Origin of the sequence: Ruegeria arenilitoris, from assembly GCF_013031355.1 — a bacterium.
In the GTDB taxonomy this organism is placed as follows: Bacteria; Pseudomonadota; Alphaproteobacteria; order Rhodobacterales; family Rhodobacteraceae; genus Ruegeria; species Ruegeria arenilitoris_C.
The window spans coordinates 113628-228030 of record NZ_WPZO01000002.1 but is presented as its reverse complement, the minus strand read 5'-3'; the positions used below and the strand labels follow the sequence as shown (position 1 = coordinate 228030).

Annotated in this window: 111 protein-coding genes (2 of these 111 only partly in view); 46 read left to right on the top strand and 65 right to left on the bottom strand. The window is 60.2% G+C overall.

All coding sequences use genetic code 11. The features are described from left to right. The 3 genes from hrpB to GOX63_RS06715 all read left to right on the top strand — a co-directional run. A protein-coding gene (gene hrpB / locus GOX63_RS06725) for an ATP-dependent helicase HrpB (RefSeq protein ID WP_170326830.1) crosses the window boundary here: on the top strand, positions 1 to 816 show its 3' portion. Its footprint begins 1638 nt before the window's first position; only the last 816 of its 2454 coding nucleotides appear in the window; its start codon lies off the left edge, out of view; its stop codon occupies positions 814 to 816. Positions 817 to 967: 151 nt separating this feature from the next. Continuing rightward, positions 968 to 1426: an NUDIX hydrolase gene (locus tag GOX63_RS06720; protein WP_170326831.1), complete on the top strand. Its 459-nt coding sequence runs from the start codon at positions 968 to 970 to the stop codon at positions 1424 to 1426. A gap of 91 nt (positions 1427 to 1517) precedes the next feature. Continuing rightward, a complete protein-coding gene (locus GOX63_RS06715) occupies positions 1518 to 2996 on the top strand; it encodes an inorganic phosphate transporter (protein WP_170326832.1) in 1479 nt (492 codons plus the stop codon). A gap of 6 nt (positions 2997 to 3002) precedes the next feature. Here GOX63_RS06715 and GOX63_RS06710 read toward each other — a convergent pair whose 3' ends face one another. The 3 genes from GOX63_RS06710 to GOX63_RS06700 form a co-directional block, all read right to left on the bottom strand. Then, a complete protein-coding gene (locus GOX63_RS06710) occupies positions 3003 to 3977 on the bottom strand; it encodes a 2-dehydropantoate 2-reductase (protein ID WP_170545216.1) in 975 nt (324 codons plus the stop codon). 66 nt (positions 3978 to 4043) lie between these two features. Continuing rightward, positions 4044 to 5006, bottom strand: a complete 963-nt coding sequence (locus GOX63_RS06705) for a pirin family protein (RefSeq protein ID WP_170326834.1) — start codon at positions 5004 to 5006, stop codon at positions 4044 to 4046. A 113-nt stretch (positions 5007 to 5119) separates the two neighbouring features. Further along, the gene (locus tag GOX63_RS06700) at positions 5120 to 5950 is read right to left on the bottom strand and encodes a phytanoyl-CoA dioxygenase family protein (RefSeq protein WP_170326835.1); all 831 of its coding nucleotides are present in this window, start codon (positions 5948 to 5950) and stop codon (positions 5120 to 5122) included. A gap of 180 nt (positions 5951 to 6130) precedes the next feature. On the opposite strand from GOX63_RS06700, the gene GOX63_RS06695 reads away from it, so the two are divergent. Next, entirely contained in the window at positions 6131 to 6619 is a 489-nt protein-coding gene (locus GOX63_RS06695; RefSeq protein ID WP_170545213.1) for a twin-arginine translocation pathway signal, read from the top strand. A gap of 6 nt (positions 6620 to 6625) precedes the next feature. Further along, positions 6626 to 7222 carry a ferric reductase-like transmembrane domain-containing protein gene (locus GOX63_RS06690; protein WP_170545210.1) on the top strand — a complete coding sequence of 199 codons (597 nt, stop codon included), beginning with the start codon at positions 6626 to 6628 and terminating at the stop codon, positions 7220 to 7222. Here the strand turns inward: GOX63_RS06690 and argF are convergent. After that, positions 7219 to 8145 carry an ornithine carbamoyltransferase gene (argF, locus tag GOX63_RS06685; RefSeq protein ID WP_170545207.1) on the bottom strand — a complete coding sequence of 309 codons (927 nt, stop codon included), beginning with the start codon at positions 8143 to 8145 and terminating at the stop codon, positions 7219 to 7221. The two genes, GOX63_RS06690 and argF, sit on opposite strands and share 4 nt — an antisense overlap. Positions 8146 to 8218: 73 nt before the next feature. After that, positions 8219 to 9406 carry an aspartate aminotransferase family protein gene (locus tag GOX63_RS06680; protein WP_170545203.1) on the bottom strand — a complete coding sequence of 396 codons (1188 nt, stop codon included), beginning with the start codon at positions 9404 to 9406 and terminating at the stop codon, positions 8219 to 8221. A gap of 293 nt (positions 9407 to 9699) precedes the next feature. Between GOX63_RS06680 and GOX63_RS06675 the strand changes: the two genes are divergently transcribed. Further along, entirely contained in the window at positions 9700 to 10590 is an 891-nt protein-coding gene (locus GOX63_RS06675) for a DMT family transporter (protein WP_170326840.1), read from the top strand. Here the strand turns inward: GOX63_RS06675 and GOX63_RS06670 are convergent. After that, complete coding sequence (locus GOX63_RS06670) at positions 10572 to 11375, bottom strand: ABC transporter permease (protein ID WP_170326841.1); 804 nt, start codon at positions 11373 to 11375, stop codon at positions 10572 to 10574. The genes GOX63_RS06675 and GOX63_RS06670 overlap by 19 nt on opposite strands. Positions 11376 to 11500: 125 nt before the next feature. On the opposite strand from GOX63_RS06670, the gene GOX63_RS06665 reads away from it, so the two are divergent. Both GOX63_RS06665 and GOX63_RS06660 read left to right on the top strand, forming a co-directional pair. After that, on the top strand, positions 11501 to 12076 hold the full coding sequence (locus GOX63_RS06665; RefSeq protein ID WP_170326842.1) for a GcrA family cell cycle regulator: 576 nt from the start codon (positions 11501 to 11503) through the stop codon (positions 12074 to 12076). A gap of 223 nt (positions 12077 to 12299) precedes the next feature. Beyond that, entirely contained in the window at positions 12300 to 12917 is a 618-nt protein-coding gene (locus GOX63_RS06660; protein WP_170326843.1) for a hypothetical protein, read from the top strand. Positions 12918 to 12921: 4 nt separating this feature from the next. Here the strand turns inward: GOX63_RS06660 and GOX63_RS06655 are convergent, their stop codons facing one another. Together GOX63_RS06655 and GOX63_RS06650 are read right to left on the bottom strand one after the other, a co-directional pair. Then, positions 12922 to 13998 (bottom strand): DUF2235 domain-containing protein, encoded by a 1077-nt coding sequence (locus GOX63_RS06655; protein WP_170326844.1) that lies wholly within the window; start codon positions 13996 to 13998, stop codon positions 12922 to 12924. Further along, positions 13976 to 16267: a xanthine dehydrogenase family protein molybdopterin-binding subunit gene (locus tag GOX63_RS06650; protein ID WP_170326845.1), complete on the bottom strand. Its 2292-nt coding sequence runs from the start codon at positions 16265 to 16267 to the stop codon at positions 13976 to 13978. Before GOX63_RS06650 ends, GOX63_RS06655 begins: the two co-directional genes overlap by 23 nt. Positions 16268 to 16407: 140 nt before the next feature. On the opposite strand from GOX63_RS06650, the gene GOX63_RS06645 reads away from it, so the two are divergent. The 3 genes from GOX63_RS06645 (at position 16408) to GOX63_RS06635 (ending at position 21241) form a co-directional block, all read left to right on the top strand. Next, positions 16408 to 19569: a valine--tRNA ligase gene (locus GOX63_RS06645; RefSeq protein WP_170545200.1), complete on the top strand. Its 3162-nt coding sequence runs from the start codon at positions 16408 to 16410 to the stop codon at positions 19567 to 19569. Between the two features lie 136 nt (positions 19570 to 19705). Continuing rightward, positions 19706 to 20869, top strand: coding sequence for a benzoate/H(+) symporter BenE family transporter (locus tag GOX63_RS06640; protein WP_170326847.1), 1164 nt, complete (start codon positions 19706 to 19708; stop codon positions 20867 to 20869). Positions 20870 to 20908: 39 nt separating this feature from the next. Continuing rightward, positions 20909 to 21241 (top strand): DUF1992 domain-containing protein, encoded by a 333-nt coding sequence (locus GOX63_RS06635; RefSeq protein ID WP_170326848.1) that lies wholly within the window; start codon positions 20909 to 20911, stop codon positions 21239 to 21241. Here the strand turns inward: GOX63_RS06635 and GOX63_RS06630 are convergent, their stop codons facing one another. Continuing rightward, positions 21242 to 22024 carry a crotonase/enoyl-CoA hydratase family protein gene (locus GOX63_RS06630; protein ID WP_170326849.1) on the bottom strand — a complete coding sequence of 261 codons (783 nt, stop codon included), beginning with the start codon at positions 22022 to 22024 and terminating at the stop codon, positions 21242 to 21244. It lies immediately after the preceding gene. Positions 22025 to 22157: 133 nt separating this feature from the next. Here GOX63_RS06630 and GOX63_RS06625 point away from each other — a divergent pair, with 133 nt between their 5' ends. Then, the gene (locus GOX63_RS06625; protein WP_170326850.1) at positions 22158 to 23261 is read left to right on the top strand and encodes a pyridoxal phosphate-dependent aminotransferase; all 1104 of its coding nucleotides are present in this window, start codon (positions 22158 to 22160) and stop codon (positions 23259 to 23261) included. A 7-nt stretch (positions 23262 to 23268) separates the two neighbouring features. On the opposite strand, the gene GOX63_RS06620 is transcribed toward GOX63_RS06625, so the two are convergent. The 6 genes from GOX63_RS06620 to GOX63_RS06595 form a co-directional block, all read right to left on the bottom strand. Next, the gene (locus tag GOX63_RS06620; protein WP_170326851.1) at positions 23269 to 24459 is read right to left on the bottom strand and encodes a pyridoxal-phosphate-dependent aminotransferase family protein; all 1191 of its coding nucleotides are present in this window, start codon (positions 24457 to 24459) and stop codon (positions 23269 to 23271) included. Positions 24460 to 24509: 50 nt separating this feature from the next. Then, complete coding sequence (locus tag GOX63_RS06615) at positions 24510 to 25142, bottom strand: bifunctional 4-hydroxy-2-oxoglutarate aldolase/2-dehydro-3-deoxy-phosphogluconate aldolase (RefSeq protein WP_170326852.1); 633 nt, start codon at positions 25140 to 25142, stop codon at positions 24510 to 24512. 5 nt (positions 25143 to 25147) lie between these two features. Then, positions 25148 to 26953, bottom strand: coding sequence for a phosphogluconate dehydratase (edd, locus tag GOX63_RS06610; RefSeq protein ID WP_170326853.1), 1806 nt, complete (start codon positions 26951 to 26953; stop codon positions 25148 to 25150). A 1-nt stretch (position 26954) separates the two neighbouring features. Then, on the bottom strand, positions 26955 to 28400 hold the full coding sequence (gene zwf / locus GOX63_RS06605) for a glucose-6-phosphate dehydrogenase (RefSeq protein WP_170326854.1): 1446 nt from the start codon (positions 28398 to 28400) through the stop codon (positions 26955 to 26957). 139 nt (positions 28401 to 28539) lie between these two features. Beyond that, positions 28540 to 30783 (bottom strand): phosphoenolpyruvate--protein phosphotransferase, encoded by a 2244-nt coding sequence (gene ptsP / locus GOX63_RS06600; RefSeq protein ID WP_170404263.1) that lies wholly within the window; start codon positions 30781 to 30783, stop codon positions 28540 to 28542. Between the two features lie 46 nt (positions 30784 to 30829). Further along, entirely contained in the window at positions 30830 to 32068 is a 1239-nt protein-coding gene (locus GOX63_RS06595; protein ID WP_170545197.1) for an aspartate kinase, read from the bottom strand. A 163-nt stretch (positions 32069 to 32231) separates the two neighbouring features. On the opposite strand from GOX63_RS06595, the gene GOX63_RS06590 reads away from it, so the two are divergent. Continuing rightward, positions 32232 to 32585, top strand: a complete 354-nt coding sequence (locus GOX63_RS06590) for a hypothetical protein (protein ID WP_170326857.1) — start codon at positions 32232 to 32234, stop codon at positions 32583 to 32585. Here GOX63_RS06590 and GOX63_RS06585 read toward each other — a convergent pair. The 5 genes from GOX63_RS06585 to GOX63_RS06565 form a co-directional block, all read right to left on the bottom strand. Then, on the bottom strand, positions 32579 to 33217 hold the full coding sequence (locus tag GOX63_RS06585; RefSeq protein WP_170545194.1) for an SDR family NAD(P)-dependent oxidoreductase: 639 nt from the start codon (positions 33215 to 33217) through the stop codon (positions 32579 to 32581). The two genes, GOX63_RS06590 and GOX63_RS06585, sit on opposite strands and share 7 nt — an antisense overlap. A gap of 3 nt (positions 33218 to 33220) precedes the next feature. Then, positions 33221 to 33676: a DUF1178 family protein gene (locus GOX63_RS06580; RefSeq protein ID WP_170326859.1), complete on the bottom strand. Its 456-nt coding sequence runs from the start codon at positions 33674 to 33676 to the stop codon at positions 33221 to 33223. 71 nt (positions 33677 to 33747) lie between these two features. Further along, on the bottom strand, positions 33748 to 34212 hold the full coding sequence (locus tag GOX63_RS06575) for an NUDIX hydrolase (protein ID WP_170326860.1): 465 nt from the start codon (positions 34210 to 34212) through the stop codon (positions 33748 to 33750). A gap of 118 nt (positions 34213 to 34330) precedes the next feature. Then, positions 34331 to 35074, bottom strand: coding sequence for an EcsC family protein (locus GOX63_RS06570; protein ID WP_170326861.1), 744 nt, complete (start codon positions 35072 to 35074; stop codon positions 34331 to 34333). 53 nt (positions 35075 to 35127) lie between these two features. Next, positions 35128 to 35622, bottom strand: coding sequence for a GNAT family N-acetyltransferase (locus GOX63_RS06565; RefSeq protein ID WP_367646725.1), 495 nt, complete (start codon positions 35620 to 35622; stop codon positions 35128 to 35130). Positions 35623 to 35694: 72 nt separating this feature from the next. Here GOX63_RS06565 and GOX63_RS06560 point away from each other — a divergent pair, with 72 nt between their 5' ends. Together GOX63_RS06560 and GOX63_RS06555 are read left to right on the top strand one after the other, a co-directional pair. After that, complete coding sequence (locus GOX63_RS06560) at positions 35695 to 36300, top strand: flavin reductase family protein (RefSeq protein WP_170326863.1); 606 nt, start codon at positions 35695 to 35697, stop codon at positions 36298 to 36300. After that, positions 36300 to 36941 carry a CatB-related O-acetyltransferase gene (locus GOX63_RS06555; RefSeq protein ID WP_170326864.1) on the top strand — a complete coding sequence of 214 codons (642 nt, stop codon included), beginning with the start codon at positions 36300 to 36302 and terminating at the stop codon, positions 36939 to 36941. Before GOX63_RS06560 ends, GOX63_RS06555 begins: the two co-directional genes overlap by 1 nt. Before the next feature lie 31 nt (positions 36942 to 36972). On the opposite strand, the gene GOX63_RS06550 is transcribed toward GOX63_RS06555, so the two are convergent. Continuing rightward, positions 36973 to 38607, bottom strand: coding sequence for a SulP family inorganic anion transporter (locus GOX63_RS06550; RefSeq protein ID WP_170545191.1), 1635 nt, complete (start codon positions 38605 to 38607; stop codon positions 36973 to 36975). Positions 38608 to 38814: 207 nt separating this feature from the next. Between GOX63_RS06550 and GOX63_RS06545 the strand changes: the two genes are divergently transcribed. Beyond that, positions 38815 to 39687 carry an S-methyl-5'-thioadenosine phosphorylase gene (locus GOX63_RS06545; protein ID WP_170326866.1) on the top strand — a complete coding sequence of 291 codons (873 nt, stop codon included), beginning with the start codon at positions 38815 to 38817 and terminating at the stop codon, positions 39685 to 39687. Between the two features lie 5 nt (positions 39688 to 39692). Here the strand turns inward: GOX63_RS06545 and GOX63_RS06540 are convergent, their stop codons facing one another. Continuing rightward, on the bottom strand, positions 39693 to 40556 hold the full coding sequence (locus tag GOX63_RS06540; RefSeq protein WP_170326867.1) for an alpha/beta hydrolase: 864 nt from the start codon (positions 40554 to 40556) through the stop codon (positions 39693 to 39695). A gap of 246 nt (positions 40557 to 40802) precedes the next feature. Here GOX63_RS06540 and GOX63_RS06535 point away from each other — a divergent pair, with 246 nt between their 5' ends. After that, a complete protein-coding gene (locus GOX63_RS06535) occupies positions 40803 to 41432 on the top strand; it encodes a LysE family translocator (RefSeq protein ID WP_170326868.1) in 630 nt (209 codons plus the stop codon). A gap of 3 nt (positions 41433 to 41435) precedes the next feature. Here the strand turns inward: GOX63_RS06535 and GOX63_RS06530 are convergent, their stop codons facing one another. After that, positions 41436 to 41609 (bottom strand): hypothetical protein, encoded by a 174-nt coding sequence (locus GOX63_RS06530; protein WP_170326869.1) that lies wholly within the window; start codon positions 41607 to 41609, stop codon positions 41436 to 41438. 105 nt (positions 41610 to 41714) lie between these two features. Between GOX63_RS06530 and GOX63_RS23945 the strand changes: the two genes are divergently transcribed. The 3 genes from GOX63_RS23945 (at position 41715) to GOX63_RS06520 (ending at position 43117) form a co-directional block, all read left to right on the top strand. Beyond that, positions 41715 to 41849: a hypothetical protein gene (locus GOX63_RS23945; protein ID WP_302477135.1), complete on the top strand. Its 135-nt coding sequence runs from the start codon at positions 41715 to 41717 to the stop codon at positions 41847 to 41849. Positions 41850 to 41929: 80 nt separating this feature from the next. After that, a complete protein-coding gene (locus tag GOX63_RS06525) occupies positions 41930 to 42469 on the top strand; it encodes an adenine phosphoribosyltransferase (RefSeq protein ID WP_170326870.1) in 540 nt (179 codons plus the stop codon). Between the two features lie 168 nt (positions 42470 to 42637). Beyond that, positions 42638 to 43117, top strand: coding sequence for a fasciclin domain-containing protein (locus GOX63_RS06520; protein WP_170326871.1), 480 nt, complete (start codon positions 42638 to 42640; stop codon positions 43115 to 43117). 39 nt (positions 43118 to 43156) lie between these two features. Here the strand turns inward: GOX63_RS06520 and GOX63_RS06515 are convergent, their stop codons facing one another. The 11 genes from GOX63_RS06515 to coxB all read right to left on the bottom strand — a co-directional run bounded on the left by GOX63_RS06515 (position 43157) and on the right by coxB (position 53102). Further along, the gene (locus GOX63_RS06515; protein ID WP_170326872.1) at positions 43157 to 44569 is read right to left on the bottom strand and encodes an FAD-binding oxidoreductase; all 1413 of its coding nucleotides are present in this window, start codon (positions 44567 to 44569) and stop codon (positions 43157 to 43159) included. 38 nt (positions 44570 to 44607) lie between these two features. Next, positions 44608 to 45426, bottom strand: a complete 819-nt coding sequence (locus tag GOX63_RS06510) for an MBL fold metallo-hydrolase (RefSeq protein WP_170326873.1) — start codon at positions 45424 to 45426, stop codon at positions 44608 to 44610. A gap of 102 nt (positions 45427 to 45528) precedes the next feature. Next, the gene (locus GOX63_RS06505; RefSeq protein ID WP_170326874.1) at positions 45529 to 46113 is read right to left on the bottom strand and encodes a GNAT family N-acetyltransferase; all 585 of its coding nucleotides are present in this window, start codon (positions 46111 to 46113) and stop codon (positions 45529 to 45531) included. Then, positions 46113 to 47375 (bottom strand): M16 family metallopeptidase, encoded by a 1263-nt coding sequence (locus GOX63_RS06500; protein ID WP_170326875.1) that lies wholly within the window; start codon positions 47373 to 47375, stop codon positions 46113 to 46115. Before GOX63_RS06500 ends, GOX63_RS06505 begins: the two co-directional genes overlap by 1 nt. Beyond that, positions 47372 to 48760: a threonine synthase gene (gene thrC, locus GOX63_RS06495; protein WP_170326876.1), complete on the bottom strand. Its 1389-nt coding sequence runs from the start codon at positions 48758 to 48760 to the stop codon at positions 47372 to 47374. Before thrC ends, GOX63_RS06500 begins: the two co-directional genes overlap by 4 nt. Beyond that, a complete protein-coding gene (locus tag GOX63_RS06490; protein WP_170326877.1) occupies positions 48757 to 49434 on the bottom strand; it encodes an SURF1 family protein in 678 nt (225 codons plus the stop codon). The genes thrC and GOX63_RS06490 overlap by 4 nt, the downstream gene beginning before the upstream one ends. 155 nt (positions 49435 to 49589) lie before the next feature. Then, a complete protein-coding gene (locus GOX63_RS06485; RefSeq protein WP_170326878.1) occupies positions 49590 to 50405 on the bottom strand; it encodes a cytochrome c oxidase subunit 3 in 816 nt (271 codons plus the stop codon). Positions 50406 to 50427: 22 nt separating this feature from the next. Continuing rightward, positions 50428 to 51003: a cytochrome c oxidase assembly protein gene (locus GOX63_RS06480; RefSeq protein ID WP_170326879.1), complete on the bottom strand. Its 576-nt coding sequence runs from the start codon at positions 51001 to 51003 to the stop codon at positions 50428 to 50430. Further along, positions 51003 to 51164 (bottom strand): hypothetical protein, encoded by a 162-nt coding sequence (locus GOX63_RS06475; protein WP_170326880.1) that lies wholly within the window; start codon positions 51162 to 51164, stop codon positions 51003 to 51005. The genes GOX63_RS06480 and GOX63_RS06475 overlap by 1 nt, the downstream gene beginning before the upstream one ends. Next, positions 51161 to 52117 carry a heme o synthase gene (cyoE, locus tag GOX63_RS06470; RefSeq protein WP_170326881.1) on the bottom strand — a complete coding sequence of 319 codons (957 nt, stop codon included), beginning with the start codon at positions 52115 to 52117 and terminating at the stop codon, positions 51161 to 51163. The genes GOX63_RS06475 and cyoE overlap by 4 nt, the downstream gene beginning before the upstream one ends. Positions 52118 to 52190: 73 nt before the next feature. Then, entirely contained in the window at positions 52191 to 53102 is a 912-nt protein-coding gene (gene coxB / locus GOX63_RS06465; protein WP_170326882.1) for a cytochrome c oxidase subunit II, read from the bottom strand. A gap of 176 nt (positions 53103 to 53278) precedes the next feature. On the opposite strand from coxB, the gene tldD reads away from it, so the two are divergent. The 5 genes from tldD to GOX63_RS06440 all read left to right on the top strand — a co-directional run bounded on the left by tldD (position 53279) and on the right by GOX63_RS06440 (position 60257). After that, positions 53279 to 54700, top strand: coding sequence for a metalloprotease TldD (gene tldD / locus GOX63_RS06460; protein WP_170326883.1), 1422 nt, complete (start codon positions 53279 to 53281; stop codon positions 54698 to 54700). A 227-nt stretch (positions 54701 to 54927) separates the two neighbouring features. Continuing rightward, positions 54928 to 56055 (top strand): DNA-processing protein DprA, encoded by a 1128-nt coding sequence (gene dprA / locus GOX63_RS06455; RefSeq protein WP_170545188.1) that lies wholly within the window; start codon positions 54928 to 54930, stop codon positions 56053 to 56055. A gap of 161 nt (positions 56056 to 56216) precedes the next feature. After that, positions 56217 to 58835, top strand: a complete 2619-nt coding sequence (topA, locus tag GOX63_RS06450; protein WP_170545185.1) for a type I DNA topoisomerase — start codon at positions 56217 to 56219, stop codon at positions 58833 to 58835. Positions 58836 to 58926: 91 nt separating this feature from the next. After that, on the top strand, positions 58927 to 59631 hold the full coding sequence (locus GOX63_RS06445) for a CoA transferase subunit A (protein WP_170326886.1): 705 nt from the start codon (positions 58927 to 58929) through the stop codon (positions 59629 to 59631). Next, positions 59631 to 60257 (top strand): CoA transferase subunit B, encoded by a 627-nt coding sequence (locus GOX63_RS06440; RefSeq protein ID WP_170404186.1) that lies wholly within the window; start codon positions 59631 to 59633, stop codon positions 60255 to 60257. Before GOX63_RS06445 ends, GOX63_RS06440 begins: the two co-directional genes overlap by 1 nt. A 44-nt stretch (positions 60258 to 60301) precedes the next feature. On the opposite strand, the gene GOX63_RS06435 is transcribed toward GOX63_RS06440, so the two are convergent. After that, positions 60302 to 61150: a lytic transglycosylase domain-containing protein gene (locus tag GOX63_RS06435; RefSeq protein ID WP_437436605.1), complete on the bottom strand. Its 849-nt coding sequence runs from the start codon at positions 61148 to 61150 to the stop codon at positions 60302 to 60304. Positions 61151 to 61522: 372 nt separating this feature from the next. On the opposite strand from GOX63_RS06435, the gene GOX63_RS06430 reads away from it, so the two are divergent. The 15 genes from GOX63_RS06430 to pdeM all read left to right on the top strand — a co-directional run bounded on the left by GOX63_RS06430 (position 61523) and on the right by pdeM (position 76788). Beyond that, positions 61523 to 61738 (top strand): Flp family type IVb pilin, encoded by a 216-nt coding sequence (locus tag GOX63_RS06430; RefSeq protein ID WP_170545179.1) that lies wholly within the window; start codon positions 61523 to 61525, stop codon positions 61736 to 61738. Positions 61739 to 61831: 93 nt separating this feature from the next. Continuing rightward, on the top strand, positions 61832 to 62047 hold the full coding sequence (locus GOX63_RS06425) for a Flp family type IVb pilin (RefSeq protein ID WP_170545070.1): 216 nt from the start codon (positions 61832 to 61834) through the stop codon (positions 62045 to 62047). 151 nt (positions 62048 to 62198) lie between these two features. Next, positions 62199 to 63077, top strand: a complete 879-nt coding sequence (gene cpaB / locus GOX63_RS06420) for a Flp pilus assembly protein CpaB (protein WP_170326890.1) — start codon at positions 62199 to 62201, stop codon at positions 63075 to 63077. A 193-nt stretch (positions 63078 to 63270) separates the two neighbouring features. After that, entirely contained in the window at positions 63271 to 64677 is a 1407-nt protein-coding gene (locus tag GOX63_RS06415; protein WP_170326891.1) for a type II and III secretion system protein family protein, read from the top strand. 16 nt (positions 64678 to 64693) lie between these two features. Then, positions 64694 to 65320: an OmpA family protein gene (locus tag GOX63_RS06410; RefSeq protein ID WP_170326892.1), complete on the top strand. Its 627-nt coding sequence runs from the start codon at positions 64694 to 64696 to the stop codon at positions 65318 to 65320. A gap of 200 nt (positions 65321 to 65520) precedes the next feature. Further along, a complete protein-coding gene (locus GOX63_RS06405; RefSeq protein ID WP_170545176.1) occupies positions 65521 to 66753 on the top strand; it encodes an AAA family ATPase in 1233 nt (410 codons plus the stop codon). Between the two features lie 27 nt (positions 66754 to 66780). Then, positions 66781 to 68214: a CpaF family protein gene (locus GOX63_RS06400; RefSeq protein WP_170326894.1), complete on the top strand. Its 1434-nt coding sequence runs from the start codon at positions 66781 to 66783 to the stop codon at positions 68212 to 68214. 11 nt (positions 68215 to 68225) lie between these two features. Beyond that, a complete protein-coding gene (locus GOX63_RS06395; RefSeq protein ID WP_170326895.1) occupies positions 68226 to 69194 on the top strand; it encodes a type II secretion system F family protein in 969 nt (322 codons plus the stop codon). Between the two features lie 10 nt (positions 69195 to 69204). After that, positions 69205 to 70191: a type II secretion system F family protein gene (locus tag GOX63_RS06390; protein ID WP_170326896.1), complete on the top strand. Its 987-nt coding sequence runs from the start codon at positions 69205 to 69207 to the stop codon at positions 70189 to 70191. Positions 70192 to 70252: 61 nt separating this feature from the next. Beyond that, on the top strand, positions 70253 to 70777 hold the full coding sequence (locus GOX63_RS06385) for a tetratricopeptide repeat protein (RefSeq protein WP_170326897.1): 525 nt from the start codon (positions 70253 to 70255) through the stop codon (positions 70775 to 70777). 29 nt (positions 70778 to 70806) lie between these two features. Next, positions 70807 to 71658, top strand: a complete 852-nt coding sequence (locus tag GOX63_RS06380) for a tetratricopeptide repeat protein (protein ID WP_170326898.1) — start codon at positions 70807 to 70809, stop codon at positions 71656 to 71658. A gap of 3 nt (positions 71659 to 71661) precedes the next feature. Then, a complete protein-coding gene (locus GOX63_RS06375; RefSeq protein WP_170326899.1) occupies positions 71662 to 72207 on the top strand; it encodes a prepilin peptidase in 546 nt (181 codons plus the stop codon). Positions 72208 to 72324: 117 nt separating this feature from the next. Then, on the top strand, positions 72325 to 73632 hold the full coding sequence (locus GOX63_RS06370; protein ID WP_170326900.1) for an ATPase: 1308 nt from the start codon (positions 72325 to 72327) through the stop codon (positions 73630 to 73632). A 40-nt stretch (positions 73633 to 73672) separates the two neighbouring features. Beyond that, on the top strand, positions 73673 to 76084 hold the full coding sequence (locus GOX63_RS06365) for a ligase-associated DNA damage response DEXH box helicase (protein ID WP_170545173.1): 2412 nt from the start codon (positions 73673 to 73675) through the stop codon (positions 76082 to 76084). 41 nt (positions 76085 to 76125) lie between these two features. Further along, a complete protein-coding gene (gene pdeM, locus GOX63_RS06360; protein ID WP_170545170.1) occupies positions 76126 to 76788 on the top strand; it encodes a ligase-associated DNA damage response endonuclease PdeM in 663 nt (220 codons plus the stop codon). A 6-nt stretch (positions 76789 to 76794) separates the two neighbouring features. Here pdeM and GOX63_RS06355 read toward each other — a convergent pair whose 3' ends face one another. From GOX63_RS06355 to ybgC, 14 genes are all read right to left on the bottom strand, one after another. Next, positions 76795 to 77493: a LytTR family DNA-binding domain-containing protein gene (locus tag GOX63_RS06355; RefSeq protein ID WP_367647201.1), complete on the bottom strand. Its 699-nt coding sequence runs from the start codon at positions 77491 to 77493 to the stop codon at positions 76795 to 76797. Positions 77494 to 77745: 252 nt separating this feature from the next. Further along, complete coding sequence (gene folD, locus GOX63_RS06350; RefSeq protein ID WP_170326904.1) at positions 77746 to 78636, bottom strand: bifunctional methylenetetrahydrofolate dehydrogenase/methenyltetrahydrofolate cyclohydrolase FolD; 891 nt, start codon at positions 78634 to 78636, stop codon at positions 77746 to 77748. 51 nt (positions 78637 to 78687) lie between these two features. Continuing rightward, the gene (locus GOX63_RS06345) at positions 78688 to 78993 is read right to left on the bottom strand and encodes a chorismate mutase (RefSeq protein ID WP_170326905.1); all 306 of its coding nucleotides are present in this window, start codon (positions 78991 to 78993) and stop codon (positions 78688 to 78690) included. A gap of 58 nt (positions 78994 to 79051) precedes the next feature. Then, on the bottom strand, positions 79052 to 80728 hold the full coding sequence (locus tag GOX63_RS06340; protein ID WP_170326906.1) for a formate--tetrahydrofolate ligase: 1677 nt from the start codon (positions 80726 to 80728) through the stop codon (positions 79052 to 79054). Between the two features lie 165 nt (positions 80729 to 80893). Continuing rightward, entirely contained in the window at positions 80894 to 81469 is a 576-nt protein-coding gene (locus tag GOX63_RS06335; RefSeq protein ID WP_170326907.1) for an MOSC domain-containing protein, read from the bottom strand. 100 nt (positions 81470 to 81569) lie between these two features. Continuing rightward, positions 81570 to 83486 (bottom strand): ATP-dependent zinc metalloprotease FtsH, encoded by a 1917-nt coding sequence (gene ftsH / locus GOX63_RS06330; protein WP_170326908.1) that lies wholly within the window; start codon positions 83484 to 83486, stop codon positions 81570 to 81572. A gap of 76 nt (positions 83487 to 83562) precedes the next feature. Then, positions 83563 to 84816 (bottom strand): tRNA lysidine(34) synthetase TilS, encoded by a 1254-nt coding sequence (tilS, locus tag GOX63_RS06325; protein ID WP_170326909.1) that lies wholly within the window; start codon positions 84814 to 84816, stop codon positions 83563 to 83565. Beyond that, on the bottom strand, positions 84813 to 85637 hold the full coding sequence (gene ybgF / locus GOX63_RS06320) for a tol-pal system protein YbgF (RefSeq protein WP_170545164.1): 825 nt from the start codon (positions 85635 to 85637) through the stop codon (positions 84813 to 84815). Before ybgF ends, tilS begins: the two co-directional genes overlap by 4 nt. Before the next feature lie 4 nt (positions 85638 to 85641). Then, positions 85642 to 86151 (bottom strand): peptidoglycan-associated lipoprotein Pal, encoded by a 510-nt coding sequence (gene pal / locus GOX63_RS06315; protein ID WP_170445407.1) that lies wholly within the window; start codon positions 86149 to 86151, stop codon positions 85642 to 85644. Positions 86152 to 86239: 88 nt separating this feature from the next. Continuing rightward, the gene (gene tolB / locus GOX63_RS06310; protein ID WP_170326912.1) at positions 86240 to 87559 is read right to left on the bottom strand and encodes a Tol-Pal system beta propeller repeat protein TolB; all 1320 of its coding nucleotides are present in this window, start codon (positions 87557 to 87559) and stop codon (positions 86240 to 86242) included. Further along, positions 87556 to 88653 carry an energy transducer TonB family protein gene (locus tag GOX63_RS06305; RefSeq protein WP_170326913.1) on the bottom strand — a complete coding sequence of 366 codons (1098 nt, stop codon included), beginning with the start codon at positions 88651 to 88653 and terminating at the stop codon, positions 87556 to 87558. Before GOX63_RS06305 ends, tolB begins: the two co-directional genes overlap by 4 nt. 9 nt (positions 88654 to 88662) lie before the next feature. Beyond that, a complete protein-coding gene (gene tolR / locus GOX63_RS06300) occupies positions 88663 to 89139 on the bottom strand; it encodes a protein TolR (protein WP_170326914.1) in 477 nt (158 codons plus the stop codon). A 1-nt stretch (position 89140) separates the two neighbouring features. Continuing rightward, positions 89141 to 89836 carry a protein TolQ gene (tolQ, locus tag GOX63_RS06295; RefSeq protein ID WP_170326915.1) on the bottom strand — a complete coding sequence of 232 codons (696 nt, stop codon included), beginning with the start codon at positions 89834 to 89836 and terminating at the stop codon, positions 89141 to 89143. 107 nt (positions 89837 to 89943) lie between these two features. Continuing rightward, entirely contained in the window at positions 89944 to 90369 is a 426-nt protein-coding gene (ybgC, locus tag GOX63_RS06290; protein WP_254435877.1) for a tol-pal system-associated acyl-CoA thioesterase, read from the bottom strand. 179 nt (positions 90370 to 90548) lie between these two features. Between ybgC and GOX63_RS06285 the strand changes: the two genes are divergently transcribed. Next, on the top strand, positions 90549 to 92255 hold the full coding sequence (locus tag GOX63_RS06285) for a SulP family inorganic anion transporter (protein ID WP_170545161.1): 1707 nt from the start codon (positions 90549 to 90551) through the stop codon (positions 92253 to 92255). Between the two features lie 3 nt (positions 92256 to 92258). Here the strand turns inward: GOX63_RS06285 and GOX63_RS06280 are convergent, their stop codons facing one another. The 4 genes from GOX63_RS06280 to ruvC form a co-directional block, all read right to left on the bottom strand. Further along, positions 92259 to 92882 (bottom strand): hypothetical protein, encoded by a 624-nt coding sequence (locus GOX63_RS06280; RefSeq protein WP_170326917.1) that lies wholly within the window; start codon positions 92880 to 92882, stop codon positions 92259 to 92261. 63 nt (positions 92883 to 92945) lie between these two features. Then, the gene (gene ruvB / locus GOX63_RS06275; protein ID WP_170326918.1) at positions 92946 to 93965 is read right to left on the bottom strand and encodes a Holliday junction branch migration DNA helicase RuvB; all 1020 of its coding nucleotides are present in this window, start codon (positions 93963 to 93965) and stop codon (positions 92946 to 92948) included. 4 nt (positions 93966 to 93969) lie between these two features. Beyond that, on the bottom strand, positions 93970 to 94647 hold the full coding sequence (gene ruvA, locus GOX63_RS06270) for a Holliday junction branch migration protein RuvA (protein WP_170326919.1): 678 nt from the start codon (positions 94645 to 94647) through the stop codon (positions 93970 to 93972). Continuing rightward, on the bottom strand, positions 94644 to 95141 hold the full coding sequence (gene ruvC, locus GOX63_RS06265) for a crossover junction endodeoxyribonuclease RuvC (RefSeq protein WP_170326920.1): 498 nt from the start codon (positions 95139 to 95141) through the stop codon (positions 94644 to 94646). Before ruvC ends, ruvA begins: the two co-directional genes overlap by 4 nt. Positions 95142 to 95475: 334 nt before the next feature. Between ruvC and GOX63_RS06260 the strand changes: the two genes are divergently transcribed. Further along, on the top strand, positions 95476 to 95688 hold the full coding sequence (locus GOX63_RS06260; protein ID WP_170326921.1) for a DUF1127 domain-containing protein: 213 nt from the start codon (positions 95476 to 95478) through the stop codon (positions 95686 to 95688). A gap of 103 nt (positions 95689 to 95791) precedes the next feature. Here GOX63_RS06260 and GOX63_RS06255 read toward each other — a convergent pair whose 3' ends face one another. From GOX63_RS06255 to GOX63_RS06240, 4 genes are all read right to left on the bottom strand, one after another. Beyond that, entirely contained in the window at positions 95792 to 96136 is a 345-nt protein-coding gene (locus GOX63_RS06255; RefSeq protein WP_170326922.1) for a hypothetical protein, read from the bottom strand. Between the two features lie 98 nt (positions 96137 to 96234). Further along, on the bottom strand, positions 96235 to 97113 hold the full coding sequence (locus GOX63_RS06250) for a 50S ribosomal protein L11 methyltransferase (RefSeq protein ID WP_170326923.1): 879 nt from the start codon (positions 97111 to 97113) through the stop codon (positions 96235 to 96237). A gap of 66 nt (positions 97114 to 97179) precedes the next feature. After that, entirely contained in the window at positions 97180 to 98412 is a 1233-nt protein-coding gene (locus GOX63_RS06245) for an MFS transporter (RefSeq protein ID WP_170326924.1), read from the bottom strand. Between the two features lie 79 nt (positions 98413 to 98491). Continuing rightward, positions 98492 to 100687 (bottom strand): primosomal protein N', encoded by a 2196-nt coding sequence (locus GOX63_RS06240; protein ID WP_170326925.1) that lies wholly within the window; start codon positions 100685 to 100687, stop codon positions 98492 to 98494. An 87-nt stretch (positions 100688 to 100774) separates the two neighbouring features. Between GOX63_RS06240 and fsa the strand changes: the two genes are divergently transcribed. The 4 genes from fsa to GOX63_RS06220 all read left to right on the top strand — a co-directional run bounded on the left by fsa (position 100775) and on the right by GOX63_RS06220 (position 104047). Then, positions 100775 to 101428: a fructose-6-phosphate aldolase gene (fsa, locus tag GOX63_RS06235; RefSeq protein WP_170326926.1), complete on the top strand. Its 654-nt coding sequence runs from the start codon at positions 100775 to 100777 to the stop codon at positions 101426 to 101428. Between the two features lie 197 nt (positions 101429 to 101625). Next, the gene (locus GOX63_RS06230; RefSeq protein WP_170326927.1) at positions 101626 to 102333 is read left to right on the top strand and encodes a DUF484 family protein; all 708 of its coding nucleotides are present in this window, start codon (positions 101626 to 101628) and stop codon (positions 102331 to 102333) included. Then, entirely contained in the window at positions 102330 to 103250 is a 921-nt protein-coding gene (locus GOX63_RS06225; protein WP_170326928.1) for a tyrosine recombinase XerC, read from the top strand. The genes GOX63_RS06230 and GOX63_RS06225 overlap by 4 nt, the downstream gene beginning before the upstream one ends. Before the next feature lie 83 nt (positions 103251 to 103333). Continuing rightward, positions 103334 to 104047 carry a CDP-alcohol phosphatidyltransferase family protein gene (locus GOX63_RS06220; RefSeq protein WP_170326929.1) on the top strand — a complete coding sequence of 238 codons (714 nt, stop codon included), beginning with the start codon at positions 103334 to 103336 and terminating at the stop codon, positions 104045 to 104047. Here GOX63_RS06220 and GOX63_RS06215 read toward each other — a convergent pair. The 8 genes from GOX63_RS06215 to GOX63_RS06180 all read right to left on the bottom strand — a co-directional run. Continuing rightward, complete coding sequence (locus tag GOX63_RS06215) at positions 104032 to 104499, bottom strand: hypothetical protein (protein WP_170326930.1); 468 nt, start codon at positions 104497 to 104499, stop codon at positions 104032 to 104034. The two genes, GOX63_RS06220 and GOX63_RS06215, sit on opposite strands and share 16 nt — an antisense overlap. A 76-nt stretch (positions 104500 to 104575) precedes the next feature. After that, positions 104576 to 105031, bottom strand: coding sequence for a methylated-DNA--[protein]-cysteine S-methyltransferase (locus tag GOX63_RS06210; RefSeq protein WP_170326931.1), 456 nt, complete (start codon positions 105029 to 105031; stop codon positions 104576 to 104578). A 71-nt stretch (positions 105032 to 105102) separates the two neighbouring features. Beyond that, the gene (gene ileS, locus GOX63_RS06205; protein ID WP_170545158.1) at positions 105103 to 108015 is read right to left on the bottom strand and encodes an isoleucine--tRNA ligase; all 2913 of its coding nucleotides are present in this window, start codon (positions 108013 to 108015) and stop codon (positions 105103 to 105105) included. A gap of 164 nt (positions 108016 to 108179) precedes the next feature. Then, positions 108180 to 110873 carry a DUF2339 domain-containing protein gene (locus tag GOX63_RS06200; RefSeq protein ID WP_170545155.1) on the bottom strand — a complete coding sequence of 898 codons (2694 nt, stop codon included), beginning with the start codon at positions 110871 to 110873 and terminating at the stop codon, positions 108180 to 108182. A gap of 92 nt (positions 110874 to 110965) precedes the next feature. Further along, entirely contained in the window at positions 110966 to 111445 is a 480-nt protein-coding gene (locus tag GOX63_RS06195; RefSeq protein ID WP_170545153.1) for a DUF2269 family protein, read from the bottom strand. Next, the gene (locus GOX63_RS06190; protein WP_254435876.1) at positions 111445 to 112752 is read right to left on the bottom strand and encodes an SDR family oxidoreductase; all 1308 of its coding nucleotides are present in this window, start codon (positions 112750 to 112752) and stop codon (positions 111445 to 111447) included. Before GOX63_RS06190 ends, GOX63_RS06195 begins: the two co-directional genes overlap by 1 nt. Before the next feature lie 93 nt (positions 112753 to 112845). Beyond that, complete coding sequence (locus GOX63_RS06185) at positions 112846 to 113556, bottom strand: VIT1/CCC1 transporter family protein (RefSeq protein WP_170326935.1); 711 nt, start codon at positions 113554 to 113556, stop codon at positions 112846 to 112848. Between the two features lie 54 nt (positions 113557 to 113610). Continuing rightward, positions 113611 to 114403: the 3' portion of a YcjF family protein gene (locus GOX63_RS06180; RefSeq protein ID WP_170326936.1), read on the bottom strand. The gene runs 197 nt beyond the window's last position; only the last 793 of its 990 coding nucleotides appear in the window; its start codon lies beyond the right edge, outside the window; it ends in the stop codon at positions 113611 to 113613.

The window sequence follows — 114403 nt, the reverse complement described above, 5'->3', positions numbered from 1 at the left end:
GTGGTCACGGATACCGACGGCAATCCGCGCGAGGCGCGCGTGCGCATGGCAGCCCAGATATCGGAACGCGAGATTCGCGACCTGTTTGCGGATCAGATAGACTGGGTCGACAGTTGCGAATGGTCAAAACGCGATCGCCGGGTGGTGGCGCGCCAGCAAGAGAGGTTCGGCGCAATCACACTGAGCGACCGCATCTGGAAGAATGTCCCGGACGACGCGGTGGCGCAGGCCATGCTGGACGGCGTACGCGATTTGGGCCTGCGGCTGGAGGGCGCCGCAGCACGGCTTGCCGCCCGCGTGGAACTGGTGCGGGCCGAAGGCGTGGATTTGCCCGATTTCACCATCGAGGGGCTGACCCAAACCCTTGAAGACTGGCTGCTGCCGATGCTCTCAGGCGTGCGCAATGCCGAGGAGTGGAAGCGGTTCGACCTGTTGCCCGCCCTACGTGCCCGGCTGGACTGGAACCAGACACAAGAGCTTGACCGTCGCGCGCCCGGGTCGTTTGAGACACCGTTGGGCCGCAAGGTACCGATTGATTACGGCGGCGCGATTCCTGAAATTTCGGTGCGCCTGCAGGAGCTGTTCGGGGTCACGCGGCACCCTGTCGTTGGGGGCGAGGCGCTGAAAATCACCCTGCTGTCCCCGGCACAACGCCCAATCCAGATCACGCGCGATCTGCCGGGCTTCTGGGCGGGGTCTTACGCGGACGTTCGCAAGGATATGCGCGCACAATACCCCAAACACCCCTGGCCCGAAGACCCAACCCAGGCGGACCCCACCCTGCGCGCCAAACGGCGGGGACAGAACCGCGATTGACCTTATGTTTAGATTATAGAGGTTTAGTCTGGTTCGCTTACTGGCACGAGAAGCTCTTGAATTTCCAGTGCACAAAGGCTCATTGAAGATGCAGCTTATTGTTGTTATATCACTGCGGCTCGACGTTAACGCGCGAACAAAAGACTAGCTTATGACAAAATGGTTGCGAAACATCTGGGAGGAGGTCGCTCGACCCATTTTTCTGCGCCCCCGGCGGGTGCAGTTCGCAGCACTGTGCACACGACAAACCAATACGGGGCCCGAGGTTCTGCTGATCACCAGCCGCGATACCGGGCGCTGGATCATCCCCAAGGGCTGGCCGATTGATGGCAAGGACGGCGCCGAAACCGCCCTGCAGGAGGCTTGGGAAGAGGCAGGCGTGCATGCGCCCGACCCCGGCAAAGAGCCGATTGGCCACTTTACTTATGATAAAATCCTGAAAGACGGCACGGCCCTGCCAGTACTGACCAGTGTTTACCGGGTCGAGGTTCAAGATCTCGTGGACGACTTTCCCGAAGCGGGCACGCGCAAACGGGTCTGGGTATCACCTGCGACGGCGGCCGAACGCGTCAACGAGCCGGAATTGCGCGACATACTGCTCCAACTGTAACAGTTTCGCGAAGATTTGATGACAAAGCGGTTGCCCATGCGGGTGAATCCGTCTAGCCGCGTGTGTCAAATTAAGTAAGCCGCAAAATCCCATGTCGAACATGACTACAAAAACCCGTTGGCAGGCGCTGGACAGCGACCTGCACCGCATCTCGCGTGTCGAAAACGCAAATGTCCACGTGGCGCGCCCGATGCTGGCGCCCGGCATTGCGCTGGCCTTTATTGCGCTGGCCGGTCTGTCGGCTGCAGTGTTTTTCGGACAGGCCGATGGCGGGTTGATCGTTGTCGCGGCAGCGGTTTTTGGGGCCTATATGGCAGTGAATATCGGCGCCAACGATGTGGCCAACAACATGGGTCCGGCGGTTGGTGCCAATGCTCTGACCATGGGCGGCGCGATCCTCATTGCGGCCATCGCCGAAAGCGCGGGCGCGTTGTTGGCGGGTGGGGATGTAGTCTCGACCATTTCCAAGGGAATCATCGACCCGGCCTCGGTTCAGAACAGCAATGTGTTTATCTGGGCGATGATGGCCGCTCTGATTTCATCAGCCATGTGGGTCAACCTCGCCACCTGGGTCGGCGCACCGGTTTCGACGACGCACTCGGTCGTGGGTGGTGTTATGGGCGCAGGCATCGCAGCAGCGGGTCTGAGCGCGGTCAGCTGGGGCACGATGAGCGCCATCGCCGCAAGCTGGGTAATCTCACCGGTTCTGGGCGGAGTGATCGCGGCGGGCTTTTTGGCGCTGATCAAAGCCAAGATCCAGTATCAGGACGACAAGATTGCTGCCGCGCGCCGTTGGGTTCCGATCCTTGTGGCCGTTATGGCAGCCGCGTTTGCGACCTATCTGTCCGTCAAAGGCCTGAAACGGATCGTGAAAATCGAGCTTGAAATGGCCCTGCTGATCGGCCTGGCCTCGGGCCTGCTGGTCTGGTCGGTGACGGTGCCCTGGGTGCGGCGCAAATCCGAAGGGTTGGAAAACCGCACGAAATCTCTGAAAACGCTGTTTGGCTTGCCTCTGGTGATCTCGGCGACGTTCCTCAGCTTCGCGCACGGCGCCAATGATGTGGCCAACGCGGTTGGCCCCTTGGCGGCGATCGTACACACGGCGGAATTCGGCGATTTCGCCTCGAAAGTGGCGATCCCGAGTTGGGTGATGGTAATTGGCGCATTCGGGATTTCGTTCGGTCTGTTCCTGTTCGGCCCCAAACTGATCCGGATGGTGGGCAGCCAGATCACCAAGCTGAACCCTATGCGCGCCTTCTGTGTGGCGCTGTCGGCGGCGATTACCGTGATCGTGGCCAGCTGGCTGGGTCTGCCGGTCAGCTCGACCCATATCGCCGTGGGTGCGGTGTTCGGAGTTGGTTTCTATCGCGAATGGCACTCGGATCGCCGCTGGAAGCAGACGAACCGTCAGCGCCCCGCCGAACAGCGACTGGCCCGCGAAGAACACCAGCGCCGCAAGCTGGTGCGTCGTTCGCATTTCATGACCATCGTGGCGGCTTGGGTTATCACCGTTCCTGCGGCTGCGGCCATGTCAGCGGCGATTTTCGTGTTCCTGACTGCCTTTATCTGACCGCAACTAAGACTTGATCTGATCCGGTGACAGAGCGGTTTCGGGCGCTTGTTCAATCAGCGCCCGCACTTTGGTACAGATCGGGGTTGCCACTCCAGACTGCGTGCCCAGGCGGATGATCTCGCCTTGCAGACTGTCAATTTCGGTAGGACGCCCCGCCATCAGATCATAGGCCATCGAAGTCCGCGCGCTGGGGTCGATAGTCAGCATTCGTGCCGCGATGCGGGTAAAGACCGGCGTCGGCAGGCGCAGGATATGCGGCGTCATCCACGCAGGCAGGGGCGTGGTCGAGGCCACCGGGTGACCCGCTGCCTTAAGAACCGCCAGAGCTTCGGTCATCTGATCCGCCATCAACCGCCGCCAATTGCGATCCAGAAGTTGCTCTTTCAGCGTCAGACCGGACAGCGCGTTCAGCGCGTTGTTGAGGTTGATCACCAGCTTACCCCATTGCACGGCGTCGATGTCGTCGCTTTCGATCACCGGCAGATCGGGGCTGCTAAGCCTTTGACCCAGAGCACCGGGGCCGCTTTGGATGACAATTTCGCCCGAGGTCGCCCGATGAAAACACGCCGGTTCGGTCGGCACCACGTTAAACGGTACCATACCGGCGCGCACGTCGTGATCCGGCAGGGTCTCACGCAGGGTGCGGGCGTTGTCCATACCGTTCTGCCAGGACAGGACCAAGGCGGATGTTGGCGAGTATTTCGCAATCCGGTCGGCGATCTCCTCCGTTGCGCCGGTTTTAACCGTCACGATCACGGCTTCCGCGGTGGTCAGACAACTTGCATCCTGGGTCAGGGTCAAATCCCGCGCGGCCACATGACGATTCAGGCCCGAGAAATCCGTGACCGTCAGCCCCTTGTCGCGGATCGGGTCCAGAATGCGCGGTCGGCCCAGCAGGGTCACGTCGAGGCCTGCATGGACCAGCAGCCCCCCGCAATAGCACCCGATACTGCCTGCGCCTGCGATCACGATCTTCATGGTACGCCTCCCCGGCGCAAAGGATCGCCGGGATCAGAGCCACGGGCAAGGCCCCCTGACGTGTGGTCAGCGCGCCAATCGTGGCCGGGTGCGCTCAAGCTCTTCCGAGATCGGAATGAACTCCTCATCGTCCCCCGGTGGCAGGTGGAACGCGCCATTCGCCCAGTCGGCGGTTTTCCATTCACGGGTGGCACTCTCGATCTTGTCCTTCGAAGACGACACGAAGTTCCACCAGATATAACGATCCTCGTTCAGCGTCGCGCCACCCAGCAGCATCAGCCGCGCGCCCATCGGCCCAGCTTTGACCGACAGGCGGTCGCCCGGGCGGAACACCATCATGCGGCCTTCCTCGAACCTGTCACCTGCAATCTCGACCGAGCCCTGCGTGACGTAAACGCCCCGGTCCTCGTGATCGTCTGGCAGGGGAAACGCGGCGCCCGGATCAAGCTGTACGTCCAGATAGAAAGTTTCGGACAGCATCGTGACCGGGCTGGTTTCCCCATAGGCCGAACCGAGGATCAGACGCGCGCTGACCCCATTGTCCTGAATATGCGGCAGCGCGGCTTGTTTGTGATGCTCGAAATCGGGGGCCATATCCTCATGCGCCTCGGGCAGGGCGATCCAGGTCTGGATGCCGAACAGGCTGTGTCTCTTGCCCCGTGTTTCTTCACTGGTGCGCTCGGAATGCGTGACACCGCGCCCCGCGACCATCCAGTTGACCTCGCCCGGGTAAATCATCTGATGCGTGCCAAGACTGTCGCGATGTTCGAACTCGCCCTGATACAGGTAGGTAACGGTGCCCAGGCCGATATGCGGATGCGGGCGGACGTCGATGCCGCCATCGGTGATAAACTCGGCCGGCCCCATCTGATCAAAAAAGATGAACGGCCCCACAAGTTGACGTTTGATAGAAGGCAGCGCGCGGCGCACTTCGAACCCGCCCAGATCGCGGGCGCGTGGGATGATCAAAGTTTCAAGTGCCGCGTTTTCCGACAGGCATTCGGGGTTGTGGGTCGGGTTCCAACTCATTCCAGCTCTCCTGCGATCAGAGGATTAGGGTTCACAAATGAAGGATATAGAGCGCTTTTCGACAAGAAAACTTGCAATATTGCACAGTCAGGGTGCAGGTGTTTTTGCGACAGCTACGGCCACAGCCGGGGGAAAAACGGCCCGTCGATGCGATCCCCTTCGCTGTAGCCCGCCGCCTCGAACTGTGCGCGCTCGTCTTTTGCCCAATCGCCGCGATACCGGATGATCCCGTCTGGTGCCGTCATCCGCAGGGTAAAGCGCCGGACTGTTTCTGTTGGCGTGACCGAGGACAACCCTCCATGCAGCGTGCGCATGTCGAAAAAGATGCAATCGCCCAACTGCATGTCCCATTGCAGCAGATCATAGGCATCCGGGTTGGCGTTGATATCGGGCGGCGGATGATAGGTCAGGCCTGCAACCTCGGTCGGTTCGTAACTGGGATGACCGTCTGCAAACCGGACCCGCATGAACAGCTTGTCCCACAGGTGCGAGCCTTTGACGAAAGCGATACCGTTCTCCTTAGTCACCGGCTCCAGCGGCAGCCAAAGGACGCACATCGTGCCTTCGAAATCGAAATAGGACAGGTCCTGATGGAACGGAGGGCGTGAGGTCGATCCGGCCTCGCGCAAAAACCAATTGTCCATGACAAGGTTGATCGACGGTGCGCCCAACAGTTGCCCTGCCAGCGCGGCGCAGGGGGAATTGCGCACAAAATCGGTGAATTGAGGGATTTTGTTCCAGGCCCAGTAATCCTCGAAATAGGCCGGGGCGCTGGGGTCTTTCGTATGGCGGGTGAAGTTGTCGGTTGGGGCGGCAAGGTCTGCATCGATCCCCGCGCGCAGCAGCGACAGCCACTTGTCCGAGAACTGCGAGCGCAGGACGACGGCTCCGTCGCACCTGAAGGCGGCGATTTCGTCAGGTGACACCGTTTGCATCTTGTCCATCGGGCAGCCTTTCGGATCGGTGCCGCAAGGATGGCACCCAAATTCACGCAGGGTCAAAGAAATTCGCACGCGGCGATCACAGGGCCGTGAAACCCGCCTCGGAAAAGGCGCGAACCGTGCTATCTTTGCGTCGTGGCGCGTCCCGGTCCCATTGGATGACACCTTGCAGGAGGTCCCGACATGACGAATACACGCTTTTCCCGTCGTTCCCTGATCGCCCTCGGCGGTGCCGTTCTGGCGACCGGTGCCACCGGCCTGCTGCTGCCTGCGCGTGCGGCGGGGCTGGCCCCGACACCGTCCATGCGCGGTGGGTCCAACAACTATCGCCCCGGTGCACCCATCGTTGATCGGATCGGTGGTGGCGGGTTCTGGATGACGGGCACGGTGCGCCGCGCAGGTGACGGAGCCCCCCTGCCCGGCCAGCGCATCCAGATCTGGGCTCACACGACCGAAGGCCACGAACGCGACCCGCAGAGCCACGGCGCAACGCTGACCAATGCGAATGGGGAGTTTCGGCTTGAGATGCCGCAGATCGTACCCGCCTTCGGCCAACCACATGGCCATCTGGCCTATGACAGCGGAGACTTCGAGACAGTGTTCCTGCGACCGATCATGGCGAATTCAAAGGACAAGACCCTCTCCGCGCATTTCGTTCTGCAGCCCCTCTGACCCTTCGTGACACGTGCCCTGCTGATCTGGACGGTTCTGACCCTCGTTCTGGCAGTGCCGCTGATCGCAGCGGCGAACAGCCCGCTTCTGGCGTGGCGTGATCCGATCTACATTATCGCGGGGTTTGCGGGCGTGGTCGGTATGGGATTGCTGTTGCTGCAGCCCCTTCTGGCCGGTCGGTACCTGCCCGGACTTTCACCGCTGATCAGCCGCCGATGGCATCAATGGGTTGGCATCGCATTGGTTGCCAGTATTCTAATTCATGTCGGCGGCCTGTGGATAACCAGCCCGCCGGATGTGGTGGACGCTTTGCTGTTCGTCTCACCCACCCCGTTTTCCGCCTGGGGCGTCATCGCGATGTGGGCGGCATTTGCAGCAGCCTTTCTGCGCATCTACCGGCAACGCATGCGTCTTCGGTTCCGGGTTTGGAGGCTGGGTCACACGGCCCTGGCCGCTTTAACCATCATCGGCAGCGTCGTTCACGCGATGCTGATTGAAGGCACGATGGAGATCATGACCAAAACCGCCCTTTGTGCGCTGGTCTTGTTGGCGAGCGCCCGGACGCTCGCCAAACTGCGTGTTTGGGATGTGCGCAGGCGTTAAACGCCCAGACACCAGCGCATCACGGCCTTCTGCGCGTGCAGGCGGTTCTCGGCCTCGTCAAAGATTACCGAGTTTGGGCCGTCCATGACCTCGGACGTTGCCTCTTCCTCGCGGTGCGCGGGCAGGCAGTGCATGAACAGCGCGTCAGGCTTGGCGTGCGACATCAGCTCGGTGTTCACCTGATATGGACGCAGCAGATTGTGGCGGCGTTCCTTGGCCGACTGGGAATCGTGCATCGAAACCCAAGTGTCCGCAACCACCAGATCGGCGCCTTCTACGGCTTTGAACGGGTCCCGCTCGACCACGATTTTCGAGCCCTTCTGACGGGCAAAACCCATGAACTCTTCCTCGGGGTCAAACTGCGCAGGGCCGGTGAAGGTCAGATCAAACCCGAACTGACCCGCCGCGTGCAGGAACGAGGCACAGACATTGTTGCCGTCGCCGGTCCAGACAACCTTTTTGCCTGCGATGGGGCCGCGATGTTCCTCGAACGTCAGCACATCGGCCATGATCTGGCAGGGATGAGTGCGGTCGGTCAGGCCGTTGATCACCGGCACGTCGGAATATTCGGCCATCTCGGTCAGGATCGTTTCATCAAACGTCCGGATCATGATCATGTCGACATAGCGCGACAGAACACGCGCGGTGTCGGCGATTGTCTCGCCATGGCCCAACTGCATGTCCTTGCCCGACAGCACCATGGTCTGCCCGCCCATCTGGCGAACGCCCACATCAAAGGACACACGGGTCCGGGTCGAGGGTTTTTCGAAGATCAGCGCGACCATGCGATCCTTGAGCGGCTGGTCATCATCCGGCGCAGCTTTCGGACGGCCCAGCCGGGCCTGCTTCATTTCACCGGCCTGATTGATCATCGCCCGCAGATCGTCTGCGTCAGTTTTGTGGATGTCGAGAAAATGGTTCATTTCGTTTCGCTTTTGGCTGTCGGTTGGTGGGTCTAGCCCCCATACAACCGGAGTATTTGGGAAAAGATGAAGTTCAGGCGGTCGCAAGTTTGCCTTCGACCTGCGCGGCGGCCTTGTCGAGGCGGATCATGGCCTGCGCGATGTCATCCTCGGTCAGGGTCAGCGGTGGCAGCAGGCGGATCACGTTGTCGGCAGCGGGAACGGCGATGACCTCGTTGTCATAGCCCGCAGTCACCACGTCCGTGTTGGTTGCCTTGCATTTGATGCCCAGCATCAGGCCAGAGCCCCGGACCTCTTCGAACACCTCCGGGTGATCAGCGACCAGACCTTCCAGCTTTTGCCGCAGCAGACCGGCCTTGCGGTTCACACCTTCCAGAAAGGCGGGTGTGGCGACCTGATCGATCACCGCGCAACCGACGGCACAGCCCAGCGGGTTGCCGCCATAGGTCGAGCCATGGGTGCCTGCCGTCATGCCGCTGGCGGCGTCTTCGGTGGCCAGCACTGCGCCCAGAGGGAAGCCCCCACCGATGCCTTTGGCGACCATCATGATGTCCGGGGTAATCCCCGCCCATTCATGTGCGAACAGCTTGCCGGTCCGGCCGACACCGCATTGCACCTCGTCCAGGATCAGCAGCAGGCCGTTTTCGTCGCAGATCTGGCGCAGGGCCTTCATCTCAGCATCTGGTACCGGGCGGATACCACCTTCGCCTTGCACCGGCTCGATCAGGATCGCGGCCGTCTTGTCGGTGATGGCATTGGTGACGCCGTCGAGGTCTCCGAACGTGACATGCACAAATCCCGGCAGCAACGGACCGAAACCCTTGGTCATCTTCTCGGACCCGGCCGCCGCGATACCGGCTGAGGACCGACCGTGGAACGAGCCGCTGAAAGTAATGATTTCAACCTTTTCGGGCAGGTCTTTGTCATAGAAATACTTGCGGGCCATCTTCACGGCCAGTTCGCAGGACTCGGTGCCTGAATTGGTGAAGAACACCGTGTCGGCAAAGGTATGCTCGACCAGCTTGTCGGCCAACGCCTGCTGTTGCGGGATGTTGTACAGGTTCGACACATGCCACAGCGCGTGCGCCTGTTCCGTCAGCGCATTAACCAGTGCAGGATGCGCGTGGCCCAGTGCGTTCACCGCGATCCCGGCGCCGAGGTCCAGAAAACGTCGGCCGTCCGCCTCGGTCAGCCAAGCGCCTTCGCCCTTCACAAAGGTCAGGGGCGCACGATTATAGGTCGGCAGAACGGACGGGATCATCGGATCATCCTTTTCGATATGTTGAGCCCCGTGAGTGATACACGAAGGCAGGGTTCGTCAACAGATTTGGTGGAGTTTGCGCGGATTTACAGCGCGCAATGGATCAAACGGGCCGATTACGCGGCAATGCGTCGGCGTCGGAGTCGCAGGATATGTGCGTGTTTGATCATGTCGCGCCGTATAGCGGGACGCAGGCAGTCTGAAAACCCAGAAAATCGCGGCACCCTAAATTTCACCCTGAGACGTGAGTTTCCTGCTTGCTATTTCCCAGATGCTGGCCCACCGCTAGGGGCATGACACCCGTGCGCCAGAACCCTGCCCTTGCGGCCTTGCTGATCGTGGCCGCCAGCGCATTTATCGCGAGCACAACGCTGCTGGCCAAAGCGTTGGGCACGGATACGCTGGGCCCGGCGCTGCATCCTATGCAGATCAGCCACGGACGGTTTCTGTTCGCCTTTCTGGTGATCGTAAGCGTGGTTGGCGTTCTGCGCCCAAAACTGCGCCGCCCGCATTGGGGGCTGCATATCGGGCGGACCAGTTTCGGGTGGGTCGGGATCACGCTGATGTTCGCCTCAGTCGCGTTCATCCCGATTGCGGATGCCACGGCAATCTCCTTCCTGAACCCGGTCTTCGCAATGGTGCTGGCCGTCCCGTTGCTGAAAGAGGGTGTAGGTCCATGGCGCTGGCTGGCCGCCGCCGTCGCCCTAACCGGAGCACTTATCCTACTGCGACCGACGCCTGCCAGTTTTCAGCCCGCGGCCTTGCTTGCGCTGTCAGCAGCGGTGGTGATTGGGATGGAACTGATCTTCATCAAGAAACTCTCGGGCCGGGAAATCCCGATCCAGATTCTACTGATCAACAATGCGATGGGGCTGACGATTGCCTCGGTCGCGGTCAGCTTTGTCTTTCAGATGCCAACCGCCGCGCAATGGGCCGCATTGGCGGGTATTGGCGTGCTGATGGCCTGTGCGCAGGCCTGCTTCGTCAACGGCATGGCCCGCGCAGACGCATCATTTGTGGCTCCGATCAGCTATGCCACGCTGATTTTCGCCGCCTTCTATGACTTTGCGGTTTTTGGCGTAATCCCGGATGCGATCAGCCAGATCGGCTCGGCCATCATCCTGACAGGCGGGCTAATCCTTGTCTGGCGCGAAACGCGGCAACGTCAGGCCTTGAGCCGATAACCCGTCCGCAGCATCTGCCAGGTGATCGCACCAACCACCAGCGTCGCACCGGAGCAGACGACCATCCCCAACCACGGAGAGCTGTCCGACACGCCGATCATCCCATAGCGCAACCCGTCAATCAGGTAGAACACCGGGTTAAGGTGGCTCAGGCGGTTCAGAACAGGCGGCAGTGCCTCGACCGAGTAGAACGTGCCCGACAGGAAGGCCAGCGGCGTGACGATGAAGTTCGTGATCGCAGCCATCTGGTCGAATTTATTGGCGAAGATACCGGCGAACAGGCCCAGCGCGCCCATGAACGCACCTCCGAGGATCACGAAGATCAGGGTAATCAACAGGTTTTGCGGCGCGATGGACAGGAACACCAGAAACGCGGCCGCAACGACAAAGGCGATCAGAACGCCGCGAATGACGCCCCCTGCCAGATAACCCAGCAGGATTTCCAGCGGCGACAGCGGCGGCATCAGAGTGTCCACGATGTTGCCCTGAACCTTGGCGATGATGATTGAGGACGAGGTATTGGCAAACGCATTCTGGATCACCGTCATCATCATGATGCCCGGCGCCAGAAAGATCAAAAACGGAACCCCCATCACGTCGGACCGCCCTGGACCAATGGCGATGGTGAAGATCAGTAGGAACAATCCCGCCGTCACCAATGGCGCCAGCAGGGTCTGCGTCCAGACCGCCAGAAACCGAAGGGTTTCGCGTTTGGCCAGCGTGTAGAGGCCCATCCAGTTGACCGCCCCAAACCGGCGCGCGTCCTGATCCATAAGATTCTGCATGTCTGCCCCATAGCTGATTCGAAGACCGCTTGTAACTCGGCCCGCAGTGATTAAAATAGGGGGCTGAGACGAATTCCCAAGGCGGCCCGAATCCGGGGCCGCTTTCCGCTTTTGAAAGGCAACCGATGTCCTGGACTGACGAGCGCGTAGAACTTCTGAAGAAAATGTGGGGCGAGGGCCAGTCTGCCAGCCAGATCGCCAAGGAACTGGGCGGCGTGACCCGCAACGCCGTGATCGGCAAAGTGCACCGTCTGGGCCTGTCGAACCGCGCAACCGGTGCTGCCCCGGCCAAGGCCGAGCCCAAGGAAAAACCGGCCCCCGCGCCCAAGGCCGAGGCCAAGCCGAAACCCGCACCCAAAACCGAACCGGCGCGCCCGGCCCCTGCCCCGGCAGCCGAAGCGAAACCTGCGGTGCCCGCCCGCCGCCAGATCATCCCGGCAGGCCAGCCGCTGCCGCCGCAGCCTTCGGCCAACGAGATCAGCCCCGAGGCGCTGGCCAAGGTCAACGAGATTGAGAAGAAGGCGAAGAAGCTGACGCTGATGGAATTGACCGAAAAGACCTGCAAGTGGCCCGTGGGCGACCCCGCGACCGAGGATTTCTGGTTCTGCGGCCTGCCCGTAGAAGCCGGTAAGCCCTATTGCGAGGCGCATGTCGGCGTAGCCTTCCAGCCCATGAGCTCGCGCCGCGACCGCCGCCGGTAAGCTTGATCTAACAAATAGGCTGGCCGCTCGCCCAATGGCGGGCGGTCAATCCTAACACTCCGCTTTCTTTACAAGAGTTTTTCAGATTCAGTTCAGATTGAATCCCAAATACCTTTTCTGCGGGTACGCTGCCCTGATCTTTTTGGCCTATTTCCAGCCTTTGGATCGAACTGTCGTAGAGCCGAACTATTCCTTCGGAACTTTCGAATTTTGGATGCAGGCCATGTATCTTGTGGTCTGGATTGCGCCTGCGGTGCCTTTGATCCTCTCAGCCATGACCCTCACGGGTTTGCGCGGGATTCCCACATTTCTCGCCCATACCCTTTTCGCCGTCACACTTCTTTTTGGAGTTTTCTTCACAATAGCCTCTGGCGTACTTTCTCTGTTTTCCACCACTCAACTGCTCCATGGTTTTAGCCTAACAATGGCGTTGGGGTTCGGGTTCCTCATCTGGTCGGAGCAAGATGGAAAAGTACGCCCATCACGTTTTGCAAAGCTTGGAATGGCGGTGTCGGTTATCCCAGCGCTGTGGTCTTTGCTGACCGTTCCGATGATCCTTATTCAAACACGTGTGATCGCGGGTGGTTCACCCTATTGCATCGCCGAACATGCAGAAAACTCTCCGATCGAAACCCTGCACCAGCTGCGTGGGTTTTCATTCTACACAGCAGAGACCGGCTACAAATCGACTTCCGAATGGTACTTTCACGGTCTGCTGATTGTCGATGATACCGCCGAAGAACGTATCTACAATTGGTCCCCGAGACGATGGCGCTTCGATCTGGTCGAGCGTCCGGATGCACTGATCAAACAAGTCACAAACCTCTGCGTCCCAAGCTGACCTTCTACTGCGCCGGATGCGAGGGCAAATCCGGCATCGGCACCCAGCCCGGCAATTCATCCGGTGCGACCGAGACATGCAGGCGTTCTGACGGATCGCGACCAATCTTGCGGTGTTTGCGCAGCAGGAAGATCTTGCCCCAGCCGCGCCAGGTTCCGACCGAAGGCGCAGTGGTCGCAGTTGGGAAGCGGTCGCGCCAGCCATCCGGCAGCGGCAGCCCGTGCAACTCGGCCTTGTCCAGCATCCAGATCAGGGAAATGTTGCTAAGCGGCCGTGCGTCTTCGAATCCATTCAACTGACCACCGACATCACCGTGGGTGCCCCGGAACCAGACCTGTTCTACGTGACCGTTGAAATCAGAGGTACACTCCCACAGAACCGGTTCATAAACTTCGCGCGTCTCGTCCAGCGCCATGGCGTGATAACCGTGCCGGGTGGCAGGCCCAAGCTGATGGTTATGGAACGCGTGCTTTTCTTCGGCCCGGCGCCACAGCAACGGCAGGCGCAGGCCCAGCGCCTTGACGGTGTCCCAGACGCCGATCATTTCGATGGCAATTTCTTCGTGGCAGAACTGACGGCGGAAATCCCGGGCTGCGGTGCCGTTGGGGTTGCATTCGTAGTGGCGATAGGCCTGTTTGATGTTGCGCACGGTGGCGTGCTCGGCCTTGAGCAGGCCAATCATGTCGATCACCCCGGCAAGGCTGCGCACGCCGTAGGCCCCGCGCGAATACCCGATAAAATAGATCCGGTCACCGGGTTTGTAGCGCGATGCCAGATAGCCATAGGCGCGACGGATCTGGCGATTGATCCCCCGCCCCATCATCACGTCCAGCGAGGTTTTCCAGCTTTCCCACTGGACCCCAGCTTCGTAAAACACCGAGACCTTGCCACCCATCTCCTGACACAGACGAAACGCCTGACCTGCATGGGTTTCAAATCCCGGCTCCAGCGTCGACATTGTGCCGTCGAGGATGATGACATGGCTGACAGGCTCGCGATGAGGTGTCTCGGCCGAGTGCTCGGACCGCAGAGGCCGCCCGAGCCATCCCAGTACCTTTCTACTCAGCCGCGACAGATCCATGCGTCAACAATTCCCATACTCTGTTGGGTGTGAAAGGCATATCCGCCTGCCGCACCCCGTGATCCCAAAGCGCGTCCTGAACCGCGTTTGCCACAGCGGCCAGCGCGCCCACGGTGCCGGCCTCTCCGCAGCCCTTCATACCCATCGGGTTGGAAGTTGACGGAACCGGCGCCGAGGTAAACTTTATCATGGGTATCTCGGCCGCGCGGGGCAAGGCGTAGTCCATCAACGAAGCCGTGAGCAGTTGCCCTTGCGCATCATGCACAACATGCTCGGTCAAGGCCTGTCCAATGCCCTGGACCACACCGCCATGCACCTGCCCTTCGGCCAGCATCGGGTTGATTAGGTTACCAAAATCATCAACGACTGTATAGTGGTCCACCCATGTTTCACCGGTGTAGGAATCGATAACAATTTCGGCAACATGCGCGCCGTTGGGATAGCTGCGCGCATCAAGATTGGCGCGCGCTTCGTGTTGCAGCAGATCGGTGCGACCATCGGCGCGGGCCATCTCGGCCGCCTCGGTCAGGGTGGGCGTCAGGTTTGACCCGGGCGCGCGGAATGTTTCGTGATCAAAGCTCACGTCAGCCTCCTCGACCCCCATCTTATCGGCCAGATACGGCGTGAATGCGGCGATCATGACGTCGATTGTGGCCAATGTCGCCGTGCTTTGCACCGTGACCGAGCGCGACCCACCGGTGCCGCCCCCGTGGGGCAGCTGGTCACTATCGCCCTGAATGATGGTGATCCGGTCCATGGGAATGCCGGTCTGATCCGACAGGAAATGGGTATAGGCCGTCTCATGCCCCTGCCCATTTGACTGGGTGCCAACATAGAGGTTCACGGTGCCGTCCTCACAGAATGCGATCTTCGCGTTCTCGGACGGGTCTCCCAGAATACTTTCGATATAATAACAGAGCCCCTGCCCCCGGATCAGGCCACGTTCGGCGTCGGCGGCCTTGCGTTCGGCAAAGCCCGGCGTTTGTTCGCCCGCACGGGTCAGGACCATGTTGAAATCGCCGACATCATAAGTTTCGCCAGTGGCGGAGGTGTAAGGAAATTTCTCGGGCCGGATGAAGTTCTTGCGCCGCAGTTCCCACGGATTGATCCCCAATTCACGCGCCGCGCGATCCATCAACCGTTCAAGCACGTAGATCGCCTCGGGCCGCCCCGCCCCGCGATAGGCATCGACCTGCGTGGTATTGGTATAAAACCCTTCGACACGCATGTAGGTGGTCTGAACGTCATAGACCCCCATCAGTACCTTGCTGGCCAGATTGGTCTGGATCGCCTGAGCGAAATGGCTGTTGTAAGCGCCCAAGTTGACCTTGCTGTGGACCCGATAGGCGGTGATCTTGTGATCGGCGTCAAAGGCCAGCTCGGCCAGCGAGGTCAGGTCGCGGCCATGATGATCAGACAGCATCGCCTCGGACCGGTCGGACATCCAGTGAACGGGCTGACCCAGCTTCATCGCGGCAACTGCGACACAGAAATATTCGGGATACGGCATCACCTTCATGCCGAACCCACCACCCACATCGGGGGTGGTGACGCGGATCGCCTCAGGCTCCAGCTTCAGCTTTTGCGCCAGTTGCGCCCGCATGGCCCAGACGCCTTGACCGCCATAGGCAAACTGCAGCCGCCCATCAGCCCAATGCGCCTGACAGCCACGAGGTTCCAGCGAGGTGATGATCACCCGATTGTCCGCCACGTTCAGCGAGACGGTATGGGTGGCCTGCTGAAACGCGGCCTCGGTCGCGGCCTCATCCCCCAGCCCCCAGTCAAAGGCGCGGTTATCCGGGGCCTCGGAGTGCAGCATCTCCCCTCCGGCGTCGACATCCAGCTTGGCGGGCAGGTCGTCGGTCTCCATCCATATCATCTCAACCGCATCGCGGGCCTGCATTGGGGTCTCGGCGATGACCACGGCCACAGGTTCGCCGACAAACCGCACCCTGTCCTTTGCCAGCATATGCCGGTCCGGTGCCGCCGCCTTGGACCCATCCCGGTTGGTCACCGTCGCCGCGTTCATCACGGTATCGATCCCCGCCCCGGCCAGATCATCCAGCGCCATGACCAGCCGCACGCCATCCGCATCACGCGCCGCGTCCAGATCCAAAGCAGTGATCCGGCCATGCGCAACCGGGCTGCGGAAGAAGGCCGCGAACAGAGCATCGCCCGGCACATCATCATCCATGTACCGCCCTTGCCCGGTCAAAAAGCGCTGATCCTCGGTCCGCTTGACCGAGTGGCTTATTCCGAACTTCTCCATTGCGTGCTCCTGTCGCTGCCTCACAGGCGACATTAGGTTGCGCCCGTTCGTTGTCCAGAGCGTCCGCAGACCCTTCCCCTTCCCACGCGCATTCGTTATTGCAGGCGCTGACCCAAGATTGATGACGCAGGACGCACCCCATGGCGATGGAAAAGACATTCAACGCGGCCGAGGCCGAGGCCCGCATCTACGAGGCCTGGGAACAGGCCGGAGCCTTCAAGGCAGGCGCAAACAAATCGCGCGACGAAAGCTTTACCATCATGATCCCGCCGCCCAACGTGACGGGAGCGCTGCACGTGGGCCACGCCTTCAACAACACGCTGCAGGACATCCTGATCCGCTGGCACCGGATGCGCGGTTTCGACACGCTGTGGCAGCCCGGTCAGGATCACGCGGGCATCGCCACTCAGATGCAGGTCGAAAAGATGCTCGCCGCCACCCAGCAGCCCGGTCGGCGTGAACTGGGCCGTGAAAAATTCCTTGAGAAAGTCTGGGAATGGAAAGGCGAATATGGCGGCACGATCATCGAGCAGTTGAAGCGCCTCGGCTCCTCCTGCGACTGGTCGCGCAACGCCTTCACCATGGCCGGTGCGGCGGGCGATCCGCGCACGGGACACGAGAACTCGGCCAACTTCCACGATGCGGTGATCAAGGTCTTCGTCGACATGTACGAAAAGGGCCTGATCTATCGCGGCAAGCGTCTGGTCAACTGGGACCCGCATTTCGAAACCGCGATCTCGGACCTAGAGGTCGAGAATATCGAAGTCGCGGGCCACATGTGGCACTTCAAATACCCGCTGGCGGGTGGCGAGACCTATACCTATGTCGAGAAAGACGAGGATGGGAACGTCATCCTTGAGGAAGAGCGCGATTATATCTCGATCGCCACAACGCGCCCTGAAACCATGCTGGGCGACGGCGCGGTTGCGGTTCACCCGTCGGATGAGCGCTACGCACCCATCGTCGGCAAGCTTTGCGAAATCCCGGTTGGTCCGAAAGAGCATCGCCGTCAGATCCCGATCATCACCGACGATTACCCGGATCCCGATTTCGGCTCCGGCGCGGTGAAGATCACCGGCGCGCATGACTTCAACGACAACATGGTCGCCAAGCGCGGCGGCATTCCGATGTACCGCCTGATGGACACCAAGGGCGCGATGCGGGCCGATGGTGCGCCTTACGCCGACGAGGCAGGCAAGGCGCAGGAATACGCACGCGGTCGTGAGTTCACCGAAAACGAGATCGACGCGATCAACCTCGTCCCCGATCACCTGCGTGGGCTCGACCGGTTCGAGGCGCGGGCAAAAGTGGTTGAAGAAATCACTAATGACGGTCTGGCCGTCATGTGCCGTGCCGACGACGCGCGTCTGGGCTCGACCGCTCTGAAGCCCGAGCATGAAGGTGCCGACAAGCTGGTCCCGCTGGTTGAGAGCAAACCGATCATGCAGCCCTTCGGCGACCGCTCGAAAGTGGTCATCGAGCCGATGTTCACCGACCAATGGTTCGTAGACGCTGAAAAAGTTGTCGGCCCCGCGCTGGATGCGGTCAAGGACGGCACGGTCAAGATCATCCCCGAGTCGGGCGAAAAGACCTATTACCACTGGCTGGAAAACATCGAGCCCTGGTGCATCTCGCGCCAGCTGTGGTGGGGGCATCAGATTCCGGTTTGGTATGGCCTCGACCTGTCCGCCGATGACTTCATCGACGATGAAAATGATGGTGACCTTGATCTGGTCGAACTGGGCCGCTTGTTGAATGAAGGCGGTATGCTGCATCGTGGCAATGTCATGGAATGCGCAGCGAACCTTGAGGCCGTTTCCGAAAAGTTCCTCGACGACAACGCCAACATCCCCAGCCCGCTGAGCCACGCAACTGTTATAGAAGTTGCCGGCAAACAGGAAGCGATCCACCAGTTCGCTGAAAGCCTTGCTCAATACGCTGTCGACCAAGACCCGACCAAGCTGGTTTACCCGGTGTGGCGCGACCCCGACGTCCTCGACACCTGGTTCTCCTCCGGCCTCTGGCCCATCGGTACGCTGGGCTGGCCCGAGCAAACCGAGGAACTGGAGCGCTATTTCCCCACGGACGTTCTGATCACCGGCTTCGACATCCTTTTCTTCTGGGTCGCCCGGATGATGATGATGCAACTGGCCGTGGTCGATCAGATCCCGTTCCACACCGTCTACCTGCATCAGCTCGTCCGTGACGAGAAGGGCAAGAAGATGTCCAAGACCACCGGCAACGTCATCGACCCGCTGGAAATCGTGGACGAATTCGGCGCCGACGCGCTGCGCTTTACCAACGCCTCGATGGCGGCCATTGGCGGTGTGCTGAAACTGTCGCGCGAGCGCATCACCGGCTATCGCAATTTCGGCACCAAGCTTTGGAACGCCGTCCGCTTTGCCGAGATGAACGAGGTCTTCACCGACGCCGTTCCGCAACTGGACGTGGGCGACCTGAATCCCAAAGCTGCCGTGAACCGCTGGATCATCGGCGAGACCGCCCGCGTGCGCGAAGAGGTCGACGCGGCGCTGGAAAGCTATCGCTTCAACGACGCGGCCAACGGACTCTATGCCTTTGTCTGGGGCAAGGTCTGCGACTGGTACGTGGAGCTGTCGAAACCGCTGCTGCAGGGCGACGACGCCGAAGCACAGGCCGAGACTCGCGCCACCATGCGCTGGGTTCTGGATCAGTGCATGGTCCTGCTGCACCCGATCATGCCCTTTGTCACCGAAGAGCTGTGGGGCCTGACCGGTAACCGTACCAAGATGATCGTTCACGCCGACTGGCCGACCTACGCCGCTGCTGATCTGGTGGATGCGGATGCGGATCGTGAGATGAACTGGGTGATTTCGGTGATCGAAAACACCCGTTCGGCCCGTGCGCAGATGCGAGTTCCGGCTGGCCTCTATGTGCCGATGCTGGTGACCGAGATCGATGAAAACGGCCAATCCGCGTGGGACCGTAACGAGGCGCTTATCAAACGTCTGGCGCGGATCGACAGCCTGACCAAGGCGGATGAGCTGCCCAAAGGCACAATCTCGATCGCCGCCCCCGGTGCTTCTTTCGGCCTGCCGCTGGCGGATATCATCGACATCGGCGCAGAAAAAGAACGGCTGGAAAAAGCCAAGGGCAAGCTGGCCAAGGAACTGGGCGGCCTGCGCGGGCGCCTGAACAACCCGAAATTCGTGGCTTCGGCCCCTGAAGAAGTGGTTGCGGAAGCCAAGGCCAACCTCGCCGCCCGGGAAGAGGAAGAAGAGAAACTGAACGAGGCGCTCGCCCGTCTGGCCGAGATCGCCTGATCTGCACCTTGTCCTAAATACTCAAATTGAAACCCCACCGGCTAATCCGACGGTGGGGTTTTCTTTTGGCTCAAGGGACTTGCCCCCAAAGCGTAACCCTTGTTAGCAATTGCCGGTCACAAGCCCCGAGGTCAAAATGGCGCGCGCCTTCCCCCCGATGCAAACAATCTCGACCGGGCTGGTTGTGGCCATTGTCGGGTTCTTCAGTTCATTCCCCATCGTGCTACAGGGGTTGGCGGCCATGGGGGCATCCCCGGCCGAGTCCGCTTCGGGCCTGATGACGGCCGCGATCACCATGGGACTGACGGCTATCGGGCTTAGTCTGTGGTACCGGCAACCCATCAGCGTCGCGTGGTCGACGCCCGGCGTCGCGCTGTTGGCGGTGTCCGCGCTACCAGCGGCAGGATTCTCAGAGGCCGTCGGGGCGTTTCTGTGTGCAGGCGCGCTGACCGTGCTGGCCGGGCTTTGGCGTCCATTGGGGCGGTTGGCCGCGGCGATCCCAACGACGCTGGCGCAAGCGATGCTGGGCGGCGTTCTGCTGCCCCTGTGCATCACCCCCTTCAAGGCCGCCGTTGACCTGCCTTGGCAAGCCTTGCCGGTGATCCTGACATGGTTCATCGCCGGGCGGATCAACCGATTGTTCGCTGTCCCGGCTGCGGTGATCGCTGCAGCGATTGTTGTGGTCCTGAACGCAGGCGATACATCGGTGGCTCCATCGCATCTGATGGCCGTACCGGTCTGGACCATGCCGACGCTTTCGCTGGCCTCGATCATTGGCATCGCAATCCCGCTTTTCATCGTGACAATGGCCACCCAAAACATTCCCGGAATCGCCGTGATGCGCAGCTTTGGGTATGCGCCCACGCCGGGCAAGCTGTTCTCATCCGTCGGAGCAGCCAGCATTCTGTCGGCACCCTTCGGTGCCCCCGCCACTTGCCTTGCTGCGATCACGGCCGCGATGTGTTCCAACGAGGACAGCCACCCCGACCCGAACCAACGCTATTGGTCAGGGGTAATGGCGGGTGTGTTTTACTGCCTGTTCGGCATTTTCGCGGTGGCGATTACCGGGTTCGCCGTACATGCCGATCCACTGCTTATGGGTACGCTGACCGGAATCGCACTGATCGGAGTGCTGGCCAACGCAACCCACGCGGCACTTGAAGTCCCTGCCGAGCGGGAGGCCGCGGTTTTGACCTTTGCAATCACGGCCTCTGGCATATCCGTCTTTGGCCTGGGGGCTGCCGTCTGGGGGCTGCTGGCCGGTGGCATTGCCTATTTGGTGACGAACCGAACGCGCTAGCCTCTTTCACCTGTCGCAAGTCCGGAGTATCGTCTTGTCATGTTTGGATCGCTTGGAAAACTGATCGAACGCCAGATCAAAAAGGCGCAGGCCGAGGGCCAGCTGGAGGGCCTGGAAGGCGAAGGACGTCCGCTGCCTGACCGGTCAGGTGAGGCCCAAAGCGACCCGGCGATCGCAGCCGGGCACCGGATTATGGCGCAAGCCGGAATACTTCCCGAAGAATTCGAGATCCTCAAAAAACTGGATGCAGCGCGAAAAGACTATGCTGCACTGACCGACCCGGATGACCGCAAAGCGGCCATGGCCCGGATCGCGGATCTTGAGATGCGGTACAACATGGCACGCGACGCGCGGCGGGCCTTTATGCGCTGATTACTTGAACTCGGGCTTGCGGCCCTGCATCTGCGCCATCACCACCTCCATCTGATCGGGTTTGCCAATCAGTTCCACCTGCTCGGCGGATTCCTCCAACAAAACCTCGGCACGGGACTTGCTCTCAGCCACTTCGATCAGGCGTTTTGCCGCGCGGATGGCCGAGGGGCTTTTGCCTGCAATGTCTTCGGCCAGCGCCTGCGCCTCGGTCAGCGGATCGTCCGAGAGTTTCGTGACCAGCCCCCAGTCTGCCGCTTGCTGTGCGCCGATGGGACGCGCGGTGTAGGTCAGCAATCGCAACACGTCCGAGCGCACAAGCTGCGGTAGCAGGACCATGCCGCCCATGTCGGGGATGATGCCCCATTTCATCTCCATCACAGCCAGCTTGGCCTCGGGGTGGGCGATGCGGATATCCGCGCCCAGCGCGATCTGGAGACCGCCGCCATAAGCCACGCCCTGAATGGCACAGATCACGGGCACCGGCACTCGCCGCCAGACCAAGGCCAGTTCCTGCATCTCGTTGGCATCCTCATGGCTGCGGGTCATCAGCCATTCAGTCGGGTCCATATGGGCCATCTTGGCGAAGCTAGCCATGTCGAGCCCGGCACAGAAACTTTTGCCCTCGCCCGACAGCACCACGGCGCGCACGTTCGAGACCGCAACCTCTTGCCCGGCGGACAGCAGCGCCTTGACCATCGCATCATCCAGCGCGTTCATCTTGTCGCCCCGTGTCAGGGTGACATGGGCGATGTGATCTTTGTATTCGACGGATACGCGTGACATGTGGGCCTCCCAATCTCTGATACCCCAAACCATGCCCGGAAGGGTCGGTAAGTTCCACTACAACGTCGGGGCACGTCTGACGGTGCTGTAGCAGGTGGTTGCCTGGCAGGGGGCCATGGGGTTATCTCGCTGCATGACTGACCCACGCTATACCCCGCTCGCCCTGTCATTGCCCGCAACCGTGCCCTTTGTCGGGCCCGAGACACAAGAGCGTCAACGCGGCGCGCCCTTTGTAGCCAGGCTGGGCGCGAATGAGAGTATTTTCGGCCCCTCGCCCCGCGCGATCGAGGCGATGGCGGCAACAGAAATCTGGATGTATGGCGACCCCGAGAACCATGATCTGCGGCACGCGCTGGCGGATCATCACGGAGTGACGCCGGAAAACATCGTGGTTGGCGAAGGCATCGACGGGTTGTTGGGTTACCTCGTGCGGTTGCTGGTCGGCCCGGGCGATGCGGTCGTCACTTCGGACGGAGCTTATCCGACCTTCAACTATCACGTCGCAGGCTTTGGCGGCGTGTTGCACAAGGTGCCGTATAAGGGCGACCACGAGGACCCTGCGGCGCTGTTCACCAAGGCCGCGGAAGTGGATGCAAAGCTGGTCTATCTGGCCAACCCCGACAATCCGATGGGCAGCTGGCACAGCGGTGCAGACATCGTAAGGGCCATGGACGCACTGCCCGAAGGATGCCTGCTGGTGCTGGACGAGGCCTATGTTGAATGCGCGCCCGAGGGCACCGCGGCCCCTATAGGGGCGGATGATCCGCGTGTGATCCGGATGCGCACGTTTTCCAAGGTCTACGGCATGGCCGGGGCGCGGGTTGGATATGCCATTGGCGCACCGGGATTGATCGAGGCCTTCAACAAGGTGCGCAATCATTTCGGCATGAACAGGGCCGCGCAGGCAGGCGCACTGGCTGCCTTACAGGATGCTGAATGGCTGGCCCATGTGCAGGCGCAGATTAGCACATCCCGCGACCGCATCAGCCAGATATCACGGGATAACGGGCTAGCGCCCCTGCCCTCGGCCACGAATTTTGTCGCCATCGATTGTGGTCAGGACGGAGTATTTGCCAAGGCAGTGCTGGAGGCATTGGTGGCGCAGGGCATCTTTGTGCGAATGCCGTTTGCCGCCCCTCAGAACCGGTGTATCCGGGTCAGCTGTGGTGAGGCGGCGGATTTGGACGCTTTTGCAGCGGCGCTGCCACAAGCCTTGGCGGCAGCGCGGGCTGAATAGGCCTCGGTTATTGGGATAGAACGGCCGCGGCGGCCTCAAGCGCACCTTTGCCGCGCGGGATGTTCTGGGCGGCCATAGCAGTCTCCATGCCCCCCAATATCGCCATCACCATCTGACCGTTCACGTGGCCCATATGGCCGAGACGAAAAAAGCCGTTCCAGTCCTCCATGCCAAGACCGATGCCGAGTGTCAGGCCCATCTGTGTCTCAGTGAATTGGCGCAATGGCGTACCACGCGCATCCGTCAGGCGCAGAGTGGTGACCGCGTGGCTGCGATGGGCACGGTCGGCGACGTTCAACTGCAGCGCACCGCCTTCTGCCCAGGTTTCACATGCTGTCCAGATTGCAGTGGCTAGGCGTTCGTGGCGGGTCCAGACACGTTCGATGCCTTCTGCGTGGATCAGGTCCAAGGCGGCGCGCAGGCCGTACAGGTGATGCGTCGGGGCGGTGCCGTTGAAATACTGGTAGAACAGTTCCGGCTTTGCCCGCGGCTGCCAGTCCCAGTACTGAGACACACGCGGCATCTCGGCCCGTTTGGCCTGCGCTTTGTCGTTGAAGAACACGAACCCGACGCCTGCCGGAGTCATCAGACCTTTTTGGCAGGCGGTGACCATGACATCGACGCCCCAGGCATCCATCTCAAACCGGTCGCACCCCAGCGAAGCGATGCAGTCCGCCATCAACAGCGCCGGGTGGTTCAGGTCATCCAACAGCGCCCTGAGCGCCGGGATGTCGTTGCGGATTGAGCTGGAGGTATCCACATGCACCGCCAGAACCGCTTTGATCCGGTATCCGGTATCCGCGCGCAAGGCGTCTGCAATGCGCTCCATATCCCACGGTGAGGACGTACCGAAATCAATCAGTTCGACCTTGGCGCCAATTCCCTCGGCCATCTCGGCCCAGCCATGGGTGAACCGGCCCGAGGCTGGTGCCAGCACGGTTTCCCCTGGAGCGATCACGTTGGATAGCGCGGCTTCCCACGTTCCGTGACCGTTGGAGATGTAGATGGCGACGTGATGCTCTGTCCGGGCCACGCGCCGCAGATCGCGGGTCAGGGCAGGCATCATCTCGATCAGTTCGCCGTCATAGATATTGGGCGACGGGCGGTGCATGGCCTGCAAAACCGCATCGGGCATGACCGACGGGCCGGGAATAGCCAGATACTCGCGCCCCTGCGCGAGAGAAATTGGGTTTGTCATGGGGTCAACCTGTTTGAATTGCCCCCACCCTAACGCCGCAATAGGTGGCGTCAATCCGCCAGCTTGGCCGCCTCACGGGCAAGTGCTTCGATCCCGGCCCAATCGCCGTCCAGAACCATCTGCTTGGGTGCAACCCAGCTGCCTCCGGCGCAGACCACGTTTGACAGCGACAGGTAATCTTTCGCATTCGCAGGAGAGACGCCACCGGTCGGGCAGAACGTGATCTGCGGCAATGGCGCTCCGATGGCTTTCAACGCAGGCGCGCCGCCCGATGCCTCGGCCGGGAAGAATTTCAGCATGTCATAGCCCTGTTCCAGCAGGCGCATCGCCTCGCTGGCCGTGGCCGCTCCGGGCAGCAAAGGCAGACCTTCCGCCTCACAGGCCGCGATTAGTGCGTCGGTCGCACCGGGGGAGACACCGAACTGCGCGCCCGCCTCTTTGGCGGCACGCACGTCCTCAGGGGTAACCAGCGTGCCTGCGCCAACAACTCCGCCGGTCACCTGCGCCATCTCGCGGATCACGTCCAGCGCAGCAGGTGTACGCAGCGTGACCTCCAACGCGGGCAGGCCACCGGCGACCAGCGCCTCGGCCAGAGGGCGGGCGTGTTCTGCATCATCGACGACCAGAACAGGCACAATCGGCGCAAGGGCGCAGATTTCACGGGTACGTTGGGTTTTCGTCATGGGGATTATGCTCCGAAAATGCTGGCGCCAGCGTCGGCGGAACCGACGTTATTGCGGAAAGCGGCAAACAAGTCGCGACCAGTGCCGTGTTGGTTGGCAGACAGATCGGCGGTGACAGGAGCGCGATCCAGCACACCCGGGGTAAGGATTTCCAGATCGCCTTTCACCGCATCAACGCGCAATAGATCGCCGTCTTGCAAGTAGGCGATCGGGCCACCCTCCAGCGCTTCGGGGCAGACATGGATCGCGGCGGGAACCTTGCCCGACGCACCGGACATGCGGCCATCGGTGACCAGCGCAACTTTCTGCCCCCGCCCCTGCAGGATCGACAGCATCGGCGTCAGCGAGTGCAATTCGGGCATACCGTTGGCCTTGGGGCCCTGAAAGCGGACAACGACAATGACGTCGCCAGTGAATTCTCCGGCCTTGAAGGCGGCTTTGACCTCATCCTGATCGTGGAAGACACGCACGGGCGCTTCGACCACCTGATGTTCGGGGGCAACGGCCGAGACCTTCATGACCGCGGTGCCCAAATTGCCGGTCAGACGCGACAAGCCGCCGGTGGGCTGGAACGGGTCCTTTGCAGGGCGGACAATCTTGTCGTTCAGGCTATGGCCCGCGCCTTCTTCCCACGTCAACTCGTCGCCTTTCAGCTTGGGTTCCTTGGTATAGTTGTGCAGACCCTGCCCCGCCACCGTCAGCGTATCAGGGTGCAGCAGCCCGTCCTCAAGCAGCGTCCCGATGCAGTAACCCAGACCGCCAGCCGCGTGGAAATGGTTCACATCTGCCAGACCGTTGGGATAGACCCGCGCGATCAGAGGGACCACGGCAGAGATGTCGGAGAAATCTTCCCAATCCAGCACGATACCCCCTGCGCGCGCCATCGCGATCAGGTGGATCAGCAGGTTGGTTGAACCACCGGTGGCCATCAGACCAACGATGCCATTCACAAAGGCCCGTTCATCCAGCACCTGATAGACCGGCGTATAATCATTGCCCAACGCGCTGAGAGACAGGGCACGGCGGGCGCCCTCTTGCGTCAGCGCATCCCGCAGCGGGGTGTTGGGGTTAACAAAACTGGAGCCCGGCAGATGCAGGCCCATGAACTCCATTAGCATCTGGTTGGTGTTGGCGGTGCCGTAGAAGGTACAGGTGCCGGGCCCGTGATAGGCAGCCATTTCCGCCTTCATCAGCTCGTCGCGACCAACCTCCCCGGCGGCGAATTTCTGGCGGACCTTGGCCTTTTCATCGTTCGGCAACCCGCTGGTCATCGGGCCGGCGGGCAGGAAGACGGCAGGCAGATGCCCGAACGCCTGCGCACCGATGATAAGGCCGGGCACGATCTTGTCGCACACGCCAAGGAACACGGCCGCATCATAGGTGTTGTGGCTCAGCGCCACTCCGGTCGCCAAAGCGATCACGTCGCGCGAGAACAGCGATAGCTCCATCCCCGCCTCACCCTGCGTGACGCCGTCGCACATGGCGGGCACGCCACCTGCGACCTGTGCGGTGCCACCCGCCGCGCGGATCGCATCGCGGATCAGACCGGGGTAGCGCTCGAACGGTTGGTGGGCCGAAAGCATGTCGTTATACGAGGTGACAATGCCCAAGTTCCCGGCCGTTCCCGTCGCCATCGACTGCTGATCCTGACCCGCACCGGCATAGGCATGGGCCTGGCCGCTGCACGACAGATGCGCGCGCGCCGGGCCCTTTGACCGGGCTTGCTCCATCCGCTCTACGTGAGGCCCGCGCAGGTCGGCGCTGCGGTCGATGATCCGTTGGGTGACGTCGGTGATAACAGAGTGAACCATTTTAGCCTCCGATCTGACGCCAGCGGCGCCCGTCGCGATGCATCAGCATCAGTGCTTCTTCCGGACCTGAACTGCCCTGATCGTACCGCGCTGGGCGATCGCCCCGCTCTTCCCAGCCCTGAATGATGGGATCGACCCAAGCCCAGGCCGCTTCGGCCTCGTCCCCGCGCATGAACAGGGTCTGATCGCCGCGGATCACATCCATCACCAGCCGCTCATAGGCATCCGGCGCACTGGATTCAGCGCCCAGCGCGTCGGCAAAGCTCATGTCCAGCGCCACATCGGACAGGCGGAAACCGCCCGGGCCGGGGTCTTTGATCGTGGTGCGCAGAGTGATCCCTTCATCCGGTTGCAGGCGGATAACCAGCACGTTGCCGTGCAACGGGCCGACATTCGGGAAAATCGTATGTGGGGGATCGCGGAAGAACACCGCAATCTCGGATTCCCGCGCTCGCAGGCGTTTACCGGTGCGCAGATAGAATGGCACCCCGGCCCAGCGCCAGTTGCCCAGATGGACCTTAAGGGCAATGAAGCTTTCGGTCCGACTGGCGGGATTGCCGACGTGATCGACATAACCGCCTTGACCATGTTCGGCGCGATACTGACCGCGCGCGATGTCTTTGGGCTCTACCGGTTCCAGCGCCTCGATCACCTTGACCTTTTCGTCCCGCACAGCGTTCGGCGCGAATTTCGAGGGCGGTTCCATCGCCGTCAGGCACAGAAGCTGCACCAGATGGTTCTGGATCATGTCCCGCATGGCGCCGGATTGATCGTAATAACCCCCGCGCCCTTCGACGCTGACGGTTTCAGCCACGGTGATCTGCACGTGATCAATATGGGTCGAGTTCCACAGCGGTTCGAACAGCGAGTTGGCAAAGCGCAGGGCCATCAGGTTCTGCACTGTTTCTTTACCCAGATAGTGATCGATCCGGTAAATCTGATGCTCTTCGAAACAGGCGCGCAGACCCTCGTTCAACGCCTTGGCCGAGGCCAGATCATGCCCGAAAGGTTTTTCCACCACGATGCGGCTGTCCGGCGTGGCAAGCCCGTGATCATGCAGACGCTGCGCAATGCCTGAGAACAGGCTGGGACCGACGGACAGATAGAAAGCGCGTACCACATCAGGGCGCAGAGACTTGGCAAGATCGGACCAGCCCGCCTCACCCATTGCATCAACCGGAACGTATTCGACCCGGCCCAGGAACTGATCCAGCACGTCCTTTTTGAACTTGGGCGCGAATTCTTTCATCGAGGCGCGGATCTGTTCACGAAACGCGTCGCTGTCCATGTCCGACCGGGCAGTGCCGATGATCCGGGCGTCTTCGGGCATCTGGCCCACTTCGAAACGATGATAGAGGCCCGGCAAAATCTTGCGCTGTGCCAGATCGCCAGTGGCGCCGAACAACACCAGATCGAACGGGTTGACCGGAATTACGCGTGAAACCATCGACGGGCTCCTTCAGTTTTCACCTGAGCCACCATAGCATCCCCAGTTCGTGGTGCCTGTGACATGGGTTATGTTATCGCTAACATTCGCGCTTTGAATAGGCAATGCAGATGCAGAAAGCAAGCCCGGAATTGGAAATTCAGCTCTGATTGCGCAGCCAGTCCATGACGGCGGGGCGTACAGACTGCTCTCCTCGGTGGCGCGCGTCGGCGATAATCTTGCGCAGCGATTGCAGGTCAGCCCGTAGCAGAAGGCTTTTGACCGGACCAATCGAAGCCGGACGCATCGACAGCGACCGAATGCCCATTGCGGCCAGGCACAGCGCCTCGACCGGGCGACCTGCATCCTCACCGCAGAAGGACAGCGGCGTGTCCGAGATGTTGCAGCGCTCAACGATCCGCTCGATGAAGCTGAGGAAGCTTACATTCAGCGTATCGTAGCGGCGGCGCACCAGTTCATTCTCGCGGTCGGCGGCAAAGAAGAACTGCTTCAGGTCGTTGCCGCCGATCGAGACAAAATCAACCTCGTCAAAGAACTTCTGCGGCGCAAAGGCAAGTGACGGCGTTTCCAGCATCGCGCCGACTTCGATCGTCTCGGGCAGGACGTGGCCAAGGCGCTTTTCACGCTCGATGGTCTTGTTGACCTCCCACTTCGCCTCGCGGAATTCGTCGGCCTGCGCCACGAAGGGGAACATGATCGTCAACGGCCGACCATTGGCAGCGCGCAGCAGGGCCTGCAACTGCATCCGCATCACGCCGCGCTTGTCCAGCCCGACGCGAATCGCGCGCCAACCCAGCGCCGGGTTCGGTTCGGCCACGTGTTTCATATAGGGCAGAACCTTGTCCGAGCCGATATCCAGCGTCCGGAACACCACACGCTTGTCGCCAGCCGCATCCAGAACCCGTTGATATTGCGCCACCAATTCCGACCGTTTCGGCATTTGGTTACGGATCAGGAACTGCAATTCGGTCCGGAACAGGCCAACGCCTTCGGCCCCGGAATTGCCCAGCGAGGGCAGATCGGCCATCAGACCCGCATTCATCACCAGATTGATCCGTTCACCATCCCGCGTAACGGTTGGGGTTTCGCGGATCGAGGCATAACGCTCCTGCGCCTTGGCCTGCATGGCGATCTTGTCGCGGAAGGCGCTGACCACGGTATCTTCGGGGCGCAGATGCACGACACCATGATCACCATCGACCAGGATGTGGTCGCCGTTCAACGCCTCGGTGGTGATGCGGCCCACATGAACAACCAGCGGAATCGCCAGTGCACGGGCGACAATGGTGGCGTGGCTACCGACTGAGCCTTCCTCAAGAACGATACCTCTCAGCGACCGACCGTATTCCAACAGATCACCGGGGCCGATATTGCGGGCGATCAGGATCGGATCGGGCGGCAGGTCGGCGCCATCGGTTTTGCCCTGCCCGGTCAGGATACGCAGTAACCGGTTGGACAGGTCGTCCAGATCGGCCAGTCGTTCACGCAAATAGGGATCGGTCACCTGCCCCATACGGGCGCGGGCCTGTGATTGCTCTTTCTCGACCGCGGCTTCAGCGCTTAGGCCGCGGGCGATGTCTTCTTCCATCCGCCGCATCCAGCCTTTGGAGTTGGCAAACATGCGGTAGGCTTCCAGAACCTGAAGCTGCTCCTTGTCAGCCCCCTGCGAAATCTCCAGCATCTTGTCGACGCCGACGCGCAATTCCTCAACGGCATCTGTCAGGCGCTCGCGCTCACGATGCGGGTCGTCGGCAATGGGATTGGTCACCACTACGCGTGGTTCATGCAGCCAGACATGGCCCTCGGCTGAACCTTCCTGTGCCGGTCCGCCGTTCAGCTGCACTGATTGCTGGTGCAGCGGCGACAGGGCCGCGCCTTCACCGACAAAGGCACCCAGTTCGGCCATTTCGGCCAGAACCATGGCGACTACTTCCAGCGCATAGACCTCGTCCGCGGAAAACTCGCGCGCTTCGCGGGATTGCACCACCAGAACGCCCAGCTTTTCGCCCAGACGCTGAACCGGAACACCAAGGAAGGACGAGAACCGCTCTTCCCCGGTTTCCGGCATATAACGGAAACCTTTGGCCGACGGCGCATCTGCCGTGTTCACGACTTTGCCGGATTGGGCGACGCGCCCCACCAGCCCCTCGCCCATGCGCATCCGGGTCTTATGCACCGCTTCTGGTGCCAGACCTTCGGTGGCGCACAGCTCCAGCGTATCTTCATCGCGGAACAGATAGATCGAGCAGACCTCGGCCCGGATGCTGTCCGCAATCAGGCTGGTGATCCGGTCAAGACGCTCCTGACCGGCGGCTTCGCTTGCCATCTCTTCGCGCAGCCGCCCCAGCAGCTTGCGGGATTCTGTTTCGGTGCCGTCCGCCATGGCCCAACCAATTTAGTGTGTCAGGCGAAACCCTTGGCTGAGATGCTCAGGCCGCCTTGTCCAGTTCAAAGGCATCATGCAGTGCCTGAACCGCAAGTTCCATGTATTTCCTGTCGACAAGGACGGAAATTTTAATCTCAGAGGTTGTGATGACCTTGATGTTGATCCCCTCATCCGAGAGCACCTTGAACATTTTGGCCGCAACGCCGGACTGAGAGCGCATCCCGATGCCCACAACCGAGACCTTGCAGACGTCCTGATCCGCAACCAGTTCGGCATAGTTCAGCTCGCCCGCGTCCTTGATCGCCAGCAGGGCTTTTTCCGCCCGCGCCACCTGATCGGTCGGGCAAGAGAACGTCATGTCCGTGCGTCCCTCATCCGAGATGTTCTGCACGATCATGTCGACATTTACGCCCTCATCGCTGAGCGCGGTAAAGATGGTCGAGGCGATACCGGGGCGGTCCGCCACCGATACGACGGTCATCTTGGCTTCGTCACGGGAATAGGCCACACCGGCCACGACATTGGATTCCATGATATCCTCCTCGTCAACGACCAGCGTACCGGCCTCGTCGGATTGTTCTTCGAAACTTGAGAGAACGCGCAGTTTCACCTTATAGCGCATCGCCAGCTCGACCGAGCGGGTCTGCAGCACCTTGGCCCCCAGCGAGGCCAGTTCGAGCATTTCCTCGAACGAAATGCGGTCCAGCTTCCGCGCCTTTTCACAGATGCGCGGGTCAGTGGTGTAGACGCCGTCCACATCCGTGTAGATGTCGCAGCGCTCGGCACCAAATGCGGCAGCGAATGCGACGGCCGTCGTGTCCGAACCACCGCGTCCCAGCGTAGTGATGCGGCCTTCGGGGCTGATGCCCTGGAAGCCTGCAACAACAGCCACCTTCATGCCTTCCCCGAATTTCTGATTCAGGTTCTCGGTTGGGATTTCCTCGATCCGGGCCTGGCTATGGGCGCTGGTGGTTTTCAACGGCACCTGCCAGCCCTGCCAGCTGCGCGCCGGGATATCCATTTCCTGCAGCGTCAGCGCCATCAGGCCAGCGGTCACGTTTTCACCCGAGGACACCACGGCATCATATTCGCGCGCGTCATACAGCGGAGAGGTCTCGTCAACCCAGCCGACCAGTTCGTTGGTCTTGCCGGACATGGCCGAAACGATGACGATCACGTCATAGCCCTTGGCCACCTCGACACCGATGCGTTTGGCTGCGCGACGGATGCGGTCAAGGTTGGCAACCGATGTGCCACCGAATTTCATAACGAGTAAGGGCATGGGGGTGGTCTCTCCGCGCCTTGGAATTCAGATCCCGTGCGTCTTATGCGAGGGGGGCCCTAAGGGCAAGGGTTCAAAACCGCCCCGAATGCCGCATCGGACCGCTTTACATCCGGCAGTGGGGGTGTCAGCCTTAGATATCGAATTTTCCAAGAGGTTTTCCATGCTCCGCCTTGCCATCGCAGCCATGCTGCTGTCTTCGCCCGCTTTTGCGCAAGTTGCCACACTGGCCGCAACCGACGGCAAGAATGCCTTGGGCACGGTGCCTTGCGCCGCGGGCGGTGAGCCACTGAGCAGCTGCCATGCCGAGCTTCGCCACCATGATGATGGCACCACCACGCTAGCCGTTTCGTTGGGCGCAGGCGAGGTACGCAGCATCTATTTCACCGATGGCGTACCAACGTCCAGCAGCTCTCCCGCCAATATCAGCCACGAAACGCGCGGTGACCTGACGGTGGTTTTCATCGACCCGGATGAGGTTTACGAAATCCCCTCAGCCGCACTGATCCGTCAGTAAACGTGGGGGCGACCGTCCCAGGTTTCGAAACAGCCTGAGGTCTCCAGTGACAACGCATCAAACCGCTCGATCAGGCCCTCTGCAGCCTGATCCGAGGTGATCTCGGCGGCCGACCCGCCCATTTCCGTCTTCACCCAACCGGGGTGATAGATGCCGACGGCGATCCCGTCCGCGTGCAGATCGGTGGCCAGATTCCGCCCAAGGTTAAGCGCGGCGGCCTTTGATGCGCGGTAGATATAACTACCGCCCGGCGCCCGCGTATGTGACGCCATTTGCGAAGATAAAATCACGATCTTTCCGCGCGCTGCGCGCAGGTTGGGCAGCAAGGCCTGAACGGTCAGGAACACGCCGGTGACATTGGTGGCAAAACTCTGCGCCCACATGTCGGCCGGATAGCCGTCGATGCCCTGTCCCTTGTCCAGATAGACCCCGGCATTGCAGATCAGCAGGTCAACCGGCTGGTCTACCAAATGCGCTGCCAAATCAGCATGTTGCGACGGGTCAGCGACATCCAGAACCACTTGCGCCGACCCGTCCCGTGCAGTGCCGGTCAGCGCGTCGCCCCGCGCCCGATAGTGATCCGCCAGCGTTCTGCCGATCCCACGACCGGCGCCAGTGATCACAACATGCATGTGTCAGTTGGTCTTTCTGCTGGGAACAAAAGGCAGCGGAGCCACCGGCACCCCATCATCAATCAAGGCCTGAGCCTCTTCCGGCTTGGCCTCACCGTAGATCGCCCGTTCGGGGGCATCTCCCAGATGAATCTTACGCGCCTCGCTGGCGAAATCCTTGCCGACATAGTCCGAGTTTTCTTCGACCTTACGGCGCAGCTCGGTCAGCACCTTTTCGATATCGGGGGCCGGTGCCGCCACATCTATCGTGTCCGCCTCTGGCATCGGCGCCAAGGGCCGTGCCTCGGCGTTGCGGGCCGGACGGACGCGTGGTGTCATGATGGCTTTTTCGACTTCCAAACACCCGCACACGGCGCATGTCACCATGCCCGCGGATGCCAGTTTGTCGTAAGCAGCGGCCGATTGGAACCAACTGTCAAACGTGTGGCCGTTGCTGCACTTCAATGCGTACTGAATCATGGTCCGTCCAAATGTCGGTTGTCGAATAGATACCGAGGGACATGGCAAGATCAAGCCCCTCCAGCGACAACTCAGTGCCTAACAGGCTCAAGCTTTCGTAACAATATTGCCAATTCGCGGGACTTGACCTTTTGGGCCGCCTTTTTCGGTGAATACCACTTTCTGTCCCGTTGCCTGCATTCGGGAAAGCGCGATGAGACCGATTGCACCAATAGCGGAAATACATCCACGGCGCATAGTACAGGTCCCTTTTTTTGGCGGAGTTTCTGGTAATGGAACCGCCCCATCGCCTGCGCGTCGCACAGACCGCGAATACCGGCCTCTTCCCATGCTTCCTGAAGGGCTGTCTCGGACGGGGTCAGACCGTCGATCAGCCATCCTTTGGGAATGATCCAGCGATGAGATTTACGTGTGGTGATCAGCAGAACTTCGGGGTGGCCCTTTTCGATGCGATAGCACAGCGCGGCCGATTGCTGCCGCACCGGCAGATGCCGGGTCTTTCGCGAAACATATGGCGCAAGTCTGGCGTCAATCACGCTAGCCGCCTTTCAATTGGAATCCTTGCCTGTTTTCCCGCAGTTTTTTGCTTATTTAGCGGGCCCTCGGATAACGGATACCATATAAAGCGTTTTTCTCCAAGCCCTTGGCTTTGGATCACATACGCGCCGCCAGTTTGCGCACCAGATCATCATGCGGAATATCCGCATCTATCGCCAACCTCCGCAGGCCAAAATGCACCCGGGCGATCTGCTGGTAATAGCGCGTATAGACATAGTTGGTGCTACCGCCGGCAATCGCCCCCAGCACCGGCACGGACTGCGCCGCCAGTTTCTGCCCCAGCACGACAGACAGGCGGGGGGCAACCGCCGCGACCAGCTTTTGCATGGCCGGACCGGTCAGCGTCAGCCTGACGGAAAAGAACCCAAGATCAGCGCCATCGTCATTGGACAAAGGCCCGGCCGCCGACAGAACGCGCACGCAGTCGAATTTCACACCTTCCTCGGACGGATCAAACCCTTCGCGCGCCGCGGCACCCTGTATGGAACGCAACAGCATCGCAGTAGTCGCCGGTAGCTCCATCAGAGCGGTAGAAACACCGCCCAAGCCGCCCGCCGCGCCCATGGCGGTGGTCACAGCGGTGTTGACCCAGGGGCGCTGATCGGGAACAGCACGGCGCGATCCTTCGGCGGCGTGCATCGCCAGCCACAAGGCCTGCTCTGTAGCGCCCGTAAGACCTTGCTTGATCGGTTCAGGCAACTGATCCAACAAAGACTCAGCCGATCCGCCCAAACTATTTAACAGTTTGACACCGGGTCCACCGGCCGTCCTGTAATACCCGGCCAAACGGTCCAATTCAGCCTCGGCATCCAGTTTTTCGACAAGAACCACGTCCTGCATAAACACCCTCCTGCCCTTTAGACATCGGGGTTTATGCCCGCGGTTTCAATAGCTCAGCGGCTCCAGCGGGTCACCATACCATGAACGCCCTCCCAAACGCCGGGCGACAATTCCAGCCCCAGAACGCGATCCGGGTTGGTGGGCGGCGGCATCTCAACCTCGCTGAGACGGGAAAACCCGAACCGAGCGTAATAGGGCGCATCACCGACCAACATGACGCGTTCCCACCCCAATGTGCGGCCAGCTTCGATGCCTTCGTGGATCAGAAATCCGCCCAAACCTTCGCCCTGATGAGTTGGGTGCACGGCCACTGGCCCCAACAGCAGCGCATCGTGTTCCCCCACATGCACCGGCCAGAATCGGATGGCACCGGCGAGAATGCCCTGCCCGTCCCGCGCCACCAGAGACATCCCCGTCACAGGCGGCACATCATCGCGCAGACGATAAGAAGACAGTGCCTCGCGCCCCGGCGCAAAGCACAGGTCATAAAGGGCTTCGACTTCCCACCAATCCTCCGGCTCTTCCGGCCTGATCCCGAACTGCTGCACCCCAGCCCTCTTTTCCTTGCTGGCATTCGCACTAGCACTTCGGTACGCCTTGGGCAAACGCTTGGAGATCATATGTTCTACCGCCCCGAAGACGGCCACGGCCTGCCGCACAACCCCTTCAACGCCGTCATCACGCCGCGGCCAATCGGTTGGATATCCACACGCAGCCCCGAGGGGATCAACAATCTGGCCCCCTATTCCTTTTTCAACGGGGTCGCCTACACGCCGCCGCAAGTGATGTTTGCATCAACCGGCACCAAGCATGATCAGGATAGTGGCAAAGACAGTGTGTCGAATATCGAGGCGACCGGCGTGTTCTGCGTGAATGTGGTTGCTCATGCGCATCGGGACGCGATGAATGCCAGTTCCGCAGGCCTGCCCAAACATCACGACGAATTCGATCACGCCGGTCTGACACCGGTCGAATGCGAGACTATTCCGTGCGCCCGAGTTGAAGGCGCTCCAGCTGCACTGGAATGCAAGCTGACGCAGATTGTTACTCTGCCAGGAGACTCAAATCGTGTCGTGTTTGGCGAAGTCACCGGTGTTCACCTGCGGGATGATTGCCTGAAGGACGGAATTTTCGACGTCACGTCCTTCCAGCCGCTGGCCCGGCTTGGATATCGCGACTATTCAGTTGTGACCGAGCTATTCAGCCTGTCCAGGCCTGACGACTGATGCCACTCCCTGATCCTCATCGCAGATACCCGGTTACCCTGCCCGATGGGACCGACCACAAGGGCACGGTGTTCTTGTCCGAAGCATTCGATCATCCACGGTTTGAGGTCGGGGCGTTCAGCTACGCATCAGACTTTGACCCGCCCGAGGATTGGGGGGCACGGCTGGCTCCTTATCTGTTTCCGTTTTCGAAGGAAAAACTGATCCTCGGCAAATTTTGCCAGATTGCTCATGGCGTTCGGTTCATTACATCTTCGGCCAATCACGCGATGGCGGGTCTGACCTGTTTTCCTTTTCCTGTCTTCGATCCGGACAGGATGTCAGGATACCAACCCGACACGCGGGATACGATCATCGGGCATGACGTATGGATCGGATATGGCGCATTGATTCTGCCCGGAGCCCGGATTGGCAACGGATCAATCATTGGCGCCGGATCGGTTGTACGAGGTGATATCCCACCTTACGCAATCGTCACAGGAAACCCCGCAGAAGTACGGCGATACCGTTTTGAACCGGATGTGATTGCCAGACTGGAGGCGCTTGGCTGGTGGGACTGGCCACCACAAGAAGTTGGAGCCGCCGAAAGCGCCCTTCTATCCGGGGATATCGATAGGCTGGAACGATTGGCACCAAATTGAAAGGCGACCCTAAGGCCGCCTTTCCAATATGTCAGTGACCGCCCAATATGCCGGTACGGACCGAGTAATCCACCGCCAGTTCGTAATCCGGGTCATCATCGCTATCGACCATCAGGTGGCCGGCCTTGTTCAGCAGCTTGTGGCAATCACGGCTAAGGTGGCGCAGCATGACGCGTTTACCTGCGGCTTCGTATTTGGCGGCGATGTTTTCAATCGCCTGCAGCGCCGACTGATCGACAACGCGGCTTTCGGCAAAATCCACGATCACCGTTTCTGGATCATTTGGTATGTCGAACAGCTCGACGAAGCCATCGGAAGAGCCAAAGAACAGTGGGCCTTGGATCTCATAGACCTTGGCACCCTTTTCAGTCGATGACTCGCGAGTAACGGCGTGAATACGCTTGGCATTGTTCCACGCATAAGCCAGCGCCGAGACGATAACACCAACGACCACGGCAACCGCCAGGTCCTCCATCACCGTCACGACGGTCACCAGAACGATCACGAACGCATCGGTCAGCGGCACCTTGCGCAGGATTTTGAACGAGTTCCAAGCAAAGGTTCCGATGACCACCATGAACATCACCCCGACCAGCGCGGCCAGCGGGATCTGTTCGATCAGCGGCGAGGCGAACAGGATGAAGATCAGCAGGAACAGCGCCGCCGCGATGCCGGCAATGCGCGTACGGCCGCCGGATTTCACGTTGATCATCGATTGCCCGATCATCGCACAACCGCCCATACCGCCAAAGAAACCGGTAGCCACGTTTGCGACGCCCTGTGCGATACACTCTTGCGAGGCTCCGCCGCGCTTGCCGGTAATTTCCCCAACAAGGTTCAGGGTCAGCAGCGATTCAATCAGGCCGATAGCGGCCAGAATAACGGCGTAGGGCAGGATGATCTCAAAGGTTTCCCAGTTCAGCGGCACCATCGGGATGTGGAAGGCGGGCAGCCCGCCTTCGATCGAGGCCAGGTCGCCGACGCGCGGCACGTCCAGCCCAAAGCCAATCACCAGCGCAGCCACAACCAGAATACCCGCCAGCGGTGCAGGAACGATGCGCGTGATACGCGGCATGACCCAGATCACCGCCATGGTCAGCGCCACCAGCCCCAGCATGGTATAGAGCTGCATGCCCGAGAGCCATTCACCGCCACCTACGCCGTGGCCGGTATTTTCCATGGTGCCCGGCACCTTGAACTGACCGAGCTGCGCCAGAAAAATCACAATCGCCAGACCGTTCACAAAACCCAGCATCACCGGATGCGGCACCAGACGGATGAAGCGCCCCCAATGCATGGCCCCCGCAATCACCTGCAGGATGCCCATCAGCACTACGGTTGCGAACAGGTATTCGACCCCATGTTCAGCGACCAGCGCCACCATGACGACGGCGAGCGCCCCGGTTGCGCCCGAAATCATGCCCGGACGGCCGCCAATCAGCGCGGTGATCAGACCGACCATGAAGGCCGCGTAGAGACCGACCAGCGGATGCACCCCGGCAACAAAGGCAAATGCCACCGCCTCGGGCACCAGTGCCAGCGCCACGGTCAGACCGGACAGCAGCTCGATCCGCAGACGCGAGGCGGTCAACCCCTCGTCCGGCACCCATCGCAAATCGGGTTTGGCTATACGATTGGCAAAGCTTGCCAGCATGGCTCGGGGCATGGGACGGTCCTGTCGGTCTGTTTTTGTTCGCGCGAAAGGGGCCTTTTAACGGTCAAACCCCGCCTGAGATACCGCGTCAGGCGGGACCCTGATATGCGCCAGACGCATACCGGACCAGCACCCAACACAAACCGTTGAAGCCACTTGCCAAATCCTCTGCCGCCCCGCAGAAATTCCTCAACGGATTTTTTCACGCGGAGAGCAGCCATGACCCAGACCAAAATCGCCATCATTGGTGGATCAGGTATTTACGAGATCGACGGGCTGGAGAACGCGGAGTGGGTCACGGTGGAAACCCCGTGGGGCGATCCTTCGGACCAAATCCTGACCGGATCGCTGAACGGTGTCGAAATGGCCTTCCTGCCCCGCCACGGGCGCGGGCATGTGCATTCACCGACCGAGGTGCCCTATCGCGCCAATATCGACGCGCTGAAACGGCTGGGGGTAACGGATGTGATCTCGGTATCTGCCTGTGGGTCATTCCGCGAGCATATGGCACCGGGGGATTTCGTGATCGTCGATCAGTTCATCGATAGGACGTTTGCCCGCGAAAAGAGCTTTTTCGGCACCGGTTGCGTTGCCCATGTCAGCGTCGCCCATCCAACCTGCCCACGTCTGTCGGACGCCTGTGAAACCGCAGGCAAGGCGGCGGGTATCACCATTCACCGCGGCGGAACCTATCTGGCTATGGAAGGACCGCAGTTCTCGTCCTTGGCCGAGTCCAAGATGTACCGCGAACAATGGGGCTGCGACGTGATCGGCATGACCAACATGCCCGAGGCGAAACTCGCCCGCGAAGCTGAGCTTTGTTATGCCTCGATCGCCATGGTCACCGATTACGACAGCTGGCATCCTGACCACGGAGAGGTCGACGTGGCCGCCATCATTGCCACCCTGACCGGCAATGCCGAGAAAGGCCGGGCTCTGGTTAAAGGCCTGCCCGATCTGTTGGGAGCCGAGCGCGCACCCTGCCCGCATGGCTGCGACCGCGCGCTGGAATACGCCATCCTGACTGCACCAGAAAAACGCGACCCAGCGTTGCTAGCCAAGTTGGATGCGGTTGCCGGTCGGATTCTCTGATCTGGCTATTGCCCCAGCGCGCCTTGCACCTCGGCCCACAGCCCATGCGACCAGAGGTCGTTATGGGTTCCGCCGGGGATAACGTGCAACTGGGCGGTGTCCCCTGACATCGCCGCCAGCGCCTCACCATGATGCAACGGGATGGTCTCGTCCTCGGTCCCGTGGAAAATCAGGGTTGGCACTGTGATGCTGTCGATCAGGTCGCGGGTGGCGAACTGATCCCTCATCAGGGCCGAGACCGGCAGGAACGGATAGCGCTCGGCTGCCACATCCACGGTGGCGGTAAACGGCGCCTCAAGCACCAGCAACTGCGCGTTGGGCCGCTCTTCGGCAACGGCCGCCGCCACGCCGGTTCCAAGGCTCTGGCCGTGCAGGACAATTTCCGCGCCTTCAGCCTCCAGCCGGTCAAACAATTGCACCCCATCCGAGATCAGCGCCAGTTCCGAGGGCTCGCCCTCGCTGCCCGGGAAACCGCGATAGCTGGGCGCAAGCAGGCCAAAACCACTGTTGAGGATTTCACGCATACGATCGGCCCGGTCGCCCAGATTGCCGCTTTGGCCATGAAAGAACAGAACCGTCGGCGCGTCCTCGATGGCCGGCGGAGCGGACCATGCGGTCAACACTACGCCGTCGGACATGGGAACCGAGATCACATCTACATCGGCCAACCCAACAGCCTTGGGATCGGGCAACTCCCCGGACGGTTTGTACAGCAGCGTATTCTGGTTTGCGTACATATACCCAAGTATCCCGGCGTATAGCGCACCCCCGATCAGGACCAAGAGGATCAACACACGCCGTACCGGCCAGGCTCTCGACCGGGCGGGTTTCGAAAATGTTCCGATGTGATCTGGATGTAGCTGCGTCATTTTTCGCCTCCGATCCCCTGGTGCTTCTTAGTTTGGGAAACCGGGTGCGAGTTTCAAGGAAGATGCACAAGCCTTAATTCAATCTTTAACCTGCACGGCTCGGACTTTTTTATTAGACGGTTCATCGGGGCACGCGCCCTGATACTTTCTGTGAGTTCACCTGAAACAGAAACCTAAGCAATCCACGAATGGCTTGACGTTGCCGCCGCATCGGGGCTTGGTGAGAAAATAGACACAGGAACCCCCATGTCCATCGACCTTTGGCTGGCCTTTGTGGCCGCATCAACCGCCTTGCTGCTGATCCCCGGACCCACCGTACTGCTGGTGCTCAGCTATGCCCTGTCGAAAGGGCGCAGCGTTGCCGTGGCCTCGGCCTCCGGGGTCGCGGTGGGGGATCTCGTGGCCATGACCGCATCGCTGCTGGGCTTGGGCGCGCTGGTACTGGCCTCGGCGACGCTGTTTTCCGTGTTGAAATGGGTGGGTGCGGCCTATCTGGTGTGGCTGGGCCTCAAATTGTTGCGCAGTGCGCCTTCGGGCGGATTGCAGACAGTGGAAACCGGACCCGACGTCACCGCCCACAGTGTCTTTGGCCATGCCGCCGCCGTCACTGCGCTGAACCCGAAATCCATTGCGTTCTTCATTGCCTTTGTGCCGCAGTTTCTGCGCCCGGCGGACCCATTGGGCCCACAATTCGCCATCCTGATCGCTACCTTCGTCGGCCTCGCCTGGCTGAACGCGCTGGCCTATGCGCTGCTGGCGGACAGGCTGCGCCGGATGATCGGACGTGCCGGCGTCATCACCGCGATGACCCGGTTCGGAGGGCTGACGTTGATCGGAATGGGGGTTGCGACCGCCGTCCTGCGCCGCCCGGCCTGAGGATCAATCCTCAGCGTGTTCCTTCATGAAACCACGGATGAACCGTCGGATTTCCCGTGCGGCTGAGGTATCCAGTACCTTGCAAAGTTCGACAAAAGCGTCGCGCTCATCCTTGTCCAGACGCAAGACCAACTGACTGTTTTTCTTGGTAGAACCTTTTCCGTCTTTCTTTGCCACGTTCTTTTCCCCGTCGAACACTTGATTCTTATAGCGATGCAATGTATATACATCGCATAGAAATTGTAGTTATCGAGCACCTAACAATAAAAAAGGAATATGGCAATGAACCTTCATGCTGCTCAGGCATTTCTTTTGCGAGACCAGCGCAACTGGCGCAAACCGCATCTGTCGTGGCTGCCTGCCGCGCTCTATCGGTACAAAAGCCTGCCGAACTCTGTTTCGCAACGTCGCAAGTAAGGCGGCGGTAATCTTTCCTTGCAAGGCTGACCCCAATGGGCCAAACACGCCCGCGTGTTTTGACGCCAAAGGGGTTGGCCATGTCCAGAAACAAGTCGGTCAAGGATTACATCCGAACCATCGTTGATTTCCCGCATGAAGGGATCATGTTCCGGGACGTCACCACCCTGTTCGCCGATCCGCGCGGGTTCCGTATGGCGATCGACCAGATGCTGCACCCCTATGCGGGAGAACAGATCGACAAGGTCGTCGGCCTTGAGGCCCGCGGTTTCATCCTTGGCGGCGCAATTGCCCACCAACTGAGCGTCGGCTTTGTCCCGATCCGCAAAAAGGGCAAGCTGCCCGGCACCACCATCAGCCAAGATTATAAGCTGGAATATGGCGAGGCCATCGTCGAGATTCACGATGACGCCATCCAACCGGGCGAGAAAATCCTGGTCGTCGATGACCTGTTGGCCACCGGGGGCACCGCCGCCGCCGGGATCAAGCTGATCGAGCGGCTGGGCGGTGAGATCGTCTCGTGCTCCTTCATCATCGACCTGCCGGAACTGGGCGGTCGCAAGGTGCTGGAAGAGATGGGCATGGACGTACATATTCTGTGCGAGTTCGAAGGGCTGTAAGCGCCCTGCGTTCACAAGATTGTGAGTGGAAAACCGGGCAGGCTCAGGCTTAGCGCGATGAAGCCCAATATCAACCCGATCCCATAGACACATTCAGTGATCTTTTTGCGAGGGTCATCCGTACCCCTGTTGATGCCAGATGAGGCATTCGAACAAGGGAATTGTATCATGTTTCGCAAACTCGCTATTGCTGGCGTGACCAGCGCTCTGCTTGCCCCTACCGCCTTTGCTGGCGACAACAAAGACATCGTTGACACCGCTGTCGGTGCTGGCAGCTTTGAAACTCTCGTTGCCGCCGTTCAGGCCGCTGATCTGGTGGACACTCTGAAAGGCGAGGGCCCGTTCACCGTGTTCGCCCCCACGGATGAGGCGTTTGCCGCCCTGCCAGAAGGCACCGTGGAAACACTCCTGATGCCCGAGAACAAAGATCAGTTGGTCGCGGTCCTGACCTATCATGTGGTGCCAGGCAAAGTGATGTCGGGTGATTTGTCAGACGACATGACGGCCGCCACGGTTCAGGGTGGAGACATCACTATCGATCTGGACAACGGTGTAATGGTGAATGATGCCAACGTCGTTCAGGCGGATATCGAGACTTCGAACGGCGTGATCCACGTCATCGACAAGGTCATCCTGCCGGGCTCGTAATCGCCCCGTCGCGGCCCGACACATCCAAGGGCCGCGTCTTTACCTCAAAACCGCGCCAGGATTCATGATCCCCAAAGGGTCTAGCGCGGTTTTGATGGCGCGCATGGCCGCCAGCTTTGTCGCATCCCCATATCTCTCCAGATCGCCGGTCTTGAGCCGCCCGACCCCGTGCTCGGCACTGACAGAACCGTCAAACGCGTGAACCAGGTCATGCACGGCGTGTTTCACAGACTGCCTTTGCCCATCGAACTCCGACCGGTCATGTCCAAGCGGCGGGAACACGTTGTAATGCAGATTGCCGTCCCCCAGATGCCCAAAGCAGTTGATACGGAACGGGCCAAGCGCCGCCACCACCTCGGCGCCGCGAACAATAAACTCGGGAATTCGCGAGATCGGGACCGAGATGTCGTGGCTCGACACCGACCCGATCAAGCGGTTCGCCTCGGGGATGCGCTCGCGAACGGCCCAGAGGTCCATGCGCTGCGCCTCGCTCTGCGCGATGACCGCATCACCAACGAGGCCAGCCTCGTTCGCTGCGGCGTAGAGCGTCTCCAGTGCCTCTGACGGTGATTGCCCGGAAAACAGCCCCAATTCGATGAGCACGCACCATTCGGGCCGGGTCGTAAAGGGTTGTCGCACATCCGGCAGCACCTCAGTCAGGAATTGCAGACCCTGCCGGTGGATCAGTTCAAATGTGCTGACCCCGTCCCCCAATTGATCCCGTGCCAGCGCCAGCAACTCGATCGCCGCTTGCGGCGAGGCGACCTGCACCATCGCAGTCCCCACCGCATCGGGTCGCGGAAACAGATGCAGCGAGGCCGCCGTGATGATCCCCAGCGTGCCCTCGGAGCCGACCAGCAGGTCACGCAAATCATACCCGGTGTTGTCCTTGCGCAGCCGGCTGAGCCCATGCCAAATCTCTCCGTTCGGCAAAACTGCCTCCAGCCCCAGACACAGATCACGCGCATTGCCATAGCGCAGCACGTTCACTCCGCCCGCATTGGTGGCGAGGTTGCCACCGATCCGGCACGACCCCTGCGCTGCTAATGCCAGCGGGAACAGCCGGTTGGCTCCCTCAGCGGCGGCCTGCACGTCGGCCAGAATCGCGCCCGCCTCGGCGATCAGAATATTCTCGGTCGGATACACCGCACGGATCGCCGTCATCCGCTCGAGCGAGATCAATAGCGGCGCAGGCCCGTCGGGCATGACCTGCCCACCGACCAGCCCGGTGCCCCCACCGTAAGGAACCACAGGCACCCGCGCGTCCGAGGCCAGCCGCACCAGCGCCGACACCTCCTCAACCGTTCGCGGCAGGGCCAGCAGCCCCGCATGTCCGGCAAATCGACGGCGCGGTTCTTCCAGGTAGCGATCGGTGACAGGGCGCAGGATATCGTCGCCCAGGTCGGCCCTGATCAGGTTGGCAAGGGTCTCATCGGCAGGATTCAGTGTCATACCCATTCCTTGCCCAAGCGGCCCTGTCCCCACAAGCCCTATTCCAATTCAATCAGATAGCGCGGCTCCAGCACCACGACCGTGGGCCGATCCGGTAGTGTCTGCAGCGAAACAACCAGTTCCGAGACACCGTGTCGTTCGACCGGAAAATCATTGCGAATATCGACTAGAAACCGATCCAGCGAAAAGCCGGAAAACCAGTGCATCGGGATGATGACCGAGCTTTTCAGCCGTTTCAGAACCGAGATCATTTCGGGCAGAGGCATGGTCGTGCCCCCATCCACCGCAGCCATCACCACGTCCAGCCGCCCCAAGGCCGCGAACTGTTCGTCTGACGGCACGTGGTGCAGGTGGCCGAGATGACCGATGCACAGGCCTTCAATTTCAAACACAAAGATCGAATTACCGCGTTCTTCGACCCCGCCATAGGGGGATCGGATATCGGTCGAGACATTGCGCACCAACATCTCGCCCAGATCGAGGTGATGCTCAATTCCCTGCCCGAACTCTCCCCAACCGGGCAAAACATGCGGAATGGCCGGGTCGGGATGGGCCGTCCAATGAGTGCTGTGCGCGTGATTCATGGTGACCACGTCAGGGATCAGATCCGCGCTGCCAATGAAGCCGGTGAAATCGGTCACCGCATTCAACCCGCCCTGTGTCTGGATCAGAAACGAGGCATGCGCGATATAGCTGATCCGCACCGAGTAGTCCGGGATCGGGTCTTGCCAGGCGGCCTTGTGAACATACTCGATTCCAGGCGCAGCATCCGCGATGGCGATACAATGGCTCGGCCGCCGCTCCTGCGCCGCAGCCCCGCCCGAGATTACCATCAATGCCGCAAAAACCCAGCGCATGTCGGAAGTGTAGCGCAGAACAGCCCCAAGTCATGCCCCTTGTTCATCTGGCAATAAATATCCCGGGGGAGTCGCGGCCTGCCGCGGCGGCTGCAGAGCCCCCTACCCCGCGTCGGTTTTCCCGCGCCGGTCCGATCGCAGGCTGGCATACAAGACATGCGTCCGCCAGCGCCCGTTGATCTGCAGATACGACTGCGCCACGCCCTCATATTTGAAGCCTGAGCTTTCCAGCAAGCCGCGTGAAGGCTTGTTTTCAGGCAGGCACGCCGCCTCGATCCGGCTCAGGTCCAGACGGGTAAAGGCGTGATGCACCACGGCGCCAATTGCCTCGCGCATATAGCCATTGCGGGCGAAGGCCTCACCCGTCCAATACCCCAACGTCCCCGCCTGCGCCGGGCCGCGACGGACGTTGTCGAGGGTGATTGCCCCCACCAGCACATCATCTGTTCGGCGGAACAGGAACAAAGGGATTGCCGTGCCGCTGGAAACCGATCTCTGTGCCCAATAGACCCGGTTGGTGAAGGACTTGCGGCTAAGATGATCCTTAGCCCAGACCGGCTCCCACGGGGTCAGGTATTCCTTGGACGCACGCCGCAGCGCCGCCCAATCGTTGAAGTCGGAATGCACAGGCGGGCGCAAGCTCAGGCGCTCGGTTTCGAGTTTCAGCTTGCGTCTGCCCAACAGCATCACGCCGCACGCCTCTCCTGCAATTCCGCCAAGGTGGGTGCGCCTGACACCGGACCGTATAGCGCCAGGGCCGCCGGGGCCTTGACGGCCATGTCTTCGGCAAAGGCACGCACGTCCTCGGTGCTGACCGCATCGATCTTGGCGACGGTATCCTCAAGCGAGGGCACCCGGCCCCAGATCTGCACCAACCGCGCCAGACGTTCCGCACGGTTCGACGGGCTTTCCAGCCCCATTAGCATCCCGGCCTTCATCTGGGCACGGGCGCGGGCGACCTCTTCGGGGCTCATGTCCTCCGCAGCCCGCTTCATCTCATCGATGGTGATGGTGGCCAGTTCCGCGACTTGCTCGGCCGAGGTTCCGGCATAAATCGTGGTCGTGCCGGTATCGGCATAGGCGCCGGTCTGCGCGAAAATCGTGTAACACAGCCCGCGCGTTTCCCGCACCTCCTGAAACAGGCGGGAGGACATGCCGCCGCCCAAAGCGGTGGAATAAATCTGCGCGGTATAGATCGCATCATCGCGATAGCCGGGGCTTTCCAGCGCCAGCGCGAAATGTGCCTGCTCCAGCTCTTTCTCCTGCCGCGCTTCGCCACCGGTGAATTGCGCCGCTTCGGGGATCAGACCTTTGCGCGGCTGTAGATGGCCAAACATCTCTTCGGCCATTTTCATCAGCGCGTCGTGATCCACAGCGCCTGCGGCCGACAAGATCATCTGTTCCGGCCCGTAATGCTCAGCCACGAAGCCCGACAGGTCCTCGCGCGAAAAAGCACTCACCCGCTCGGTCGGGCCAAGAATGGTGCGGCCCAGCGGCTGGTCGTGATAGCTTTGCTCCTGCAACCAGTCAAAGATCACGTCGTCGGGCGTGTCATAGGCCTGACCGATCTCTTGCAGGATCACGCCACGCTCGACCTCGATCTCACGCGGGTCGAAAACCGGGTTCAGAACGATGTCGCCGATCACATCCATCGCCAGCGCCACATCGTCTTTCAGAACCCGCGCGTAATAGGCCGTCACTTCGCGCGAGGTATAGGCGTTGATATAGCCGCCCACATCCTCAATCGCCTCGGCGATTTGCAGCGCAGAACGCCGCTCGGTTCCCTTGAACGCCATATGCTCAAGGAAATGCGCGATACCGTTCTGCTCGATCCGTTCATGCCGCCCACCGGCGGTTACCCAGATGCCGATGGCAGCAGATTGCAGCCCCGGCATGTGTTCACTGACGATACGAAAGCCGTTCTTCAGTTGGTCTTGTCTGACTGTCACTCAGCAATATGCCTTCTGATATGTTCCTCGAGGGCGCCCAGATCGTTGGCAATGCGGGTCACCCGTTCCGGACGTTCATACAGATCAGACATGCGAGAGGGAAGAGGCGGATGCACGTCGCTCGCCTTCTCAACCGCTGCCGGGAATTTCGCCGGGTGCGCGGTGGCCAGAGTGATCATCGGCACGTCTGCCGCCCGATGCTCTTCGGCGATCTTGATGCCAACTGCTGTGTGCGGGCAAACCAACTCGGCGCTGTGGGCCAGCGTGTGCTTGATCGTCGCCAGCGTTTCATCCTCGGACGCGCGACCCGAGTCGAAGCTCTCGCGCAGCGCTTCCATCGCGCCCTGGCTGACGTTGAAGCCGCCATTCTTGAGTTCATCCATCAATTGCGCGACGGCGCCGCTATCCTCGCCATAGGCATAGTATAGAGCACGCTCAAAGTTCGAGCTGACCTGAATATCCATAGACGGGCTGATCGAGGGGATAGTGTCGCCCTTGAAATACCCCTCACCCGACAGGCAGCGGTGCAGGATGTCGTTCTGGTTGGTCGCCACCACCAGACGGTCGATGGGAAGCCCCATGCGCTTGGCCAGAAAACCAGCAAAGATGTCGCCGAAATTGCCGGTCGGCACGGTGAAGCTGACCTTGCGATGCGGCGCGCCGAGGCTAACCGCCGCCGAGAAGTAATAGACGATCTGCGCCAGAACCCGCGCAAAGTTGATCGAGTTTACACCCGCCAGCTTCACACCATCGCGGAAGTCGAAATCGTTGAACATGTCCTTCAGCGCGGCTTGGCAGTCGTCGAAATCTCCGTCCACGGCCAGAGCATGAACGTTGCTGTCCGAAGGTGTGGTCATCTGGCGGCGCTGCACCTCGGACACGCGGCCATGCGGGAACAGGATGAACACGTCCACCGCGTCCAGCCCCCGGAACGCCTCGATAGCGGCCGAGCCCGTGTCACCGCTGGTCGCGCCGACGATGGTCACCCGGTCGCCGCGCCGTTTCAGAGCCACTTGAAACAGCTGACCAATCAGCTGCATGGCAAAGTCCTTGAAGGCCAGCGTCGGCCCGTGGAACAGTTCCAGCAGGAAGTGGTTCTCGTTCAGCTGCTTCAGCGGCGCGCGGGCGTCGTGGCCGAACCCTTCGTAGGCGCGAGCGATGATCGCCTTGAACTCATCCTCAGCGAACGAGCCGCTGACATAGGGCCACATCACCCGAAAAGCGATTTCCTCATAGGGCAGACCCGCGAGCGCTGCGATTTCATCCTGCGTCATCACCGGGATCTCAGCGGGCAGGTACAGGCCGCCGTCACGGGCCAGCCCGGTCAGCATCGCCTCTTCAAAGGTCAGTTCAGGCGCTTGGCCACGGGTCGAGATGTATTTCATTGCTCTTCACTTTCAGAAGGGGCGCGGTTGCGCCACAGGAAATAACCGGTCATCGCGGCCCAGACCAGAGCCAGACCAAACCATGTGATTGCATATTGCAGGTGATCGTTGGGAATGCCCGCCGTATCCACCGGCAGAGGCGTCACCCCCGGGTCAGTTTCCGAACGGGCGATCAACAACACAGGCTCTGCCCCCAGCGCAGCCGCCAGATTGGGCACATCCCGGGCAAACCAGATGTTGTCGTCGATATCGGGTTCGGGGGTATAGCTGTCGATCTCATCCGGCCAGTGCAGATTGCCGGTGACCTCCATTGGCCCCGTCAGGCGATCAGCCTGCTTGGCCGTCGTTGGCACAAAGCCCCGGTCGACAAGAATGGTCCGGTCTTCCGTGCTGAAGGACTGGATGATCCGATATCCTGCCCCGACCTGCTTGACCGAAACCAGTACGTGAATTTCCCCCGGCTCCATGTCTCCGACCACGGTCACGGGAAGAAACTTGTCGTTTTCCTCCAAAACCGTCTCGGGCAGGCCAATCGGCTCAGCTGCGATACGCGCCTCGATCTCGGCCAGCACATCCTGTTTCCATGTCAGCCTCTGCACCTGCCAGACGCCCAGCCAGACCAGCACGCCCAGACCGGCAAGACCGAAGATCAGCAAAAAGAGAATGCGGCGCATTTATAGACCATGTTGCAAAGCCGGAACCGGCGTCTTGTTAAGGGGCACGCGGACCGAATTGCAACCACGCAATTGTATCGGGCGCAATCTTGAGCCCTGATCGAGAAAAAGCCGCCCCAAAGGGCGGCTTTTGCAATTGAACAGCCTGACAGGCGTTACATCAGCGGGGCCTGACCCCAGATGTAGACAGCGAAGAACAGGAACAGCCAGACAACGTCCACGAAGTGCCAGTACCAGGCCGCGGCCTCGAAACCGACATGCTTTTCAGGGGTAAAGTCACCGCGCAGCGCCCGGATCAGACAGACTGACAGGAAGATCGTCCCGATGATCACGTGAGCACCGTGGAAGCCGGTTGCCATGAAGAAGTTCGAATAGAACTGGTCACCACCGAATTTCCAGCCGTCATGGGCCAGTAGTTCAAAATACTCGAAGGCCTGAAGGAAGGTAAACGCGATGCCCAGCGCAATACCGATGGCCAGACCCTGCACCAGCGCCCTGCGGTCATTGTTGTGGACCAGAGCATGGTGCGCCCACGTGATGGCACATCCCGACAGCAGCAGAACGAGCGTGTTGATCAGCGGCAGATGGAACGGGTCAACCGCATGGATATCCGGCTGGATGTACTCGGTGCCGGCATAATCGTACATCGGGTACATGCGATGTTTGAAGAACGACCAGAACCAGGCGAAGAAGAACATCACCTCGGACATCACGAACAGGATGAAACCATAACGCAGGCCGATACGGACAACCGGCGTGTGATCCCCCGCGCGGCTTTCGGCCACCACTTCGGACCACCAGGCAAACATGGTGTAAAGAACGGCCACCAGACCAGCCCAGAACATGAACGAGGTGATGCCGTGCATCCAGAGGACAGCTCCGAACAGCATCACAAAGCCGCCGACTGCGCCGAAAAGCGGCCAGATCGACGGGGCCAGAATGTGATAATCGTGGTTTTTAGCGTGTGCCATCAGCGTCCCTCACCTACAGGCGTTAGTTCGTGTTTGTATCTGCCTGCGTTTCAAGGGCGGCGTAGCCCTCGGGCAGGTCTATTTCGTAGAATGTATACGACAGAGTGATCGTATGCACATATTTGGCTTCCAAATCCTCGACCATTTCAGGATCGACGAAGAAGCTCACCGGCATCTGAACCCGTTCCCCGGGTTGCAGCACCTGTTCTTCAAAGCAGAAACAGGCGATTTTCTGGAAATACCCGCCAGCCGAATAAGGCGCGACGTTATAAGACGCCTGCCCGGCAATCGGGCGGTCGGTCGGGTTATAGGCCTCATAGAAGGCCAGCCCAGTCTCGCCGATGCGCACTTCCATCTCACGCTCGACCGGCTTGAACTCCCAAGCCATGCCCTTGGCTTTCGAGGCGTCAAAGCGGACAGTCACTGTGCGGTCCAGAATTTCTTCGGGCGCTTGCGCAGCCACGCCGGTGGTGCCACCAAACCCGGTGACACGGCAGAACCAGTCGTAGAATGGCACCGCAGCCCAGGCCAGGCTACCCATCAGGACAACCACACCCACCGTCTGCGCAACCGTTTTCTGCGGACCGGTCAATGCCATCAGTTCTGCACCTCCTGCGCGGGTACACCCATGCTCGTGCCCGAAACCTTAACGATGGTCAGGCCGAAGATGATCACGATGAAGGCTGCCAATGTCAGGCCGACCCCCAGATTGCGGCTAAACCGACGTTCGTGCAGCTCGTGGCTTTTACGCAGGCTCATGACCACCCTCCCAAGCCATAGGGTTTCAACAGCGCTTCGGCCAGAATTGCACCGAAGTGCAGGAAAAGATAGAGCAGCGACAGCTTGAAGAAAGAGCGTTCGACCTTGAAGTTGTCCGCCTCTGCATCATCCTCGGACCGGCGTGAGATCTGCCATGCGCCGCGCAGGAACAGGGCGTTCATCACCACCGCAACGGTCAGGTAGATCGGGCCACCAATACCCGAAAACGCAGTGCCAACCGCCAGCGTTGCCAGCAGCGCGGTGTAAACCAGAATATGCCAACGCGTTGCGCGGCGACCATGGGTTACGGTCAGCATCGGCACGCCCGCATCGTCGTAATCCGAGCGCATGAACAGCGCCAGCGCCCAGAAATGCGGCGGTGTCCACATGAAGGTCAGCGCGAACATCAGCCAAGGCTCAAGCGTCATCGACCCTGTGGCGGCAACCCAACCGATCACCGGCGGGAAAGCCCCTGCCGCGCCGCCGATAACGATGTTCTGAGGCGTCGAACGCTTTAGCCACATCGTGTAGACGACAACATAGAAAAAGATGGTAAAGGCCAGAAACGCACCGGCAAACCAGTTCGTCGCCAGCCCCAGCATGATCACGGACAGGCCGGACAGCGCCAGCCCGATCGCCAGAGCTTCGCCCTCTTCAACCTTGCCGGACGGAATCGGGCGGCGTTTGGTGCGTTTCATCACCTTGTCGATATCCGCATCCCACCACATGTTCAGCGCACCCGAGGCACCACCGCCGATAGCGATGAACAGGATGGCACAGAAGCCGACGAAGGGATGGACCGGCACCGGAGCGGCCAGCAGACCGACCAGAGCCGTAAACACCACCAGCGACATCACACGCGGCTTCAGCAGGGCGAAATAGTCGCCAAAGCTGGCCTCGTCCGCGCGGGTTTGCGCGGTCACGGTGCTGGCATTGATGCTTGCGTCGCTCATATCCGGTCCTTCTGAGGCGAAAGCTGCGCAATCACCGCGCAGCCTGCTTGTGTTGATCTAGGCCCTTGCAGGCTTAGTTCGATGCAACCTGGTAAGCTGCGGGCTGACCTGCATACTCTTCCAGGGCGCCCTGCAGCCATTGCTCATACGCCTCTTCGCTGACCACTTTGACGGTGATCGGCATATAGGCGTGGTCCTTGCCGCACAGTTCCGAGCACTGGCCGAAATAGACGCCTTCCTTGTCGGCCCGGAACCACAGTTCCGCCAAGCGGCCCGGTACGCCGTCCTGCTTCACGCCGAAGGACGGGATCGTCCAAGAGTGAATCACGTCGGATGCGGTGACCTGCATAACGACGATCTTGCCAACCGGCACGACAACGGCGGTGTCCGTGGCCAGAAGCCATTCGTCATCGCTGTAACCTGCGTCGGCCAGCTTGGCGCGCATCGCATCATCGAGGACAAACGGTGTTACGTCAGCATCCGCAGGGCGGGCACCTTCATCCAGCGTCGCCGGATGGCCCAGCAAATAGCTGTCGAATGCAAAATCGTGGTCAACATACTCATAGGTCCAGTACCACTGGTTGCCCACAACCTTGATGACCACGTCGCCTTCGGGAATCTCCTGCTGCTTGAACAGAACCGGCAACGAGAAGGCACCGATAAAGACCAGAATCAGGATCGGACCGAGGGTCCAGGCGATCTCAACCGGGGTATAGTGCGAGAAGCGCGCCGGTGTCGGATTCACACGCTGGTTGTACCGCACGATGCAATAAATCAGCAGCGCAGCAACGAACAGGCAGATCACGGTAATGATCACCAGAATCATGCCGTCCAGCCGTTGAATCCCGTCGGCAAGGCTGGTGGCCGCGGGCTGGAAACCCATGCCGCCGTCAACCGGTTTGCCAATAATCTCAAGCTCCTGAGCCATGGCGGGAAGGCTGGAGAGGGCTGTCATGAACCCCGAAAGCATCAAAGCATTCTTCATTTTCTGTCCTGATCGTTTGATCTTTGCGTCCCTGTCGAAAAGGTGTGAATCGGTCGCACCTCTCCCGTTGTCTTTGGCAAAGTTAAAAACCATATTCCGAATGTTAGATAAAGCAAAATGCTTGCGTCAAACAGACGCTATTTTTGATCTGGATCAAACCCGAAAGGTCCCAAGTGATGCCCAACGACCCGTTTCGCCCCTTTGATAGCGCTCTTCCGCAGGACGAAGCGCTTGCGGTATTGCAGTCTGCCACTGCCGGGGCCGAGGACGGAGAACTGTTCGTCGAGCGGCGGAAATCCGAGTCTCTGGTCTTTGATGACGGACGCCTGAAGACTGCGTCCTATGACGCGTCCGAAGGATTCGGCCTACGCGCCGTTCAAGGTGAAGTTGCAGGATATGCCCATTCCACCGACGTCTCGATTCCGGCGCTGAAACGGGCGGCCGAAACCGCGCGGCTGGCTGTAGGCGACGGTGGCGGCACACTGGCCGAGGCACCACGCGCCACCAATACGCGGCTTTATACGGACAAAGACCCGATCGAATCCGCCAGCTTTCCGGTTAAGATCGAGACCCTGCGTGAGATCGACGCCTTCTCCCGCGACCTTGACCCGCGCGTCGTACAGGTTAGCGCATCGCTCATGGCCGCCGTGCAAGAGGTCGAAATCCTGCGCCCTGACGGCGTTCTAGTGCGCGATGTGCGCCCCATGACCCGCCTGAACGTGTCGGTCATCGTTGAGCAGAACGGTCGCCGGGAAAGCGGCTCGGCGGGTGGTGGAGGTCGCGTCGGTCTCGATGGCCTGATCGACCCCGCCGATTGGCAGGACAAAGCGCGTGAGGCGCTGAGGATCGCACTTGTCAATCTGGACGCCGTCCCTGCCCCGGCCGGTGTGATGGAGGTCGCCCTCGGCCCCGGCTGGCCAGGCATTCTGCTGCACGAGGCCATCGGGCACGGGTTGGAAGGCGATTTCAACCGCAAGGGCAGCTCGGCTTTTGCCGGGCTTATGGGCCAGCAGATTGCGTCCAAAGGCGTGACGGTTGTGGATGACGGCACCATTGCGGACCGGCGCGGATCGATCACGGTGGATGACGAAGGCACGCCCAGTTCACGAACCGTGCTGATCGAAGATGGCGTTCTGACCGGCTACATGCAGGACCGTCAGAACGCCCGTTTGATGGGCGTCGCGCCGACCGGAAACGGGCGGCGGCAGAGCTATGCGCACAAACCAATGCCACGCATGACAAATACCGTGATGCTGGGCGGGGATGCTGATCCGGCTTCTTTGGTTGCAGATATAAAAGACGGCATCTGGGCCGTGGGTTTCGGCGGTGGTCAGGTGGATATCACCAACGGCAAGTTCGTGTTTTCCTGCACCGAGGCCTATCGCGTTGAAAACGGCAAGATCGGCGCTCCGGTCAAAGGCGCGACGCTGATTGGCGACGGGCCGTCTGCACTGAACCGAATTCGCGGATTGGGCAATGACATGGCGCTTGATCCGGGGATGGGGACTTGTGGCAAAGACGGTCAATGGGTGCCGGTCGGCGTCGGCCAGCCCACAGTTCTGATGGATGGCCTGACGGTCGGCGGATCAGCAGCCTAAGAGAGAATCGGCCCCGTCACGGTTAACGCTGCGCTTTCTAAAATGTTGTTCTTCGGCGTCCGCTTGATAATCACCTCAGGCGGGCGCTTTAATTTTATGGATTAAAATCAATTCATTACTACCACTCACAAATCAAACCCCGAAAATTATCCGAATAATTTGAGAGGATTCACAAGCTGTTAACCCCTGCAACCGTAAACCAGTTCTGCAATCAGGCGGAGCAACGGATGACCGAAGAGCAGCTTTCTTCCTATCACCCCACACTCCCACCCACCACGGAAGAGGATCGGTTTTCCTGGCTTCGTCTGTTGCGCTCGCGCAAGGTTGGTCCGGCGACATTTCGGCGGCTGCTGCGGGAACATGGCTCGGCGCAGAACGCGCTGGCCGCGCTGCCTGAAATGGCACGCGCTGCCGGAATTGAAGGGTATGAAATTTGCCCACCCGGCGTGATTGAGGCGGAACTCAAGGCCGCAAAAGCCACAAATGCGCAGCTTTTGTGCCTTGGGTCCGCTGATTTTCCTGATGCTTTGAACGATCTGTCCGACGCCCCGCCGATGCTGTGGGCGATTGGCGATATTTCATTGCTGCGCAAACCCTGCATTGCGATGGTCGGAGCGCGGAACTGTTCGTCACTGGGTGCGCGGATGGCCCGCGGGCTTGCGACCGACCTTGGGAAGCAGGGGTATGTCGTGGTGTCTGGACTGGCGCGTGGAATTGACACGTCGGCACATATGGCCGCGCTGGAGACGGGCACCGTGGCGGTCATGGCTGGCGGCGTGGACGTAATCTACCCCGCCGAAAATACCGATCTGGCCGGAGACATCGCCCAATCGGGGCTGCGCGTGTCCGAGCAGCCGATGGGCGTGACCCCACAGGCCCGGCACTTTCCGCGCCGCAACCGGATCATCTCGGGGCTGGCGCAGGCAGTAGTGGTGGTCGAAGCCGCTGCCAAATCCGGCAGCCTGATTACCGCACGCGATGCCCTGGATCAGGGGCGAGAGGTTCTTGCCGTGCCCGGCCACCCCTTCGATGCTCGCGCGGCAGGCTGCAATCTGCTGATCCGCGACGGGGCTTCCTTGGTTCGATCCGCGGAGGACGTCATCGAAGCATTGCCGCAGCAACAGGCAGACTTGTTCGAAGCGCACCTGCCCGAAGTGCCAGTGGAACCGGCCCCTTCGGGTGCGGCCTTGCACGATGAGATACTGTCCCGTTTGGGGCCGTCTCCGATTGCCGAAGACCAGCTGATCCGCGACATCGCGGCCACGGCGGGCGAGATTGCTCCGGCTCTGGTCGACCTGGAACTGGACGGGCGCATTCAGCGCCAGCCTGGCGGATTGTTGTCCCTGACCGCTTGACGAAGCGGTTCGCTGAATACGCTAGAAATTCCACCTCTATCACGCTGAAATCACCATCAAATTCCAGTTTTTAAAGGAACGCATTGACAATTCGCTCTTGCCCTACACATTTTGCACGATCATAGAAGGCGCCCAATTCGTCGAGCGAGGTTTCCCCTTAAATGCCTGTAGTTGTTGTAGAATCCCCGGCCAAAGCCAAGACAATCAATAAGTATCTCGGCTCCAACTACACGGTTTTGGCGTCTTATGGCCATGTGCGGGACCTGCCCCCCAAGGACGGATCCGTCGACCCCGAGCATGAATTTGCGATGAAATGGGAAGTGGGCAATGACAGCCGCAAACATGTCAAAGCCATCGCCGACGCCCTGAAGGAAGACAACGCCCTGATCCTCGCCACCGACCCCGATCGCGAGGGCGAGGCGATCAGCTGGCATTTGCAAGAGGCACTGACCAAACGCCGCTCGATCAAGAAGGACACGCCGGTCAGCCGCGTGACCTTCAACGCAATTACCAAGGACGCGGTGACCGAGGCGATGCAGAACCCGCGTGAGGTCGATATGCCTCTGGTTGAGGCATATCTGGCGCGACGCGCGCTGGACTATCTGGTGGGGTTCAACCTGTCGCCGGTTTTGTGGCGCAAGCTGCCGGGGGCGAAATCCGCTGGTCGCGTGCAGTCGGTCTGTCTGCGCCTGATCGTCGAGCGCGAGATGGAGATCGAGGCGTTTAAGCCGGTCGAGTATTGGTCGGTTCGCGCAGTATTCGAAACACCCCGCGGCCAAACTTATGAGGCCCGTCTGGTTACTCTGGCCGGCAAGAAACTGGACAAGCACGATCTAGCGAACGCCACTCAGGCCGAACTGGCCGTGCAGGCGATCACCAGCCGCGCGCTGAGCGTGACGTCGGTCGAGGCGAAACCAGCAGCCCGCAACCCCAGCGCCCCGTTCATGACCTCGACTTTGCAGCAAGAGGCCAGCCGCAAGTTCGGCATGGGTGCGCGCCACGCGATGCAGGTGGCGCAGCGGCTCTATGAGGCCGGGTATATTACCTATATGCGGACTGACGGTATCGATATGGCCCCCGAAGCCGTGGCGGCCACTCGTGATGCGATCAAAGACCGTTATGGTGACGAATACGTGCCCGACAGCCCGCGCATGTATAAGAACAAGGCTAAGAACGCGCAGGAAGCGCACGAATGTATCCGCCCCACGGATATGTCGCGCGACGCCAAGGCGCTGAAGGTGACGGATGAGGATCAGCGCAAGGTCTATGATCTGATCTGGAAGCGCACCATTGCCTGCCAGATGGCCGCTGCCCGGTTGGAGCGCACGACGGTCGAGATCGGCAGCGCAGATGGTCAGGTCGGCCTGCGCGCCACCGGCCAGGTGGTTCTGTTCGATGGGTTCATGCGCGTTTACGAAGAGGGCCGCGATGATGTGGCTGACGACGACGAAAAGCGCCTGCCGCAGATCACGCAGGGCGATCCGGCGCCGTTTGCCAAAACCACGCTGAAGGATCAGTTAGCCAAAGCCGAGGACAAGGCCGCCATTCTGTCGGACAACGAAGCCGTTCTGGCGCTGCAACACCACACCCAACCGCCGCCGCGCTATACCGAGGCCACCTTGGTCAAACGGATGGAGGAACTGGGGATCGGGCGCCCCTCGACTTACGCCTCCATTGTGACCACGATTCAGGACCGGGAATATGTACGCAAGGACAAGAACCGGCTGATCCCCGAGGAAAAGGGGCGTATCGTCACCATCTTCCTGCTGAATTTCTTCCGCCAATATGTTGGCTACGAGTTCACCGCCAATCTGGAAGAACAGCTGGACGATGTCAGCGCCGGTGACCGCGACTACAAGGACCTGCTGGGCAAGTTCTGGCGCGATTTCTCGGCCGCAATTGGTGAGACGTCCGAACTGCGTATCTCGGAAGTGCTGGACAAGCTGGACGAGGCGCTGGCGCCCCAACTGTATCCTCCGCGTGAGGACGGATCTGATCCGCGTATCTGCCCGAAATGCGGCACTGGACAGCTGCACCTGAAAACCTCGCGCACCGGCGGGTTTGTTGGATGCGGCAACTATCCCGAATGCACATATACCCGCCCCATCGCCGGTGAAGGCGCTGAGGGGGATGAACGTCTGCTGGGCGAGGATGCAGGTGATGAGATCTGGCTGAAATCCGGCCGGTTCGGCCCATATGTTCAGCGCGGCGAACCCACGCCTGAGAACAAAAAACCGCCTCGCGCCTCCCTGCCCCGAGGTTGGAGCAAGGACGATATGGATCTGGACAAGGCGCTGACGCTGTTGTCCTTGCCCCGCCAGATCGGTGAACACCCCGAGGGCGGTATGATCAGCTCGAATTTCGGGCGGTTCGGACCTTATATCATGCACCAGCTGCCAGAAGAGGCGAAACCTGTCTACGTCAACGTCAAAGACCCCAATGACGTGTTCGAAATCGGCATGAACCGGGCCGTTGAGATGCTGGCCGAAAAGCGCGCCAATCCCGGGCGCGGGCGGAGCGCCGCTGCGAAACCGCTGAAAGAGCTGGGTGAACACCCCGATGGCGGCGCGATGCAGGTTCTGGACGGGCGGTATGGTCCATACGTGAAATGGGAAAAGGTCAACGCAACCATCCCCAAAGACATCAAGCCCGAGGACGTGACCCAGGAAATGGCCATCGAACTGGTCAATGAACGGGCGGCCAAGAAAGGCACCAAGAAAAAGGCCGCACCGAAGAAGAAGGCTGCAGCAAAGAAAACCACCAAGAAGGCGGCGACCTAGGTAGAAATACCACCACCCCTTTGGATTCGTTGACTTCCCTGTGACGTGGCGGCACAACCTGCCCATCACCATGTCATTGGGGGAGTTTTCCATGAAGAAAATCTATGCCAATGCCACCGAAGCACTCGACGGGGTGTTGACGGATGGCATGATGATCGCAGCGGGCGGTTTCGGCCTGTGCGGCATCCCGGAATTGCTGCTGGAGGCGATTAAAGAATCCGGCACTCAGGACCTGACCTTTGCCTCGAACAACGCGGGCGTTGATGATTTTGGCATCGGTATCCTATTGCAGACCAAGCAGGTCAAAAAAATGATCAGCTCTTATGTCGGCGAAAACGCCGAGTTCATGCGTCAGTACCTGGCCGGAGAGCTGGAGCTGGAATTCAACCCGCAAGGTACCCTGGCCGAGCGTATGCGCGCTGGTGGCGCCGGTATCCCCGGTTTCTACACCAAGACCGGTGTGGGCACCGTGATCGCCGAAGGCAAGGAGCACAAGGACTTCAACGGCGAAACCTACATCATGGAAGAAGGCATCTTTGCCGATCTCGCGATCGTCAAGGCGTGGAAAGCTGATGACACCGGCAACCTGATCTTCCGCAAGACCGCCCGGAACTTCAACGTGCCCGCAGCGACCTGCGGCAAGATTTGCGTGGCCGAGGTTGAGGAAATCGTCCCGCGCGGCTCGCTGGACCCCGACCAGATCCACCTGCCCGGCATCTATGTGCATCGCATCATTCAGGGCGATCATGAAAAGCGCATCGAACAGCGCACCACCCGCAAGAAGGAGGACGCATAATGCCTTGGGATCGCAATCAGATGGCCGCCCGCGCGGCGCAAGAGCTGGAAGACGGCATGTATGTGAACCTCGGCATCGGTATCCCGACGCTGGTGGCGAACTATGTGGGTGACAAGGACATCACCCTGCAATCCGAGAACGGAATGCTGGGCATGGGCCCCTTCCCGTTCGAGGGTGAGGAAGACCCCGACCTGATCAACGCCGGCAAGCAGACGATCACCGAACTGTCGCGCACCTCGTATTTCGACAGCGCCACATCCTTTGCCATGATCCGGGGCGGCAAGATCGCCGCTGCCGTTCTGGGCGCGATGGAAGTGGACGAGGAAGGCGACCTGGCCAACTGGATGATTCCCGGCGTGCTGGTGAAAGGCATGGGCGGCGCGATGGATCTTGTGGCCGGTGTGGGCCGCGTGATCGTCGTGATGGATCACACCAACAAGCACGGCAAATCCAAGCTGCTGCAAAAATGCACCCTGCCGCTGACCGGTAAAAAGGTGGTGGATCGAATCATCACTAATCTCGGCGTTCTGGACGTGGTCGAAGGCGGCCTGAAGATCGTTGAAATCGCCGAAGGCGTGACCGAAGACGAAATCCGCGCCGCTACCGAAGCCAAGATCGTCAACTGATCCCTATCACCGAAAAGGCCCGCCGAGATTTTGGCGGGCCTTTTTCAGTTCAGGGTTTGAAACACACATCCATCCGAAATCAATTCGGGTGGAGTGGAGCATAGAGCCTTGGCAATCTGAAAGGCCGCAAGCACCTTGGGCACATAGTCCCGCGTCTCTGCAAAAGGTGGTACGCCGCCATGTTTACGCACGGCCCCTTCGCCCGCGTTGTATCCAGCCAGCACCAGAATCGGATCATTGCCGAACTCTTCCATCAGCCAGTTCAGATATTTCACTCCGCCCGAGATATTCTGAGAAGGCTGGAAACTGTCCTGCACCCCAAAGCGCTTGGCGGTGGCTGGCATCAATTGCATAAGCCCCTGCGCTCCGGCCGAACTGACCGCATCCGCACGGCCCGCCGATTCCACCGAAATCACCGCCAGCACCAGCGCAGGCGAAACCTCTGTCCCAACCGTCGACCGCAGAATCTCGATCCCCTGCTGTTGCGCGATGTTCTGGAGCGTCTGCAGGCGCGGTGATGCGACATTGGTTGCGGCCAGCGCTTTAATGGCCTCGTTCAGCCTTCCCGCACCCGAAGCTGAGAGTGCGGGCGAAATTTTGTCCCAAAAGGCCTTGTAGGACCCGACCGGCTTGTTCTGTGGCCCTGCGCCCGGAGCGCTCGGGGGAACAACTGCTGTGCGCGTCACAGCTTCGGGTATGGAAATCTCAGCCCCGGTGCTGGGCGCATAGGGGGCCGCCGCATGTTCCTCGGGCGATATCTGAACAGTCACCTTGGGCCGTGTACCGGGCTTTGGTGCCTTCACTCTTTTATATACGCCCCTGGGTTCAACCTCGGTTGCGACGGCTGGCATTGGCGCTGACATCATCAACACCAAGATGCCGGCGCAGGTCATTGCGTCCCGGAGTTTCATTTTGCCTGCCTCGTGCTTTTTGTTTTCAACAGTTTGAACCGCGAATCCCTTTGAAAAGCCAGAAAAACACGTCGAATTGGGGCAATTTCGCCTCATTTGCCGCAATTTTGCATCGGCGACAACACCGAGCACCTTCCATTGTAAATTTTTTCTCGTTTATTTTCAATAACTTACCAAAAAACCTACCAAAAAGTTAAGTCCGGAAGGAAAAAATCGGGGTTTGGCCCAATTCCTGCCACGCCTAACAGGCAAACATAGTGCCATACCGAGACGGTCGGGAGCGGACTGAGAGAGAAAGCTCTGTTAGACACCGAGGTTTAATTGACTTTTTTGATCCTTTAGGAGGGACGTAACATGATCAAGTTCATCAAGAACTTCCGCAAAGACGAAGACGGCGCCGTAACTGTTGACTGGGTTGTTCTGACCGCTGCTGTTGTTGGTCTGGCCGCCGTGGCTTACACCCAAGTTGGTAACGGCACCAAGGCGATTGCCGACGCCGTTGGCTCGACCCTCACCACCGCAGCATCCAATGTTGCTGACGATATTCCGGTCAACCCGGACGCAGAATAAGAGCGTCAATCTACCGAAGACATTCTTTAGTGGGGCCTTGCCTGTGTAGGCGTGGCCCCTCTTTTTTTTCCAAAACCTAAATCCGGCGCTTTCATGATGAACAGAATCCGAACCTTCATTAAGCACGAAGACGGGGCAGTCACTGTTGACTGGGTCGTGCTGACAGCCGCCATCGTGGGTATCTGCGCCAGCGTATACGCATACTTTGGAGAGCCCATCAAAGAACTGGATGCCAGATCTGGTGCAGCCCTGAGCAACGTCGATGTCGCCGAAGAAATCAGCGTGAATTTCGACGCGGCCGATCCCTGATCGATACAGCCCTGATTGTCCCGAAAGCCACGGAGGCAAAATAATTCAAATATTGTCCCCTTTTTCGACACAATCTACCTTTATCCAAAACTGATCTTTGTCGTAGTTACTGCGGCAACAAAAACGGAAAAGAAAAAACGAGGGGACGCGAATGCGTTTGGTATTTGGACTTGTCCTGATTGCCGGTGTGGCTTTGGCCGGGGGTGCGGTCTATATGGCCCGCGACTACATCGCTCAGTATCAGGACCAGCTCGCCCGTGAGCGTCAAGCCACGAAGGACGCGCTGGCAAACGTCAAAGCGGTGCCAACAGTCGAAGTCATCGTTTCCAAACGGGCCATGAAGTACGGCGAGCCGCTGGCCAAGGACGATGTTCGAATCGTGAACTGGCCCGAGGATGCAATTCCCGAAGGCAGCTTTTTGGACATGGCAGTTTTGTTCCCGGAGGACGCCAAAGGGGATCGGTTTGTCCTGAGAGCGATGGAAAAGGACGAGGCGCTTATGAAGGTCAAGGTCACCAAACCTGGCCAGCCGGCAGGCCTCATCTCCCGCATTGAAAAAGGTAAGCGTGCGTTTGCCATCAGCGTCGATGTTGCATCGGGCGTTTCCGGCTTTCTTCGCCCAGGCGACAGCGTGGATGTGTATTGGACAGGCTCTGTCAGCCGAGAATTCGAAGGCGGCGGCGGCGAAATTACCCGCTTGATTCAACCCAGCATCGAATTGATCGCAGTGGACCAGATCGCCGGTTCCGATCTGGCGGGTGCAACAATTGCTCGTACCGTTACCGTGGCAGCGACTCCAGAACAGGTCGCAGCATTGGCGCAGGCGCAAACGACCGGCCGGTTGTCTCTGGCTCTGGTTGGTGTGCAGGATGAAAACGCGGTCGCAACCGCAGTTGAAGTGGACCAGCGAAAATTGCTGGACCTCAAGGTAACGGCCCCTGCTCCGGTCGAAGCCGAGGAGCGCAAGTGCTACACCAACATCCGGCGCGGCGCAGAAACTGTCCAGAGCGAGATTCCCTGTACAAACTGATGTTAAATCAGAGATTTACGACCTCAAGCCGCGCCATGTGCGCGGCTTGTTTCGTTTGAGATGTTGCGCATTGTCCACATAAGGAAAATTCCAGAAACCATTGATTATTGCAATAAATTCTCAATTCGCGCAGTGTTGACTCGCATAGGGCATTAGACCCAAAAAACGAGGCGTGATCGGAGAGGCAGGTCACATGAAAATACGTTCTTGGATCAGCGCGACCCTACTTGGGTTGGCGCTAATAGTTGGTCCGGCCGGCCAAACGGCCTGGGCTGAAACTTTGCGCGTGGTTAAGAATGGCACAGCGGAAACGCTGAACGTTCCGATGAACCGCGCTATTGTCGTGGAAAGCGAAGAACCGTTCGCCGAGCTCAGCATCGCCAATGCCGGCATCGCTGACATCTCGTCGCTTTCGGATCGCACTATTTATGTGTTGGGCAAGACACCGGGCTTGACAACGCTGACCCTGTTTGACGGCGCGGGCAACCTGTTGGCGAATGTTCGGGTCCGCGTATCTCCGGATGTGTCCGAGTTTAAAGAGCGGCTGCGGCAGATTCTGCCGGCTGAGCCGATCGAAGTGCGGACTGCCAATGACGGCATCGTGCTTTCGGGCGTGGTTTCAAGCAGCGCGAAACTGGAGCGCGCATTGGAACTGGCCGAACGGTACGCACCTGACCGCGTTTCGAATCTGATGTCGGTCGGCGGCGTACAACAGGTAATGCTGAAAGTGCGCTTTGCCGAAATGAACCGCTCGGTGGCCAAAAGTCTGACCGCTTCGCTTGGTTTCGGCGGCGGCGACGTGACTGGCGGTATCAACACCTTGAACACGGCACCAGCGCTGGCCAACGCCCTGAACAACAACATCCCTCCCCTGCAGACCAATACAGGTGCCATCCTGTTCGGGTTTGGGGCCGGGTCGACGCAAGTGCGTCTGTTGCTTGAGGCTCTGGAAAACAAGGGCCTTGCCCGCAGCCTTGCAGAACCCAATCTGTCCGCCTTGTCGGGTCAGGAAGCGACCTTCCTCGCCGGTGGTGAAGTTCCCATTCCGGTACCACAGGAATTTGGCGTGATTGCTATTGAATACAAGGCGTTCGGTGTCGAAATCGACTTTATCCCACGTGTGGTCGACGGTGACTTGATCAATCTTGAATTGGCCACCTCGGTCTCGAGCATCGATACCAACTCGAACTTCACAATCCAGGGCGACACGATTCCCAGCTTCATCACCCGTCAGACCAGCACAACGATTGAGCTGCGCGACGGTGAGAGCTTTGCGATTGCTGGCCTGATTCAGGATGACTTCACCGACGTGAGCAGCCAGCTTCCGTGGATTGGCGACGTTCCGGTTCTGGGCGCTTTGTTCCGCAGCGCGGAATACCAGCGGCAGCAAAGTGAACTGGTCGTCATCATCACCGCTCATCTGGTATCCCCGACTCGTGGCGAAGCACTGGCTCTGCCGACAGATCGGGTCAAACCACCCAGCGAATTTGATCTGTTCGTGAACGGTAAAGTCGGTCGTACAACGCGTCCGGGTGCTGGCGCAGCCTCGGAAGTGGCCAAGCAAGACTTTGGCAGCTCCTACGGCTACGTTCTGGATTGATAGGAGGATAGGACCAATGCAGAAGTGGATCATCACACTGGGTCTTTCGGTTGCTGTCACCGGATGTACGCGTGAGGCCGGGTACGAAGTCGACCAAGGCGCGTTCGGGAATGCGACCCTGAACAACGTCCAGGTCATGAACGGCGAACTGACCTACGCTCAGATTCTGGGTCAGCGATTCGCGGCTGAGGTTCCGACGCAGATCAACTTTGCCTTCGATAGTGCGCAGTTGGATGCAACGGCTCAGCGGATTCTGCTGCGCCAGGCTTCGTGGATCAAACAGTTCCCCGAAGCACGGTTCCGCGTGTACGGCCATACCGATGCGGTTGGCTCGACGGCGTACAACAAAGCGTTGGGCCAGCGCCGTGCCGATGCAGCTGTTGCGTTCCTGACGCGGCAAGGCATCTCGCGCTCGCGCCTTGAGGCTGTCGTGTCTTTTGGCAAATCGCGGCCTCTCATCGACACGCCGGACAGGGATCGCCGCAACCGACGCACCGTGACCGAAGTGTCCGGCTTTGTGGATCGCAACCCGCTCATCCTGGACGGGAAGTACGCGGAAGTCATCTATCGCGAGTACATTGGCAGCGCGGCCTACAGAAGCCGACTGAGCAAAGATACCGCTTTGGGTGAGACCAGCGAGTAACAATAAACCGGATTTGGGCGGCATCGTCGCCCATTTCCCTACAATTGGTTCTTTTGCGCCCAAATCTTGCCTAAGTTCCAAGCCAAATTTTCAACAATTAGGTGACTTGCGGCCGATCTCGGCCGCACTGGGGCAAGAGCGAACCAGACGGGTCTTCAAGCCCACTGTGTTTGCCTGCTCCCACGACGAGGATTGTGTTAATGACGAGCGCATCGCCACAAGACGATAAAAATGGCATTCTGGCCTGTACAATCAGCCGTGACGTCCAGAACTTTGATCTTTTGATCGAGGACATGGAGGCAGCCCTTGGGGAACGCTGGGGTGACCTGGGCTTTGCAGAAGCTCTGGCCTTTTTCAGCCAACCCGATGCTGATTCTCTGGAATTTGTCGCTTTGGCAATTGATGGCGAAGATGAAGACAACCTGTCGCTGATGGGCGAAATCATTACCCGCGCCAAAGAGAAGAAGATTAAGGTTGTTCTGATCGCCGAAGATGTCACGCCGGCATCCCTGCATCAGCTACTGCGCAAGGGCGCAGATGAATTCGTCCCCTACCCCTTGCCCGAGGGCGAGCTTCAGGAAGCGATCACCCGGATGAACCAACCCGACCCGGTTGTCGTTCACGAGACCGCCTCGCCGTTGAACCAGGGCGAATCAAAGGAAGGCGCCCTGTTCGTCGTGCATGGTCTGGCAGGTGGCGTCGGGTCCACCACAATGGCGGTAAATCTGGCCTGGGAACTGGCCACCGTTTCCGACAAAGAGGAACCGTCGGTCTGCCTGCTTGATCTGGATCTGCAGTTTGGCACGGTATCCACCTATCTGGACCTGCCGCGCCGCGAAACCGTCTTTGAAATGCTGTCCGACACCGACTCGATGGATGAGGAAGTGTTCGCACAAGCGCTGCAAACCTACGAGGAAAAGCTTCAGGTCCTCACCGCACCGTCAGACATGGTGCCGCTGGACCTGATCACCCCGGAAGATATCCAGCGGGTGATAGACACGGCCCGCCGCCACTTTGACTACGTGATCGTGGACATGCCATCGACGCTTGTTCACTGGTCGGAAACCGTTCTGCAGGCCGCACACGTGTATTTTGCGCTGATCGAGCTGGACATGCGCTCGGCTCAGAATGCTCTGCGCCTGAAACGCGCCCTGCAGGCCGAGGAGCTGCCGTTCGAGAAACTGCGTTTTGCCCTCAACCGGGCACCGAAATTCACCGATCTGAACGGCAAGAGCCGTGTAAAGCGGATGGGCGAAAGCCTGGGTATCTCTATCGATCTGCAACTGCCTGACGGTGGTAAGCCAGTCATGCAAAGCGGTGATCACGGACAACCTCTGGCCAATGCCGCTGCCAAGAACCCACTGCGCCGCGAAATCGCAAAACTTGCGAAATCGCTTCACAGCCTGGGCAGCAACAACGCTGAAGCTGCATAACTCAGTCTGAAAAGGGAACGAGCCGCCGTGTTTTCAAGATACAAGAAACAGCCCGAAGCGCAGCCGGTTCAAACCCCGGCCACAACACCGGAACCTAAGGTACAAAAAACGCCCTCGGCCAATGCGGTGGCCCGGCGCCCCTTGCAGAAGAAAGCCGCCGAGCCTGTCGTGGCCGATCGTGATCGCAAACGCAAAGAGCGTCTTGGCGAAATCAAGATCGAACTGCACCGCGAACTGCTCGAGAACCTGAACCTCGCCGCGCTTGAAAACGCCGGTGAAGCGGATCTGCGGGCAGAAATCAGCTCAATTGCCAGCGAAGTTCTGGAATCGCGCAATATCGTCCTGAACCGTGAGGATCGTATGCAGCTGAACAAAGAGCTGTATGACGAGGTAACGGGCCTGGGTCCGCTTGAGACCCTGCTGCAGGACGACACGGTCAACGATATTCTGGTCAACGGTCCGCAACAGATATTTGTGGAACGTGACGGTCGGCTGGAAATCAGCGACATTACCTTCAAGGATGAAAAGCACCTGATGCGGATCATCGACAAGATCGTGTCCGCTGTGGGTCGACGTGTCGATGAATCCAACCCCTATGTTGACGCCCGTCTGGCCGATGGTTCGCGTTTCAATGCCATGGTCCCGCCGATTGCAGTAGATGGGTCGCTGGTTTCGATTCGTAAATTCAAGAAAGACAAGCTGGGCATCGATGATCTGGTCAACTTCGGCGCCTTTACCGAAGAGATGGCCGCCTATCTTCAGGCCGCCGTGTCGACCCGCCTGAACATTATCGTCTCAGGTGGTACGGGTTCCGGTAAAACGACAACACTGAACGCCCTGTCCAGTTTCATCGACGATGCCGAGCGCATCCTGACCATCGAGGATACGGCGGAACTTCAGCTGCAGCAGACCCATGTGGGCCGGATGGAAAGCCGCCCGCCCAACGTGGAGGGCAAGGGTGAGGTCAGCCCGCGTGATTGTCTGAAAAACGCCCTGCGTATGCGTCCTGACCGCATCATCGTGGGTGAGACGCGTGGCGCCGAGGTGATCGATATGCTGCAGGCCATGAACACCGGCCACGACGGCTCGATGACCACGATCCACGCCAACTCGGCGCGCGATGGTATCTCGCGTCTGGAAAACATGATCGCAATGGCCGGGATCGAAATGCCGATCAAGGCCGTCCGCAGCCAGATCTCATCAGCTGTGAACCTGATCGTACAGGCCAGCCGTCTACAGGACGGTTCGCGCCGGATGACCTCGATCACCGAGATCACCGGCATGGAAGGTGACGTGATCTCGATGCAGGAAATATTTAAGTTTCAGCGGGTTGGCCTGACACCGGACAACAAGATCATCGGTCACTTCACGGCGACAGGCGTGCGCAGCCACTATTCCGAGCGCTTCCGCCTGTGGGGCTTTGATCTGCCAACTTCGATCTATGAACCGACGACTGTGTAGGAGATCTGGATATGCAACTGCCTGTTGAGGCGCTCATATATGTCGTGATCTTCATCGCGGTGTTCTTTCTGGTCGAAGGCATCTATCTGGTGGCCTTCGGGAAATCCATCAGCCTGAACAGCAAGGTCAACCGCCGTCTCGACATGCTCGACAAAGGTGCCGGGCGGGAAGAGGTTCTGGAACAGCTGCGCAAGGAAATGCAGCAGCATTTGAAGACGCAGAGCATCCCGCTCTATTCGCTGCTGGCCGACAAGGCGCAAAAGGCCGCGATCGCCTTCACACCCCGACAACTGATCATGGTTATGGTGCTGTTGTCTGGCTTTGCTTTCGTGGGCCTCAGCATTGGCACAGCGACGGATATGGCTCTTCGTGTCGCTCTGTCGGTCTTTATCGGTGTTGGCGGCGTTTACACGTGGGTTAACCGCAAAGCCAAAAAACGTATGGCCCTGATGGAAGAGCAACTGCCGGATGCGGTTGAACTGATGGTCCGTTCGCTGCGTGTGGGAAACCCGTTCGTGTCATCTGTCCAGATCGTTGCAAACGAAGTACAGGATCCGCTGGGCACCGAATTTGGCATCATTGCTGATGAATGTGCCTATGGCCGTGACGTGGGTGAGGCCTTGAAAGACATGGCAGAGCGTCTGGGAATGCAGGATCTCCGCTTTTTGTCGGTGGCCGTTGGGATTCAGCAACAGTCGGGGGGTAACCTGGCCGAAATCCTGGCCGGTCTGGCCAAGGTGATCCGTGCCCGTTTCCGCCTGTTCCGGCGCGTCAAGGCAATCACCGCCGAGGCTCAATGGTCCGGCAAATTCCTGTCCGGTTTCCCGGTCTTTTGCCTGTTGTTCATTCTTGTGACCGACCCCAACTACTATGACGACGTGATCGACCACCCCCTGTTCATCCCGCTGTGTTTCTTTGTCGGCATCATGCTGACACTGAACCTGATTGTGATGCGGGTTCTTACCAACATTAAGGTCTGAGGGCATAGCAATGGAATTCCTGACCCCAATCAATGACCTGATCAAACAATACCTGGGCGAGTTCGGACCGCTGATCATTATCGGCGTTCTGGGGCTTGTCATGATCGTGATCGCCGTTTCTCTGATGCTGAAACAGCCAGAGGACCCGCTGAAAAAGCTGCAGAGATCAACTGCTGCCCCCAAGGCGGAAAAAAAGCCCAAAAAGGACAGGCTCCGCAACTCCAGCCGCAACGAGCAGCTGCAGAAATTCGCCACCTTCCTTGAACCGCAGAACGAAGAAGAACTGTCTGCGATGCAACTCAAATTGCGTCAGGCCGGGTATCACTCGAAAGATGCGGTGCGGTTTTTCCATTTTGCGCAGTTTGCCTTGGGTATTGTCGGCATCCTGGTCGGAGTGATGTTGGTGACGGTGCTGTCGGGCGGGGAGGAATTCACCGGAAGCCAAATGGCAATTCGCGTACTGATTCCGTCGGCTGCAGGGTATTTCCTGCCGCGCTACTGGGTCACCCGGCGCGTCGAAGAGCGGAAAGAGGCGATCACCGCGGGCTTCCCCGACACGCTTGACCTTATGCTGGTCTGCGTCGAAGCCGGTCAGTCACTTGACCAGGCCATCGTACGCGTCGCCCGCGAGATGAGCACCTCGTACCCGGATATCGCGCAGGAGTTCGAAGTTGTCGCTCATGAAATGAAAGCCGGTAAGGACAAGGACACGGTGTTGCGCGATTTCGGAACCCGTTGTGGTGTTCAGGATGTCAGCTCGTTTGTGACCGTCATGATCCAATCGGCAACTTTCGGTACATCAATTGCCGACGCTTTGCGGGTTTATGCCAGCGAGATGCGTGACAAACGCGTGATGCGGGCCGAAGAGGCCGCGAACAAGTTGCCAACCAAGATGACACTTGCCACAATGATGCTGACGGTGCCGCCTTTGCTGGTCATTCTGGTCGGACCTTCGGCAAAAGGGATCGCAGATTTTGGAAACAGTGCTGGCGGATAAGCCCGCGACGTTCAGCTTCAGGCGTATCCGCTCTGGAATACGCCACACACTAAGGGCCGCCATGGTGATCGCCATGGTGGCCTCTTGTACTGATACGGGTACAACGGATGATTTGGATGCCCCCGGGATTGACCCGAAGGGCAAGGGCGCAGACGAAATCTTGGTTGGAAATCGGTTGATGGCCGCCGGAGAATACGAGTTGGCGTTGGATTCCTTCACCCGCGCCGCACTGGATCAGGGGATGACGGCGGAGATATTGACCTCGATGGGCACGGCAAACCTGGGGCTCAAGCGCTTGGGGCAGGCCGAGACCCTCTTACGTCGAGCTGTGAAAAATGACCCTGAATGGTCCGTCGCATGGAACAATCTCGGCGTTCTGCTAATCGAAACAGGGGAATACCCCGAGGCCGCGCAGGTCTTTAAACGCGCCTACGCGCTGGACAATGGCGAAAGTGACGCAATCCGAGACAATCTACGCTTAGCACTCGCAAAAATGGAAAATCCTGTTAATAATACGGCCGAAGAACAAGAATATACGTTGGAGCGGCAAGGCGACGGGCAATACACGCTGCGCAAGCTCCCATAAAACAGGCAAGAGCAGTAAGGGACGCAAAAATGCGCCAACAATTCTTGATTGCGCCAATGGTCATGTGCGGGTTGATTTTGTCTGCCTGCGAAAGGGAAACCGAGGAAGAAAAAGTCGAGCGCACCTATCAGGAGGTCAACGTCATTGACGAGACTAACCTGAGCGAAGTGCTACTGACTGCTGCGGACCCGAATGAGGCAGTCACCTATTTCCAGGGCGCAGCAGCCAAAAACCCCGACAGGATCGACCTGCAGCGCGGATTGGCAATTTCTCTTTCCCGCGCGAAACGCACGACCGAGGCCGCCGCCGCTTGGAAAAAAGTGACGACCATGAAGGGCGCCGCAAATGTCGACAAAGTCGAATATGCCGACGCCCTTGTTCGTGCCGGTAACTGGAGCCAAGCCAGAACCGTTCTGGATTCCGTGCCGCCCACCTATGAAACCTTCAAGCGTTATCGCCTCGAAGCGGTAGTGGCGGACTCCAAGCAGGATTGGAAACGCGCCGATCATTTCTATGAAACCGCGGTCGGCCTGACCACACGCCCCGGCGGGGTGATGAACAACTGGGGTTACTCCAAGCTGACACGCGGCCAGTATGCCGAAGCCGAACGCCTGTTCACCGAAGCGATCCAGCAGGACAAGAGCCTGTTCACCGCCAAGAACAATCTGGTTTTGGCCCGGGCCGCACAGGGCAACTACAGTTTGCCGGTTGTTCCGATGACTCAGGTTGAGCGCGCCATGCTGTTGAACACGATGGGGATTTCCGCGGTCAAACAAGGGGATGTGGCCACAGCCAAGAACCTTTTCCGCGAAGCCATCGCCACGCATCCTCAGCATTATGACGAGGCCGTCCGCTCGCTGCGTGCGCTTGAGGAAGCCTGATAGATGAACATTCCCGCGAATGCGGCACTGTTATTTCTGCCCTTCGTTCTGCCGATCTGCCTGTACGTGACGTTCACGGACTTGCGCGCCATGAAGATCAAGAACCAGGCAGTCTACGCGCTGTTTGCGGTGTTCGTTATCGGCGGTCTGTTCGTTCTCCCACCTTGGTCGACCACGTGGTCAAGCGCCACCGTCGGCCCCTGGTCGATCTCGCTGCCCCCTTACATCTGGCATTTGCTGCATGTCGTACCAGCTCTGGCCATTGGTATCCTGTTCTACCTGATGCGCCAAATGGGGGCCGGGGACGCCAAGTTTCTGGCCGCGGCCTCGCCTTTTATCTGGCCCGGCGACTATTTTCTGGTGGTTCTTATTCTGGCGACGATGAATGTGGCAGCTTTGGTAACCCACCGGCTGGCAAGCTTCACGGGGCTGCGGAGTTTTGCACCGGATTGGAAAAGCTGGACCAGAGCCAGACACATTCCGATGGGTCTTTCTCTGGGCGGCAGCCTTGCCCTCTACCTGATTCTCGGCACTGTTTACGGCTCGTAAACTATCATTAAGCCGCCTTGTCCGTGCCTTGGTGCTGACACAAAGCCGGGCCAGATTTTCCGCTAGCGGCCCTTTACAGGGCCTTTGGCGCGAAAACTGGATAGACGGGCAACGCTCATGAATATGCAGACGACTTCGGTAATGGCCCCCCCTGCCCCAAAGGGTTTGGGCGAAATGAAACTGCCCATCGTCATGATGCGCGACATCCTGTTGAAAACGATCTTCCGCAAGAATGTGGACACCGTTTCCGAGATTGCCGCTGCGGTCTGTCTGCCAGGTTCCGTCACGCAGGAACTGATCGACATGTCCCGCGAGCAAAAGCTGATCGAGGCCACCGGTACGCTGAACGCCAACAGCGGTAACGAGATGGGCTATCAGCTGACTGATGCCGGCAAGGCCCGTGCGCTGGACGCGCTGAGCCAGTCGGAATATTTCGGCGCCATGCCCGTGCCGCTGGATGTCTATCGCGAACAGGTCAAACGCCAGTCGATCCGCAACATTCAGGTGACCCGAGACCAGCTGACAGGCGCGATGGGCCATCTGGTTCTGCCCGACAGCCTGCTGGACCATCTGGGCCCCGCCGTCAGCGCCGGTCGGTCGATCCTTATGTACGGCCCGCCGGGCAACGGTAAATCCTCGATCTCGAACGGTATTAAGGATGCGCTGGGGGACAATGTCTATGTGCCTTATGCCATTGAGTATGCCGGTCAGGTGATCACCGTTTATGACCCGATCGTGCACACAGCGGTCGAGCAGGAACCCGATGATCCCAACAGCCTGCGCCGCCGCAAACGGTTCGACACCCGCTATGTTCAGTGCGAACGCCCGACCGTTGTTACGGGTGGTGAACTGTCGTTGAGCATGCTGGATCTGGTCTACAACCCCACCGCACGAACCTATCAGGCCCCGTTGCAGCTGAAATCGACCGGCGGCATCTTCATCGTGGATGACCTTGGCCGTCAACAGGAGCCGCCGCAGGCTCTGATCAACCGCTGGATTGTTCCTCTGGAAGAGAAAAAGGATATCCTCGGCCTGCAATCGGGTGAAAAGTTCGAGGTCCCCTTCGACACGCTGGTCATCTTCTCGACCAACTTCCACCCCAACGAAATCTTCGACCAAGCGGCCCTGCGCCGGATCTTCTTCAAGATCAAGATCGACGGCCCAAACCAAGAGAACTTCCTGAAAATCTTTGCAATGGTGGCCCGCAAACGCGGTATGCCGCTGGATGAGGCGGCGCTGGTGCATCTGCTAAAGGTCAAGTACCCGACCATCAACAATATCTACGCGAACTATCAGCCGATCTTCCTGATCGACCAGATGATCTCAATCTGCGAGTTCGAGGGCATCCCTTATCAGATGAGCCCCGATCTTATCGACCGCGCCTGGGCCAATATGTTTGTCCGAGAAGAAAAGATCATTCACTGACCCCCTGCAATTCTGATCCCGGGCAGGTAATCATGCGACCATGACGCAGATTCCCGCCCGGATCACCGATTGGTTTGCCGCCAAAGGCTGGTCGATCCACCCCCATCAGCAGGACATGTTCGACCGGGCTTCAGACCCGGCCACGTTGCTGATTGCGCCGACTGGTGGCGGTAAAACCATGGCGGGGTTTTTGCCAACTTTGGCTGAATTGGCCGAGTCAGACCATGCGGGCCTGCACACCATCTATGTCTCCCCTCTAAAGGCATTGGCCGCTGATATCCGACGCAACCTGCGCGGCCCCGCGGATGAGATCGGCCTGCCCATCCGAATCGAAGACCGCACCGGAGATACCTCGGCCACGCAGAAGAAACGCCAGCGCGTGGACCCGCCGCATATCCTGCTGACCACGCCGGAAAGCCTCGCCCTGCTGACCTCGTATGAGGACGCGCCCCGGATGTTTGCGGGCGTCCAGAGGGTGATTGTCGATGAAATCCACGCCTTGGCCGAGAGCAAACGCGGCGATCAGCTGATGCTGGCTTTATCCAGGTTGCAATTTCTCTGCCCTGACCTGCGCCGTGTCGGGCTGTCGGCCACGGTCGAAGACCCCAATTCCATCGCGCGGTTTCTGGCTCGGCACCCCGGTCCCTGCCAGATCGTGCAGGCCGACCCCGGCCCCGACCCCGACATCCGGATGCTGGAAACTCAGGAAATACCCCCTTGGTCTGGCGGCGGAGCAGCTTATTCGATCCCGGCAGTGCTGGAACAGATCAAACAGCACAAGACCACGTTGATCTTTCACAACACCCGCGCGCAGGCCGAGATATTCTTTCACAACCTCTGGCTCGCCAACGAAGACGGCCTGCCCATTGGCATCCATCACGGCAGTCTGGATCGGCAACAGCGTGAACGGGTCGAAGCCGCCATGGTCCGCGGCGACTTGCGCGCCATCGTCTGCACCGGCTCTCTGGATCTGGGCATCGACTGGGGAGATGTCGATCTGGTGATCCAGATCGGGGCGCCGAAGAACGTCAAACGTTTGGTACAGCGGATCGGGCGGGCGAACCACCGCTACAACGCGCCCTCCAAGGCCTTGTTGGTGCCTGCAAACCGGTTCGAGGTGGTGGAATGCGTCGCCGCGCTCGAGGCCGCCAAGGCGCATGATCTGGACGGAGAGCCGCGCGGCCCGGGCCCCCGCGACGTGTTGTGTCAGCATATCCTGATCGCAGCGGCGGCAGGCCCGTTCGACGCGGATACGCTGTTCACCGAAATAACCGCAGCTGGGCCTTACGCGGACCTCACCCGCGCCGAGTTCGATGCCTGTCTGGAGTTCTGCGCCACCGGAGGCTACGCCCTGCGGGCATATGACCGCTGGCAACGGCTGCAACAGCGCGCCGATGGCCGCTGGCAATTGCGCGATCCCCGCGCGGCGCAGCGCATTCGCATGAATCTTGGCACCATTCAGGACACGGACACGCTAAAGGTACGCCTAAAGCGCAATCGCGGGGGCAAGCCTTTGGGCGAGGTGGAAGAAGCCTTTGCGGCCTCGCTCACCCAAGGTGACACGTTTCTGATCGGGGGGCAGATCGTTCGCTATGAAGGTCTGCGCGAAATGGTGGTCGAGGTCAGCCGCCGCGCGGACCGAAAGCCAAAGGTGGCTGTCTTCTCGGGCACGAAATTCGCCACCTCCACGCAGCTGAGCGACCGCATCCTGCGCATGTTCGCGCAACCCGACTGGCCGCAACTGCCCGCACACACAGCTGACTGGCTATCCCTACAAAGGGAAATCTCCCGCCTGCCCCAACGCGATCGTCTGTTGATCGAGAGCTTTCCCAATGACGGTCGCGAAAACCTGTGCGTCTATGGCTTTGCCGGGCGCAACGCGCAACAGACGCTGGGCCTGTTGCTAACCAAACGCATGGAGGAAACCGGGCTAGCCCCGCTGGGCTTTGTAGCCACCGACTATGCCACCCTGATCTGGGGGCTGGATGCGGTGACCGATCCGCGCCCGCTGTTTCAACTGGATGCTCTGCGCGATGGGCTTGAGACCTGGCTGGCCGGCAACGCGGTTATGAAACGGACCTTTCGAGCCTCGGCCACGATTGCCGGGCTGATCGAACGCAATACCGTCGGACAACGCAAAAGCGGGCGTCAGGCGACGTTTTCCTCAGACATCCTTTACGACACGCTGCTGAAATACGACCCCGACCACCTGCTGATGCAGATTACCCGAGAAGAGGCCATGCGCGGGCTGGTGGATTTCGGGCGGATCGAGGCGATGGTAGACCGCATCGGAGACCGGATCGATCTATTGCGGCTGGACTGCGTCTCACCGCTTGCAGCGCCGCTGTTTCTTGAAGTCGGCAAGGTTCCGGTCAAAGGCGCCGCCGAGGAACGCCTTTTGGCCGAAGAGAGCGCGCGGCTGTTGCAGGCCGCAGGGTTGGAGCCCGGCTGATACCACTTGCGCCTTGGATCGAAACACGCAAAGAACGTATCATGAACAGCATTACGTTTTCTTTTGCGGGGCAGGCCCTCAGCGCGCTGGGGTCCGGGGCGCTTTGGTGGCCCGAGAAGAAGCTGCTCTGTGTCTCTGACCTACATCTGGGCAAGTCCGAGCGTATCGCCCGGCGCGGAGGCCCCACCCTGCCGCCATATGATAGTCAGGACACGCTGACCCGTCTGACAGCCGACGTCACGCAAACAAACCCGGGCACCGTGATCTGCCTAGGCGACAGCTTCGACGATCTGGATGCCTCGATGGCGATGGGGGCGGATGAGAAACGGGATATAACTGCCCTACAAGCAGGCCGTCGCTGGATCTGGATCGAAGGTAACCACGACCCCGGCCCGATTGATCTGGGCGGGACACACTTGTCTGAATGCAATATTGGCCCACTGATCTTTCGACATATCGCCCAGGCAGAGGCCCAAGCCGAAGTGTCCGGGCACTATCACCCGAAGGCCCGATTGCGGGCACGCGGACGTGCGATCACACGCCCTGCCTTTCTGGTCGATCAGACGCGGCTGATCCTACCCGCCTACGGCACCTATACCGGTGGGCTGCACAGTTCGGATCACGCGTTAAACGCATTAATGGACGATCAGGCTATAGCCATCCTGACCGGCCCGCAGCCGCAAATCATTCCCATGCCGAGGTGAACTGGCTCAGATGACGCCGTCCTGCTCAAGCATTGGTTTGTATTTTCGGCTAACCGGAACCAAGTCACCGTTCTTCAGCCGCAAATAGGTCTTACCACTCTGCCGCTCAACCCCAGTGATGGCCTCATCCACCACCCAGTGCGAGCGGTGCGTACAATGGCCTGGCACAGACTCCATCTCGGCGATCGCATCGCTAAAGCGGGACCGAATGGTGAAGGTTCCCTCGGATGTCACAACGTCAACAGCGTGATCCCGGACAGTTAGGCGGTAAATATGACCTTGGAACGTTTCCGGCAGACGCTTTGCCAGCCGCGGTGGTACAGGTTCAACGTCAGCAGGCAATAAATCTGTCTGCCTGTGCCCCTTAACCAGCACCAGCCCTGTGACAAACAGCGCCCCGTACGGTGCCACTGACAAGAAGCCGGGGGCCTGTTGTCCATTGAAGGTGATCAACAAGTAAGACAGCACCCACAGGGCCGGAACGAAAAGCGCTAGATTGACCAGAACCAGCGTGGTTTCGCGCCAGGAAAAATGGAAATCTGAAAAACAGGTCCGCGTCACTTGTCTGGCGACCCATGTCACACACAAAGCCAGCACCACGACCCCGACCCAAAACACCAGGCGTTGAGAAAAGGTCAGATCAATGGCTGAGAACGGTTGAAAAGCAGAGGCCAACAAAGGTGGAAAGACAAGGACGGCGATCACTTTGCGCAACGTGGCCCCGGCCAGAATTGGGCTCAGTATTTTGTTCATACCTACTCAACAATAAGCCTACGGGCCCAGCGCAAACCCCGGAGACTCGCAATAACACACGTAACCGGCTGGATTCACTTGTCTATCATTGAACCCAATACATTCAAACCCCGAGATTTAAAAGTTAACGCGAGGATATTGAAACAATTGGGCCGAGGGATGTTTCCACCCCTCGGCCCCAAATTGCTGGCAATGCGCTGCGGATCAGGCCGTCAGGCCCTCGGGCTCTGGCAGGCTGTTTGCGCGGCAGCAGGCAGTTAGGGTGTTGGCCAGCAGGCAGGCAATGGTCATCGGACCAACGCCACCCGGAACCGGGGTGATCGCGCCAGCACGCTCGGCCGCGCTGGCGTAGTCGACGTCACCGACCAGTTTGTTTTTGCCGTCACGCTCGATACGGTTGATGCCCACGTCGATCACGGTGGCGCCTTCCTTGATCCAGTCGCCCGGAACCATCTCGGGGCGGCCAACAGCGGCGACAACGATGTCAGCGCGGCGCACAACGTCCGGCAGGTCCTTGGTGCGCGAATGCGCGATGGTGACGGTGCAGCTGTCACCCAGCAGCAGTTGCGCCATCGGCTTGCCCACAATGTTCGAACGACCGATGACAACCGCGTCCATGCCCGACAGCGAACCATGGTGATCGCGCAGCATCATCAGGCAGCCCAGCGGGGTGCAGGGAACCATCGACTTCTGGCCGGTGCCCAGCAGGCCCACGTTCGAGATGTGGAAACCGTCAACGTCCTTGGCAGGATCGATCGAGTTGATCACCAGATCTTCGTTCAGGTGCTTGGGCAGCGGCAGCTGCACCAGGATACCATGCACAGACGGATCGTTGTTCAGCTTGTCGATCAGGGCCAGCAGGTCCTCTTCCGAGGTCTCAGCATCCAGCTTGTGCTCGTACGAGTTCATGCCGACCTCGACGGTCATTTTACCCTTCGAACGAACATAGACCTGGCTGGCCGGGTCTTCACCCACCAGAACCACGGCCAGACCGGGCGTGATGCCGTTTTCCTCTTTCAGCTTTGCAACCTGATCGGCCACTTGCGCGCGCACCTTCGCCGCAAAGGCCTTACCGTCGATAACCTGGGCTACCATCCTGTGATCCCTTCCTTCCAAAAACAAATCGGGCGCTGGGCGCCCGGGTGTTCAATCAGGGCCGAGCACGCGTTCTTCACGTGCAATCGACCAGTCAATCAGAATGCGCCAAAGCTGCTCGGCAAGATCGGGGTCCATCCCCAGTTCACCGGAACTTGTGCGCACGCGCTGCACCACGTCTTCGACGCGCTCCGGGATGCGGGCCGGCAGGCCCTCGCCGGGTTTCAGCTGTGAGGCGCGGTCAATATAACCTGCGCGCGTCACCAACATCTCGATCAGTTGGCGATCCAGCTTGTCGATCTGAGCCCGCAATTCCTGCATCGATTTACAGTCTTGCGGTGGTGTCAGAGTGGGCATTGCGATCTCCTCATGGCCCGGGGATATCCCCGGACCACGAGATGTCCTATTCGGCGGCTTAGAACAAGCCCTCGATCTGGCCTTCTTCGTTGAGACGGATTGTCTCAGCCGCGGGTTTGCGGGGCAGACCGGGCATGGTCATGATCTCACCGCAGACAACCACGATGAAACCAGCACCCGCGGATAGGCGGACTTCACGCACCGGAACCGAGTGGCCGGTGGGCGCGCCGCGCAGCGACGGGTCGGTCGAGAACGAGTACTGGGTTTTCGCCATGCAGACCGGCAGGTTGCCGTAGCCCGCTTCTTCCCACTCGCGCAGCTGGTTGCGGATTTTGTTGTCGGCCAGAACCTCGTCCGCGCGGTAGATGCGCTTGGCGATGGTTTCGATTTTCTCGAACAGCGGCATGTCGTCGGGGTAGATCGGCGAGAAGTTCGCAGCACCGTTTTCAACGATTTCCACAACTTTCTCAGCCAGAGGCGCAGAGCCATCCGAACCCAATTCCCAGTGACGGGACAGGATCGCTTCGACACCGTGCTCGGCGCAGTAGCTCTTGACCGCTTCAACTTCGTCATCGGTGTCGGTGACAAAGTGGTTGATGGCGACAACAACAGGAACACCGAAGGACTTTACGTTCTCAATGTGACGGCCCAAGTTGGCGCAACCGCTGACCACAGCATCGACGTTCTCGGCCCCCAGATCGGCCTTGGCAACGCCGCCGTTCATTTTCATCGCGCGCACGGTGGCAACCAGAACAACTGCCGACGGTGCGATGCCTGCTTTGCGGCACTTGATGTTCATGAACTTCTCGGCACCCAGGTCGGCACCGAAACCGGCTTCGGTCACGACATAGTCAGCGACTTTCAGAGCGGTCTTGGTCGCGATGACCGAGTTACAGCCGTGTGCGATGTTCGCGAAGGGGCCGCCGTGGACGAAGGCCGGGTTGTTTTCCAGCGTCTGCACCAGGTTCGGCTGCATTGCGTCCTTCAGCAGAACGGTCATTGCGCCTTCGGCTTTGATGTCGCGGCAGTAAACCGGGGTTTTGTCGCGGCGGTAAGCAACGATGATGTCGCCCAGACGCTTTTCCAGGTCTTTCAGGTCGTTCGCCAGGCAGAGGATCGCCATAACTTCGGACGCAACAGTGATGTCAAAGCCTGCTTCACGCGGGAAGCCGTTCGACACGCCGCCCAGCGAGGCGGTGATGGAGCGCAGTGCGCGGTCGTTCATGTCGACCACACGACGCCATGCAACGCGGCGCACGTCGATTTCGCACTCGTTGCCCCAGTAGATGTGGTTGTCGATCATGGCCGACAGCAGCGAGTGGGCCGAGGTGATGGCGTGGAAGTCACCTGTGAAGTGCAGGTTCATCTCTTCCATCGGAACAACCTGCGCGTAACCGCCACCTGCAGCGCCGCCCTTCATGCCGAAGTTCGGGCCAAGCGAGGCTTCGCGGATACAGATCATCGCGTTCTTGCCGATGCGGTTCAGGCCGTCGCCCAGACCAACGGTGGTGGTGGTTTTACCTTCACCCGCCGGGGTCGGGTTGATCGCGGTGACCAGGATCAGCTTGCCGTCTTCACGGTCCTGAACCGAGTTGATGAAGTTCTGGCTGACTTTCGCTTTGTCGTGGCCATAGGGCAGCAGATCGGCGGAATCGATGCCGATCTTGGCACCGATTTCCTGAATCGGCTTTTTGTTCGCTTCGCGGGCGATTTCGATGTCGGATTTGTAGCTCATTGGGCAGGGTCCCTGATTGAATGCCGTGCAAAACCGACGCGATGCGTCGGCGCTGCGCAATCCATACCGTTGTGTACCAATCGGATGGTTGTGGATTCCGACATAATTGTGCTGCGAAACGGCGTAGCGTCATTTCATCAGTTTCAGATCGGAAACAATCACCGTTTATGGTGCCCACGCCCTCTGATCCGGCACAAAAAGGGTCATCCGGTCGCCCAGTTTCAACTCACCCGGCCGTTCGACCCATGCAGTGACACCGCGCCGCCCCTGTGCCGCCGGTTTGAATGCGGCACCATGCCCGGGCAGATCCGCTTCGATTTCACGACCTGGGATCACGCAGGGGCGGTTTTCCATATCAACGGTGATGGTGACGCCGTTCGCGACCTGCAGCCGCGAAGAGGGTGGGATGTGGGTAAAGTCGGGAATACCCCGCAACACGATGCTGGCACCCAGAAAGGACGGGTCCAGTTGGCCCAGCCCCATCTCTTTCGCCGTCGCCTCGATCTCTTCCGCGGACAGCACCGACAGTTGCCGGACGTTGCGGATTTCCGTGCCCTGCGGGTACAGGTTCTTCATCCGTACGCATGAGGCCCGGTTCACCCCTTCATGCCGCGCGCCCCGATCCCCGGCAAAGCCGAGGTCCAGCGCATTGACCGCGTTGGCCCTGATCGAGCCGCCCGCAGGCACATGGCCCAGCCAGACCACTTCGCCCTGATATTCAGTCTCGCGCATCACCGGCATTATTGCCCCTTTCCCTGACGTTCCTTCGCCCGGCAATAGAGGGCAGTCGATCCGGATTGGAAAGAAAAAAGACCCGGGACAATGCCCGGGTCTGATGTCGTTATGCCGAAGGTTCCGGCTCCATCCCGCCATCGGGCGGAGATTTCTTGACTTTGGTCTTCGGAATCGCGGTCACGCTGGGCGCGTTGCCTTCATCCGGCTTGTCGCCCTCGTCATCACCCTCGCTGGGCGATTCCCCGTTCATGACGCGCTTGATCTCGTCTCCGGTCAGGGTCTCATATTCCAGCAAACCTTGGGCCAGACGCTCCCATTCCTCGTTCTTTTCGGTCAGAATTTCGTGGGCACGTTCGTAGCCTTGCTGGATCAGGCGTTTCACCTCTTCCTCGATCAGCTCTTTGGTATGAGCCGAGACCGAGAACCCGGCGGTGTTGCCCTGATATCCTTCGTGTGCTTCGGCATAGTCGATGTTGCCGACCTTGTCCGACATACCCCAGCGCATCACCATGGCCCGCGCCAACTGGCTGGCCTGCATGATGTCGCCAGCGGGGCCGTTCGAGACATGATCTTCGCCATACTTGATCACCTCAGCGGCCTTGCCCGCCATGGTCATGGCCAGCTTCTGCTCACACTCATCACGGTGATAGTTCAGGCGGTCCATTTCCGGCAACGACACAACCATACCCAGCGCACCACCGCGCGGAATAATAGTCGCCTTGTAGACCGGATCGCACAGCGGCAGTTCCAGACCAACCACAGCGTGACCGGCCTCGTGATACGCAGTCTTTTCCTTCTGGTCCTGGGTCAGAACCATCGAGCGGCGCTCGGCCCCCATCATCACCTTGTCTTTGGCGTTCTCGAAGTCTTCCATGGTGACAAAGCGACGGCCCACACGCGCAGCCATCAGCGCGGCCTCGTTCACGAGGTTGGCCAAGTCCGCGCCCGAGAAGCCCGGCGTACCGCGCGCAATGATGCGCAGATCGACATCGGGGCCCAGAGGCGTCTTACGCGCATGCACACCCAGAATCTTCTCACGGCCTTTGATATCGGGGTTGCCGACAGTGACTTGACGGTCAAACCGGCCCGGACGCAGCAGAGCGGGGTCGAGAACGTCCTTACGGTTGGTTGCGGCCAGAATGATCACACCTTCGTTTGCCTCAAACCCGTCCATCTCGACCAGCAGCTGGTTGAGCGTCTGTTCGCGCTCGTCGTTACCACCGCCGTAACCGGCACCACGATGGCGACCCACGGCGTCGATCTCGTCGATGAACACAATACAAGGCGCGTTCTTCTTGGCCTGTTCGAACATGTCGCGCACACGGGATGCACCCACGCCCACGAACATCTCAACGAAGTCCGAACCCGAGATGGTGAAGAACGGCACACCCGCCTCACCCGCGATAGCACGGGCCAGCAGCGTTTTACCGGTACCCGGAGGGCCAACCAGCAGCGCACCTTTGGGGATTTTGCCACCCAAGCGCGAGAATTTCTGCGGGTTGCGCAGGAATTCGACAATCTCTTCCAGCTCTTCCTTGGCCTCGTCGATGCCTGCTACGTCGTCAAAGGTCACACGGCCATGCTTTTCGGTCAACATCTTGGCCTTGGACTTGCCAAAGCCCATCGCGCCGCCTTTTCCGCCGCCCTGCATCCGGTTCATGAAATAAATCCACACACCGATCAGCAGCAGGAAGGGCAGCAACGTGATCAGGAAGGACTGGAACCCGGATTGCTGCTGTTTCACCGCCTGAACGGGGATATTTTCCCGGATCAGCAGCTGGGTGACCTCGGCATCGCCGGGCTTGATGGTGACATAGTTTGCGCCGCTTTGAGTAGTATAGCGAATCTGCTCACCATCCAGCGTCACATTCTTGACTTCGCCGCCTTCAACTGCGGTGACAAAGTCGGAATAGGTTTTTTCATTGCTCTGAAGTGTTCCGCCCTGACCGCTGAAGAAATTGAACAGTGCAAGGATCAGCAGAAACAGAACGACCCAGAAGGCGATGTTACGAGCGTTGCCCAAGGAAAATCTCCCAAAAGATTTCGGCAGATGGGGACCTGCCGGGTTGCTCTATAAAATAGAGATGATTCAAGCATGTTCAATGCGATAAAAGAGAAGAGTAAAACTCGGGTCTGTGCGAGGCGAATTCAGCCTTCCAACCGTTTGAATAGTCGACCAGAGGTGCTGCCAGCAGGTTTTCCCCGCTCCAAACCGCGGGCGAGGACAACAGCGCCCGGCGGGGTTTGCCCATCGCGCGCCACTCGGGCACCTGCGGCAAACCGGCCTCTCCCAGTGCGCGAACCTCGGCGTCTGCAGTCAGCGGCCCGGTCAAAACCCAGCGGTCATCCCAGACCTCCTGCGGGGCGGCGGTTTCCGTTGCCACCGCGTTTAGCTCTCTGCAAAACCACGTTTTATCCTGATGCGGGATCAGAAGGCAGCCCGCCAGGGTCAGCGTCTGCCCTGCGCCAACAGCAGTAACGGCCTGATCAACGGCCGCCCCGCGCGGCGGATAGCCCTGCCCCGCAATCCAGCCAATGATGCCGACGACCAGCCGCCTTTGGATTTCCACAGGAAGCAGTCCAAAACCGTTTCGGTCGATACAGACATCCCCGCCTTCAATTGTGGCAAACTTACGCGCGGATTCCTGCGTATAGCGCGCCAGCGCCTCACGCGCTTGTGCAAGATTTTCAGCAACTCGCGCCAAAGATTGTGCAGAAATTCCAAGACCTCCAAGCCCCGTCAGCGCTTCGCGCGCCTTGATCCGGTCGAATTTCTGATCGTGATTCGAAGGGTCTTCGATCCATCTCTCACCAAGCCTCGACAAGTAGTCTCGCAAGTCTTGCCGGGTGATCCTCAGCATCGGACGCAGTAGCGTGACGCCGTTTTGATCACGCGCGTAGGGCATACCGGAAAGGCCACTGACTCCTGCCGCCCGGCCCAGCCGCATCAGCACCGTCTCGGCCTGATCATCCGCGGTATGGCCAAGTGCAATCGCCGGAATGTCATTGCGTCGCGCCCAGTCGGTCAATAACCGGTATCGTGCCTGCCGGGCCTGATCCTGCAAGTTGCCCGCGCCATCCCAGCCCTGCCACAGCAGCGTTTCATGGGGCACGCCCAGACGCGCGGCCAGGTCGGCCACGTGATCGGCTTCGGCGGCCGCTTCGGGGCGTAAACCGTGATTTACCGTAGCGGCAAACAATTGGGTTTGTTCGATCTGCGTGATTTCATGCAGCAGGTGCAGCAGAGCGACCGAATCTCCACCGCCCGAGACGGCGACACCCAAACGTGGTGGCAGCTGGTCGGGCAGCCGCGCGCGGAGTTCGGATCGAAGCGTATCGGCCCTATCGGTCAAGAACAGCCCAGCGACGCCATTTCCTGCGTGGCGGCGGAAACTGTAGCCGAGGACGGAAAACGCACGCCAACCTCGGACAGGGTAATACAGGCTTGATCGGTTTGACCCAAGCGCCCCAATGCAGCACCCAGTTCGAACAGCGCCTCGGGCGCGAATACGCCTTCGGAATCACCGGTGAAGCTGGCCAGGAACGCCCGCGCGGCTTCGCGCGTGTCACCCAGACCTTCCAGTGCTTGGCCGCGCTTCAGATTGGCTTCGGGCGCCAGCGGGCTGCCGGGATACGATGTGTCGAACTGCGCGAACTGATCGGCTGCAGCCTGAAAGTTGCCCTCGGCCAAGGCCTGCGCAGCGGCATCGAAGTCCGCCTGTTCACCAACAGCCAACTCTCCCTGTTCTATCACTGGAGGGGTCGTTGGCGTAGCGGGTGCCGCTGCGGTGATTTGGGTATCTCCACCAAGGGTCGAGGTCTCACCCAGCGTGCTCAGATCGCCGCCTTCCAATTCGACCAGACGGAATTCCAGATCACCAATCCGATTGGTTCCATCTGTCACAATGTTCTGCACCCGCTGGTTCAACTGTTCGGTCTGGCGCGTCAGACGTTGCAGCTCGGCTTCGATGGCGTCTACCCGTTCCAAAACGGAACTGCCGGACAGGTTCGGGGCCGGAGAGCCGGTGGTCGAAAACTCACGCTTCAGGCGCTGAACTTCCACATGCAGCACCGTCAGCTCCTGCCGGATATCCGCCAGCGTCTGCTGATCCTGTGCTTGTGCCATACCGGCGGTCGCAACAACCGCGGCCAGAACCCATCCTGCAACTTTCATCGTCTTACCCCAAGGTTGAACCGGTCAGCACCGTCACCGCGCGGCGGTTTTTGGAATAGCAATCCTCGGTGCTGCAAATCTCGATCGGGCGTTCCTTGCCATAGCTGACGGTGGTCAGACGGTTGCCCGCCACCCCGCGCGAGATTAGAAACTCGCGCGCCGCATTAGCCCGGCGTGCGCCCAGAGCGAGGTTGTATTCGCGTGTGCCCTGCTCATCCGCATGGCCTTCGATGGTGGCCACATAGTCCGGGTTCGCCATCAACCAATCGGCCTGCCCTTGCAGGATCTGTTGCGCCTGCGGTGTCAGAGTCGACTGGTCCACCGAGAACAACACTCGGTCGCCGATGGTTTGCTGGAAATAGGCCGGCGAGCGCGGATCGCTGGGTGAACCCGGTGCGATTGCGCCGTTCGCGCCATTTCCGAAACCACCGCCCAGTGCGGACGGATCGTTGTTTGTACATGCGGCCATCACGCTCAGCGTGCCCAAGGCCAGAATTTTGCCCAATACGTTCATTTCAGGTGCCTCGTTGTTTTATCGGTTTATTGCCGCCTCTGTAGCATAGTGCAGGATTTTTGTGAACTTTTCCAAGCCCCTGCCCCGATCAATTCTGCAATGGCCCCCATGACGGATCGCTGCCGCCATCCGGGGTGCGCACAGGGCGCAGGTTCCGGCCCGAGATATCCACCGAATACAAGCTGGCCCGCCCGCTGGCTCCCTGCGTTTCGCGCGTGAACATGATGACCCGGCCGTTTGGTGACCATGTGGGACCTTCGTCCAGGAAAGACGAGGTCAGCAAACGTTCCTCACTGCCATCGATGCGCATGACGCCGATATGAAACCGGCCCTTGTTCTGCTTGGTGAACGCGATCAGGTCGCCACGCGGCGACCAGACCGGCGTGCCATAACGGCCCGCGCCAAAGCTGATCCGGGTCGCCTCACCACCGTTCGCGGGCATAATATACAGCTGCGGCGTACCGGAGCGGTCGCTTTCGAACACGATCCGAGACCCATCAGGCGAATAGCTGGGCGCGGTTTCAATCGCGGGCGTGTTGGTCAGACGCACGCTTTGCCCCGAAGCGATATCCATCTTCCACAGATCGGTATTGCCGCCTTGAATCAGCGAATAGACGATCGAGCGCCCATCCGGAGAGAACCGGGGCGAGAAGCTCATCGTGCCGTCCTGCGTTTTCAATTCGGTCCGGCGGACACGGTCCACGTCCAAAACATAGATACGTGGTTGGCCGGTTTCGTAGCTGGTATAGAGCAACCGGTCGCCCGTCGGCGAAAAGCGCGGGGCCAGAACGATGGCGGCGCTGTCGGTCAGGTACTGCACATTCGCGCCGTCGTAATCCATGATCGCCAGCCGTTTCAGGCGCTGATCCTTGGGTCCGCTTTCCGACACAAACGCGACGCGGCTGTCGAAATAGCCGCCCTCTCCGGTGATGCGGCTATAGACCTGATCGGCCACCTTATGCGCCATGCGCCGCCAGCCATCGGTTGTGCCCGCAAATTGCAGGCCATTGCCCAATTCCTGACCCGAGAACACATCCCACACCCGGAACCGCACTGTCAGGCGGTTGCCCGAGACATTCACGGCGCCTGTCACCAACGCCTCGGCATTGATGGCCTTCCAGTCGGCGAATTGAACCGGCGCCTCGAAACTGCTGACCCGGCTGATGAAAGCCTCGGGCGAGATTTCGCGGAACAGCCCGGTGCCGGTCAGGTCGGCCGCAACTACCCGAGAGATGTCGTTGGCATATTGCGTCGCCGCTGGCCCATCGGGCACGAAATTCGGTACAGCAAAGGGCAAGGGTTCGATGATGCCCTGATCCAGTTCCAGACGCAGCGGTCCGCTCTGGGCATGTACCGGTGCTGCCAAAATCGTCAGGCCAAGCAACAGGCTGGTCAGAAATCTCATCATTTGATCCGCATCCTCTCGGGATTGAATGTAATCTCAATATCCCGCCATTGGTCATATTTGTCAGCAGGCAGGGTGTATCCTTTGGTGCCACAGCGCAAAATTGCTCGTCTGGCGGCTTCATAGGCTTGTTTCGCCGCTCCGGCGGACCCGCCAGAGCTGTCGATCATGCGCAGGCTGCCCCCAACGATCTTTCCGTCCGGGGTCAGCGAAAAGCCAACAACCACAACGGTTTGCAACGCGTCCGTGGACAAGGACCCCACGTTCCAGCACTTGGACACGGCCAGGCGCATGGCGTCTTTCTCTCCGCTGGTCAGCGGCGGGCCGACAGGTTCGCTGCCCTGTCCCAATGCCTCGGCCAGCGCGTCGTTGATAGCGGTGTCGCTCTGCGCAGGTTCGGGCGGGGTCGGGTCCTGTTCTTCAGCCACTTCGGGCTGCGCCGTAGGTGCAGGCCGGTTCGGCCGCACCCGAGGCCGCGGAGAGGTGCGCGGGGCATTGTCTTTGGTCTCTTCTGCCTCGGTCACGATCTCATCGGTCGCCTCTTCCGGGGCGGTCTGATCCTGTTGTTCCTGCTGGGTTTCGGCACCTTCATCCAACGACACGGCGGGCGTTTCCACCTCATCCGGCTGCGCCTCGGGCGGCGGTGGAGCGATGGGTTCCGGCGCCACCTTGTCGGCGGGGCGCGGCTGCGCCTCGGGGCCCGGCGGCACGGGAAGCACTTCGGTCACGGGCTCGGGCTGTTCCAGCGTCGGGGGTTCCTCGACGATTTCGGGTTCGGGCGGTGCTTCCACCGGATCGGGTATTGGGTCGGGCTCTGGTTCCGGGGGCGCCACGACCTCGGGAGGGGTCAGTTCCTCTTCCACCGGCGCGGGCGGGATCACCTCTTCCTCGGGTGCTTCGGGTGGTTGCAAGGCGGTGGGGGTCGACACCTCGGGGGCATCGCGCTGTGCGGTCATCGCGGCGAATTGTTCACCCGTGACCACCGACACCTCCTGCACAGCCATTGGCAGGGGTTCGGACCGGAACGTACCGCCGAAGAAGGCCCATCCAATCAAAACGACGTGGGCAATTGCCGAGATCTTGGTGCCGGTGTCCACCGTGCGGCCTCACTCTCCACCTTCTTCCAGCGTCGGGCCACCGGTGTCTGTCACCAGGCCCACATTGGAAAACCCACCTGCGTTCAACGCGCCCATGATCTGCATCACCTGTGCGTAGGGGATCGCCCCATCAGCCCGCAGGAACACGCGGTCACTGCTGCGTTCTGACGCAATCGCGCGCAATTTGCCAATCAACTCTGCACGCACAACATCCGTGGTCTGAATCTGTACCCTTCCATCCGCGGTCAGCGTTACGGTCAGGGGTTCTTCGTTGTCGCCGGGCAAGGCGCTGGCCGCCGTTTTCGGCAGATCGACCGGCACACCCACGGTCAGCAATGGGGCCGCCACCATGAAGATGATCAGCAGCACTAGCATCACGTCCACAAAGGGCGTCACGTTGATCTCGGCCATCGGCTGCGCGCGGCCACGACGTCGTCCGCGTCTGCGCCCGTTGCCGCCGCCGTTTTGCTGAACCGCCGCGCCCATGTCAGCTGTCCAGCTGGCGCGACAGGATGGTGGCAAACTCGTCCGCAAACGCCTCGTAGCCGTTTACGATCCGATCACTATCCGCGCTGAGCTTGTTATAGAAGATCACCGCCGGGATTGCCGCCAGCAGGCCCAGACCGGTGGCCAGTAGCGCCTCGGCAATACCGGGGGCCACAACGGCGAGGTTGGTGTTCTGCTGTTCGGCAATCTCGATGAAGGCATTCATGATTCCCCAAACGGTGCCAAACAGGCCGATAAACGGCGCGGTCGAACCAACCGTCGCCAGAATGGGTAGACCCTTTTGTAGTGTCTCTGCCTCTTTCGCGATGGCCACATCCATCGAGCGGTCAATCCGCGCCGTAGCCCCGGCGATCAGCCCGCCATCGGTGCGATGCGACCGTCGCCATTCGATCATCCCGGCGGCAAAGATCTTTTCCGAACTGCCATCGGGCTGGGTGCCAATCTGTTCGAACAACTCATCCAGAGGGTTTCCGGACCAGAAGCTTTCATCAAACCCCTGCGCCTCACGCCGAGCCGCGCGGTAGTTGATCAGTTTCTGAATGATGATCGCCCAGGACCAGATTGATGCGCCAACCAGCATCAGCATCACCAGTTTGACGATAAATGTCGCGCGGGCATACAGCCCCCACATGGAGAAATCGATCTCCTGCGCCAGCGCCAGCGTTTCAGCTTCCATGAACCTGCTCTTTTTTGCCTGATGGCCGTTGGTTTGGCCTTGTTTTGTCAAACGCTAACCCAGATGGTCCTGAAAAGCCAACAGAACCACCCCCGCGCCGCAATTTGTTACAACAATGCGCGAATCTCTGCCGGAAGCCGCACCGGATTGCCCTGCGCGTTCATGCAAACTGCAGTGACGGTGGCGCGAAAAATCTCAGTCTCGCCCCGCTTTATCAACTGCCCCATGGTCAGCCGCACGCCCGAGCGGGACAGGAATTGAGTTTCGATGGTCAGTTCATCGTCGAACTTGGCAGTGGCCAGATAGTCCGCCTCGATCCGCCGAATGACCCAGACGACCCCGTCGTCGCGCATGGCGTTCTGGTCATTGCCCAGACGACGCACAAAGTCCGACCGGGCACGTTCGATGTATTTCAGATAATTCGCGTGATAGACCACACCGCCCATGTCGGTGTCTTCATAATAAACCCGGACCCGGTAGATATGCGTGTCTTGCGCTGCAGTGCTTTCGGCCATGGCTACAAATCCGGTCATTCAATCAAAACTTATCATTGGGCTCGGGGGCGAGCCCCCTCCAACAGATGCACCCGCGTCAGCAGTCGTGCAATCCCCGCGAGACTACAAATTTCGAGTTACACGGTCCTCGGTATCGAAATCCCGTCCTTTGCCGACTAACCTGCCAAAATTGAATTATGAAAGTAACAGGTGATTGAATGGCAGGATCGCACGGAAAAGAGGGCAGATTTCCGCTTCCCATCCTGCAGGGTATCCTGCCGGTCAATCGCGCGACGCTGCCGGCCGAGGTTTTAGCCGGGCTGACCTTCGCCTGCCTCGCGATCCCCGAGGTCATGGGCTACACCAAGATCGCCGGCACTCCGGTGGTGACGGGGCTGTACACGATCCTGATCCCGATGGCGCTGTTTGCCCTGTTCGGATCATCGCGGCACCTTGTGGTCGGAGCGGATTCCGCCACAGCGGCAATCACGGCATCGGCGCTGGCGGGCATGGCGGTGTCCGGATCGTCCGAGTATCTGGCGCTGGCCTCGCTGTTGGCACTGATGGCGGCGGTTCTGTTGATCGCTGCGCGCCTAATTGGCCTGGGGTTTCTGGCAGATTTCCTGTCGCGCACGGTATTGGTCGGCTTTCTGACCGGCGTGGGTATACAGGTGGCCACCGGCGAGCTTCCCGGAATGCTGGGGATCGAAGGCGCAGGCCACGGCACAATTACCAAGATCATGGACGTCGCGCAGCATTTCGGCCAGACTCACTGGCCGACAGTGGTGATGTCTGCGGCAGTATTGGCGGTTGTCATCGGGTGCAAACGGCTGTCGCCCAAACTACCCGGCCCCCTCTTCGCCATACTGGGCGTCATTCTGTGCAGTTGGGCCTTTCAATTCAGCGCATCCGGCATTGGCGTATTGGGGACAGTTCCTGGCGGCCTGCCTGCCCTGTCGATGCCCGATGTGAACTGGAACTGGTCGCTGTTCAAACAGCTTCTGCCGACAGCGCTGTCAATCTTTGTCGTGATCCTGGCGCAAAGCGCGGCGACCTCGCGCGCCTACGCTGCGCGCTACGATGACAAGTTCAGCGAAAACACCGATCTTGTCGGCCTCGGGCTGGCCAATCTGGGCGCAGCCTTTACCGGGACATTCGTGGTCAACGGCAGCCCCACCAAGACCGAGATGGTGGCCAGCGCCGGAGGCCGTAGCCAGATCGCGCAATTGACGACGGTTGCGATTGTCCTTGTGGTGATCCTGTTTCTGACCGGCCCGCTTGCGTTCCTGCCGAACGCCGCGCTGTCAGCAGTGGTATTCCTGATCGGCGTCAAGCTGATCGACCTCAAGGGCCTCGCCGCCATATACCGACAGGCCCGGTCCGAGTTCTGGATCGCGCTTGCGACTGCTGCTGTTGTGGTTTTCGTTGGCGTCGAGCAAGGGATTATCTTTGCGATGGTCCTGTCACTGATCGACCACACGCGCCACGGCTACCGCCCCAAGAATGCAGTGATCGTCAAAAGCGACGATGGCGGCTGGCGGTCCAAACCCATCACCGCGCCCAACCAGTTTGAACCCGGTCTTGTGATCTATCGTTTTTCCCACAGCCTGTACTACGCCAACACACAGCGCCTGTCGGACGAGGTGGCGGCGATCGTGAGTCAATCCGACCCGCCACTGCGCTGGTTCTGCGTCGAAGCCTCTGCCGTGGATGATATCGACTTTACCGCAGGCTATACGCTGCGCGGCGTCCACGAACAGCTAAAGTCCAGAGACATCAAACTGGTCTTTCTGCTGGTCGAGCCCAATGTTCGAAAAGAACTCGACCGCTACGGGATCACCGATCTGGTCGGGGCGGATGCTTATTTCGAGACAGGCAACGCCCTGGTCGAGGCGTTTCATCCGACAAACAAACCGCCCGCCTGAGGCCTATTGCGGCGGTTTCATCCGTGCGAACAACCGCAACGCATGGGATGCGTCCTGCGCCGCCCCTGGCAGAACGGGGTCATAGGCGGCCCGGATCAGCTCGGCGATGTCGGGCCGCAGGACTGTTGTGCCCGCGGCCACCGCTAGAGGGGACTGAGACCGGAACGCGGTATCCGACCACAGCAAAATCGTCTGAACCACCTGGCTCAGCGCCAAAGTCTCGGCCGGAACCTTTGACAATTCCTTGTCCATTCGCAGGAAAACAAAGGCTGCGCGGATTGCGCCGTCTTCCTCGAACCGGAAGATGCGGTACTGGTTGGCATCCGCCGCGACCAAACGATCCACCAAAGGCGCCAGATCAGGGATCAGCCGGTCCAGATCGGGGACTTCCAGCAACTCCTGCCAGTCGCGGAAGAAAAAGACCATACAATTGGCGCCAAGTTCCGGGTCGGTCTCGGCCATCTTGTGCCCGGCCAGTGTCACCACAGCCTCGAACGCACCTTTGACGGTGGCCAGAGTTTCATCCTCAACGCCAAAAACGATCGGCACAATGGGGCGCCCCCAGCGAGCGAACAGAAACTCACCACTTTCGCGGGTGAAATACGTCTGGATGTCTTCCGGGGTCACGCCCAATCCTTCATCTTTTCGAAATTACTCTCGCCGAAGGCATAAAATCTCTAACGTCCGGCTTCAACCAAACAGATCGCTCTGCCCCCTCGGGGCCGCCATACCCAGATGTGTCCACGCCTTTTGCGCCAGCATCCGGCCGCGCGGCGTGCGCTGGATCAGACCTTGCTGCAACAGATAGGGCTCGATCACCTCTTCCAGCGAATCCCGGCTTTCCGACAAGGCCGCCGACAGAGTTTCAATCCCCACCGGTCCACCCGCATAATTCTCGGCTATCAGTTTCAGATACCGCCGATCCGCACCATCCAGGCCCAGATTGTCTACCCCCAGCCGGGTCAGCGCCCCGTCTGCCAGTTCCCGAGTGATCCGCCCGTCGCCTTCGACGATGGCGAAATCCACCACACGCCGCAACAGCCGCCCGGCAATACGCGGCGTTCCACGAGACCGGCGCGCAATCTCGCGTGCGCCCTCATCATCGGCAGGCGCACCCAGCTTCCGGGCATTGCGGGTGACGATCTCGTGCAACTCATCGACCGTGTAGAATTGTAGCCGCGTCGGAATACCGAACCGGTCACGCAGCGGCGTAGTCAGCAGGCCCATCCGCGTGGTTGCCCCGACCAGCGTAAAGGGCTGCAACTCGATCCGAACCGTGCGCGCGGCGGGGCCTTCGCCGATCACCAGATCCAGTTCGAAATCCTCCATCGCCGGGTACAGCACCTCTTCGACCGCCGGGTTCAGGCGGTGAATCTCGTCGATGAACAGAACATCCCGCGATTCCAGATTGGTCAGAATCGCCGCCAGATCACCCGCCTTGGCCAGAACCGGTCCCGAAGTCATGCGGAAATTCACACCCAGCTCGCGCGCCATGATCTGTGCCAGCGTGGTCTTCCCCAATCCCGGAGGGCCATGGAACAGCGTGTGGTCCATCGCCTCGCCCCGTTGCCGGGCGGATTGGATGAAAACGCGCAGGTTTGCGCGGGCCTCGGCCTGACCGATGAACTCATCCAGCCCCTGAGGGCGCAGCGCTCGGTCGTTGTCCTCGGGCAGCGGGTCCGGGCGCAGGGTGGGATCGGCATCTACCATTCAATCACCCTTTCGGTGCAAGCAACTTGAGCGCGGCTCGGATCAGGTCGGCCTCACCGGCATCCGGCAAGCTTGCCGCCGCTTCGGCCACGGCGGACGCGGCGTCGGAAGGTCCATAGCCCAGATTGGACAGGGCCGACAATGCACCCGCCGAGGCTGCAGCCGCCCCCGAGGCCGGTTTCGCCGCCCGTTTCGGGGCCGGTGCGGGCTCGGCCGACTCGACGACTTCCAAGGCGGGGCCATCCATCGCCTCGGTCACAGTTCCGCCCATAGCCATGACACCCGGTGCCTTGTCCTTGAGGTCCAGCACGATCCGCTGCGCCGTCTTAGGCCCGACCCCTTTGGCCGCCTTGACCGCCCCCCAATCGCCCAAGGCAATCGCCCGGCTGACCCCGTCCGGTCCCAGCGCCGACAGGATGGCCAGCGAGACCTTGGCCCCGACCCCCTGAACCGAGCACAGCAGGCGATGCCATTCCTTCTCGATCAACGAAAGGAACCCATACAATTGCATCAAGTCCTCGCGCACCACCATGTCGGTGTAGATCGAGACCGCCTCACCCACCCCTGGCAAAGCCGCCATGGTCCGGTCCGAGCAATAGACGATGTAGCCAACCCCGCGCACGTCGATCAGCACGTGATCCGCCGCACGGTAATCCAGCCGCCCTGTCAGTTTTCCAATCATGCCCGCACCTCTTTCATTCGCGCCTGTGGCGCTGCGCCGTAATAGGAATGACAGATTGCAATCGCCAGCGCATCTGCCGCATCGGCCCCTTTGGGCTGGCAGCCCGGCAACTGCAGTTTGACCATGTGCAGAACCTGCTCTTTCTCGGCGTGACCGACACCCACGACGGTTTTCTTGACCCGGTTGGGCGCGTATTCACCCACCGGCAGCCCGGCCTGCGCCAGCGTCAGCAGCGCCACGCCGCGGGCCTGGCCCAGCTTCAGCGTACCAGCGCCATCCTTGTTGACGAAGGTTTGTTCGATGGCCGCCTGATCGGGCTGATGTTCGGCAATGACCTCGACGATCTGGTTATGCAGCGACAGCAACCGTTCGCCCAGATCATCCCCGTCAGATTTACACAAGCCATTCGCAACGTGGCTCAGGCGGCTGCCATGCGATTCGATGACGCCCCATCCCAGGGTCCTGAGCCCCGGATCAATGCCCAGAATTCGCATATTTCGCCTCAGCCTGCTCGGGTTTTTGTGATCTTTCTTTCGGATTAGCACGAAGCGTGAACATTTTCCAAGCGAATTGACCCTGCGCCTGAAAACGACACGCCTGTCCCGGGGGCGACAAAACGGCCTGTTTGCGACTGCGGAAAGTCTGAAATCGACACATTTTCTGAACGCTTAATGGCCTATAAATTAAGGGTTTTTAATGATCTCCCACCCTTGCAAAAAACGCATAGGACACATGCAATTTCCGCACTTGTGCGGCCAGATCGACAGGACTAGATGCCGCTCAGATCGGATGATCAAAAATTAAACTCTAACCAGAAGGAAACAGGATATGGCTGCACTGGATACCACCCGCACCACCACTGGCTCGTTCGGCCTCGTTGGCCGTATCGGCGAAACTTTCGCATCGGTCGTGAACGCCGTTGTTGAATGGAATGACGCCCGCGTGACACGCAACGTGCTGAGCGGTCTGACGGATCGCGAACTGGAAGATATCGGTATGTGCCGCGGTGATATTGACCTCGTGGCAGAAGGTCGTCGCTAAGAGACAACCATCACTCACTCGCCCCATTCTCCCCTGGGGCACATAAAGAACGCCGCGCATTTCACGATGCGCGGCGTTTCTTTTTTCATCAAAGCTGATCTGGTCAGTGAAGGAAACCGCTGATCTGAGCCGCAAGATACTCGGACACCGGGTCGATCTGCATCACCCAGGCACCCGCTTTCTCAACAGATGTCCCCTCCGCCAGACTGTCGACGCGATATTGGTAAGCCGAAGCCCCCAAGCTTGTCAGCAAAAATATCTTGAACGCGAACAAGCCCAGGAGGCACCCAAAAAGCGCCTTTACCGGAACCGCAGATTTGACCCTCTGCGGTTTCATGACCACAAGGCCATCCTTGCGCATAGTAGCGCGATAGCCCCGACTAAGCTTAGCGTGCTTCTTGTTCAGGCGTTGAACGCGCTGATCGAATTCCAGATGTTTCACCGTCATGGCAGCCTCCACAAAACCGCCCCCGTAACCACGTTATGACGGTAGTTACAGATTGCGACAAAAAAGAGGCAAGAATCCACGAAACTCCTGCAAATAGCCTAATTTAGGCCTTTTTTGCTCAAAACTAGCGTCGTCCATTCACCAATCTCATCTCTTTTGACCAGATTGAACCCGTTATGCGAATAAACCGAGATTACATCATCGGCCTGTTCGTTGAGGATTCCTGACAGGATCGCAAATCCTCCGTCCTGGAGATTCGCGGCGATTTCAGGGGACAATGCCACCAGTGGACCTTTGAGAATATTGGCAAAAATCAGGTCGTAGGGGGCATGTGACTGCAGATCGGGATGGTCGAAACCAGCGGCTTCGACGCAATGCACCTGCCCGGACATGCCGTTGGCTTTCAGGTTGGCCTCGGCCACATCCACGGCGACCTGATCGATGTCACTGGCGATGATGTCACCATCCCAGACCCGCGCGGCGGCCATCGCCAGTACCGCAGTGCCGCAGCCGATATCGGCCACTTTGGTCGCTGCAAACCCGTCGTTCAGAAGATGATCCAGCGCTTTGAGGCAACCCAATGTGGTGCCGTGGTGACCGGTGCCAAAGGCCATCGCGGCCTCGATCAGCAGCGGGATACGCCCTTCGGGCAGTTTGTCAGCATCGTGGCTGCCGTAGACAAAGAACCGGCCAGCCTCGACCGGGGCTAGCTCACGGCGCACATGGGCAACCCAGTCGGTTTCGGGCAGTTCCGAGACCACAAACGGCTTGGCCTCGAAGGCAACGGCCAGAACGGCCAGCGCCGTTTCATCCGGTGCCTCGGTGAAATAGCCACCAACCTCCCACAGGCCCGAGCCGTCCTCGACCTCGAACACACCGACGCCGGTGGGTTCCGGGTCCAGGCGCTCCATCGCTTCGCCCAGACCTTCGGCGGCTTTCTTGCCGGTCAGAGTGGTTAGCGCGGTGAATGTGGGCATGGGGGCCTCCTGTCTCAGTTGAGACAGCGCCTAGGGCTACAAGTGAGCAAGGTCAAGCTTTGACACTTATTCCGCAGGCGCCGGGGCGTATTTCGACAGGATGGTCTCATTGCCCGGCTCGGGATGGCGCGGGATCAGCAGCGACAAGGCCAGCGAGATCAGCGCCATAGCGGCCGCGAGTCCAAAGACCGCCCCGGGCGACACCACCCAGAGCAAACCCAGCAGCGCAGGCAGGAAGACAGCCGCTATGTGGTTGATGGTGAAAGCCACCGCGGCCGTCGGTGCGATATCCGCAGGGTCGGCGATTTTCTGGAAATATGTTTTCAGCGCCAGCGCCAGAGCAAACAACACGTGGTCGATCACATAAAGGATCGCCGCCAGCAATACGCCCCAACCGAACCAGTAGATACCGCCATACGCTGCGAAGACGATGGCCAGACCTGTGTATTCGAAAATCAGCGTGCGGCGTTCCCCAAACATTGACACCGCTTTGCCTAGCATCGGCGCCGCTGCCATGTTGATCACCAGGTTGATCAGGTAGAGGCTGGTCAGCTCGTGGACTTCGAACCCGAACTTTTCGACCATCATGAAGCCTGCGAAAACAACGAAAATTTGCCGCCGTGCGCCGGCCATGAATTGCAGCGCGTAATACAGCCAATACCGCTTGCGCAGGATCAGCTTTTTGGTCTGCGGCGTGGGTGCGTCGAATTGCGGATAGGCCAGAAGACAGAACAGCGCCAGCAACGCCGTCACACCGCCTGCCGCCATGAACACAAAGTTGTAGGACAGATCGAACCGATCCCAGGTCAGCACGATCAGGCCATAGACAACCGCCGTGGCCGCCGAGCCCATGGCCACCAGCCAGCCCAGCACCTGTGGCGCGCGGTCCTTGGGTAGCCACTGCAGCTGCAGCGACTGGTTCACCGTTTCGTAATAGTGAAAGCCGATCGAGCTGAACAACGTCACGAACAGCAACCCGCCCAGACTGGGGAACCATGCGGTCACCGCCGTCGCCACGCCCAACATCATCAGCGAGATCATCGCCAGCACCTGCTCGCGAACGAAGATGATCACCGCGATCACTCCAACGGCCAGAAAACCCGGAATCTCGCGCACTGTGTGCAGCAAACCGATATCGGCACCGTCAAAGCTCGCCACCTCGATGACGAAGTTGTTCAACAGCGCGCTCCACGCGTTGAAGGCGATGGGCATCGTGAGCGCCATCACGAACAAGAGCGTGATGGGACGGCGCCAGAACGGCAGGCTCTGCGCCTCGGAAAGCGGCATGGGTTTCAGCATGGGACTCCCTCTACGCCTATTTTCGCGGTTTGGCGAGGGCTAAGGACGCCGTGCACATTAACCCTGCGCTGACGCAGGGTTAGTAAAAGTTTTGCGGGTCGATATCGACGGTCAGGCGGATATCCCCTTTCAGGCGCAGGGGGGCAATCCAGCGGGCGATGGCGTCCTGAATGGGTGCGCCCTTGGGCGCCTTGACCAGCAGGCGCACGCGGTGCCGCCCCCGGATACGTGCAATCGGCGCCGGGGCTGGGCCGAAAACCTGTGCGCCGATCTCGCGCAGAGGCGCATCGTTTCGGGCCATCGCATTGCCGATATCGAAAACCGGCCCGACCTCCGGCCCCGACAACACGATCCCGGCCATGCGCCCATAGGGCGGAACCCCAGCGGCCTGCCGTCCGGCAGCCTCGGCCTTCCAGAACCCCTCTTCATCGCCCGACAGGATCGCCCGGATCACCGGGTGCTCCGGCTGAAAGGTCTGCAACAGCGCCTGCCCCGGCTTGTCCGCGCGTCCCGCGCGGCCCGCAACCTGCCGCATCAACTGAAACGTCCGTTCGGCAGCCCGCAGGTCGGCCCCGTGCAGGCTGAGATCGGCGTCAATCACCCCGACCAATGTCAGCTTGGGAAAGTTGTGCCCCTTGGCGACCAGCTGCGTACCGATGACGATATCCGCGTCACCTTCGGCAATCTCTTCGATCTTGGCCTTCAATGCCCGGGCAGAACCAAACAGATCGGAACTGAGCATGGCGATCTTCGCCTCGGGGAAAGTCGCCTCAGCCTCTTCCGCCAGCCGTTCAATACCCGGCCCGACCGGAGCCAGCTTGCCCTCAACCCCGCAGGACGGGCAGGTGTCAGGCATCGGCTTTGTCTCACCGCATTGGTGGCACATCAGGCGCTTCAGGAACCGGTGTTCAACCATCCGCGCGTCGCAATGGTCACACGCGATCTGTTCACCGCAGGCCCGGCACAGCGTCACCGGCGCGTAGCCGCGGCGGTTGATGAAGAGCAGCGATTGTTCACCCCGTTCAATCCGCTGCCGCACAGCCTGCCGCAGAGACGGAGAAATCCAAGTTCCCGGCTGCATCTGCTCGGCCCGCATGTCGATGGGCTTCATCTCGGGCAGCACCGCCGCGCCAAAGCGTGAGGTCAAGTCGAGCCGCTCATACTTGCCGGCTTCGGCATTGGCCCAGCTTTCAAGAGAGGGCGTAGCGCTGGCCAGAACCACCCGCGCGCCGCAAATCGCCGACCGCAGAACCGCCATGTCGCGGGCGCTGTAATGCACGCCGTCTTCCTGTTTGTACGAGGTGTCGTGTTCCTCATCGACTACCACCAGCCCCAGATCACGGAACGGCAGAAACAGAGCCGACCGCGCGCCCACGACCAATTGCGCGTCACCCTGCCCGACCATCCGCCAGACCCGGCGGCGTTCGGTCATGGTTGCACCGGAATGCCACTCGGCCGGGCGCGCACCGAACCGCGCCTCGACACGCGTCAGGAATTCCGCGGTCAGAGCGATCTCGGGCAGTAACACCAAAGCCTGCCGTCCCATCCGCAATGCTTCGGCAACAGCTTCCAAATAGACCTCAGTCTTACCGGAGCCCGTCACACCTTTCAGCAGCGTGGTTCCATAGTCACCAGTGCGTTGTCCGGCCTGCAACTTGGCAACCGCAGCCGCCTGATCCTCGGTCAGTTCTTTGCCCGGCAGGTCCGGGTCCAGATGCGGATAAGGTAGATCGCGCGGGCTGTCCTCTTCTCGCACCGCACCCTGCTTCACCAGCCCTTTCACAACGGACGACGTCACGCCCGCCTGCTCGGCAAGTTCCTTCAAGGTAAAGGCCAGTCCGCCATAATCCCGCAACACCTCAAGCACGCGGGTGCGCGCGTCGGTCATCCGATCCGGCTCACCGCTCCCAAGACGGTAGACCTTGCGCATCGACGGCGGATCACCCAGCCCCGGCGCGCGCGTTGCCAGCCGTAGCATCGCAGGCATCGGCGTCAGCGTGTAATCGGCGACGCGGCCCAAGAACACCCGCATCTCCTCGCGCATCGGCGCAACCTCAAGCACCCGGATCACCGACCGCGCCTTGCTGATATCAAAGCCGCCCTGCCCCGGCCCCCAGACCACACCCAGCACCTTGCGCGGCCCCAAAGGCACCTCGACAAACGCGCCCAAAAAACACCCACCTTCGGGCGACTTGTAATCCAGCGTCCGGTCCAGCGGCTGCGTGGTCAGCACCGCCACCAGCTCACCGTGGTCGAAATACTCCTGAGTGCTCACCGCATATCCTTGTCAGGGGTTTCAGCATGGGTCTCTTTGAGGTAAAGGCATCCGCGACCAAGGCCAACCCATCAAAGGACTGCCCTCATGAAATTCTTCGTAGACACCGCCGAGATCGACGCCATCGCCGAACTGAACGATCTGGGCATGGTGGACGGCGTGACCACCAACCCCTCGCTGATCCTGAAATCGGGCCGCGACATTCTGGAAGTGACCAAAGAGATCTGTGATCTGGTCGACGGCCCTGTGTCCGCCGAAGTGGTCGCCACCGAGGCCGACGACATGATCGCCGAAGGCCGCAAACTGGCCAAGATCGCGCCTAACATCGCGGTGAAAGTTCCGCTGACCTGGGCCGGCCTGAAAACCTGTAAAGCCCTTTCAGACGAAGGCCAGATGGTCAACGTAACCCTCTGCTTCTCGGCCAACCAGGCGCTTTTGGCTGCCAAAGCGGGAGCAACCTTCATCTCGCCCTTCATTGGCCGTCTGGACGATATCAACCTCGACGGTATGGACCTGATCGCTGACATCCGTCAGATCTACGACAACTACGGGTTCGAAACCGAAATCCTCGCCGCCTCGATCCGCACGGTGAACCACGTGACCGACAGCGCCCGCATTGGTGCCGACGTGATCACCGCCCCTCCGGGCGTGATCAAGAAACTGGCCGATCACCCGCTGACCGACAAAGGCCTGGAAACCTTCCTGACCGACTGGGCCAAGACCGGTCAGAAAATCCTCTGATACTCAGAGCACCCGCGCGGAGCCGTCAGGCGCCGCGCCCGGCCCAACTGCAAAACCTGATCTTCTGATCAGGGGTTTGCAGGCGGGAGCCTTTCCGACACATGCCCACATGAAATCCACTTTTGCCTGCATTTTTCCCAAGGCAAATGTCGCATTCCGTGTTATAAGCCCGCCAACAAAAAAAGACCGGACGGGACATGAGCAGCAACACCAAACTCAAGGACAATCTCCGCGCCGCGATTCTGGCTGAACCGGACGCCGTGCTGGACGACAAGGATCTGATGCAGGCGCTGGTGGCCGCCAATGAACAGGCGCGCGGCGACAATGTCATCGACCTGCGCGGCATCGCCATGCAGCGGCTTGAAGCGCGACTGGACAGGCTTGAGGACACGCACCGCTCGGTCATTGCCGCGGCGTACGAAAACCTCGCCGGCACCAATCAGGTGCACCGTGCCATCCTCCGCCTGCTGGAACCCGTCGATTTCGAGGATTTCCTGCGCACACTCGGCAGTGAAATTGCCGATATCCTGCGCGTGGACCACATCACGCTGGTTCTGGAAACCACAGTCCGGCAGGAAGACCCCGCGATCGAAAAGCTGGGCGGTGTGCTGACCGTCGTCGAACCGGGTGCCGTCGATGCCTATCTCAGCCAGGACCGTGGCGGTCCCGCACGGCAAGTTGTCCTGCGCCCAATTGCCCATGCCAACCCCCGGGTGTTCGGCACCATGGCCAGTCAGCTTCGGTCCGAGGCCTGCCTGAGGCTGAATCTGGGCGAAGGCCGCCTGCCCGGCATGATCGTTATGGGGGCCAAGGACGCCAACCACTTCACCCCGCAACTGGGCACCGATCTGCTGTCCTTCTTTGCTGGCGTGTTCGAACGCTCGATGCGCCACTGGCTGTCGTGAGCCTGATCTCCCCAGCCTGCCGCGATGCGCTACAGCATTGGCTGGACAGTCTGGGGGCGCTGGCCGGGCGGTCCGAGAACACACAGACCGCCTACCGCGGGGATGTCACCGATTTCCTGTCCTTCATGACTCTGCATCACAGCGAACGTCAGGGACTAGCGGCGTTGGCCCGGATCACCGTATCCGATATGCGTGCGTGGATGGCGGATCAGCGCGCCTCGGGCGTGGGGGCGCGGTCGTTGGCGCGCAAACTCTCGGCCGTCAAAAGCTTCTACCGCTGGCTGTCCGAGCGGGAGGGGTTCGAACCCACGGCTGTCCTGTCGACCCGCGCGCCCAAGTTCACCAAGAAACTGCCCCGCCCGCTGACCGAAGACGCCGCCCGCGCCATGATCGAAACGGTCGAGCTGCAATCGACCAACGACTGGGTTTCGGCCCGCGATGTGGCCGTAGTCACGCTGCTTTACGGCTGCGGGTTGCGTATCTCCGAGGCACTGTCTCTGACCGGTGCAAACGCCCCCCTACCCGAGACCCTGCGAATCGTCGGCAAAGGCGACAAAGAGCGGATCGTGCCCGTCCTGCCAGCTGCCCGCGCGGCGGTGGATCACTATCTTAAGCTGTGCCCACACCCGCAAGACAAGGACAAGGCCCTGTTCCGCGGTGTGCGTGGCGGCCCGCTGAACCCAAGGGCCATTCAGGGCGCAATGGCCAAGGCACGAATGCAACTCGGCCTGCCAGCAACCGCCACACCGCACGCCCTGCGGCACAGCTTTGCCACCCATCTTCTGTCCGCCGGGGGCGACTTACGCGCCATTCAGGAACTGCTGGGGCACGCGTCGCTCTCGACCACGCAAACCTACACGGCCGTCGATACCGCACGGCTGATGGAAGTCTACAACCGCACGCACCCCAAAGCGTGACGTCTTCGCATCGCGACGTCAGGCATTCCCTCCAACCCGGCTTTTGGTTTGCATCTGGCGAACGCATCGTTCATGACACCTGCATGACCCTCAGATTCAAAGCGCTTTTCGTCCATCTCTTCACTGCCACCGGCGCCGTTTTCGCGATGCTGGCCATGCTGGCCGCTGTCGAAGAAAAATGGAGCTTGATGTATCTATGGTTGGTGGTCTCGTTCATCGTGGACGGCATCGACGGCCCTCTGGCCCGTCACTACCACGTCAAGAAGAACGCGCCCGAGTTTGATGGCGTGCTATTGGATCTGATCATCGACTACCTGACCTACGTGTTCATTCCGGCCTATGCACTGTTCAAATCCGGTCTGATGGACGGCTGGACCGGCTGGTTTGCGATCATCGTGATCACCTTTGCCAGCGCGATGTATTTTGCCGATACGCGCATGAAAACAAAGGACAACTCCTTTTCCGGCTTCCCCGGTTGCTGGAACATGTTCGTAATCGTGATCTTCGCGTTGGAGCCCAACTTCTGGATCATCCTGCTGCTGGTATCGCTGTTGTCTCTGGCGATGTTCCTGCCGCTGAAATTCATCCACCCGGTCCGTACCGAACGCTGGCGCGCCGTGTCGCTGCCCATGGCCTTTGCCTGGACTTTCTTTGCCGGATGGGCTGCATGGGTCGATTTCCACCCCGAAAGCTGGGCGCATTGGGGTCTGGTGATCACCAGCCTCTATCTGGTGTCCGCAGGGATTGCGCAGCAGATCATACCGCAGCGCAAAAGCGCAGATTACAGGACTTCCTGAACCTCGAACTCGGTGCCGTTATGGGTGAAAACATCGCCCTCTTGCAGGCCCACCATCGACAGGTAGATCGGGCTTTGGGTTGAGATCCCCATATAGGTCTTGCCGTCCACATCAAACCGTGTGGTCGAAACGCAGACCACAAAGCGGCGGTTGTTGAACTTGACCACCGCACCGGGCTGCACCGTGTTGGTCAGGCTGAAATCGGTGTTTTCAATCACGTCGATCTTGGCGTGATGTGCGTGCACCGGGGCATCAAAGGCCGCCGCCAGATCCGCATTCTCGCGCGAGGCTGCGATATCGTCCTTGTCATGCCCTTCCCGGTCATCCAGCTGAGAGTCCTTCAAAAACGCGTCGTAATGGGCTTGCGCGGTGGCTAGCTCCTGCTCTTCCAGCGACATCAGGCGGTCAATAATGACCTTTTTACGGGCGGCCAGGTCTGATTGGGCGGTCATTCAATGCGGTCCTTTGAATTCTCTATCTGATACAAATTGGGCCTCAAGCAACCGGATTGCAATAGAATTCCGCTTGTCAGATCAGTAGGCCTGCCGCCCGTTCATGGCGCAACAGGGCAACCTTGGTCTCGACCCCGCCATCGCCGGAAAATCCGCCCAGACTGTTGGCCGCCAACACCCGGTGACAGGGAATGATGACAGGGATCGGGTTGGCGCCGCAGGCCTGCCCCACGGGCTGAGCGGGCTGCCCCAGCTCTTTGGCGATATCGCCATAGGTGCGGGTTTCGCCCAAAGGAATGGCATACATCAGATCACAGACCTGTTGCTGAAATTTTGACCCGGCTACGTGATAGGGCAGATCAAACCGCTCAAGCCTGCCCTGTTCATAGGCCGTCAGCTGCGCAGCAGCTTCCTGCAACAAAGGCGTCTCAGGCCCTTCGTTCCGACCATCCCACACAAGGCGCGTGATGGCGCCATCAGTCTCTTCGACCCCAAGGCAACCAAACTGAGTTTCAACGGCAATCATCGGCATGGGCGCAGGGTTTCAGATCGCCGCGCCCTACGCAACGAAAAACCCCCGGCGTTTAAGCCGGGGGTTGGATCTTAGCTCAGCGCCTCGTCGCAGCGTCCGCAGACGCCTTCGTGGGCGTGGCGGCCCACATCGGGAAGGATTTTCCAGCAACGCTGGCACTTTTCACCCTCGGCCTTTTCGAACACCACTGCGACGCCTTCGATCTCCGGCACGCGGAACGCCTCGGCCGGGGCCGGGTCGCCGGTGACGGTCAGACCGGATGTGATGCACATGTCATCCACGTCGAAAGTGGCCAGCAGGTCGCGGGTTTCCTGATCCTCGACATGCACGATCGGCGCTGCCTCGAGGCTGGAACCGATTACCTTGTCCTGACGCTGGATTTCCAGCGCTGCGGTCACGGCGCGGCGCACGCGGCGCACTTTGGCCATGTAGGTTTCCATCACCTCGTTACGCCAGTCGGCGGGCGTGTCCGGGAAGTCCACCAGATGGACCGAGCTGTCATCGCCCGGGAACCGCTCCAGCCAGACCTCTTCCATGGTGAACACCAGAACCGGTGCCAGCCATGTGGTCAGGCGGTGGAACAGGATATCCAGCACGGTGCGGGCCGCGCGGCGCCGTAGGCTGTCACCGTCGCAATACAGAGCATCCTTGCGGACGTCGAAGTAGAAGGACGACAGATCGACCGTGGCAAAGGTGAACACGGCGCTGAACACGCCCTGGAAATCGAACGCGGCATAGCCCTTGCGCACCTGCTCATCCAGATCGGCCAGACGGCTGAGGACCCAGCGCTCCAGACGCGGCATCTCCTCGGGCGCCACGCGGTCGGACTCGGTGAAATCAGCCAGCGAGCCCAGCATGAACCGCATCGTATTGCGCAGGCGGCGATAGCTGTCAGCGGTGCCTTTCAGAATCTCCGGCCCGATCCGCTGGTCGGCGGTATAGTCGGTCTGAGCCACCCACAGGCGCAGGATATCGGCGCCGTATTGCTTGACGACCTCTTCCGGCACGATGGTGTTGCCCAGCGACTTGGACATTTTGTTGCCCTTGGCGTCCAGTGTGAAGCCATGGGTGACAACGTTGCGGTACGGTGCGCGGCCCTTGGTGCCGCAGGCCTGCAGCATGGACGAGTGGAACCAACCGCGGTGCTGGTCGGTGCCTTCCATGTAGACATCCGCGATACCATCCTCGGTGCCATCCTCACGATCACGCAGAACAAAGGCGTGGGTCGAACCCGAGTCGAACCACACATCCAGCACGTCGAACACCTGATCGTAGTCGTCCGGGTTGGCGATACCGTCGAGAATCTTCTCTTTGAAGACGTTGGTGTACCAGATATCGGCGCCGTCTTTCTCGAACGCCGCCTTGATGCGAGCGTTCAGGTCTTCGTTGCGCAGTAGGTAATCCGCGTCGGTGGGCAAAGCCCCTTTCTTGGTGAAGCAGGTCAGCGGCACGCCCCAGGCGCGCTGGCGCGACAGAACCCAGTCCGGACGCGCTTCGATCATCGAATACAGGCGGTTGCGACCAGTCTGCGGGGTCCACTTTACAAGCTCGTCGATAGACCGCAGAGCGCGTTCGCGGATCGTATCCCCCATCTCACCCATGCCGTCGTTCAGCTTTCGGTCGACAGAGGCAAACCACTGCGGCGTGTTGCGATAGATGATCGGCGCCTTTGAGCGCCACGAATGCGGATAGCTGTGCTTGATCTTGCCACGCGCCAGCAGCCCGCCAACTTCGACCAGCTTGTCGATGACGGCTTTGTTGGCGTCACCCTCACCGCCCTTGCGGGACAGGATGAACTTGCCGCCAAAGAACGGCAGATCGGCGCGGAACGAGCCGTCGTCCATCACGTTGTAGGTGATAACCTGCTCCAACATGCCCAGATCGCGGTACAACTCGAATTCTTCCATACCGTGCGAGGGCGCACAGTGGACGAACCCCGTGCCTTCGGTATCGGTCACGAATTCGGCAGCGCGGAAGTCGCGGATGTCATCCCATTCGCCATTGCCGCCCTCGGCCCCGGCCAGTGGGTGGGTCAGTTGGACGCCTGCCAGCTCATCGGTGGTCACGTCACGAACGCGGGTCCACTGGTCGTCGTTCAAACGGGCGCGGCCCAGCACGTCGGCGGCCAGATTGTCGGCCAGCAGGAACTTGTCGCCAACATTGGCCCAGCATTCCTCGGGCGCGCCAGTGACTTCGTACAAGCCGTAGGAGATGTCCTTGCCAAAAACGACCGCCTTGTTGGACGGCATGGTCCACGGGGTGGTCGTCCAGATCACAACAAACGCGTCATCCAAATCGCCCGCGTTCACAACCTTGAATTTCACCCAGATGGTGAAGCTTTCCTTGTCATGATACTCGACCTCGGCCTCGGCCAGAGCGGTTTTTTCGATGGGCGACCACATCACGGGCTTCGAGCCCTGATAGAGCGTGCCGTTCATCAGGAACTTCATGAATTCGTCGGCGATCACGGCCTCGGCGTGATAGTCCATGGTGATGTAGGGATCGGCCCAGTTACCGGTGATGCCAAGGCGCTTGAACTCTTCGCGCTGGATGTCGATCCAGCCCTCGGCGAACTTGCGGCATTCCTGACGGAAGTCGACAACGTTCACCTCGTCCTTGTTTTTGCCCTTCTTGCGGTACTGCTCCTCGATCTTCCATTCGATGGGCAGGCCGTGACAGTCCCAGCCGGGCACATAGCGCGCGTCGAAACCCATCATCTGATGGGAGCGTACGATCATGTCCTTGATGGTCTTGTTCAGCGCGTGGCCGATATGCAGGTGGCCGTTGGCGTAGGGGGGACCATCGTGCAGGGTAAAGGGCGCGCGGCCTTCTTTTTCGCGCAGGCGGTCATAGACGCCGATGGTTTCCCACCGTTCCAGCCATGCGGGCTCGCGCTTGGGCAGGCCGGCGCGCATAGGGAACTCGGTTTTGGGCAGGTTCAGCGTGTCTTTGTAATCAGGTGTCTGGATCGTGTCGGCGCACATTGGGGGCGTCCTTTGGATGATCTGGTCGTACTAGGATCGAAGCGGTCGGTGCGAAGTCTCAAACACCTTTGCCCGGCGTCTCAGAGGGTCAGAGCGCCGGGGATATAATTCGAATAATGATGGCCGTCCGGTCATACATGGCCGCGCTTATAGGACGCCCGCGCCTAATGGTCCAGAGGTTCCGCCCCTTGCGGCGAATGGCGCAGCTTGGCCCAGCGGTTGAGCCACGCCAGACCCGCCAGTGCAAGACCCAATGCCAGTAGCGAGAACACCCGGATCAGGCCGCCCAGCCCGGCAATGTCGATCAGAAACACTTTGGCCACGGCCAGCCCGATCACCCCCAGACCTGCCTTGCGCATAAGGTCGGACCGACGCGCCAGCGATTGGTAGAAAAGTGCCGCCCCGATCACCAGCAGGGCCATGGTATAGGTGTAAAGCTCGGGCTGTGTGACACCGTTGCCCTCATACATGCCGGCTGCGCCCTGCCAGACATGACGGATTGTCAGGCCTAGCCAGACAACGGCCAACAGACCGCTCAGCCCCCAACTGCCGCGCTTCAGCCAAAGCGGTGTCGCGCGGATACGCCAGACCGAGAACCCAATGGCCAGTGCAGGCAGTAAATAGGCCACAGCCAGTGTGTTCAAAACCGGCGGCCCCAGAACTGGCGGGGCCACTGTGCTGAGCAGCGGGTTCGCCTCAGCCAGCGCCTGCGCCAGCCGGAAAAGGCCATGCCCGGCAAAGAACGCGGCCAAAAGATAGCGGGCATAGTTCAGCTTTCCGCCCAGTTCAAACCGCTGCACCTGGGCAAAGGCCAGCAGAAGCCAGATGATCGCCAGCAGGCCCAAACCCCAGTGGCTGTTGGTGGCGCCGCCTTCGCCAAAGCTCTGCAACCAGCGTTCCAGTAGCAGCGACAGCAAGATGCCCCCGGTCGCCCAAGCCGCACTCTCCAACAGCAGCGTCGCCACAGGGCGGTCCAATGGCCGGATCAACAGCCAGCCAATAAGGAAACCAACGGTGGCCGTGCTGTAAACCAATGCCATCTCAATTACCGGAGCCGTACTGGCCCAGTCGAGGCCCGGGTTCAGCACCAGCCGCACCGTGACCGTGAAAACTCCGGCCCAGATGAACCAGCTCAGCGGAGGCAGGGTGAATTTGCGGTCCAGCGCGGCGGCCACGACAACCATCGCGACCAGAGCAATGGTCAGCGCCGCTGAACTAAGGACGATGACACAGGCGAAGGTCAAACAGGACAGCGCCGAAAGCGTTGCAAGAGACGCGCGCATCCGTTTGTCGCCATCTACGCGCGCAAAGCGCTCGGCAAAGATGACCATCAGCACGCCCAAGGCGATGCCATGCAGCGCCCACGGGTAGGCTCCGATGACCGTCGCAGGGTGCCAGCCGACCTCAAGCGCGATGGCCAGAGCAGGTGCAAAAACAGCAGCCGCACCGGCCCAGACCGCAGGGAATGTGTGCGCCTGCATCGAGCGCCACGCTGCGGTGACGGACATCGCCGCGCCCAGCATGATCAGGATCGTGACCACCCACGGGTAGTCTGCTTCGGCGGTTTCGGCATAGGTTTCGGCGAACTGGCGCAGCACGATGCCGTTATCCCAGCCATGCACCAGAACGAACCAGACTAGGCCAAGCGCAGGCAGCGCAGTTGCATCCTTCAGGGCCTCTGCCCGCCTGCCCCACAGCATCAGTCCAAGTGTCAGCCCTGCCAGCAAGGTCACGCCCAGCCAGAACTCCGCCGAGCTGTCGGCCCAGTGCACCGACAGAATGGCAGAACTCACAGCAATTGCGCCAAAACCCAGCCGTGTCGGGAATTCAGGCCATGCATCTCCCTTTTTGCGGCGGATGATCTGGCTGATCATCGCACCGCCATGATCCGGCCAGACCCGCCGGACCGGAATGGCAATAGCTATCACCGCCAGCGCCGTGACGCAGATCAGGTAATCCGGTTCAGTCAAGGGCGAGGACAGCACCAGCAACAGGCAAGCGGTGTATGTGCCAAACAGGGTCAGAACCGAGATCCACGCCCAGCGCCGCACCGTGTCGATCCCAAGCCCCAAAACAGCGATCACGAAGAAATAGGCGTACAGCCAGCTTGGGTCCTCGGAGGTTCCGCCAACAACGAAGGGGGCTGAAAAGGCTCCGATCAAACCAACGGCGGCCAGCAAAGGGCCGTGAAACCACCCCAAGACCAACCCCAACAGCGCGACCACAACCATCGCGGCCAGCGCGGCCTCGGGGCCGATCAGGTTATAGAGCTGCCTTGCGGCCAGAATGCCCCCGAACAGGGTGACCAGCCCGGCGCCGGAAAAAACCGAGGGCAAATAGGCGGTGGCAGAGGATTCGTCATCGCCGAACCTGCGGCGGATCACTTCGCCAGCCACGATCAACGCTGCACCGAAAAGCAACGCGGCAATCACGCGGGCGGACGGGGGCAGCAGGCCGTTTTCAACGCCGTATTGAACCAGAAATATCCCCGCCAGCGCCAGCGACAGGGCCGACACCGCGTAAAACCAGTTCTCCTTGAACCAGGTCGAGAGGGCAGCAAACCGATCCTCGCGAAATACAACGGCGGCAGGCGGGGATTGCTCAGTTGCGGGCTGAGGTGCTTGAGCCTTGGACCACGGCGCGGTCTTCGGTGACTTTTCCGGTTTCTCGGTCGGCTTGCGCGGCTCGGATCGGGGTGGCGCTGCGCGGGCCTCGGGAACGTCGCCACCCAGCACGCGGAGTTGCTGTTCAAGCTGTTCGACCCGGCGGCGCAGGCGGGTGTGGCCGACAAGCAGAACAATGATGGCCACCGGTATGGCCAGCACGATCAATCCGACAAGAACAAGCAGGGATTCCAATGGGCTCTCCGGTTGGTTTCGACGTCAGGCTACCCGAGGCACGCAGCGGGCAACAGTCAGAAAAGCCGGCAATTTACTCGCAAGCCTACGGGCTAAATCCACCCGATCGTCGGGCGCGCGATCATCAGCCAAAGGATGGCCAACACCGCCGCAAAAGCCGGAAATCCGCAAACAAACCAGATGCGGAACAGACGGTGATAGGCCTGCGGCAAGGGCACGGCGCTGTCAGCCGCTGCCTGTGCCAGCCCACGCATACGCACCTGTATCCACACGACCGGAAGCCAGAACACCCCGGCTACCGCGTAAAGCGCCAGCGAGGCCAGTACCCACCCTTCGGTCAGGGGCCAGCCCAGCCGCCATGCCAGCAGCCCGCCGGTCATGGGCTGGGCAATAACGGCCGTTGTTGTGAACACAAGATCGGCCAGAACCACGACCCCAGCAGTTTGCGCGACAAACCGGGCGTCGCCCGAGCGATGCGCGATCAGCATGAAAAACGCGATCCCGGCACCGGTGCCCAGCAGAACGCAGGCTCCGATGATGTGTAGCCAACGCAGGATCAGGTCCGGGTCCATCAGCGGCTCTGCAACAGGGGCCAGGCGACAAGCGAGAGCATCATCGCCGGCAGGATCTTGATCAACGGTCCGAGTGGGTCGAGCCACAAGCCCGGCACGGTGAAACTGGCGGCCAGCAAGTAGATCAGGGCAACGGCCACCTGCGCAAAGCAGGCGCGCGCTGCCCAGGGCCGCCGGAGGATCGCAAGGCCCAATGCGATATCGACGAAGGACCAGAACAGGACGCTGGCCACGGCCATGGCCATACCCCACCCGGCATCGGTCAGAACAGACGCGGCATCGGAGATGCTGATCAATCCGATAAAACCGGACAGCAGCCAGAACAGACTCAGCACGCCAACGACCAGTGGCATCAGCAGCGACATCCGCGCGGTCAGCCGATGTTCACGCGAACAGGTCAGACCCGCGTAGATCTGCGGCAAGCTGGCCAGCGACTGTCCTGTTGCCGCACGGTAGGGCTCTGGGTCACCCACCACACCATCCGCCATTACAGTCATGGCGTTGCTTCGTAGGGGCGAGCGCCATCCTAAATGCCCTAACCCATCCGCACAGGCCGAGATCAGGGTGGTCACCACGCCCGGGACCGCAATTGTGGTACGCGCAGCCGGGAACCCCATCCATTTTCGGGTCTCCGCCAAAACGTCAAACAACGAGGCCGGAGTGTCTTCGACCAGATCATAGGTTCCTTGCGGTAGGTCCTGCGCCACGGCCTGCCCAACGGCGCGGCATAGGTCCTGCATCCCGACGCATTGAACGGGGGTGTCGGGATATGCGATAGGCTGCACCAAGGGCACTGCCGCCAGCATCCGCAAAAGTGCGGTGCCGCCATAATCCGATTGCCCGATCACCAGCCCTGGTTTGAGTATCCACAACGCAGCGCCGCTTGCCCGCAACGCCGCATCCCCGGCGGCCTTGGTGCGCATGAAATCGGTGTCTGCATCGGGTTCGGCCCCGATCGCCGAAATCTGGACCACGGCGATGCCTTGGTTGGCACATGCCCGGCCCAAAGCTGCAATGGCGGTGTGATGTACAGCCGCAAGATCATCGGCCGGGCCATCCTGCAATGCGCCCGCGCAGTTCACGACGCAATCAATGCCCTGCAGGTGATCATCCCAATCCTCGGGCAGCAGACAAGCCCGCAAATCGCCCTGTATCTGCGGAATGTCGCCAAGAACCTGTGCGCCCGATTTCGCGCTGCGCACAAAGGCCGAAACACGTGCGCCCTCAGCCCGCAGCGACCTCGTGACAGCCGCGCCGATAAAGCCATAAGCCCCTAAAACCAGAATGTTTTTACCTGCAATCTGCAACGGTCACTCAATCACCTGAACCTGTTTGCAGCAGCCTAACTGCTCGCCCGGGATTGACCAGCCATATGCGCCACCCTGCGACAATCTTGGCCGTCATGGGTGGAACAGCGACCCAACAAGGTACGCGATCAACGCCGCAGCCCCGCCGATCAAGAAGGTCTCGAACCCGGATCGCCACCATGGGGCCAGAGACCAGCGGCTCTTGAACGCGCCGATGGCAAAGAAAACGCCCATGGTCATGCAGGCCGAGACGGCAAAGGCCCTTTCGAGCGATAGAAGAAACGGCAGGAGCGGCACCATCCCGGCAACGAGGAAAGCGACGAAGGTGGCCATCGCGGCCTTGAACGGATGCGGATCAACGCTGCCCAGCCCGTACTCGCCCTCGACCATCAGGTTGATCCAGTTTTCGTGGTTGGCGGTGATCGCATCGGTCGCCTCATCCAACACGCGGCCCGACAAGCCCTTCTGCGCCAGAATCTCGCGTACCTCGCGGCGCTCGCCATCGGGGTACATCCTGATGTGACGCTCTTCAATGGCGCGGATGCGGCGGATGTTATCCAATTCGGCCTTGGTGCCCGAGTAATTCCCCGCAGCCATGGAGAACCCATCCGCCAGCACATTGGCCAGTCCCAACGCGACGATAATGAATGGAGACAACCCGGCGCCAGCGACCCCGGCTACGATGGCAAAGGTGGTCACAGACCCGTCAATGCCGCCATAGACCACGTCGCGCAGCACACCCCGACCGGGCGGCGCATTGATCCGCGCGGTGATTTCCTGCTGGCTGTGTCCGTGGTCGGTCATGGCTGGCTCCGGCTCTGTTATGCACGCCAGCGGGACGAGGGACTTTGCGTCAGGTCAAGTTTTCGAAAACAACCCGCTGAGCGCCCTTTTGATCATCCCGCGGGTCGAAGGTTGATGCCGGTCGGAAAACGGCAATGGCCGACAGACTTCCATCGCGGCCACGCCGACCCGCGCGCTGAGCGCGCCGTTCACCAGCCCCTCACCAAACCTGCGTGACAGTTTGCTGAGAACCGAGCCACCCAGAACCGGCTCTAGCAGGTCGTCGCCTACGGCCACAGCCCCGGTCGCAACAAGATGCACAAACACCGCGCGGGTTAATCGCCAACTGCCAAGAAACCCTGCGCGGCCGCCATAGATTTCGGCCACCCGACGGATCATCCGCAACGAGGCCGCCAACGCCGTCACCACATCCGCCAGCGCCAACGGCACCAGCGCGGTCACCGTGGCAACCTGCCGGGCGGCGGCCTCGACCTCTCGACTGGCAGCGGCGTCCAGAGGGGCCAGTAGTTCATCCTCGGCCAGGATCAGCAGGGTCGAGGCGTCGAACTGCTCGCCCATCCGCTCGGCCAGACGATCGCGGCCCCATTTAGTTTCATCGCGCCCTTTGTAGAACGCGATCAGGCGGTTGGTGACCGCGCGAGCCCGCGCCAGATCGCCCTCGGCCAATGCGACATCCGCAGCGTGGCGCATCCCGTCCACACGGGACAGCCGCCCGATGGCCGCCAGCTCCCGCACCGCGATGATCAGCCCAACCAGTACAAGCGCGCCAATCAGACCGGTCACGACCCAACCCAAAATCGGCGCGCGCAGCAGTAGTGAATTGACGAAATCCCAAGCGGCAACCGAA

What these genes read in the sequence shown, in the direction of transcription:
- GOX63_RS06720 (WP_170326831.1), top strand. Translation starts at nt 968, where the DNA reads ATGACAAAATGGTTGCGAAACATCTGGGAGGAGGTCGCTCGACCCATT.
- GOX63_RS06715 (WP_170326832.1), top strand. Translation starts at nt 1,518, where the DNA reads ATGTCGAACATGACTACAAAAACCCGTTGGCAGGCGCTGGACAGCGAC.
- GOX63_RS06710 (WP_170545216.1), bottom strand. Translation starts at nt 3,977, where the DNA reads ATGAAGATCGTGATCGCAGGCGCAGGCAGTATCGGGTGCTATTGCGGG.
- GOX63_RS06705 (WP_170326834.1), bottom strand. Translation starts at nt 5,006, where the DNA reads ATGAGTTGGAACCCGACCCACAACCCCGAATGCCTGTCGGAAAACGCG.
- GOX63_RS06700 (WP_170326835.1), bottom strand. Translation starts at nt 5,950, where the DNA reads ATGGACAAGATGCAAACGGTGTCACCTGACGAAATCGCCGCCTTCAGG.
- GOX63_RS06695 (WP_170545213.1), top strand. Translation starts at nt 6,131, where the DNA reads ATGACGAATACACGCTTTTCCCGTCGTTCCCTGATCGCCCTCGGCGGT.
- argF (WP_170545207.1), bottom strand. Translation starts at nt 8,145, where the DNA reads ATGAACCATTTTCTCGACATCCACAAAACTGACGCAGACGATCTGCGG.
- GOX63_RS06680 (WP_170545203.1), bottom strand. Translation starts at nt 9,406, where the DNA reads ATGATCCCGTCCGTTCTGCCGACCTATAATCGTGCGCCCCTGACCTTT.
- GOX63_RS06675 (WP_170326840.1), top strand. Translation starts at nt 9,700, where the DNA reads ATGACACCCGTGCGCCAGAACCCTGCCCTTGCGGCCTTGCTGATCGTG.
- GOX63_RS06670 (WP_170326841.1), bottom strand. Translation starts at nt 11,375, where the DNA reads ATGCAGAATCTTATGGATCAGGACGCGCGCCGGTTTGGGGCGGTCAAC.
- GOX63_RS06665 (WP_170326842.1), top strand. Translation starts at nt 11,501, where the DNA reads ATGTCCTGGACTGACGAGCGCGTAGAACTTCTGAAGAAAATGTGGGGC.
- GOX63_RS06660 (WP_170326843.1), top strand. Translation starts at nt 12,300, where the DNA reads ATGTATCTTGTGGTCTGGATTGCGCCTGCGGTGCCTTTGATCCTCTCA.
- GOX63_RS06655 (WP_170326844.1), bottom strand. Translation starts at nt 13,998, where the DNA reads ATGGATCTGTCGCGGCTGAGTAGAAAGGTACTGGGATGGCTCGGGCGG.
- GOX63_RS06650 (WP_170326845.1), bottom strand. Translation starts at nt 16,267, where the DNA reads ATGGAGAAGTTCGGAATAAGCCACTCGGTCAAGCGGACCGAGGATCAG.
- GOX63_RS06645 (WP_170545200.1), top strand. Translation starts at nt 16,408, where the DNA reads ATGGCGATGGAAAAGACATTCAACGCGGCCGAGGCCGAGGCCCGCATC.
- GOX63_RS06640 (WP_170326847.1), top strand. Translation starts at nt 19,706, where the DNA reads ATGGCGCGCGCCTTCCCCCCGATGCAAACAATCTCGACCGGGCTGGTT.
- GOX63_RS06635 (WP_170326848.1), top strand. Translation starts at nt 20,909, where the DNA reads ATGTTTGGATCGCTTGGAAAACTGATCGAACGCCAGATCAAAAAGGCG.
- GOX63_RS06630 (WP_170326849.1), bottom strand. Translation starts at nt 22,024, where the DNA reads ATGTCACGCGTATCCGTCGAATACAAAGATCACATCGCCCATGTCACC.
- GOX63_RS06625 (WP_170326850.1), top strand. Translation starts at nt 22,158, where the DNA reads ATGACTGACCCACGCTATACCCCGCTCGCCCTGTCATTGCCCGCAACC.
- GOX63_RS06620 (WP_170326851.1), bottom strand. Translation starts at nt 24,459, where the DNA reads ATGACAAACCCAATTTCTCTCGCGCAGGGGCGCGAGTATCTGGCTATT.
- GOX63_RS06615 (WP_170326852.1), bottom strand. Translation starts at nt 25,142, where the DNA reads ATGACGAAAACCCAACGTACCCGTGAAATCTGCGCCCTTGCGCCGATT.
- edd (WP_170326853.1), bottom strand. Translation starts at nt 26,953, where the DNA reads ATGGTTCACTCTGTTATCACCGACGTCACCCAACGGATCATCGACCGC.
- zwf (WP_170326854.1), bottom strand. Translation starts at nt 28,400, where the DNA reads ATGGTTTCACGCGTAATTCCGGTCAACCCGTTCGATCTGGTGTTGTTC.
- ptsP (WP_170404263.1), bottom strand. Translation starts at nt 30,783, where the DNA reads ATGGCGGACGGCACCGAAACAGAATCCCGCAAGCTGCTGGGGCGGCTG.
- GOX63_RS06595 (WP_170545197.1), bottom strand. Translation starts at nt 32,068, where the DNA reads ATGCCCTTACTCGTTATGAAATTCGGTGGCACATCGGTTGCCAACCTT.
- GOX63_RS06590 (WP_170326857.1), top strand. Translation starts at nt 32,232, where the DNA reads ATGCTCCGCCTTGCCATCGCAGCCATGCTGCTGTCTTCGCCCGCTTTT.
- GOX63_RS06585 (WP_170545194.1), bottom strand. Translation starts at nt 33,217, where the DNA reads ATGCATGTTGTGATCACTGGCGCCGGTCGTGGGATCGGCAGAACGCTG.
- GOX63_RS06580 (WP_170326859.1), bottom strand. Translation starts at nt 33,676, where the DNA reads ATGATTCAGTACGCATTGAAGTGCAGCAACGGCCACACGTTTGACAGT.
- GOX63_RS06570 (WP_170326861.1), bottom strand. Translation starts at nt 35,074, where the DNA reads ATGCAGGACGTGGTTCTTGTCGAAAAACTGGATGCCGAGGCTGAATTG.
- GOX63_RS06560 (WP_170326863.1), top strand. Translation starts at nt 35,695, where the DNA reads ATGTTCTACCGCCCCGAAGACGGCCACGGCCTGCCGCACAACCCCTTC.
- GOX63_RS06555 (WP_170326864.1), top strand. Translation starts at nt 36,300, where the DNA reads ATGCCACTCCCTGATCCTCATCGCAGATACCCGGTTACCCTGCCCGAT.
- GOX63_RS06550 (WP_170545191.1), bottom strand. Translation starts at nt 38,607, where the DNA reads ATGCCCCGAGCCATGCTGGCAAGCTTTGCCAATCGTATAGCCAAACCC.
- GOX63_RS06545 (WP_170326866.1), top strand. Translation starts at nt 38,815, where the DNA reads ATGACCCAGACCAAAATCGCCATCATTGGTGGATCAGGTATTTACGAG.
- GOX63_RS06540 (WP_170326867.1), bottom strand. Translation starts at nt 40,556, where the DNA reads ATGACGCAGCTACATCCAGATCACATCGGAACATTTTCGAAACCCGCC.
- GOX63_RS06535 (WP_170326868.1), top strand. Translation starts at nt 40,803, where the DNA reads ATGTCCATCGACCTTTGGCTGGCCTTTGTGGCCGCATCAACCGCCTTG.
- GOX63_RS23945 (WP_302477135.1), top strand. Translation starts at nt 41,715, where the DNA reads ATGAACCTTCATGCTGCTCAGGCATTTCTTTTGCGAGACCAGCGCAAC.
- GOX63_RS06525 (WP_170326870.1), top strand. Translation starts at nt 41,930, where the DNA reads ATGTCCAGAAACAAGTCGGTCAAGGATTACATCCGAACCATCGTTGAT.
- GOX63_RS06520 (WP_170326871.1), top strand. Translation starts at nt 42,638, where the DNA reads ATGTTTCGCAAACTCGCTATTGCTGGCGTGACCAGCGCTCTGCTTGCC.
- GOX63_RS06515 (WP_170326872.1), bottom strand. Translation starts at nt 44,569, where the DNA reads ATGACACTGAATCCTGCCGATGAGACCCTTGCCAACCTGATCAGGGCC.
- GOX63_RS06510 (WP_170326873.1), bottom strand. Translation starts at nt 45,426, where the DNA reads ATGCGCTGGGTTTTTGCGGCATTGATGGTAATCTCGGGCGGGGCTGCG.
- GOX63_RS06505 (WP_170326874.1), bottom strand. Translation starts at nt 46,113, where the DNA reads ATGCTGTTGGGCAGACGCAAGCTGAAACTCGAAACCGAGCGCCTGAGC.
- thrC (WP_170326876.1), bottom strand. Translation starts at nt 48,760, where the DNA reads ATGAAATACATCTCGACCCGTGGCCAAGCGCCTGAACTGACCTTTGAA.
- GOX63_RS06490 (WP_170326877.1), bottom strand. Translation starts at nt 49,434, where the DNA reads ATGCGCCGCATTCTCTTTTTGCTGATCTTCGGTCTTGCCGGTCTGGGC.
- GOX63_RS06485 (WP_170326878.1), bottom strand. Translation starts at nt 50,405, where the DNA reads ATGGCACACGCTAAAAACCACGATTATCACATTCTGGCCCCGTCGATC.
- GOX63_RS06480 (WP_170326879.1), bottom strand. Translation starts at nt 51,003, where the DNA reads ATGGCATTGACCGGTCCGCAGAAAACGGTTGCGCAGACGGTGGGTGTG.
- GOX63_RS06475 (WP_170326880.1), bottom strand. Translation starts at nt 51,164, where the DNA reads ATGAGCCTGCGTAAAAGCCACGAGCTGCACGAACGTCGGTTTAGCCGC.
- cyoE (WP_170326881.1), bottom strand. Translation starts at nt 52,117, where the DNA reads ATGAGCGACGCAAGCATCAATGCCAGCACCGTGACCGCGCAAACCCGC.
- coxB (WP_170326882.1), bottom strand. Translation starts at nt 53,102, where the DNA reads ATGAAGAATGCTTTGATGCTTTCGGGGTTCATGACAGCCCTCTCCAGC.
- tldD (WP_170326883.1), top strand. Translation starts at nt 53,279, where the DNA reads ATGCCCAACGACCCGTTTCGCCCCTTTGATAGCGCTCTTCCGCAGGAC.
- dprA (WP_170545188.1), top strand. Translation starts at nt 54,928, where the DNA reads ATGACCGAAGAGCAGCTTTCTTCCTATCACCCCACACTCCCACCCACC.
- topA (WP_170545185.1), top strand. Translation starts at nt 56,217, where the DNA reads ATGCCTGTAGTTGTTGTAGAATCCCCGGCCAAAGCCAAGACAATCAAT.
- GOX63_RS06445 (WP_170326886.1), top strand. Translation starts at nt 58,927, where the DNA reads ATGAAGAAAATCTATGCCAATGCCACCGAAGCACTCGACGGGGTGTTG.
- GOX63_RS06440 (WP_170404186.1), top strand. Translation starts at nt 59,631, where the DNA reads ATGCCTTGGGATCGCAATCAGATGGCCGCCCGCGCGGCGCAAGAGCTG.
- GOX63_RS06435 (WP_437436605.1), bottom strand. Translation starts at nt 61,150, where the DNA reads ATGACCTGCGCCGGCATCTTGGTGTTGATGATGTCAGCGCCAATGCCA.
- GOX63_RS06430 (WP_170545179.1), top strand. Translation starts at nt 61,523, where the DNA reads ATGATCAAGTTCATCAAGAACTTCCGCAAAGACGAAGACGGCGCCGTA.
- GOX63_RS06425 (WP_170545070.1), top strand. Translation starts at nt 61,832, where the DNA reads ATGATGAACAGAATCCGAACCTTCATTAAGCACGAAGACGGGGCAGTC.
- cpaB (WP_170326890.1), top strand. Translation starts at nt 62,199, where the DNA reads ATGCGTTTGGTATTTGGACTTGTCCTGATTGCCGGTGTGGCTTTGGCC.
- GOX63_RS06415 (WP_170326891.1), top strand. Translation starts at nt 63,271, where the DNA reads ATGAAAATACGTTCTTGGATCAGCGCGACCCTACTTGGGTTGGCGCTA.
- GOX63_RS06410 (WP_170326892.1), top strand. Translation starts at nt 64,694, where the DNA reads ATGCAGAAGTGGATCATCACACTGGGTCTTTCGGTTGCTGTCACCGGA.
- GOX63_RS06405 (WP_170545176.1), top strand. Translation starts at nt 65,521, where the DNA reads ATGACGAGCGCATCGCCACAAGACGATAAAAATGGCATTCTGGCCTGT.
- GOX63_RS06395 (WP_170326895.1), top strand. Translation starts at nt 68,226, where the DNA reads ATGCAACTGCCTGTTGAGGCGCTCATATATGTCGTGATCTTCATCGCG.
- GOX63_RS06390 (WP_170326896.1), top strand. Translation starts at nt 69,205, where the DNA reads ATGGAATTCCTGACCCCAATCAATGACCTGATCAAACAATACCTGGGC.
- GOX63_RS06385 (WP_170326897.1), top strand. Translation starts at nt 70,253, where the DNA reads ATGGTGATCGCCATGGTGGCCTCTTGTACTGATACGGGTACAACGGAT.
- GOX63_RS06380 (WP_170326898.1), top strand. Translation starts at nt 70,807, where the DNA reads ATGCGCCAACAATTCTTGATTGCGCCAATGGTCATGTGCGGGTTGATT.
- GOX63_RS06375 (WP_170326899.1), top strand. Translation starts at nt 71,662, where the DNA reads ATGAACATTCCCGCGAATGCGGCACTGTTATTTCTGCCCTTCGTTCTG.
- GOX63_RS06370 (WP_170326900.1), top strand. Translation starts at nt 72,325, where the DNA reads ATGAATATGCAGACGACTTCGGTAATGGCCCCCCCTGCCCCAAAGGGT.
- GOX63_RS06365 (WP_170545173.1), top strand. Translation starts at nt 73,673, where the DNA reads ATGACGCAGATTCCCGCCCGGATCACCGATTGGTTTGCCGCCAAAGGC.
- pdeM (WP_170545170.1), top strand. Translation starts at nt 76,126, where the DNA reads ATGAACAGCATTACGTTTTCTTTTGCGGGGCAGGCCCTCAGCGCGCTG.
- folD (WP_170326904.1), bottom strand. Translation starts at nt 78,636, where the DNA reads ATGGTAGCCCAGGTTATCGACGGTAAGGCCTTTGCGGCGAAGGTGCGC.
- GOX63_RS06345 (WP_170326905.1), bottom strand. Translation starts at nt 78,993, where the DNA reads ATGCCCACTCTGACACCACCGCAAGACTGTAAATCGATGCAGGAATTG.
- GOX63_RS06340 (WP_170326906.1), bottom strand. Translation starts at nt 80,728, where the DNA reads ATGAGCTACAAATCCGACATCGAAATCGCCCGCGAAGCGAACAAAAAG.
- GOX63_RS06335 (WP_170326907.1), bottom strand. Translation starts at nt 81,469, where the DNA reads ATGCCGGTGATGCGCGAGACTGAATATCAGGGCGAAGTGGTCTGGCTG.
- ybgF (WP_170545164.1), bottom strand. Translation starts at nt 85,637, where the DNA reads ATGAAAGTTGCAGGATGGGTTCTGGCCGCGGTTGTTGCGACCGCCGGT.
- pal (WP_170445407.1), bottom strand. Translation starts at nt 86,151, where the DNA reads ATGAACGTATTGGGCAAAATTCTGGCCTTGGGCACGCTGAGCGTGATG.
- tolB (WP_170326912.1), bottom strand. Translation starts at nt 87,559, where the DNA reads ATGATGAGATTTCTGACCAGCCTGTTGCTTGGCCTGACGATTTTGGCA.
- tolR (WP_170326914.1), bottom strand. Translation starts at nt 89,139, where the DNA reads ATGGGCGCGGCGGTTCAGCAAAACGGCGGCGGCAACGGGCGCAGACGC.
- tolQ (WP_170326915.1), bottom strand. Translation starts at nt 89,836, where the DNA reads ATGGAAGCTGAAACGCTGGCGCTGGCGCAGGAGATCGATTTCTCCATG.
- ybgC (WP_254435877.1), bottom strand. Translation starts at nt 90,369, where the DNA reads ATGACCGGATTTGTAGCCATGGCCGAAAGCACTGCAGCGCAAGACACG.
- GOX63_RS06285 (WP_170545161.1), top strand. Translation starts at nt 90,549, where the DNA reads ATGGCAGGATCGCACGGAAAAGAGGGCAGATTTCCGCTTCCCATCCTG.
- ruvB (WP_170326918.1), bottom strand. Translation starts at nt 93,965, where the DNA reads ATGGTAGATGCCGATCCCACCCTGCGCCCGGACCCGCTGCCCGAGGAC.
- ruvA (WP_170326919.1), bottom strand. Translation starts at nt 94,647, where the DNA reads ATGATTGGAAAACTGACAGGGCGGCTGGATTACCGTGCGGCGGATCAC.
- ruvC (WP_170326920.1), bottom strand. Translation starts at nt 95,141, where the DNA reads ATGCGAATTCTGGGCATTGATCCGGGGCTCAGGACCCTGGGATGGGGC.
- GOX63_RS06260 (WP_170326921.1), top strand. Translation starts at nt 95,476, where the DNA reads ATGGCTGCACTGGATACCACCCGCACCACCACTGGCTCGTTCGGCCTC.
- GOX63_RS06255 (WP_170326922.1), bottom strand. Translation starts at nt 96,136, where the DNA reads ATGACGGTGAAACATCTGGAATTCGATCAGCGCGTTCAACGCCTGAAC.
- GOX63_RS06250 (WP_170326923.1), bottom strand. Translation starts at nt 97,113, where the DNA reads ATGCCCACATTCACCGCGCTAACCACTCTGACCGGCAAGAAAGCCGCC.
- GOX63_RS06245 (WP_170326924.1), bottom strand. Translation starts at nt 98,412, where the DNA reads ATGCTGAAACCCATGCCGCTTTCCGAGGCGCAGAGCCTGCCGTTCTGG.
- fsa (WP_170326926.1), top strand. Translation starts at nt 100,775, where the DNA reads ATGAAATTCTTCGTAGACACCGCCGAGATCGACGCCATCGCCGAACTG.
- GOX63_RS06230 (WP_170326927.1), top strand. Translation starts at nt 101,626, where the DNA reads ATGAGCAGCAACACCAAACTCAAGGACAATCTCCGCGCCGCGATTCTG.
- GOX63_RS06220 (WP_170326929.1), top strand. Translation starts at nt 103,334, where the DNA reads ATGACCCTCAGATTCAAAGCGCTTTTCGTCCATCTCTTCACTGCCACC.
- GOX63_RS06215 (WP_170326930.1), bottom strand. Translation starts at nt 104,499, where the DNA reads ATGACCGCCCAATCAGACCTGGCCGCCCGTAAAAAGGTCATTATTGAC.
- GOX63_RS06210 (WP_170326931.1), bottom strand. Translation starts at nt 105,031, where the DNA reads ATGCCGATGATTGCCGTTGAAACTCAGTTTGGTTGCCTTGGGGTCGAA.
- ileS (WP_170545158.1), bottom strand. Translation starts at nt 108,015, where the DNA reads ATGTGCGCCGACACGATCCAGACACCTGATTACAAAGACACGCTGAAC.
- GOX63_RS06195 (WP_170545153.1), bottom strand. Translation starts at nt 111,445, where the DNA reads ATGGACCCGGACCTGATCCTGCGTTGGCTACACATCATCGGAGCCTGC.
- GOX63_RS06185 (WP_170326935.1), bottom strand. Translation starts at nt 113,556, where the DNA reads ATGACCGACCACGGACACAGCCAGCAGGAAATCACCGCGCGGATCAAT.